The sequence below is a fragment of the Pseudomonas sp. Irchel 3A18 genome (genome assembly GCF_900187465.1).
In the GTDB taxonomy this organism is placed as follows: Bacteria; Pseudomonadota; Gammaproteobacteria; order Pseudomonadales; family Pseudomonadaceae; genus Aquipseudomonas; species Aquipseudomonas cichorii.
This window is the reverse complement of record NZ_FYDI01000021.1, coordinates 1-86,311: the sequence shown is the minus strand read 5'-3', so window position 1 is coordinate 86,311 and position 86,311 is coordinate 1. Positions and strand designations below refer to the sequence as shown.

At 58.3% G+C, this 86,311-nt stretch carries 71 protein-coding genes, 2 tRNA genes and 1 pseudogene; 41 read left to right on the top strand and 33 right to left on the bottom strand.

Annotation, left to right across the window (positions count from 1 at the left end; genetic code table 11):
• Positions 1-169 precede the first annotated feature (169 nt).
• Positions 170-742, top strand: a pseudogene (locus CKW23_RS24830) (tyrosine-type recombinase/integrase); the annotation flags it as partial.
• Positions 743-843: 101 nt separating this feature from the next.
• Here the strand turns inward: CKW23_RS24830 and CKW23_RS24825 are convergent.
• Both CKW23_RS24825 and CKW23_RS24820 read right to left on the bottom strand, forming a co-directional pair.
• Positions 844-917 (bottom strand) — tRNA-Cys (locus CKW23_RS24825).
• Positions 918-1,119: 202 nt separating this feature from the next.
• Positions 1,120-2,334 (bottom strand): aldose 1-epimerase family protein, encoded by a 1,215-nt coding sequence (locus CKW23_RS24820; RefSeq protein WP_025260333.1) that lies wholly within the window; start codon positions 2,332-2,334, stop codon positions 1,120-1,122.
• A gap of 230 nt (positions 2,335-2,564) precedes the next feature.
• Here CKW23_RS24820 and CKW23_RS24815 point away from each other — a divergent pair, with 230 nt between their 5' ends.
• The 6 genes from CKW23_RS24815 (at position 2,565) to yegQ (ending at position 10,721) form a co-directional block, all read left to right on the top strand.
• Positions 2,565-3,083, top strand: coding sequence for a sigma-70 family RNA polymerase sigma factor (locus CKW23_RS24815; RefSeq protein ID WP_095068567.1), 519 nt, complete (start codon positions 2,565-2,567; stop codon positions 3,081-3,083).
• On the top strand, positions 3,080-4,024 hold the full coding sequence (locus CKW23_RS24810) for a FecR family protein (RefSeq protein ID WP_095068565.1): 945 nt from the start codon (positions 3,080-3,082) through the stop codon (positions 4,022-4,024). The genes CKW23_RS24815 and CKW23_RS24810 overlap by 4 nt, the downstream gene beginning before the upstream one ends.
• 103 nt (positions 4,025-4,127) lie before the next feature.
• A complete protein-coding gene (locus CKW23_RS24805) occupies positions 4,128-6,488 on the top strand; it encodes a TonB-dependent receptor (protein ID WP_095068563.1) in 2,361 nt (786 codons plus the stop codon).
• A 166-nt stretch (positions 6,489-6,654) separates the two neighbouring features.
• A complete protein-coding gene (gene kdsB, locus CKW23_RS24800; protein WP_074569079.1) occupies positions 6,655-7,941 on the top strand; it encodes a 3-deoxy-manno-octulosonate cytidylyltransferase in 1,287 nt (428 codons plus the stop codon).
• A 132-nt stretch (positions 7,942-8,073) separates the two neighbouring features.
• On the top strand, positions 8,074-9,252 hold the full coding sequence (gene fliB, locus CKW23_RS24795) for a flagellin lysine-N-methylase (RefSeq protein WP_025260337.1): 1,179 nt from the start codon (positions 8,074-8,076) through the stop codon (positions 9,250-9,252).
• Between the two features lie 146 nt (positions 9,253-9,398).
• On the top strand, positions 9,399-10,721 hold the full coding sequence (gene yegQ, locus CKW23_RS24790; RefSeq protein ID WP_025260338.1) for a tRNA 5-hydroxyuridine modification protein YegQ: 1,323 nt from the start codon (positions 9,399-9,401) through the stop codon (positions 10,719-10,721).
• A gap of 87 nt (positions 10,722-10,808) precedes the next feature.
• Here the strand turns inward: yegQ and CKW23_RS24785 are convergent, their stop codons facing one another.
• Positions 10,809-12,614, bottom strand: coding sequence for a di-heme-cytochrome C peroxidase (locus tag CKW23_RS24785; RefSeq protein WP_038399883.1), 1,806 nt, complete (start codon positions 12,612-12,614; stop codon positions 10,809-10,811).
• A gap of 335 nt (positions 12,615-12,949) precedes the next feature.
• Here CKW23_RS24785 and CKW23_RS24775 point away from each other — a divergent pair, with 335 nt between their 5' ends.
• Positions 12,950-13,948, top strand: a complete 999-nt coding sequence (locus tag CKW23_RS24775; protein ID WP_025260341.1) for an NADP-dependent oxidoreductase — start codon at positions 12,950-12,952, stop codon at positions 13,946-13,948.
• 14 nt (positions 13,949-13,962) lie between these two features.
• Here the strand turns inward: CKW23_RS24775 and CKW23_RS24770 are convergent, their stop codons facing one another.
• The gene (locus tag CKW23_RS24770; protein ID WP_095068561.1) at positions 13,963-15,003 is read right to left on the bottom strand and encodes a hypothetical protein; all 1,041 of its coding nucleotides are present in this window, start codon (positions 15,001-15,003) and stop codon (positions 13,963-13,965) included.
• 118 nt (positions 15,004-15,121) lie between these two features.
• Here CKW23_RS24770 and CKW23_RS24765 point away from each other — a divergent pair, with 118 nt between their 5' ends.
• The 4 genes from CKW23_RS24765 (at position 15,122) to CKW23_RS24750 (ending at position 20,639) form a co-directional block, all read left to right on the top strand.
• Positions 15,122-16,174 carry an NAD(P)-dependent alcohol dehydrogenase gene (locus CKW23_RS24765; protein ID WP_095068559.1) on the top strand — a complete coding sequence of 351 codons (1,053 nt, stop codon included), beginning with the start codon at positions 15,122-15,124 and terminating at the stop codon, positions 16,172-16,174.
• A gap of 221 nt (positions 16,175-16,395) precedes the next feature.
• Positions 16,396-16,884 carry a (2Fe-2S)-binding protein gene (locus CKW23_RS24760; protein WP_025260344.1) on the top strand — a complete coding sequence of 163 codons (489 nt, stop codon included), beginning with the start codon at positions 16,396-16,398 and terminating at the stop codon, positions 16,882-16,884.
• A 103-nt stretch (positions 16,885-16,987) separates the two neighbouring features.
• Entirely contained in the window at positions 16,988-19,255 is a 2,268-nt protein-coding gene (locus tag CKW23_RS24755; RefSeq protein ID WP_025260345.1) for a xanthine dehydrogenase family protein molybdopterin-binding subunit, read from the top strand.
• 16 nt (positions 19,256-19,271) lie between these two features.
• Positions 19,272-20,639, top strand: coding sequence for a cytochrome c (locus CKW23_RS24750; protein ID WP_025260346.1), 1,368 nt, complete (start codon positions 19,272-19,274; stop codon positions 20,637-20,639).
• 224 nt (positions 20,640-20,863) lie between these two features.
• Here the strand turns inward: CKW23_RS24750 and CKW23_RS24745 are convergent, their stop codons facing one another.
• From CKW23_RS24745 to CKW23_RS24730, 4 genes are all read right to left on the bottom strand, one after another.
• A complete protein-coding gene (locus CKW23_RS24745; RefSeq protein WP_095068557.1) occupies positions 20,864-22,717 on the bottom strand; it encodes a monovalent cation:proton antiporter-2 (CPA2) family protein in 1,854 nt (617 codons plus the stop codon).
• Between the two features lie 90 nt (positions 22,718-22,807).
• The gene (locus tag CKW23_RS24740) at positions 22,808-23,143 is read right to left on the bottom strand and encodes a putative quinol monooxygenase (RefSeq protein ID WP_038400447.1); all 336 of its coding nucleotides are present in this window, start codon (positions 23,141-23,143) and stop codon (positions 22,808-22,810) included.
• Positions 23,144-23,160: 17 nt separating this feature from the next.
• Positions 23,161-23,901 carry an SDR family oxidoreductase gene (locus CKW23_RS24735; protein WP_025260349.1) on the bottom strand — a complete coding sequence of 247 codons (741 nt, stop codon included), beginning with the start codon at positions 23,899-23,901 and terminating at the stop codon, positions 23,161-23,163.
• A 174-nt stretch (positions 23,902-24,075) separates the two neighbouring features.
• The gene (locus CKW23_RS24730) at positions 24,076-24,645 is read right to left on the bottom strand and encodes a flavodoxin family protein (RefSeq protein WP_095068555.1); all 570 of its coding nucleotides are present in this window, start codon (positions 24,643-24,645) and stop codon (positions 24,076-24,078) included.
• Positions 24,646-24,829: 184 nt separating this feature from the next.
• On the opposite strand from CKW23_RS24730, the gene CKW23_RS24725 reads away from it, so the two are divergent.
• The 3 genes from CKW23_RS24725 to CKW23_RS24715 are packed head-to-tail and all read left to right on the top strand — an operon-like array spanning position 24,830 to position 26,590.
• The gene (locus CKW23_RS24725) at positions 24,830-25,735 is read left to right on the top strand and encodes a LysR family transcriptional regulator (RefSeq protein ID WP_095068553.1); all 906 of its coding nucleotides are present in this window, start codon (positions 24,830-24,832) and stop codon (positions 25,733-25,735) included.
• Between the two features lie 43 nt (positions 25,736-25,778).
• Entirely contained in the window at positions 25,779-26,168 is a 390-nt protein-coding gene (locus CKW23_RS24720; protein ID WP_095068551.1) for a putative quinol monooxygenase, read from the top strand.
• A 32-nt stretch (positions 26,169-26,200) separates the two neighbouring features.
• Positions 26,201-26,590, top strand: coding sequence for a DUF1330 domain-containing protein (locus tag CKW23_RS24715; RefSeq protein ID WP_095068549.1), 390 nt, complete (start codon positions 26,201-26,203; stop codon positions 26,588-26,590).
• A gap of 113 nt (positions 26,591-26,703) precedes the next feature.
• Here CKW23_RS24715 and CKW23_RS24710 read toward each other — a convergent pair whose 3' ends face one another.
• Positions 26,704-27,669 carry an ABC transporter substrate-binding protein gene (locus CKW23_RS24710; RefSeq protein ID WP_095068547.1) on the bottom strand — a complete coding sequence of 322 codons (966 nt, stop codon included), beginning with the start codon at positions 27,667-27,669 and terminating at the stop codon, positions 26,704-26,706.
• A 233-nt stretch (positions 27,670-27,902) separates the two neighbouring features.
• Here CKW23_RS24710 and CKW23_RS24705 point away from each other — a divergent pair, with 233 nt between their 5' ends.
• From CKW23_RS24705 to CKW23_RS24695, 3 genes are all read left to right on the top strand, one after another.
• On the top strand, positions 27,903-28,862 hold the full coding sequence (locus CKW23_RS24705; RefSeq protein WP_095068545.1) for a D-isomer specific 2-hydroxyacid dehydrogenase family protein: 960 nt from the start codon (positions 27,903-27,905) through the stop codon (positions 28,860-28,862).
• Positions 28,863-29,037: 175 nt separating this feature from the next.
• Positions 29,038-31,185, top strand: coding sequence for a TonB-dependent receptor (locus CKW23_RS24700; RefSeq protein ID WP_095068543.1), 2,148 nt, complete (start codon positions 29,038-29,040; stop codon positions 31,183-31,185).
• Between the two features lie 333 nt (positions 31,186-31,518).
• Complete coding sequence (locus CKW23_RS24695; RefSeq protein WP_095068541.1) at positions 31,519-32,163, top strand: helix-turn-helix domain-containing protein; 645 nt, start codon at positions 31,519-31,521, stop codon at positions 32,161-32,163.
• Between the two features lie 23 nt (positions 32,164-32,186).
• Here the strand turns inward: CKW23_RS24695 and CKW23_RS27035 are convergent, their stop codons facing one another.
• On the bottom strand, positions 32,187-32,684 hold the full coding sequence (locus tag CKW23_RS27035) for a hypothetical protein (protein WP_256590486.1): 498 nt from the start codon (positions 32,682-32,684) through the stop codon (positions 32,187-32,189).
• 421 nt (positions 32,685-33,105) lie between these two features.
• Here CKW23_RS27035 and CKW23_RS24685 point away from each other — a divergent pair, with 421 nt between their 5' ends.
• Entirely contained in the window at positions 33,106-33,891 is a 786-nt protein-coding gene (locus CKW23_RS24685; RefSeq protein ID WP_025260359.1) for an IclR family transcriptional regulator, read from the top strand.
• Here CKW23_RS24685 and CKW23_RS24680 read toward each other — a convergent pair.
• Both CKW23_RS24680 and CKW23_RS24675 read right to left on the bottom strand, forming a co-directional pair.
• Positions 33,888-35,381 carry a class I adenylate-forming enzyme family protein gene (locus CKW23_RS24680; RefSeq protein ID WP_025260360.1) on the bottom strand — a complete coding sequence of 498 codons (1,494 nt, stop codon included), beginning with the start codon at positions 35,379-35,381 and terminating at the stop codon, positions 33,888-33,890. The genes CKW23_RS24685 and CKW23_RS24680 overlap by 4 nt on opposite strands.
• Before the next feature lie 2 nt (positions 35,382-35,383).
• Positions 35,384-36,406, bottom strand: coding sequence for an alcohol dehydrogenase catalytic domain-containing protein (locus CKW23_RS24675; RefSeq protein ID WP_025260361.1), 1,023 nt, complete (start codon positions 36,404-36,406; stop codon positions 35,384-35,386).
• A gap of 111 nt (positions 36,407-36,517) precedes the next feature.
• Between CKW23_RS24675 and CKW23_RS24670 the strand changes: the two genes are divergently transcribed.
• From CKW23_RS24670 to CKW23_RS24650, 5 genes are all read left to right on the top strand, one after another.
• Positions 36,518-37,255: an enoyl-CoA hydratase/isomerase family protein gene (locus CKW23_RS24670; RefSeq protein ID WP_256590485.1), complete on the top strand. Its 738-nt coding sequence runs from the start codon at positions 36,518-36,520 to the stop codon at positions 37,253-37,255.
• A gap of 90 nt (positions 37,256-37,345) precedes the next feature.
• Positions 37,346-39,859 (top strand): TonB-dependent siderophore receptor, encoded by a 2,514-nt coding sequence (locus tag CKW23_RS24665; RefSeq protein ID WP_025260363.1) that lies wholly within the window; start codon positions 37,346-37,348, stop codon positions 39,857-39,859.
• Between the two features lie 5 nt (positions 39,860-39,864).
• Positions 39,865-41,211 (top strand): MFS transporter, encoded by a 1,347-nt coding sequence (locus tag CKW23_RS24660; RefSeq protein WP_025260364.1) that lies wholly within the window; start codon positions 39,865-39,867, stop codon positions 41,209-41,211.
• A gap of 20 nt (positions 41,212-41,231) precedes the next feature.
• Positions 41,232-42,416, top strand: a complete 1,185-nt coding sequence (locus CKW23_RS24655; protein WP_095068539.1) for an acyl-CoA dehydrogenase family protein — start codon at positions 41,232-41,234, stop codon at positions 42,414-42,416.
• 15 nt (positions 42,417-42,431) lie between these two features.
• On the top strand, positions 42,432-43,778 hold the full coding sequence (locus CKW23_RS24650; RefSeq protein WP_095068537.1) for an amidohydrolase: 1,347 nt from the start codon (positions 42,432-42,434) through the stop codon (positions 43,776-43,778).
• Here the strand turns inward: CKW23_RS24650 and CKW23_RS24645 are convergent.
• Positions 43,699-45,015, bottom strand: a complete 1,317-nt coding sequence (locus CKW23_RS24645; protein WP_025260367.1) for an MFS transporter — start codon at positions 45,013-45,015, stop codon at positions 43,699-43,701. The genes CKW23_RS24650 and CKW23_RS24645 overlap by 80 nt on opposite strands.
• A 461-nt stretch (positions 45,016-45,476) precedes the next feature.
• On the opposite strand from CKW23_RS24645, the gene CKW23_RS24640 reads away from it, so the two are divergent.
• A complete protein-coding gene (locus CKW23_RS24640) occupies positions 45,477-46,823 on the top strand; it encodes an LLM class flavin-dependent oxidoreductase (protein ID WP_025260368.1) in 1,347 nt (448 codons plus the stop codon).
• A 69-nt stretch (positions 46,824-46,892) separates the two neighbouring features.
• Here CKW23_RS24640 and CKW23_RS24635 read toward each other — a convergent pair whose 3' ends face one another.
• Positions 46,893-47,798: a LysR family transcriptional regulator gene (locus CKW23_RS24635; RefSeq protein ID WP_025260369.1), complete on the bottom strand. Its 906-nt coding sequence runs from the start codon at positions 47,796-47,798 to the stop codon at positions 46,893-46,895.
• An 88-nt stretch (positions 47,799-47,886) separates the two neighbouring features.
• Here CKW23_RS24635 and CKW23_RS24630 point away from each other — a divergent pair, with 88 nt between their 5' ends.
• A complete protein-coding gene (locus CKW23_RS24630; protein ID WP_025260370.1) occupies positions 47,887-48,903 on the top strand; it encodes an NAD(P)-dependent alcohol dehydrogenase in 1,017 nt (338 codons plus the stop codon).
• 45 nt (positions 48,904-48,948) lie between these two features.
• Here CKW23_RS24630 and CKW23_RS24625 read toward each other — a convergent pair whose 3' ends face one another.
• The 6 genes from CKW23_RS24625 to CKW23_RS27355 form a co-directional block, all read right to left on the bottom strand.
• A complete protein-coding gene (locus CKW23_RS24625) occupies positions 48,949-50,283 on the bottom strand; it encodes an ATP-binding protein (RefSeq protein ID WP_025260371.1) in 1,335 nt (444 codons plus the stop codon).
• Positions 50,280-50,951 (bottom strand): response regulator, encoded by a 672-nt coding sequence (locus CKW23_RS24620; RefSeq protein ID WP_025260372.1) that lies wholly within the window; start codon positions 50,949-50,951, stop codon positions 50,280-50,282. Before CKW23_RS24620 ends, CKW23_RS24625 begins: the two co-directional genes overlap by 4 nt.
• A gap of 91 nt (positions 50,952-51,042) precedes the next feature.
• Complete coding sequence (locus CKW23_RS24615; protein WP_095068535.1) at positions 51,043-51,279, bottom strand: hypothetical protein; 237 nt, start codon at positions 51,277-51,279, stop codon at positions 51,043-51,045.
• 519 nt (positions 51,280-51,798) lie between these two features.
• Complete coding sequence (tauD, locus tag CKW23_RS24610; RefSeq protein WP_095068533.1) at positions 51,799-52,638, bottom strand: taurine dioxygenase; 840 nt, start codon at positions 52,636-52,638, stop codon at positions 51,799-51,801.
• A 14-nt stretch (positions 52,639-52,652) separates the two neighbouring features.
• Positions 52,653-53,636 carry a taurine ABC transporter substrate-binding protein gene (gene tauA / locus CKW23_RS24605; protein WP_095068531.1) on the bottom strand — a complete coding sequence of 328 codons (984 nt, stop codon included), beginning with the start codon at positions 53,634-53,636 and terminating at the stop codon, positions 52,653-52,655.
• Positions 53,637-53,755: 119 nt separating this feature from the next.
• Positions 53,756-53,938, bottom strand: coding sequence for an Arm DNA-binding domain-containing protein (locus CKW23_RS27355; RefSeq protein ID WP_371856598.1), 183 nt, complete (start codon positions 53,936-53,938; stop codon positions 53,756-53,758).
• Positions 53,939-54,185: 247 nt separating this feature from the next.
• Between CKW23_RS27355 and CKW23_RS24595 the strand changes: the two genes are divergently transcribed.
• Entirely contained in the window at positions 54,186-54,836 is a 651-nt protein-coding gene (locus CKW23_RS24595; RefSeq protein WP_256590484.1) for a hypothetical protein, read from the top strand.
• A 166-nt stretch (positions 54,837-55,002) separates the two neighbouring features.
• The gene (locus CKW23_RS24590) at positions 55,003-56,274 is read left to right on the top strand and encodes a hypothetical protein (RefSeq protein WP_095068529.1); all 1,272 of its coding nucleotides are present in this window, start codon (positions 55,003-55,005) and stop codon (positions 56,272-56,274) included.
• A 281-nt stretch (positions 56,275-56,555) separates the two neighbouring features.
• Here the strand turns inward: CKW23_RS24590 and CKW23_RS24585 are convergent, their stop codons facing one another.
• The 6 genes from CKW23_RS24585 to CKW23_RS24560 all read right to left on the bottom strand — a co-directional run bounded on the left by CKW23_RS24585 (position 56,556) and on the right by CKW23_RS24560 (position 60,920).
• Positions 56,556-56,927 carry a hypothetical protein gene (locus CKW23_RS24585; RefSeq protein WP_256590483.1) on the bottom strand — a complete coding sequence of 124 codons (372 nt, stop codon included), beginning with the start codon at positions 56,925-56,927 and terminating at the stop codon, positions 56,556-56,558.
• Between the two features lie 158 nt (positions 56,928-57,085).
• Positions 57,086-57,161: transfer RNA gene (locus tag CKW23_RS24580), tRNA-Gly, on the bottom strand.
• Between the two features lie 61 nt (positions 57,162-57,222).
• The gene (gene pgsA, locus CKW23_RS24575) at positions 57,223-57,783 is read right to left on the bottom strand and encodes a CDP-diacylglycerol--glycerol-3-phosphate 3-phosphatidyltransferase (RefSeq protein WP_095068527.1); all 561 of its coding nucleotides are present in this window, start codon (positions 57,781-57,783) and stop codon (positions 57,223-57,225) included.
• Positions 57,784-57,815: 32 nt separating this feature from the next.
• Positions 57,816-59,639 (bottom strand): excinuclease ABC subunit UvrC, encoded by a 1,824-nt coding sequence (uvrC, locus tag CKW23_RS24570; RefSeq protein WP_095068525.1) that lies wholly within the window; start codon positions 59,637-59,639, stop codon positions 57,816-57,818.
• A 2-nt stretch (positions 59,640-59,641) separates the two neighbouring features.
• Entirely contained in the window at positions 59,642-60,286 is a 645-nt protein-coding gene (uvrY, locus tag CKW23_RS24565; RefSeq protein ID WP_025260379.1) for a UvrY/SirA/GacA family response regulator transcription factor, read from the bottom strand.
• Between the two features lie 268 nt (positions 60,287-60,554).
• Positions 60,555-60,920 carry a helix-turn-helix domain-containing protein gene (locus tag CKW23_RS24560; protein WP_025260380.1) on the bottom strand — a complete coding sequence of 122 codons (366 nt, stop codon included), beginning with the start codon at positions 60,918-60,920 and terminating at the stop codon, positions 60,555-60,557.
• Positions 60,921-61,002: 82 nt separating this feature from the next.
• Between CKW23_RS24560 and CKW23_RS24555 the strand changes: the two genes are divergently transcribed.
• From CKW23_RS24555 to CKW23_RS24510, 10 genes are all read left to right on the top strand, one after another.
• Positions 61,003-61,236: a DNA-binding protein gene (locus CKW23_RS24555; RefSeq protein WP_074569075.1), complete on the top strand. Its 234-nt coding sequence runs from the start codon at positions 61,003-61,005 to the stop codon at positions 61,234-61,236.
• 701 nt (positions 61,237-61,937) lie between these two features.
• On the top strand, positions 61,938-63,017 hold the full coding sequence (locus CKW23_RS24550) for a 3-deoxy-7-phosphoheptulonate synthase (RefSeq protein ID WP_025260381.1): 1,080 nt from the start codon (positions 61,938-61,940) through the stop codon (positions 63,015-63,017).
• A gap of 39 nt (positions 63,018-63,056) precedes the next feature.
• Entirely contained in the window at positions 63,057-63,383 is a 327-nt protein-coding gene (locus CKW23_RS24545; RefSeq protein WP_338108982.1) for a peptidylprolyl isomerase, read from the top strand.
• A gap of 181 nt (positions 63,384-63,564) precedes the next feature.
• Positions 63,565-65,433 (top strand): extracellular solute-binding protein, encoded by a 1,869-nt coding sequence (locus tag CKW23_RS24540; protein WP_025260382.1) that lies wholly within the window; start codon positions 63,565-63,567, stop codon positions 65,431-65,433.
• Positions 65,434-66,498, top strand: a complete 1,065-nt coding sequence (locus tag CKW23_RS24535; protein ID WP_025260383.1) for a microcin C ABC transporter permease YejB — start codon at positions 65,434-65,436, stop codon at positions 66,496-66,498. It begins immediately after the preceding gene.
• Positions 66,498-67,520, top strand: coding sequence for an ABC transporter permease (locus CKW23_RS24530; RefSeq protein ID WP_025260384.1), 1,023 nt, complete (start codon positions 66,498-66,500; stop codon positions 67,518-67,520). The genes CKW23_RS24535 and CKW23_RS24530 overlap by 1 nt, the downstream gene beginning before the upstream one ends.
• A gap of 41 nt (positions 67,521-67,561) precedes the next feature.
• Complete coding sequence (locus tag CKW23_RS24525) at positions 67,562-69,139, top strand: ABC transporter ATP-binding protein (RefSeq protein ID WP_095068523.1); 1,578 nt, start codon at positions 67,562-67,564, stop codon at positions 69,137-69,139.
• 52 nt (positions 69,140-69,191) lie between these two features.
• A complete protein-coding gene (locus CKW23_RS24520) occupies positions 69,192-70,604 on the top strand; it encodes a sigma-54-dependent Fis family transcriptional regulator (RefSeq protein ID WP_025260386.1) in 1,413 nt (470 codons plus the stop codon).
• Positions 70,605-70,846: 242 nt separating this feature from the next.
• A complete protein-coding gene (locus CKW23_RS24515) occupies positions 70,847-72,238 on the top strand; it encodes a GntP family permease (RefSeq protein WP_025260387.1) in 1,392 nt (463 codons plus the stop codon).
• Between the two features lie 10 nt (positions 72,239-72,248).
• On the top strand, positions 72,249-73,010 hold the full coding sequence (locus tag CKW23_RS24510) for a 3-hydroxybutyrate dehydrogenase (protein ID WP_038399888.1): 762 nt from the start codon (positions 72,249-72,251) through the stop codon (positions 73,008-73,010).
• Between the two features lie 57 nt (positions 73,011-73,067).
• Here CKW23_RS24510 and CKW23_RS24505 read toward each other — a convergent pair whose 3' ends face one another.
• On the bottom strand, positions 73,068-74,231 hold the full coding sequence (locus tag CKW23_RS24505; RefSeq protein WP_025260389.1) for a PilT/PilU family type 4a pilus ATPase: 1,164 nt from the start codon (positions 74,229-74,231) through the stop codon (positions 73,068-73,070).
• A gap of 132 nt (positions 74,232-74,363) precedes the next feature.
• Here CKW23_RS24505 and CKW23_RS24500 point away from each other — a divergent pair, with 132 nt between their 5' ends.
• Positions 74,364-74,639: a peptidylprolyl isomerase gene (locus tag CKW23_RS24500; protein WP_025260390.1), complete on the top strand. Its 276-nt coding sequence runs from the start codon at positions 74,364-74,366 to the stop codon at positions 74,637-74,639.
• Positions 74,640-74,693: 54 nt separating this feature from the next.
• On the opposite strand, the gene pgm is transcribed toward CKW23_RS24500, so the two are convergent.
• The 5 genes from pgm to CKW23_RS24475 all read right to left on the bottom strand — a co-directional run bounded on the left by pgm (position 74,694) and on the right by CKW23_RS24475 (position 83,517).
• A complete protein-coding gene (pgm, locus tag CKW23_RS24495) occupies positions 74,694-76,340 on the bottom strand; it encodes a phosphoglucomutase (alpha-D-glucose-1,6-bisphosphate-dependent) (protein WP_025260391.1) in 1,647 nt (548 codons plus the stop codon).
• Positions 76,341-76,442: 102 nt separating this feature from the next.
• On the bottom strand, positions 76,443-78,770 hold the full coding sequence (locus CKW23_RS24490) for an ATP-dependent DNA helicase (protein WP_025260392.1): 2,328 nt from the start codon (positions 78,768-78,770) through the stop codon (positions 76,443-76,445).
• 131 nt (positions 78,771-78,901) lie between these two features.
• Positions 78,902-80,308: a PLP-dependent aminotransferase family protein gene (locus CKW23_RS24485; RefSeq protein WP_025260393.1), complete on the bottom strand. Its 1,407-nt coding sequence runs from the start codon at positions 80,306-80,308 to the stop codon at positions 78,902-78,904.
• A 97-nt stretch (positions 80,309-80,405) separates the two neighbouring features.
• Positions 80,406-81,908 carry a hypothetical protein gene (locus CKW23_RS24480; protein WP_025260394.1) on the bottom strand — a complete coding sequence of 501 codons (1,503 nt, stop codon included), beginning with the start codon at positions 81,906-81,908 and terminating at the stop codon, positions 80,406-80,408.
• 586 nt (positions 81,909-82,494) lie between these two features.
• The gene (locus tag CKW23_RS24475) at positions 82,495-83,517 is read right to left on the bottom strand and encodes a zinc-dependent alcohol dehydrogenase family protein (protein WP_025260395.1); all 1,023 of its coding nucleotides are present in this window, start codon (positions 83,515-83,517) and stop codon (positions 82,495-82,497) included.
• A gap of 311 nt (positions 83,518-83,828) precedes the next feature.
• On the opposite strand from CKW23_RS24475, the gene CKW23_RS24470 reads away from it, so the two are divergent.
• Together CKW23_RS24470 and CKW23_RS24465 are read left to right on the top strand one after the other, a co-directional pair.
• Complete coding sequence (locus tag CKW23_RS24470; protein WP_025260396.1) at positions 83,829-84,743, top strand: LysR substrate-binding domain-containing protein; 915 nt, start codon at positions 83,829-83,831, stop codon at positions 84,741-84,743.
• 153 nt (positions 84,744-84,896) lie between these two features.
• Positions 84,897-86,165 carry a site-specific integrase gene (locus CKW23_RS24465; RefSeq protein WP_095068521.1) on the top strand — a complete coding sequence of 423 codons (1,269 nt, stop codon included), beginning with the start codon at positions 84,897-84,899 and terminating at the stop codon, positions 86,163-86,165.
• A gap of 37 nt (positions 86,166-86,202) precedes the next feature.
• Here CKW23_RS24465 and CKW23_RS26385 read toward each other — a convergent pair.
• Positions 86,203-86,311, bottom strand: a 109-nt coding sequence (locus tag CKW23_RS26385; RefSeq protein WP_130926105.1) for an IS3 family transposase, incomplete at its 5' end; no start/stop codon positions are given.

The following is an 86,311-nucleotide window of genomic DNA, read 5'->3' as shown; positions in this document are numbered from 1 at the left end:
CTGATGCAGCGAGAGCTTGTCGCGGAAGTACATCCGCCGGATTTTTCCCAACATTTCCATGCTGATCACCCTGTGTTCTCCTGCTCAAAAAGTGAGCAGAAGCAGTTGAACACCTGGGTCAGTTTTCAGTCGGCAGAACAGCCTCTACTGGGTCAGTTTTCGGTCAGCGGCAACAAAGGTGCGCGACTTCTACGCTGCCGACGAAATCTGGGATGCGGTGTATGCCGAGGGAGACCAAGGTCTCAAGGACGCCATGGACTTGGCCTACTTGGCTGGTCAGCGCCCTGCCGACACGCTGAAGTTCAGCACCATCGACCTCGACGAGGACTACCTGTGGGTCGATCAGAACAAGACTGAAAAGAAACTGCGCATCCGTCGGCACGTCAATGGCGAGCTTACTGGCCTTGGATTGTTCATCGAGGCGTTACTTGAGCGCCGCAAGCTGCAGGGCGTGCGCAACTCACGACTGATCACAAACGACTCGGGACTGCGAATGAGCTGGGAGATGCTGAGGAACCGGTTCAGCGAAGCGCGTGACAAGGCTGCTCGGAAACTTACGGCCGATGGTAACGCTGATCTAGCCAGCAAGGTCCGGCAGTTCCAGTTCCGCGATATTCGACCGAAGGCAGCCTCGGAGATCGAGGACATCAGTCACGCCAGCCGACTTCTGGGGCACTCCAAAGAGGAGATCACGAAGCGAGTCTATCGACGAGTCGGCGAGGTGGTTTCTCCGACCAAATAAATGCCTGATGCGGAAACGATGCCTGATTATGCAGAAACGATCCCCCTTTCCCCAGCCCAATAAAAAACCCCGTAGACGTTAATCTACGGGGTTTTCAATAGTGGAGGCCGAGGTCGGAATCGAACCGGCGTAGGCGGATTTGCAATCCGCAGCATAACCATTTTGCTACTCGGCCTCAGACGCCTGATGCTTATACAACCACATCAACCGTTTTGAACTCTTTGGATCAAGCCTTGGCTTCACCCTCAACCCATTGAATCTTAAGGGTTTTTTCTCGTTCCCGAATCAGGAATGGACGCAATTCTGGACTGGTTGACCGGGCATGTCAAGAACGAGAATGAAATAATTCCATACACGTCCGGTCAACGAGTCAGACTTTACTCTTTGCTCAGGTCCACCAGTGGTTCCTTGCGGACTTCGGTTGCCCGGCCGCCCTGGATGGTCTTGATCTGGCCCAGTGCGGTGTCGACTGCGCCTTTGTCTGCCAGCAGGCTGTAGCTGATCTGGAACTGGCGCTGTTCTTTCGGGGCGATGGTCGGCACGAGTTTCAGAGGGCGCTGGTAGCGGCGGTTGTAGGAGAAGCTGGTGCCTGGCTCAAGGCCGGTGACGTAGCCCTGGCCACGGGTGTCGGTGTTTTTCCACAAGGAGAACACAGGCAGTTGGTGGGTGTTGAAGCCCACCGCCACCCCGAGGCTGCCGACCTTGTTATGCAGCACGGTCAGGGTATCGCCCTTGGCGTCGCCGTAAGGCACTACGTTATAGACGGTTTCGTCGTAGTCTGGTGTAGGACCGCGGTAGGTTTGCCAATCAGGCAAGTCGCCTTTGGCCTTTTCGTTGAAGGGCGATACCTGCTGCACCGGTGCCTCGAAGCGTGCGCCCTCCTCCAGGAACGGCGTGCTGAAGTTGCTGTGGTACAGCGCCTGGTATTCCTTTGGATAGTCGCCGTTGTTGGTCAGGGTGTCGTTGAGGGTAAAGCGGGTGCTGCCCGGATCGGTGACCAGCTCGGTCTGGACCGAAAAATCGACTTTCTTGAACGCCTGCTCTTTCAGTTCACCCTTGAGGCGAATGGCATAAGGCGGCTTTTCGTCGATATGCAAAGTGACTTTGTTCGCCGGGATATTCGCCGCGCGGCCGTGCAGGGTCAGCAGTTCGCCGTTGTCGATGCCCGGGTGGCCAACCCACTCATAACCGCAACGGGTCACCAGCTCGTTGAAACCTTCCAGCCAACCCAGCCCGCCGCGACCGTTCAGTTCGATAAAGGCCGGGTTGACGACCTCTTTGACCGGCGAGTCCCAGCCCATGCGTACATCACCGACCGAGGCTTGCAGTACGTTCATGCCGCGAGTGGGCACAACCGAGAGCTTCATGGTGCCGTTGTCGATCTCGATGATGCTCACGCCTTCCTGACGACCGCCGTGCAAGGTGCGCATGGTGACGGAAAAGGGTTTATCGGTCTTGATCCCGAGTTGAGCACTGGTGATCTGCTGGTTCTGGGCGGCCTTGTCGGTATCGAGCAGCACATAGTCCCAGGCGAAGGCGTTGGTAGCCGAGACAATGGCAGTGGCACCGAGAAGCCAGGCGAGCGATTTCATGGGGGTGGTCCTTATTGGAATTATGGGGACAACTGAAGTTGATTAAACGATTCAGCGACCCATCAAGTCTAGTCAAAATCGCAGAATTCGTGAAAAGAGAATTATACGCCCATGCAGATTCGACCCTCTGATCAGAACCGCGAGCACAATTGAAAATACTTATCGTTCACGTTTAAACTGCACCCTTTTCAGCGGGTCGACAGAACCGCTCTCCAGGTTCGAGATCTTCAATGAGCGACTCATCCGGCCATCTGTACACGTTTCTGGGGATCCGCCAGGAACTGGTCAGCTACGCGGCAAAGATCACGGGTGATCGCATGCAGGCCGAAGACATTGTTCAGGAGGCCTGGATTCGCTTCATTCCGCAGCAGGCCAGCGCCGAGCAGCCGGCAGCGTATCTGTATCGGATTGTGCGCAATCTGGCGCTGGACCTCATACGCAGCCGCAGCCGGGAACAGGCGCATCAGGTCTCCCCTCCTGCCTGGCTGCTGCCAGCCCATATCAGTGATCCTGCCGAGTTGTGCCTGCACAACATGACGCTGGAACGTCTTTCCCGTGCCCTTGAAGCAATGCCTGAAAACAGTCGTCGGGCTCTTGAAATGCATCGCTTTGGCGGCTGTACCCTGGCCGAAATCGCCGGGCATCTGAACGTGTCCCTGACCACGACCCATCGCCTGCTGCGCGATGCATTGGTGCGACTGGCCCGTGAAGTGGACAACCCGGATGACGATAAGGATGTTTCCCTGTGAGTCATGAGGACGATGCACTGGAACAGGCCGGTGACTGGCAGATACGCCTGCAGGAAGATCCTCAGGCCCGGGAAGCTTTTGAACAGTGGTTGCAGGCCAGCCCTGAACACCGTGCAGCATGGCTCAAGATGGAAAAGCTCTGGGGCGCGCTGGGTGAATTGCCAGCCATGGCAATTACGCCTGCCCCCCACAGCCCACCGCAGCCACAAGGCAAAACCGGGCAACGCCGTGTCTGGACCAGTCTGGCGCTGGCAGCCGGGCTGGCGGCAGTTGCGGTTTTACTGGCGCCACGAGCCAGCCTCACGCTGCGCGCCGACTATCACACCGGCGTTGGAGAAACCCGGACGGTCCAACTGGCGGACGGCTCTACGGTCACCCTCAGCCCGCAGAGTGCATTGAGCCTGATCGGTGGCGATGCCCGAAAGGTGGAATTGCTGCAAGGCCAGGCCTATTTCCAGGTCGCCCCCGACCCGCAGAATCCGTTCACGGCCCAGGCCGGACAGCTCTCGGTACGGGTATTGGGCACGGCTTTCGATCTGGACCTTCAGGCACACAGCGCCGAAGTCGCTCTGGAGCATGGCCAGGTGCAGGCCGAAAATGCTCAGCCCCCTCTCAGCGAACGCCTGATGCCCGGCCAGCGCCTGAAGTTCAGCTGGCCATCGGGCAAAGCCGAACACTCGCACGTCAATCCGGCGCACATTGGGTCATGGCGCAGCGGTTCGTTGTTCGTCGAGAACCAGACCGTGGCCGACATCGCTGAGCGGCTGCAACGCTATACCAGCGGCTGGATTGTGATTGCCGACCCGGCCCTGAAACAGCGACGCATCACGGGCGTGTTCGATCTGAACCAACCGGATCGAGCCCTCAAGGCACTGGCGCAATCGCTGACGGTTGAAACCCGGCAGGTGTCGCCGTGGGTGCATGTTTTGGGAAGTTTCTGATTTTTTATCTGAAAGATGGAAAAAATCACTGCGCACTACGTCTTTCATGACCAATTTGAGAATTTATCTCAAATGCAATCAAGTCGTATGAAGGATTAAATCGATGTCGCGCTTCCCTGCATTGCCGACTCTGGCACTGGCCATCCTCCTGCCGATGGACAACGTCCGGGCCACCGAAACGTCCGAGAACCTGCGCACTGTACGTTACAGCATCGCTGCACAACCGCTGGCCTCGGCACTGGCGCAGTTTGCCCGACAGAACAACCTGCAACTGAGCTTCGATGCCGCGCTGGCCCAAGGCAAGATGGCACCGGCGGTGAACGGGCAGCTCAGTGAACGTGAAGCGCTGGCCCGGCTGCTCCAGGCGTCGGGGTTGAGCTGGTCGCTGACCGACGACCGTATCCTGTTGCTGTTCCCGCAACCTGCCAGCGGCTCGCTTGATCTGGCACCGTCACTCATCACCTCCAGCTCATTCATCGAACAGGCTGACGGCATGGTGCAAGGCTATCGGGCGACTCGCAGCGCGACCGGCAGCAAGACCGACACGGCCCTGCGCGACATGCCGCAGTCGATCCAGGTGGTGTCGCGCAAGGTGATAGAGGATCAACAGGCCAATAACCTCGCCGACGCCCTGACCAACGTCAGCAGTGTGCAACGCAGTAACTCCCATGGTGGTTCGTCCGAGAGCTTCGTGATCCGTGGTTTCAAAGCCACCAGCTATGCGGTGGACGGAATGCTGATCAACCCGCTGGCCTCAAGGCCCGAGGCGTTGCGCGACCTGGCCAACGTCGAACGTGCTGAAGTGCTCAAGGGGCCGGCATCAGTGCTGTATGGCCGGGGCAACCCTGGCGGCCTGATCAATCTGGTCACCCGCAAGCCCGGCTTCACGCCCGAAGCACAGGTCAAACTCCAGGCAGGCTCCTACGACTTCTACCGTCTGGAAGCCAATGCCAGTGGGCCGCTGGACGAAGCCAAGACCCTGGCCGGGCGCATGACAGTCGCTACACAGACCGAACGGGGTTTTCGGGACACCTTCCGCGACAGCAAACGCACCTACCTGGCCCCGACCCTGCGCTGGGAGCCAACGGATACCACCCGGGTCGACGGCGGCATGGAATATATCGATCAGACCAGCCCGTTCGACCGCGGCCTGATTCCGGTCAACGGCAAGATCGATATGAGTGCCGACCGCTATCTGGGCGAACCCTGGGCGCGTGACAAGGCCAACAAGTTTTCGCTCTGGTATCGCGCCGAACATGACGTCAATGACTGGCTGACCCTGCGCCAGATGACTCGCTGGGATCAGTCCCACAAGGATCGCTATGTCGTCGATCTACGCGGCCTGGGTCCGGATGGCCGCACCCTCGCCCGCCGCGCCACTGACGGCGAAGAGCGAATCAAGACCCTGGACATGCAGTTCGAGGCCATCGCCCGTTTCGCCAACGGCGGCCTGAACCATACGGTGCTTGCCGGCTTCGAGTACATCGACGGCAAACGTCGCAGCCGCAGCGACCGCGCATCCCTGACTTCCATCGATATTTTCAATCCGGTCTACGGCGCCACACCCAGCCCTTTTGCATTCAGTGAAAAGGCCAGTTTCGACCTGACCGCCTACAGCTTTTACCTGCAAGACCAGATTGATCTGAACGAACAATGGAAGCTGATCCTCGGCGCCCGCTACGATGACACCCGCCAGCGAAACACCACAGTGGGCACCTCTGACATTACCCGCACCGACGTGGACCCCGGCAAGGTGTCGCCACGTATCGGCCTGGTTTATCAACCCACCGACTGGCTTGCGCTCTACACCAGTTACAGCACGTCATTCACCCCGCAGAGCGATATCCAGCGTAACGGCAGCCTCCTGGACCCGGAAGAAGGTATTCAGTATGAAGTGGGCGCAAAATTCGATCTGATCCCGGACCGTCTGAGCGCTACCTTGTCAGCCTTCGAGATCACCCGCCAGAACGTTGCCGCTACAGACCCCGAAGACGACAACTATTCAGTGCAGACCGGTGAGCAGCGCGTACGTGGTGTCGAACTGGACGTCAGTGGCACGCCGCTGGAAGGCTGGGAGATCATCGGCAATATCAGCGCGCTGAATGCTGAAGTGACCAAGGACACCACCATCCAGGTCGGCAACACGCTTGAAGGCGTGCCGACCCTGAGTGGTTCGCTGTGGTCCAGTTATCAGTTGCAGGAAGGTGCGTTGAGAGGGCTGGGCTTTGGTGCCGGGGTGATCGCTGTCGGCGAGCGTCAGGGTGATATCGACAATACCTATGACGTGGGCGGCTATGCCCGGATCGACGCCAGTCTGTTCTACGACATTGATGAAAACATCCGGGTATCACTCAATGGCCGCAATCTGACCGACCGCAAATATATCGAAACCGTTGCCAGTACCGATGGTAACTATGCTGGTGCACCGGCATCGGTGGTCGCGACCTTGAGTGCCAGGTTCTAGGGCGACATCTCTCAGCCCTTCGCGAATGAGTTCACTCCTACAGATTGTGTAGGAGCGAATTCATTCGCGAGACTCACTACAAGCTGGAACTTTGACTCGCGCAGGCCCTGTCGCTGGTATGATCCGCTTTTCGCCCTGCACCGCTGAAATCGTTTAAGGACCCTTAATGGCCAGCCATCCGCAACGTGTCGCCATCGTCATCCCGGCAAGATACGCATCCACCCGCCTCCCCGGTAAACCGCTTGCCGACATCGCGGGCAAACCCATGGTGCAGCATGTGTATGAGCGCGCTCTGGAAGCCGCCATTGCCGATACAGTGGTGATTGCCACCGACGACCAGCGTGTGGCCGACGCGGCGCGCAGCTTTGGCGCGGCCTGTGTGATGACATCCCCTGACCATCCTTCGGGCACTGATCGCCTGGCCGAAGTCATGAGTCAGGTCGACGCCGATATCTACGTCAACCTGCAAGGCGACGAGCCTCTGGTAAGGCCTGCGGATATTGTCACACTGGTGAAGGGCATGCTCGCCGATGCGTCCGTGCAGGTCGGCACGCTCTGCCATCCGATAGACTCGGCCGAAGCAGGCAACCCCAATACCGTCAAAGTGGTCCTGGCCGCCAACGGCAATGCGCTGTATTTCAGCCGCTCGCCAATTCCTTACCCCCGCGAAGCTGAAACCGCCACCTACCTCAAGCATGTCGGAGTCTATGCCTACCGTCGCGAGGTGCTGACCAGCTACTCCGGCTTGTCCCAGCCAATGATCGAACACGCGGAAAAACTGGAACAACTGCGCCTGCTGACCGCCGGTTACTGCATTCGTGCCTGGGTGGTGGAGCCCACCGGCCCTGGCGTCGATACCCCTGAATGCCTGGAGAAAGTCCGCGCCCTGATCGAAGGCCGTTCACTGCCAGGCCTACCTGCGCTGGCCGATATTCGTCTGGTAATTACCGATGTCGACGGCGTACTGACCGATGGCGGTATTTTCTACGACGCCACCGGCGAATGCCTGAAACGCTTCCACGTGCGCGACGGCATGGGTATGCGCATGCTGGAAGAAAACGGCGTACGCGTGGCCGTGTTGTCGGGCCGCGACTCGGCTACTTTGCGCAAACGCGTGGCTGATCTGGGCGTCGAGCTTTGCCAGTTCGGTATCAAGGATAAAAAGGCAGCCTGCGAGCAGTTGATGGCTGCCGCAGGCGTTACTGCCGGGCAAACAGCCTGTATCGGTGATGATTCCATTGACCTGCCAGCCTTTGCTGCCTGCGGCCTGTCGTTCGCCGTGGCCGATGCACCGATATACGTGCAGCAGCAAGCCACCCATGTGCTGCAACGCGCAGGTGGCACCGGTGCATTCCGTGAGGTTTCCGACTCCATTCTGATTGCTCAGGGCAAAGCCGATGTGCTGGGCTCAGCCGCCGGTTATGCGTCGGTCATGGCAAAGATGGCCCAGTAAAACCTGAGGCTCCCGACCTCCAGCGGCTCGGGAGCCTTTACATCCGCATCACCATTTCCCTTTCTGCATGGAACAACTCCCGCACAACGGCCACTCAGGTTCAAACGAACCTAAGACCGCGGGAGAGAATTCATGGGCATTCAGTCCGCCAGGGCTTTCAAATACGTACAAGAGTTTTCATGCATTGCCGAGCGTTGCGAAGACAACTGCTGCAAGGGTAACTGGCGCATTGCGGTCAGCAATCGTAGCCATGACCTGTACAGCCGGGAGTTTCCCGAACTCTTGAATCTGATCGTCAAGGACGATTCGGGCTACCAGATGGACAAGACGGGTGGCCAGTGCGGCGCGCTGCAAGGCGGACGTTGCCAGATCCATGCCCAGCAGGGTGAAGCAGTTCTCACCGATACTTGTGCCAACTACCCTCGCATGTATCGCCGTATCAATAACTCGTTGGTGAAGTCCGCAACCATGAGCTGCCCCGAAGTTGCCCGTATCGGACTGTTTGGCGAAGCGCCGTTCCAGATCGAAGAAGGTCCGCAGGACGACCATCATCTCTACGCCGCCGCCAATCAGGAATTCCCCGGTATCGATCAGGCCCAGTGGCGTTCGGTGGTGGAGTCTCTGCTGCAAATCACCCTGTCGAAGAAACTGCCGGTTGGCCAGGTATTGCTGCGCCTGTACGACATTTCTGCGCAACTTTCGGAACTGCCACATGCCCGTTGGGTCGAGGAAATCCCGCTGCTGGCCGACAACACCAGCAACCTTCAGGAAGATACCAGCGAGCCGATTCTTGCCGACCCTTTGCTGATCGTGCTGATCAATGTCTTGAACTCGCCGGGCGCCCCCTCCTCCTTGCGCCAGCAGATACTCACCTCTTCACTCATCGTGCCCGGCGAAACCCCGGCACAGGCGCAATGGACCCTGCGCAGCGAATATCGCCACCTGTATACGGAAAAACTGCAACACAGCCTGGATCTGATCCTGAAGCGTTTCATTGCGGCCGAAATGACCCGCACCGGTTTCCCGTTCATCTCCAACACCAGTGCCGGGCAGGATTACGGCCTGAGCCTGACCGAGTGGGCCACCACCCTGGCGATCCGCACCCTGACCCTGCGCAACCTGCTAATCGCGCATTGCGATGTAACCAACCAGTTGGCGCCGGACAAACAGCAGACCGTGGACCTTGTCTACCGCTTCTGCCGGGCTGCCAGCCATAACGCAGTGACCGCCGCCGAACGGACCTTGCGCAACGCAATCACCGACAAAGGCCTTGCCTACCTGAAGACGCTGATCAATCAAGTGAATGCCTGACGGTATCCGCGTCCCCCTTCCTGAGCCCTGCGTCGAGCAGGGCTCAGGCATCAAAGAATACTGTACACAGCGTTTCATAGATCCAGATCAATAAACCCGGCAGGCAAGGCGATTACCGTTCGCGACTTTTTGCGACCGACACCGCCATGACACCCTTTACCCCGGAACTGCTCGCCCCCGCTGGTACCCTGAAAAACATGCGGTATGCCTTCGCCTACGGAGCCGATGCGGTCTATGCCGGCCAGCCGCGCTACAGCTTGCGGGTGCGTAACAACGAATTCGATCACGCCAACCTGGCACTCGGCATCAACGAGGCTCAGGCTCAAGGCAAGCGTTTCTACGTCGTGGTGAACATCGCACCGCACAACGCCAAGCTCAAGACCTTCCTCAAAGACCTTGAACCCGTAATCGCCATGGCTCCAGACGCGCTGATCATGTCCGACCCCGGCCTGATCATGCTGGTACGCAAGCACTTCCCGCAGATGCCGATTCACCTGTCGGTGCAAGCCAACACCGTGAACTGGGCCAGCGTCGAGTTCTGGCAACAGCAGGGCCTGAGCCGGATCATCCTGTCTCGCGAGCTGTCCCTGGAAGAAATCGACGAAATCCGCCAGCAGGTTCCTGCCATGGAGCTGGAAGTATTCGTCCACGGCGCGCTGTGCATGGCCTATTCCGGCCGCTGCCTGTTGTCGGGCTACCTCAACAAGCGTGACGCCAACCAAGGCAGTTGCACCAACGCCTGCCGCTGGAAATATTCTGCGCAAGAAGCCACGGAAAACCCGCTTGGCGACATTGTGCAAGTCTATGAGCCCGAACCGACCCTGAGCGCAGGCGCGCCGACCGATCAGGTGTTCCTGTTGCAGGAAAACAATCGCCCGGATGAGCTGATGCCCGCCTTCGAGGACGAACACGGCACCTACATCATGAACTCCAAAGACCTGCGCGCTGTACAGCATGTCGAGCGCCTGACCCGCATGGGCGTGCATTCATTGAAAATCGAAGGCCGGACCAAATCCCACTTCTATTGCGCCCGCACTACACAGGTCTACCGCCGGGCAATCGACGACGCCGTAGCCGGCCGCGAATTCGACCGCAGCCTGATGACCGATCTGGAATCCCTGGCCCATCGCGGCTACACCGAAGGCTTCCTGCGCCGCCATGTCCACGACGAATACCAGAACTACCAGAACGGCAGCTCGGTTTCAGAACGACAGCAGTTCGTCGGCGAACTGACCGGCGAACGCCGCGACGGGCTGGCCGAAGTCCGGGTCAAGAATCGCTTCAGCCTCGGCGACCCTATGGAACTGATGACACCCAGGGGCAACTTCCACTTTGACTTGCAGCAGTTGCAGAACGCCAAAGGAGAAGCCATCGAAACCGCGCCCGGGGACGGGCATACGGTGTACTTGCCTATTCCCATTGAGGTGGACTTGGGGTTTGGGTTGTTGATGCGAGATGTGGGAGGTTGAGCGACAGTCTGGCGTGGGAGGGAGCTTGCTCGCGACGACGGCATTGAAGGCGATACATTTTTTGGATGTACCGCCCTCTCACTTGATCTAAAGGGTTTTCATGTACTCGATCAACGCATAGCGCTCGTCATCGTTGAACGATGATGCACCATAGTCATGACCTGCCTTCGAGTTCCCCGGTAAGGACGTATCGAAAGTGAAGGGGGCACCAGGCCCATTGGCATCGATAAAACCGACAGCCTTCGGATCGAACACAATCGAGCCCGTCTTGAAACTCGAAGGACGTGCATCAGGGGGAAGCAGCAGATCATATAGCGTGCGTACCGAGCCGTTGTGCAGGTAAGGCGCTGTTGCCCAGATGCCCGTCAATGGGCGCGCCTTGTAGGCAAGAGTCGGATACTCCTGAATATTCAGTGCATAGCAGGCCTGGAGTCGCTTGTTCTTTTCGGACGAGGCAAAGCTCAGCAAGGAGAAAGCGCTCTTGTGTACGACTCGTGGCGGTGACGGCTTGACATCCAGGTAATCCTTGAACGCCAGCTCAAGAAGGTCTTTCTTCTGGTTCAGCAATATTTCTCGTGCCGTTACGCCCAACTGTGTAACCAACGTCGTCTGATCGGTGACAACACCGTCGAATGTGTTGAGAAGCGCGCCCTTGAGCTTGCCAGGATCACTGATGAACTGGACCGCATTACAGGCCATCCAAGGGTCCGTATTGATGCTTTGAAGGCTTTCGGGCCTCGTACTGATAGGCGTCATCTGAGCGACGATCTTGCTTTTCAGATCATCGCGTGACAACGGTAAATGGCAGCTTGAACAATTGTTGTCGAACAGTCTGGCGCCCTGCTCCACCTTCACAGGATCGATAGCTCCGAGTTTTTCAGGCCATTTCGGTGGTTTCAGGCGCTGCAACGTGCGCTCGAGCTGATCAAGGTTATCGATGCGCACGCTTGAAACAAAGCCCTTGAAAAGCGAATTTGAGCGAAAGGCCACATCACCGAAGACCCCCACGACTTCCGAGGCGTTGCGCGCAAGAGCGCCAACATCCAGGCCATCCGGACCCAGTCGCTTGTTTGGAGCAACACCGTTCCATTGCACTTTATCGTGCTGGGAAGTGTTCCACAGGAACGGATAGCTGACGGGAGCATCCGAGGGATTGGGCGTTGGGTGTGGCGCACCATTGAGCTGCGCCACACGGTTGAGGATATGCCCCACAGCATCAACTCGGCCGGGGCCATACACCAGATCCGTCTTATAGAGCGATGCGCTTTTCTCAAGGAAAAGATTCAACTCATTCAGTGAACTGGACAGAAGCTGACGATTACCTTCGGTGTCGTCACCTGCAAGGACCTTTGCCGCAAAGCGATCAAATTTTTCATCATCACTCTGGGTGTCGATCAGCGCATCGCGGAAGGCATCAACAAACTTCTGGAAATCGGCATTGGTGGGGCCGCCCTGAACTTCCCAGGTATGGCCACCGTAGGAAACATTGGCCGTGTGACAGGCCGCGCAGTTCATTCCCACCCAAGGTTCCTTGTCAGACTGGTTGCTCTTCCAGCGCAGGCGAGAAAACGTCAGGGACTTGTCACTGCCTTGATCGACCACAAACCCCAAGGGCAACCGATAACTCTTGTAGTCGAACTCCAGAGTACGCGGTGTATAACCATACTTTTCAATATTCGCATCAGACATGAAAGGCACTTTCGAGCCTTTTATTTCCAAGGCCATCATCCAGCTCAGAGGAACCAGACGCGATCCTTGAGAAGTGTCCTGCCAGACTGCGAGATCTTTCGCACTCCAGTTTTGATCCAGACTGTACTCATCTGCCAGTACCACTGCCGATGTCAGACTTCCAACCCCAATGCTTAATGCTGCCAACACAGACTTCACTGTCATTTTCTCGATCCTTCGTGGCTGTCTCAAGGAACCGCAATCAGTGAGCGCATCGCCCGAATCCTCGATTGGGCAGCCCCCTGATTGGCAGTGTAGATATTTTCCAAGCGAATGATGGCATTTTGTCGTAAGCCTTGGAATTGGACGGCCACTCCTGCTCTCACCCCCTCTGCGGACTCAGCGCCCAATCGCAAAACATTTTGATGTCGATCATAATCAAATAATTTGACCAAAAAGATTATGACCATCATCATAATCAGGCATTCACACCCAGTCAGCCTGACGAGAAAAGCGGCCTTCCGGATCGCCCGATTTCCAATTCACAGAGCCAAATCAACATGAAGGCATTTTTCATTGAGCGCTACGGCAAAAACAGCGGACGTTTTGCCGAGTTACCCGACCCGCAAGTGGGGCCCAACGACGTACTGGTTCAAGTGCATGCCACAAGCGTCAATCTTCTGGATTCCAAGATCAGGAAAGGTGAGTTCAAGCTGATCCTGCCGTATTCCTTTCCACTGGTGCTGGGCAACGACCTGGCTGGCGTTGTGGTTCGTACGGGGGCGGGTGTGCGGCACTTCAAGCCAGGTGATGAGGTTTATGCGCGCCCTCCCCAGGAGCGCATCGGCACCTTCGCCGAGCTTATCTGCGTCAAGGAAGATTCACTGGCCCTGAAACCCAAGAACATAAGCATGGAGGAAGCAGCCTCTGTCCCTTTGGTCGCTCTGACGGCCTGGCAGGTACTGGTCGAGACAGCCAGAGTAAAGAAAGGGCAGAAGGTACTTATACATGCCGGTTCAGGCGGCGTTGGAACCATCGCCATTCAGCTTGCCAAACACCTTGGAGCCTTTGTTGCCACAACGACCAGTACGAGCAATGTCCAGTGGGTGAAAGCGCTGGGCGCGGACGTTGTCATCGATTACACGCAGCAAAGCTTCGAGAGCGAACTGCACGACTATGACGTCGTACTCAATAGCCTGGGCCCCGATGTTCTGGAAAGATCGCTCAAGGTTCTGAAGCCTGGTGGCCAGCTCATTTCCATCTCCGGGCCACCGACGCCCTTGTTCGCTGACGAGCAGAAATTGTCCTGGGGACTAAAGCAGATCATGCGGGTTCTGAGCTATGGCATCAGAAAGAAAGCACGCGAATTCGACGTCAGCTATGCATTCGTTTTCATGCAGGCAAATGGTGCCCAACTGCGTGAAATCAGCACACTGATCGAATCCGGTGCAATCAAGCCGGTGATAGATCGGTCCTTCCCGTTAGAGTCGACAGCAGAGGCTCTGAGTTATGTGGAACAGGGGCGCTCAAAAGGCAAGGTGGTCATTAACGTCAGGTAAACGTACGCCCAACGTCAATCGTCCTGATTGGCCAGGACAGCCTCAGCGCTGTCCTTGGCTTTCACCTCTGGCACATACGAGAAACCTGCTGCCTCCCAGTCGCGCCAATCAGGGGTGAAGCCTGGTCGCCAAGGTGATGTGATAAGCCCTCTGGGGACGCATCGCCACATCCCTTTATCAAGCTCCACTTTCTTACACCAGAAGAGATGCACCGCTTCACCCTGCTCAATGGCGAGAGGCAAAAGGTTTTCCTCTCGCTCACCTGGTGCCGGATCCTGCTTCCAGTCCGCAAGCATGTTCTCTCGCACGAGTCTCAAACGCTCGGTCTGCAACTTCAACAGGACGCCTGGCAGTTCCTCAAACCGACAGCCGGGACGTTTGCTTTCATCACCTACAAATCTGTTGAAGCCAATTGACTGCTTAGCCCCGGTCAAGGCATCCAGCTCACGTCCTGTACGCACATGAAAAGTCACCGCTCCCAGATCAAGGTCGTTTTCATTGAAACTTGAGTCGGAGTTGATATGCGCCAGGATGTAGAACTGTGCGGGGAAAACCCGCTCGGAGAGGTTCTTGTCTTCCATGATGTTCCATCGGCAAGTCTTTTTGAGGCTCCAGTTCTGGGGAGACGCCGTACTCTTGATCTCCAGGGTCACGCCCCAAGTCAATTGCAGGTCAAACACATCACCATGGGGCTGTACTTGATAGTGCTTTTCAATGCTTCGAGTCAGGTCGCCGTCTTTGGGGTTATCAGTCGTCAGGGTTCTTACCGTATCCCCGACAATGTCGCCACACTTCGCGATCAGGCTCTTGGCAACCAGATACTCGATCAACACGCCACGCAAGACCGGCACATTCATATTGGAAAATGCCCAGCTCCAGAAATCACTGGCCGTGTAAGGAGTCGCTGCATCACCAAATGAAAACGTGGTTTGCGCTTCAAGAAATTTCTTCAGTTCCTCGGCCTGCATAAAGCTCCTTTGCTGTTCGGGATAAAGCATCTGCTTTTGGTAATCCTGAATATAGGGCCATAAGCCATATTTCCAAGTACGTGGCATTATCCAATCTGGTTCATGTCGGCATGCGGATTTACGCAATATATCGATGGATTCTGCGCCTCTAGACTGATTCTCCTCAGCCCTCAAAGGGCTCATGTATTCATGAAAAGGAGAACTCATGACCGTTAAAGCCTACGGTGCCTACGCTGGCGACAAGCCTCTCGAATCGCTGGAAATCACCCGCCGCGCTCCAGGCCCCCACGATGTACAGGTCGATATCGCTTATTGCGGCATTTGCCATTCCGACCTGCATCAGGTGCGGGGCGAATGGGCCGGGACTCAATTTCCCTGCGTACCGGGCCACGAGATTGTCGGGCGTGTGTCCGCAATCGGCGAGCACGTAAAAGGTTTCCAGCAGGGTGACCTGGTCGGTATCGGTTGCATCGTCGACAGCTGCAAACACTGCGAAGAATGCGATTCGGGCCTCGAGAACTATTGCGACGGCATGATCGGCACTTATAACTTCCCGACTCCAGACGCTCCCGGCTGGACACTTGGGGGTTACTCGGAGCAGATCGTGGTTCACGAGCGCTATCTGTTGCGTATCCGTCACCCGGCCGAACAACTCGCTGCCGTTGCACCGCTGCTGTGTGCGGGAATCACCACCTATTCGCCGCTGCGCCACTGGCAGGCTGGTCCCGGCAAGAAAGTCGGGATTGTCGGTATCGGAGGCCTTGGCCATATGGGCATCAAGCTGGCCCATGCCATGGGCGCACATGTGGTGGCTTTCACCACCTCCGAATCCAAGCGTGAAGCGGCGAAAGAGCTGGGCGCCGATGAAGTCGTGATCTCGCGCAACGCCGAAGAAATGGCCGCCCATGCCAAGAGCTTCGACCTGATCATCAACACCGTGGCGGCCCCCCACAGCCTTGATGACTTCCTGGCGCTGTTGAAGCGTGACGGCACCCTGACGCTGGTCGGCGCGCCCGCCTCGCCACACCCGTCCCCCGAGGTATTCAACCTGATCTTCAAGCGGCGTTCGATCACCGGTTCCATGATCGGCGGTATCCCTGAAACCCAGGAAATGCTGGACTTCTGCGCCCGGCACAACATCGTCTCGGACATCGAGCTGATACGTGCCGACCAGATCAACGAAGCCTATGAGCGCATGCTCAAGGGCGACGTCAAATACCGCTTCGTGATCGATAACACCACGCTGGCCAACGCCTGATTCAGGGTATCAAGGCAACATGCCGGGACCTGTACATGGCCTCGGCGTGGGCGCAATCGAGGGCTATTAATCAATCCAGCTCATATAGCCTAGAAACCACACGCACTTGAGGGTGTTCAAGAGCGTGCTAACGTTTCAGCAGTGTTACGCAAGCGAAACGCTTGCTACCTGGCCCGCAAATAGCACCCAAGGGCATTCCCCCACGAGATGGCTGGATAATCATGGAACTGCAGATTAACGATAAGACCTATCAGGTCCAGTCCGAAGGCGATACCCCGTTGCTGTGGGTCATTCGCGATGAGCTCGGGTTGACCGGAACCAAGTACGGCTGTGGCCTCGCTCAATGCGGGGCCTGTTCCGTGCTGATCGATGGCGTGGCTGCGCGTTCGTGCGTCGTGCCGGTCCAGGGCGTGATCGGGCGCAAGATCACCACGATCGAAGCCATCGAAGAAGATGACGTGGGCAAGCGAGTAGTCGCCGCCTGGGTCAAGCATCAGGTCCCGCAATGTGGCTACTGCCAGTCCGGCCAGGTCATGGCTGCGACCTCATTGCTCAAGCAGGTCGCCCACCCTTCGGATGCAGAAATCGGCGCTGCGATGGTCAACCTGTGCCGTTGTGGCACCTACAACTTCATCAATGCAGCAGTGCATGAAGTGGCTGGAGAAAAGGTCGCGCTGTTTGAACCGGCAGCGACTCCCGGCAAGTCCTGAGGACTGCACGAGGCACAGACCTCGGCATTGAGCTTCACCCATCGTGATCCAGAACCTGAGTGTGGATGCGTCTTGAAAGGGATGGAATCCAGAGGAAATCATAATGACAAAGTTGGCGGACAGTCCCGACACAAGCGAGGCGTTTCCGACAGGGGAAGCGATCAATATTTCTCGGCGTCGCTTCCTGGTTGCATCGGCCGGCACCATGGCAGGCGCCCTGGTTCTCGGCTTCGGCCTGCCGATGGGCCAGGCCCGCGCCCAGGCCCGAGTGGCCGCAGAGGTTCCGGGCACGCGAGTCCCCGCCTTTCTCGAAATTCGCCCGGACAACACGATCCGGTTGCAGAGTCCTTTCATCGAAGGCGGCCAGGGCATTTTTACCGCCATGGCGCAGATTGTCGGTGAAGAACTGGACGCAGATCCGTCCACCTTTATCGTGGAAAACGCCTCTCCCGGCAGCGAGTATGTGGTCCTGAGCAACGGCATGCGGATCACCGGCGGCAGCATGTCGGTGCGCATGAGCTACCCCACCATGCGTCGGCTCGGCGCCTTGACGCGGGCGATGTTGTTGCAGGCGGGCTCGGAACGGCTCGGCGTGCCGGTCAGCGAACTGACCACCCAGCCTGGCCAGGTCGTTCATGCGGCCTCGGGCAGGACGCTGAGTTACGGCGAACTGGCCTCGCGCGCCATGGACCTGCCAGTACCCGATCCGGACAGCGTCAAGCTCAAGGACCCAAGCCAGTTCCGCTGGATCGGCAAGTCGGTAAAACGCCTGGACGGCCACGAAAAGTCTACAGGCAAGACCCTCTACACCATCGATTGCAGTGTCGATGACATGCTCCACGCGGCCGTACAACACGCTCCGCGACTCGGCCTGACGGTCGGTTCCATCCGCAACGAAGACCAGATCAAGGCCATGAAAGGCGTTCACTCCGTGCATCGTCTGCCGGGTGCCGTGGCTGTCGTGGCGGAGCGCTGGTGGACGGCCAAACGTGCAGTAGAAGCCGTACAGGTCGACTGGAAAGAGCCAGGCCCCGACTCGGACCTGCGCTACATGCCGGCGGACTTCTCCACCGCGGCTTTCAGCGAACGACTGGCCAACGAGCCGGGCGCAGGCAAGGACGACGAAGTGGTCGGCGAAGCTGGCAAGGCGCTGGACAGCGCTCATACCGTTGTCAGCGCTACTTATTACAGCCAGTTTGTCCATCATGCACAGCTGGAACCGCCTTCTGCACTGGCGCGTTTCAACCCGGACGGCACGCTGGATCTGTGGCTGCCCAACCAGGCGCCGGACCTGTTTCTGGCCGACGTGGCCAAGAGAACAGGCCTTGAGCCGTCGCAGATCAAACTTCATTCGCCGGTACTGGGCGGCTTCTTCGGCAGGCACTTCCTCTACAACAGTGCCTCGCCCTACCCCCAAGCCATCCAGTTGGCCAAGGAAGTCGGGCGTCCGATCAAACTGATCTGGAGTCGCGAAGAAGAGTTCCTGCGCGATGTGCTGCGCCCCATGGCCGTCGTGCGCTTCCGTGGCGGACTCGATGCCAAAGGCATGCCTGTCGCGCTGGAAGCCGTAAGCGCCACCGAAGGTCCAACCGAAGCCATCAGCAACAAACAGGGAGAGAAAATTGACCCCACGGCCCTTGAAGGGCTGGCCGGCAAGGTTTATTCGATCCCCAATCGCAGGATTGCCCAGTTGTATGTAAAGAGCCCGGTCATGCTGGGTTACTGGCGCTCGGTCGGCAACTCGATGAACGATTTCCTGTATGAAACCTTCCTCGACGAGTTGGCAGACAAAGGCGGTCAGGACCCTTACGAGCTGCGCCTGCACTTGCTCAAAGGCAACGAGCGGTTGACCCACCTGCTGCACGCCGTCGGCGATCTGGCCGGTGGCTGGAAGCGCGGCCCGTTCAAGGCTGAAGATGGAACCCTCCGTGCCCGTGGCGTTGCCATGGCGTCGCCTTTCGGCACTGAAGCGGCGGTCATCGCGGAGGTTTCGATCAAGAATGGCCAGGTCAAGGTGCACGACATCTGGCAGGCCATCGATCCAGGCAGCATCGTCAACCCTGGCATCATCGAAGCCCAGGTCAACGGTGCCGTCGCGCTTGGGCTTTCACAGGTCTTGCTTGAAGAAGCGGTGTACGAGAACGGCATCCCCGCCGCCCGCAACTACGACATGTATCCGATCCTGCCACCTGATCGCATGCCCCGTGTGCATGTAAAGATCATCGAAAGCGGCGCGAAAATGGGCGGCATCGGCGAACCGCCGTTGCCCGCCGTTCCGCCAGCCGTGGCCAATGCGGTCGCCAGGCTGACTGGCCAGCGGATTCGCAGCATGCCGCTGTCTCGGTACACCTTCAAAGACCAACAAGCCTGACGCCTAGGGATCACAGATGACAACAAGCAGACTCAAGAAAGTTGCTGCCATCCTGGTGCCGGTGAGTGTCGTGGCGGCAGCCGGCGTAGCCTGGTTCGTGACACGCACACCCGCCTCGCCCTTCGATGGCGTGGCCAGCCCTCAGACTGCGCCAGCGGAGCTGATCCAGCGTGGCGAATACGTTGCCCGGCTCAGCGACTGCGTGGCCTGCCACAGCACCCCCAACAGTGCGCCCTTCGCTGGCGGTCTGGAGATGGCCACCCCATTGGGATCGATCTTTGCCACCAACATCACGCCCGACAAGGAAACCGGGATCGGCAACTACAACCTGGCAGAATTCGACCGGGCATTGCGCCTGGGCGTGGCCCGTGACGGCCATCGGCTTTACCCGGCGATGCCTTATCCGTCCTATGAAAAGCTCAGCCAGGACGATATACGCGCGCTCTATGCCTACTTCATGCAGGGCGTAAAACCCGTCAAACAGGAAAACCAGCCGAGCGAAATCCCGTGGCCACTGAGCATGCGCTGGCCCCTGGCGTTGTGGAACACGGTCTTCACCGACTCTGGAAGCTATATAAAGGCTGAAACCGCAAAAGACCCGCTGTGGCTTCGCGGTGCCTACATTGTTCAAGGCCCTGGGCATTGCGGCAGTTGTCACACACCGCGTGGCCTTGCCATGAACGAGAAAGCACTGGACGAACGCAGCCCGGCGTTCGTTTCCGGCGCACTTCTGGATGGCTGGTATGCGCCCAGCCTGCGCAACGACCCAAACACCGGGCTTGGCCGCTGGAGCGAGGAAGACATCGCACGCTTCCTCAAGACAGGTCGCAATCAGCATGCCGTTGTTTTCGGCTCGATGACCGACGTGTTCAACAACTCCACGCAGTACATGACTGACGAAGACCTGAAGGCCGTGGCGCACTACCTCAAGTCGCTGCCGGGGGATCCCAAGCGTGACGGCGAGCCATGGCAATACGATGCGAAATCCAATGCCAACCTGACGGTCAGCGAGCAGTTGAAGGTTCCGGGAGCAAGCACCTACATGGCCAAATGCAGCTCCTGTCACGGCCCGGACGGACGTGGACAGGGAGAATGGGTCCCGCCTCTGGCAGGCGCCTCATCCTCACTGGCGAAGGAACATGCATCGTCGATCAACGTCACCCTGAACGGGTCGGGACGTATCGTTGCGGATGGCGTACCGGATGCCTATCGCATGCCGCCGTTCCGCAATCAGCTCTCGGATCAGGAAACCGCAGACGTCCTGACTTTTATCCGCACTTCCTGGGGTAACAAGGGCGGCCCGGTCAGCGTGAAGGATGTGCAGGATCTTCGCGAACGGACGAATCCGGCCAGCAGTAATGTGATCATCTTGCAGATGCGGTAAAGCCTCTTCGCGGATGAGTCCGCTCCTGAAGGAGCGAATTCATTCGCGAAAAAGGCCCGCATAATCCTCATGCCGATCAGTGAAGGCACAAACAAAACGTGAGGGAGGCTGCTTGCTGGCGAAAAGGCCTGTGAAACCGGTCGATATTCTGCGTCTGTACACTGAAGTCGCCAGCAAGCTGCCTCCCACCAAATGATCCATGACCTTGACTGATGAATCCCGCGTTAAAGAGGTGCTTCGTTTGAAGCCCTGCGCCTGCCCATCATCTGCTCCGCCTCTTCCTGATGAACCTGTTTCACCATTGCCACGTACGGTGGGTTCTCTGCCGGAGGGATCTGCGGGTCGTACAGTTGAGCAAGCATCCATAGCGCATGACGATCACCCTTGACGAAGGCATCAGCAGTCTTTTGCGCCTCGCCGGGCTCCATACCCAACGCCTCCAGCGAGTTGCGACCTGCACGCACGGCGCTGTCGAAGGTTTCGCGGATAATCTCGTCGCACCCGGCCTTGAACAGGTCATAGACATGCAGACGATCATAAGCCCGAGCCACCACATGCAAATCGGGACGCACCCGCTTGGCATAGCGGACAATGGTCAACGCACGGGCGCGATCGTCAATGGCAACCACCAGCAGGCGCGCTTTCATCAGGCCCGCCGCTTCCAGAAGATCCGGACGCGACGCATCGCCGAAGAACGTCTTGACGTCAAATCGCGCCAGGGTTTCAACCACCTCGGCGCTGATGTCCAGAACCACCGTGCTATAGCCATTGGCGTGCAAAAGGCGATTGACGATCTGCCCAAAACGCCCGCACCCGGCAATGATGACCACGCCCTCGTCATCGATGGCATCAGCCTCTCGGGCCTGTTTTTTTGCCTGACGCGGCAGGATCACCCGTTCCAGAAAAACGAATAACAGCGGTGCACAGAGCATCGAAAGCGCCACAACCAACAGCAGAAGCTCGGCCATGTCTTGCGCCAGCACACCACCGCCCACGCTGAAGGACAGCAGGACAAAAGCAAACTCACCGCTTTGCGCCAGGCCCAGCGCCAGCAGCCATCGATCCATGCCTCGAAGCCGGAACAGACTACCAATCACCCAGAGCACCAGTGCTTTGATGACAATCAACAGCAAGGTCAAACCGACAACCAGCCCAAGATGTTCAAACAGCAAGGCGAAGTCGATACTTGCGCCGACTGTTATAAAAAATAACCCCAGCAGCAGCCCCTTGAACGGCCCGATATCGCTTTCCAGTTCATGCCGATATTCGCTGTTGGCGAGCACGACACCGGCGAGAAAGGTCCCCAACGCAGGCGACAGACCGACCAGGCTCATGAGCAGTGCAGTGCCTACCACGAGCAACAGCGCACTGGCCGTGAAGATTTCGCGCATTTGCGCCGTGGCGATAAAGCGAAACAAAGGTCGCGTCAGGTAGTGCCCTCCGACCACCACCGAAGCAACAGCCAGGAGCGTGACCAGCCCGATCATCCAGCCCGGTAACCCGGTGAGCAAGGTCGTGCTGGAGCCATGAGCGACTTCGGCCTCGCTACCGGTGAGAAGACCGGGAACGACCAGCAATGGCAGCAACGCCAGCATAGGAATCACGGAGATGTCCTGAAACAGCAACACCGAAAAACTTGCCCGGCCGCCATCGCTGTCAAGCAGGCGCTTCTCATCAAGGGTCTGCAACGCAATGGCCGTGGAGGAAGCCGTCGCAATCAGGCCGATGGCCAGCGCCGTTTTCCATTCCACGCCCATGGCAACAGCGGTGCCCCAGACCGCCAAAGTGGTCAACAGTACCTGCAAGCCACCAAGCCCTAACAGCCGATGACGCATGTCCCACAACTGCTGCGGTTGCAGTTCAAGGCCGACCAGAAAAAGCATCATCACGACACCGAATTCGGCGAAATGCTGCAAGCGCTCCGCCTCGGCACCCACCAGCCCCAGTAGCGGGCCAATGATGATCCCGGCGATCAGATACCCCAATACCGAGCCCAACCCAAGCCGTTTGGCGACAGGTACAGCCAGCACGCCCGCGCACAGATAGAGAAAGGCATGAAACAGTGCATCGACCGTCATGCCTGCGCCCCCTGTCCATCGGGCGGCAGGAAGGTTGCAGAAGCCGGATTAGTGAACAAAAACAGCATCATGCTATGTATGCCTCCCTTGTCATGAAGCAATGGCCACAACGTCGGTATCGATCAGTTCAAGAGACCGGACCATGTGCGCCACTGTGGATTTGTAGGCCTTGAAATGAGGAGAATCCAGATGAGCGCAATAAGCTTCGGCATCCCGGTACACCTCGACCACGAAGAAGCGGCCTGGCACCTCACGCACTTCAAGGGCATAGAAAGCAATCACCCCAGGCTCCAGCTCACCCGAAGCCTCCACTATTGTTCGGGAGGCTGTCCGATACTCATCAAGCTTTGCGGGATCAACCTCGATCCGCGCAATGCGCACAAGTGGCGGGCGGTCTGGTGGGGCGGGTTGACTTGAATCAATCATGCCCATCCCCTCCTCGATCAAAACGCCTGCCGCGTCGGGCGGAAGACGATTTCGTTGATGTCGACTTCTTCAGGCTGGCTGATGGCGAACAGCACACAGCGAGCAAAGCTGCTGGCAGGAATCGCATTGTGTTCGTAGAAACTGTGCATGGCCTGCGCCATGCCCTCGGCCTTGGTAGAAGCAGGCAGCTCGGTATCTACCGCGCCAGGGGAAAGGATGGTGGAACGGATGTTGTATGGTTTGACTTCCTGGCGCAGGCCTTCGGAAATCGCCCGCACGGCAAACTTGCTAGCGCTGTACACAACGCCCCCTGGGCTCACGATATGCCCGGCCACCGACGAGACATTGATGATCTGCCCGCTTTTCTGTTCTTTCATATAAGGCAACGCAGCAGAGATGCCATACAGCACGCCCTTGATATTCACGTCGATGGTCTGATCCCATTCCTCGACGCGCTGCATTTCCAGTGGCGAGAGCGGCATCACGCCAGCATTGTTGATCAGCACATCGATGCGGCCATGTATTTCAACAGCACGCGCCACCAGTGCCTGCACCTGGCCATGATCGACGACATCGGTCTGCACGATGCTCTCGTCGCCAAGCCCCAATTCCCTGGCAAGCGCCTGCAAGCGATCCAGCCTGCGCGCCCCGAGCACAACGTTAGCCCCGGCTTGCACAAGATGTCGCGCCGTCTCTGCGCCCAGGCCACTGCTGGCACCGGTGATGACAACGACCTTGTTGTTGATTTCTTGCACCATGTTTTTCTCCTTGAGTCAGATCACGCCGCTCGGCATCGCTGACAGGCAGGCGTGACGTAATGTGGCTGATCCGTATCAGGCATGTGGGGTTGGTACTTTTCCAGGCTGGCACCGGGCTGTGGAACATCGAGACAACGTAGTTTCATGGGAGAGCTCGCCTATTGAAGTGACGGGTCAGACCGGCTGAAATCGGCGCACTGTTTCGGCCACGCGCTGGCCCAGGTAGGCAGCGGTTTGCAGATCACTGTTGATGGGGGCGTCATCCGGTCCCTGATCGCCGTTGGATTGCGCCATCGCGCCCAGCCAGCTACCCAGTCGGTTGAGATCCTGTTCGCTGCCTGTGCTGATGTTGTTACCCGGCTTCAAGTCGAGCCCTACCCACAACATCCCGTGTTGAGCGGCAAACAGCGCCATGGAAATCAGCGAATGCAGTTTGTCGCCGTTTTGCGCACCCGAATTCGTAAAGCCGGCGGCAACCTTGTTGCCCCACTTCAAATCATTCCAGGCAAGCCGGGTGGAGTCCTCGCAGAACTGCTTGAAGCGGGCGCTGGGAGCACCGTTGTAGGTGGGCGAGCCAAAAATGATTGCATCACTGGCCTCAAGCACATCCCAGGCTATCGAGCCTTCGGCCAGCGCGATCAACCGGGCCTCGGCACCGTCAACCCGGCGCACGCCCTCGGCCACACTCTGAGCCTGCCTGGCGGTGTGCCCCCAGCCACTGTCATAAACGATGGAAATCAACATGCTTCATGAATCCTTCTTAAGCCATGGAGAGAAAGAAAAAACGACGATGACAAGTCGCTGTACTGGCTCCGTGCAAGCGCCAATAGCCACGGGAAGGAAGTTTATAGTAGAGTAATAATCACCATTGCCGATATTTATTCCTCTTTAAGTAGAACCATAGGCACCAATTGAGAGCCGAGAATGTATGAGAGATCCTCTGGATGGCATTGCCCTGTTCGTTGAAGTGGTCAATGCAGGCGGTTTTGCGCGTACTGCACAGCAGTTAGCGCTGACACGCTCTGCGGTGGGCAAAGCGATTGCCCGTGTAGAAGAACGGCTGGGGGTGCGTCTGTTCCATCGCACCACACGCACCCAAAGCCTGACCGAGGATGGTCAGCTTTATTACGAGCATTGCCTGCGCGCACTGGAAGAAGTCCGCTCAGCCCAGTCCCTGATCGAATCCGGCATGCACGAGATTGCCGGCCGCATGCGCGTGACCATGCCCGCCCTGTTCGGCCAACATTGTGCGACCCCGCTGCTGATGGAACAGGCGCGTGAACATCCAAAACTGGAACTTGATCTGCACCTGTCCGACCAGTCGGTTGACCTGATCGCAGAAGGTTTCGACCTGGCAATCCGTTTTGGCCCACTGTCACAGTTGAACGGCCTGCAAGCCCAGCACCTGGCCGTACAACAGAAACTGTTGTGTGCATCGCCGGCTTATCTGGCGGAAAAAGGGCATCCACGCACCATCGCGCAGTTGATGGATCACAAAGCGATTCTGTATCACCGACGCGATTACACCCAGACCTGGCCGGTTTTCGACATGGATGGCCAACTCAAGAACTTGTCCCTTGCGCCGCGCATCCGGCTGAATGATCTGTCTTCAATCGCCGATGCAGTCGAAGCCGGAATGGGGATCGGCTGGCTGCCTTCCTGGCTGGTACGTGATCGTCTGCGCTCGGGCGCAATCGTCCAGCTTCTGGAAAACCACCCGCCTACAACCATGGATTGCCATGCCGTCTGGCCGCAAATGCGGCAGATGCCCAAGCGACTGCGCCATCTCATCGACGTGCTCGCAACCCGCCTACCGGAGATGATGCTCCTTTGAATCACCCAAGCCAGCTCCCCACCCATGACATCAAGGACCGACCATGAAACTTCGCCGTTTGTTTTCCACCTGCTCCATGACGCTTTGCCTGCTGGCATCAGGCTGGGCCCATGCACAACAATTCCCGCCTTCGGTGGTGGTGCGTGTCGCACAGCTTGAAATCGATCCGCAGCAACTGGAACGCTACTCACAGATCGTCAAGGAAGAGATGGAAATTTCCGCACGGGACGAACCGGGCGTGCTCGCCATTTACTCCGTGGCCGAGAAGGATCAGCCTCACAAGCTCCACTTCTTTGAAATCTATGCCGACGAGCAGGCCTACAAGTCGCATATCGCCTCTGCGCATTTCAAACACTATGTAGAAGCAACCAAGGCAATGATTGTCTCGCGCAAGCTGATTGAGACGACACCGGTGCAACTGAGCGCGAAATAAATCATCAAGCGGTTTATCACCTGGAGAACCACATGAAGAAACTTGCCTGCCTGACGCTGGCCGTTACCAGCCTTGCCATGAGTGCGGCATTCGCACAAACGCCTGCACCGGCCAAACCTCTGGCGTACTACGTCGCCGAATTCGAGCCCACCACACCGGGGGCCATCAAACCTTATAGCGATCGGGTCGAAGACACCTTCAAACCCTTTGGCGGGCGCTTCATCGTGCGCGGTGGAGAGGTCGATGCTCTGGAGGGTGAAAAACCCATGGGAAGAATGGTCGTCATCGCGTTCGACAACATCGAGCAGGCACGGGCGTGGTACCGCTCGCCAGCGTATGAAGTGATCAAACCGATCCGCCATAAGGCAGGCAAAACCAACGTTTACATCGTGCAGGGAATACAACCGCCCCTACCCCAGTAGGAGCGAATTCATTCGCGAGACAGCATTCCAGGCGATGAATTTTTATGGAATGTACTGGCCCTTCGCGAATGAGCGGAGTACCGCCCGATTCGCTCTTGCCCGGATGGTGTGAATCAAGGATTCTGCGTCACCGCATCAGTCGCAGGCAGTACAAAACCTGTCGCGAAAGTTGGTTTGACGTCCAGTGGCTTGGCGATCAAACCATGGGCCTGATAGAAGTCGGCGGTTTCCTGTTGTTCGGTGATGGTTTTGGCATCCACGGCCTGCCAGCTCAGTTTCCGGCGCTCGAATTGCAAGCGCGCTGCCTCTTGGGGAAAGCCAATGATCTGCGCCAGGGTTTTTGAATAGCTGTCGAGGTTCTGGTAAGCCCAGATCTGCGCATTGGCCAGCCGTACCAGATAATCCTGCAACGCTTCGCGACGGGCCGGGTCAGCCAGTGCCTTGTCGGTAGCGGCCAGGAAACTGTTGCCGCTGGACAACCCGCGACCATTGACCAGCACCCTGCCCTGACCGCTGAGTTCAGCCAGCGCGGTGTAGGGCTCCCATGTAGCCCAGGCATCCACCGAACCATTGGCCAGTGCAACCTTGGCGTCCACCGGCCCGAGGAAACGGAACTCCACGTCCTTCTCGCTCAAACCGGCAGAGGCCAAGGCCTTGAGCGCGATGTGGTGACCAATCGAGCCACGCCCGGTGGCAATACGCTTGCCTTTCAGGTCCGCCGCCGTTTGCAACGATGACTTGGGCTCGACCAGCACCGCCGTGCCGTAAGCATCGGATTTGTCTACGGCGATGGCCTTGACCCGCGCCCCGGAAGCCAGCGCAAACAACAACGGTGCATCACCGATGATGCCAGCGTCCACCGCTCCGGCATTCAAGGCTTCGGCCAGCGGTGCGGCGGCCGGAAACTCCGCCCAGCGAATGTCATACGGCAGATCACGCAGGGCGTCGGCAGCTTCCAGCTGGGCGCGCATATTGCCCTTCTGGTCGCCGATGCGCAGTTCAATACGTTGTTCGGCCAGGGTCGGGCCTGCCAGCAGCAGGGCGGCGCCTAGCGCCAGGATTCTTGCAAAAAGGGGCATCGCGGACATTCTCCGTGGCTGAGGTAGCCTGTGGTCAGGTTCTGGAGGATGACTGTACCGGCAAGCAAATAATCAGTGAAATGCATTTTAGTCATAACCTAATATGCGTATATTTTTAATTATCGCCATTAGCTTATATCGAAAAAGAATTTTACAGCAGTCATTACCAAGAATACGGTCATAAGCATCGCCCAATCTGGGCATTCCCCCGTGTTTCCTGTGATGAGTGCCTGATGAATCAACCTTCTGCTACCACTGTCAGCGTGATCGCCAGCCAACTGGATGCCCAGTCCAACGAACTGCTCCGTCGGCAATTGCCCGGGCACCGGGTACTGGACCTGACGCCCGATCAGTTCAATGCCGAACGGGCGGATGTTGTGATCCTGCGCCCGGTCAATGTGCGTGGCCGCCGAGTGGATGAGCCGCCGCGTGGCTGGCCCTGGTCGCTGCGCTGGGTGCAACTGGTGTCTTCGGGCATAGACTTCTATCCCGACTGGCTGTTTCAGGGACCACCGGTTACCAGCGGCAAAGGCAGCAACGCTGAACAGGTCGCCGAGTTCGCACTGGCGGCCATCTTTTCCGCAGCCAAGCGCCTGCCGGATATCTGGGTCAAGGATGACGACTGGAGCTTCAGCCAGTTACAACCGGTGCGTGGCCGTACCCTGGGGATTCTCGGGCTGGGCAGCATCGGCCGCAGCCTCGCGACCAAAGCCACGGCACTGGGTATGCGCGTGATTGCCCTGGGTCGGCCTGAGCAGCCATTGACCGGGCTACCCCATGTTGAAGTGGCCGAAAACCTCCATCACCTGTTTGCCGAATCCGACCATCTGGTGCTGGCTGCGCCCCTGACTGCCCAGACCCGTGGCCTGATCAATAGTGAAATACTGGCCAGTTCCAGACCCGGCCTGCACCTGATCAATATCGCCCGTGGCGGATTGCTCGATCAGCAGGCGCTGCTCGAAGCCCTTGAAGCCGGATGGATTGGCCGCGCTACGCTGGATGTGACCGAACCCGAGCCATTGCCGGCTGGCCATCCGCTGTACAGCGACCCACGGGTGTTTATCTCGCCGCATACCTGCGCACTGTCCACTGACGGTGTTAACGGCTTCGTCGATGATTTCGTCGAGAACTTCAAGCGCTACCGCCAGGGCCTGGCCCTGAACAATCTGGTGGATCATCAGCGCGGTTACTGAAACTCGCTACACACCACGCCACACCCTGAAAAAGCACTGCCCCTTTACAGACTGACCGACCCCGACCCGGCGGAGGCACAGGATTCCTGCACCCTCCCCGGCTCTCGTGCGTTTGCGTGGACGGCTGCAGGTTAAACACACCAACCGAGCATGTTGACCGTCAGGAACTTCGTCCATGGCCAAACCGACCTTGCGTTACCGCATTTCCCCGCTCGTGCTGTCCTTGCCCCTGAGTGCCTTCGCCGCCAGCGATCCGCTGCCGGAAGAGCGCCTGCCCAGCGTGACCGTCACCGCCGAACACCGTCAGGAGAACCTGCAGAAAACCCCGCTGGCGATCAGCGCCTTCGACGAAAACACCCTGCGCGACCAGCAGATCAACAATATCCGCGACCTCTCAGGACGGGTGCCGAACCTGACTCTCAACCGCCAGTCGATCTCCTATAGCGCACAGACCTACAGCATTCGCGGCATCGGTGAAACCGACCCGATCCAGGAAGCCGCCGTCGCGGTATACGCCGACGACCTGTACATCCCCCGGGCGATTTCCTCGATGCTCGACTTCAACGATGTCGAGCGCGTCGAAGTGTTGCGCGGCCCCCAAGGTACTTTGTATGGACGCAACAGCGCGGCCGGGGCGATCCGTGTGATCACACGCGACCCGAGCCAGGAAACCCGGGGCTTCGTTGAACTTGGCGCAGGGACTTACAACGCTCAAAGCAGCCGCCTGCTGATCAGCGGACCGTTGGTGGACAACACTCTGTTCGGCAGTTTTTCCGCGCTGCGCCTGAGTCGCGATGGCACCGTGCGCAACCGCACCCGGGATACCGATGTGAACAATGTCGACATCCAGTCCTATCGAGGCAAGTTGCGCCTGGCACCGCTGGACTCGCCCTGGGACACACAACTGACCCTGGCAGGCACCTTCGACCGTGGCGACACCACCAGCTACACGCCATTCGACCCGGCCACCGGCCGCTTCGACAAGTTCAAGACCTATAGCAGCCTCGACCCGAAGAACCGCCTCGATCAGGGCAGCGCCGTGCTGCGGGCCATCTACACCTTCGACGATCACCTGAACTTCAAGTCGGTCACCGGCTGGTCGGCTTTCGATCAGCCCGTGGACTACGACAACTCGGGCGAGGCCAACAGTGGCAACGCTGCGCCGGTGCAAAACAACCTGATCCACTACAAGCAGCGCTACGCCACTCAGGAATTCCAGCTCAATGGCGACTATGAGCGTTTCAACTACACCCTCGGCGTCTACCTCTATAAAGAGCGCTTCCGCGCCGAACGCGACAGCCTGACCTATTCGGTCGCTGCCGACCGGGTCAATGCCAGCGGCCAGTACAGCACCACTGACACCGAAAGCTACGCCGTCTATGGCCAGGGCAACTACAAACTGACACCGCGCCTCTCATTGACCGCCGGGTTGCGCTATACCAGCGAACACAAGAACTTCGATTACAAGAACTACCGGATCACCACCGCTCGCGAGATCACCGGTCTCAATTTCAATGCCGAAACCAGCGACAGTTGGGCTTCCCTGAGCCCGAAAGTAGGCCTGGAATACACCTGGAGCGACAGCCTGACCCAATACGGTTACGTGGCCAAAGGCTTCAAGGCAGGCGGCTTCGACAACCGCGCACCCACCCAGGCCGCGGCGCTGCAGGGTTTTGAACCGGAGAACGTGATTACCTATGAAACCGGCTTCAAGGGCGATTACCTCGCAGGTCGCCTGCGCAGCAATATCGCACTGTTCTACAACGACTATCGCGACCTGCAGACCAACGCCTGGGACCCGGCCATCAGCGCCAACCTGCGCACCAATGTCGGCAGCGCCCACAGTTATGGCCTCGAGCTGGAAAACACCGCACTGCTCAGCCGCGACCTGACCCTGACCGCCAACCTGGGTTACCTCAAGGCCCAGTACGACGACTTCAAGAACGCCGCCGGTGCGGGGGTCGATGCCGATGGCAACTGGATGGTCTTCGCACCCCGCTGGAACGCATCCCTGGGCCTGAACTGGACAGTGCCGGTCAATTTGCCGGGTGCACTGGTGGCGGGCACCGACTGGCAGTTCCAGACCAAGTCCTACGCCAATGCCGTAAATGGCGATATCTACGAAGTGCCTCAGCAGAGCTTCTGGAACGCCAACACCAGCTACAGCAGCGGCGATGGCCATTGGACCACCACCCTGGCGGTGAAGAACCTGCTCAACCGCGCCTACCCGCAGAGCATTGCCTATTCAGCGGCCAGCAGCACAGCGTATTACGCAGTCAACGACCCACGCACCCTCACCCTGAGCGTGCGTTACGACCTGTAATCGAAAGCGTGACCGGCCTGCATCGACACCCGAATATCGATGCAGGCAGCGCTGAAACCTCTTATTCCAGAAACGAATCACCACATGAAAACAAAGTATTTATCGTTCTATAAAAAAGCCCTTAGTCTCAACCCATGCCCCGCTTCGCAAACAAGGATTTCCCCATGAGCCACTCCGCACATATCGTCGATTTGAGCCTGTATCGCAAACGCAAACATGCACAGCAGTTGGGCCGTATGATGTGGGCGATGTACGCGCATCAGGCAGGAATTGCGATACAACCGGGGAGCGAGGGTCTCGCATCGCCGAAAACACCTCGCCAAGCGTAACGCCATGACGACATCGGACCGTTTTCTGGCAACATCGATTGACACACCTCTGGACCTTGCCCAAGAGACGGCCACCAACGAAGACGACCTTATCGGTTCGCGCGTCGCACAGAACCTGCAACGCCTGCGCAGCAAACGCCAGTTATCGCTGGATGCCCTGGCAAGATTGAGCGGGGTGAGCCGGGCGATGCTGGCACAGATCGAGTCCGGGCGCAGCGTGCCGTCGATCAAGGTACTGTTCAAGATCGCCAAGGCTGTCAGGGTTTCGGTTGCAGCCTTTCTGGAAAACCGCGAATGCGAAGGTGTGACCGTAATGCCGGCACGCGACAGCAAACGCCTGGTCAGTCCCAGCGGCGACTTTATCAGCCGTGCACTTTACCCGTACGACACATCGCGTCATGTTGAATTCTATGAGTTGCGGATCAGCCCGCTGGGGGAGGAACATTCCGCCGAGCATGGCCCGGGCGTGCAGGAGAATCTGGTGGTCGCGCAGGGTGCGCTGGAGATCAGCGTGAACGAGGAGCGCTTCCTGCTATCCACGGGTGATTCGATCATGTTCTATGCAGACCAGCCACACCGCTACCGAAATCCGGTAGACAGTGAGGCGGTGGCTTATCTGGTGGTCACCCACCCCGAGCGCCGCGACTGAGGTTCGCGGCGTCCCGTATCAGATCAGCAGGTGCAGCACATCATCGGCATGCCGTTGCAGCTCATCATCATCGGCATGCTGCAGTCGTTCATCATTTTCATCATCAGCATGCAGCAGTTGTTCATCATGTCCATGCTCATGCCAGCCATCGGCATCATCTTGCAGGTCATGCCGTCAGCCATCATGGTGCACTCCATCATGCATTTCATCATCGGCATGCCCATCATCGGCATCGACATCATCGGCATGTTCATCGACATTGCCATCGCAGCTTCAGACATGCACATCATCGACATGTTGGCGCACTGCATCATGACCGGCATGCCGCAGTTCATCATCATCTGCATCATTTCAGCGTTGTTCTTGAACATGGCCATGTCCATGCCAGCCGCCGGCTTCATGGTGCACATCATGCCGTCTTCGACCATTTTGCAAGTCATGGTCGCCATCATCATCGGCATGCCCATCATTGGCACCATCGGCATGTTGGCGCTCATTGGCATCTGCATCGCGTTCATCATGGTGAAATCCTCTTCAATTTTGACGATAGGGTGTGGAGCTGATGGGGCCGATTCTAGGCTCAAGCGTGAGCACGGCAAGATGCTGGCAAAACAGCACCGGATGCTGCCAAGGCAAGCGGTTTCATGCCAACGACCAGTGCATGAACTGTAGCAGCAGATAAATAACTGCTATTACATCCATAGAACGCCACTTAACGACCGATACCACGCAATGGATATCGCTATTGGTTCCATGCTCATAACTCAAATGCATATTTGTTCTAAACGCGATGCAAATAAATGCTCAAGTTGCGCTTTGCAATAAAGCCGATACAACGTCAGTTGGCTCTTCACCCGGCATCCGATCACGGCTAACCTTGGCGACCGGTCAGGCCAGCATTCGAGCCTGCCGATCAAAATGCTCTCGGAAAACACTGCCACGATGGATATCTCTTCGACTCACCCCGCACTCAATAGCAGCAAGGAAAACGCTGGCGGCGGGCGCGTTCAGGTCATTGACCGTTCGATTGTTCTGCTGCGAACCCTGGCCGGCCTCAAGAACGGCGCCAGTGCGCTGGATCTGGCGCGGTTGACCGGCATTGATCGCTCCACCATCCATCGCCTGCTCAAAACCCTGACCTACTGGAGCCTGATCGAGTCCCAGGGCGCGACCTACCGCATCGGACCTGAGAGCCTGATCTACTCGGCGGCCTATCTGAACCGCATGAACCTGCGCAAGATCGCCCTGCCCTACGCCATCGAACTGCAACGGGTGATTGGCGAACGCCAGGCAATCGTCTCGCTGTCGGTTCCGGTGGGTGATCAAGTGGTGTTGATCGAGAGGATGTGGACACCGACCACGCCGCTCAACGTCATCGTCGATCTGGCCGATCAGTACCCCATCGATGGCAGCCCCAGCGGCCGCGCCGTGCTGTCCACCTACAGTGAAGACGCGGCGCTGAACATTCTGGGCCAGGAGCGCTACGCCAGAGTGTTGCCCGCACTGGAGAAGATCCGCAGCCAGCAGGATTTCGCCTTCGGTCAGGGCGAGTTCAAGCCGGGCCTGTCGTCCGTGGCCTTTCCGATTCGCCTTGAGGCAGGCCTGGCGCTGGGCGCCGTGGTGGTGGCAGGCCTGGCGATGGAGGATGAAACCCATCCCGCCTCGCCACTGGCCAGCCATGTGCGTCGCGCCTGCGAGGGCATCGCGGCGCAACTCGGCAATCTTTAAGCCGGCAACTGCGGCCCAAGCGCCTCAAGCAGGCGGTTTTTCTGCACCTTGCCGTAATGCGAACGCGGCAATTCGTCGATGAAGTAGATCTGTCGCGGGACCTTGTGCCGCGACAGGCTGGCGCGACAATGCTCGGCCAGTTGCTGCAACGACGGCGGGCTCGCCGGGTCAACCACCACTGCCGCACACACCTGCTCACCCCACTCGATATCCGCCAGACCGAACACATGGGCCTCCTTGACGCCCGGACAGCTCAGCAGGCTCTGCTCGACTTCGCCAGGTTGTACCGACTTGCCGCCACTGCGAATGATGTCCTTGCAGCGCCCGAGCACGACCAGTTGCCCATCATCACGAATCCGTCCCAGGTCACCACTGCGCAGCCAGCCGTTATCCAGCGCTTCGGCACTCTTGGCCTCCTGCTGCCAGTAGCCGCTCATCAATTGCGGCCCGCCCAGCAGAATCTCGCCCATGCCATTGGCGTCCGGCTGGTGGATGCGGATGGCCGCAGAAAACAATGGCCGCCCTACCACGCCTTCGGCGCTTTCTCCGGCATTGCGTAACGCAGCCATTTGCGCGGCGGCGAGGTAGCAACTCCAGGGCGCTTCGGTCATGCCGTAAAGCACACTGATTCGCCCATTGAACACTCTGAAGGAGCCTTCCAGCACTTCACCACTCAAGGCGGCTGCGCCGATATCCAGGCTCTTGAAGGCAGGCAACTGCGCGGGCTCGCTGCCGTTCTCACGCAGCAGGCGCAACAGTTGAGTCGGCACCAGAGAACTGAAGGCAACCCGCTGCTCACTCAACTGCGCCAGAAAGGTCTTGCTGTCAAAACGCCCGCCCAGCACCACTTGCCCGCCGCTGAGCAGATGCGCCAGCACCGCTACCGCCGCAATCGGCCATAACGGGCGGACATTGAGCAGCACGTCGCCCACCGCCGCACCACGGCCCATCACGATGTTCTGCAACACGGCGCAGAGGCTGGCATGCCGGTGCATGACCGCCTTGGGCACGCCGGTAGTGCCACCGGTATAGTTCAAAGAAGCCAGGGCCTGGGCCGGTTGTCCGGCACGGGGCAGGAGGTCGGCAGGCGCTGTTTCGATAACCGAACCCAGAGCACGACAGGCAATGCCCGCCAGCGCCAGACCTTCGGCAACCGCCGCGTACTGATCGGAAAACAGCAGCAAGGCTGCACCGGCATCGCGCAACTGGGCCAGCAGTTCATCAGGCGACAGTGCCGGATCAAGGGGTACGCGGACACGTCCATTGGCCATGCAGCCATAGTCGGCGATCAGGTAATCGATACTGGCATCCGCCAGCAACGCCACCCGCGAACCGGGTGCGATGTCGAGCCGGTCCAGCACCTGGCCGAACGCGGTAAGAGCGCGGTCGAGATCAAGAAAACTCAGGCTGCGAGCACTGGCCGGCTCGCTCAACGCTGGCAGATCAGGCCATTTACAAGCGGCCTGCCCCAGCAAGGTACTGATATCCATCTCTACCACCCACTCAAAACAATACGCCCATTGACCTGACGCGACTCCAGCAGCGCATGGGCCTCGCTCACGTGCTGAAACGGCAACACCCGGTCGATCAAGGGCCGCACCTGTCCGCTATGGATCAGTGCCAGCGCGACCCGCAGTTCCTCCACAGTGGCACTGCCCGATCCCTGAACCTTGAGCCGCCGACCGATCAACAAGCCCGGCGGGATCGGCACACTCCCCGGCTGGACATTACCGAGCACCACAACGCGCCCACCCAGGGTCATGCTGCGCAAGGTGTCTTCAAGGGTGTGCCCGAGGTTTTCCATCGCCACATCCACGCCGCGCTTGCCGGTCAGCTTCCAGACTTCGGCACTGTAGCTGCCATCTGAAACCACCACTTCATGGGCGCCCAGCTCATGAAGGAAATCGCGCTTCGCGGCGCTGCCGGTCACGGCAATCACTCGCGCGCCCAGCGCCCGGGCCAACTGGATCTGATGCGCGCCCAAGCCACCACTGGCGCCGTTGATCAATACGGTTTCACCCGGTTTGAGCGCCGCCTCGCCGTGCAATGCCCGCACGCTGGTGGCAATCGGGCAGGACGCCAGCGCCGCCAGGGTGTAATCCAGCCCCTCAGGCAATTCGATTGCCGAGATCGCCGGAATACGCAGGTATTGGGCATAGGCACCTTCGGTATCCACCGATGGCAGGCCCAGTGCCCGACACAAATCCTGGCGCCCGCGCAGGCAATCTCGGCACTGGCCACAGAAACGTCGCTGATAGACCACAACCCTGGAGCCGACCACCAGTTGCAAGACGCCCGCGCCGACCTCGACAACCTCGCCGGCCACTTCATGGCCCAGCACCACGCCGGTATGCGCACCGGGAAGATGCCCGGCACGGTGCAGCAAATCGTGATGGCAGACGCCTGCAGCGTGAACCTTGACCAGTACTTCACCCGGACCGATCTGTGGCGTAGGCACCTCTTCGACTTGCAGTTGCTCAGGCCCGCCGAAGGCTTTCAGGACTATCGCTTTCATTTTTTATAACCATTAGTGACCTATTAAGAATATGTTCATATAACAAACATGTTGTTTGCATTATGAACATCAATTAAGTTTTCCTCACTTTGACGCGGACCTCAAGAGGCAATGCGTCTTTCTTTCACACTCAGCGAAATCGAAGTCATGACAGTCGAGTATCAACACCTTGGGGAAGGCGTTCTGCAGGTCACTCTCAACCGCCCCGAGCGTCTGAACGCCCTGGACAGCCAGGCCAAACGCGAACTGGGCGAAATCTGGCAGCGCGCCGGTGACGATCAGGCCGTACGCGCAATCGTTCTGCGTGGCGCAGGCGAGCGCGCGTTCTGCGCAGGCTCCGACCTCAAGGAAATCGAAGCCACTGGCGAAGCCGTGAGCAGCGAATTGCTCGCCCGCGCCCTGCCCGGCGTCGGCTTCGACCTGAACAAGCCGGTGATTGCCGCACTGCACGGCCACACCCTGGGCCTGGGCATCAGCCTGGCGATTCATTGCGACTTTCGCATTGCCCGACATGACACTCGTTTCAGCTTTCCGGAAGTGCAGCACGGCATGTTGTCGGGGTTCAGCGCCATTACCCTGCCAGGGCTGATCGGCGAAGCCGCGGCGCTGGACATCATGCTCAGTGCTCGCCAGTTCGATGCCTCGCAGGCGCTGGCCATGGGGCTGGTCAACCAGCTCGCGGACGACGCCCATGCCAGTGCGCTGGAACTGGCATCACGCCTGGCCGCCCATTCGCCCAAGGCGGTGGAATGGACCAAGACCCTGCTGCTGGCCCAGAGAAAAGACCGTCTCAAGCAGTACATGGCCCTGGTCGACCAGGCCCGCCAGGACGTCATGCTCTACCGATAACCACAATAACTAACACTTTTCGCCTCGCCAGTACTGTCAGGAACACACACCACCAGGAATGGAAAGCGGCACCAGAATCGGAGCCTCACCATGTCTCGCCCCAACACTTTCCAGCCCAGGCTCAACCTGCTGACCGCAGCGACCCTCGGCCTTTGCGCCACCCCGTTGGCATTCGCCGCCGAAAGCACAATCGGCAGCACTGATACTGCTCTGCAGACAGTCGTCGTAACCGGTGCCCGCGATGAGGGCCGCACCGTGGCCAAGAGCCTGGCCCCCATCGACGTGATCAGCGCCGACGACCTGGCCCGCTCGGGCAAACAGAACCTGCGCGATGCCCTGGCCGCCAGCGTGCCGTCCTACACCAATGCCGCCGGTTTTACCGGCGGCACCGGGCTGTCGGTGAAGTCCGCGACCCTGCGCGGCCTGGGCGGTAACCACGTGCTGGTGCTGGTCAACGGCAAACGCCGCCACAACACCTCGCTGATCTTCGTGCAGACCGCTGCTACCTCCAGCGGCCAGTCACCCGCCGACCTGGACCTGATCCCGGTCAGCGCAGTCGACCATATCGAAGTGCTGCGTGACGGTGCCGCTGCGCAATACGGCTCGGACGCCATCGCCGGGGTGATCAACATCATCCTCAAAACCAACCGTTCCGGCGGCAGCGCCAGCGCGCTGTACGGGCAATACAAGGAAAGGGTCGGCGGCAAGGGCAACTTCGGCGCTCGAGGCCAAGGCCAGATCAACCAGGGCTTCGAGCTGCCCAATGACGGTTTCTTCAGCCTCAGCGCCGATATCGGCATTCAGGAAAGCTCCAACGTCGCGGGTGCAGTACCTGACCGCACCCGCATCTATTTCCCGCAGAACGGCAGTGCCGACCCACGGGAAACCAGCGAAAGCCGCTATCGCCAGCAACTCGGCCAGCCTCGCTCACAAACCTATAACTTCGGCTACAACGCCGAGTTGCCGCTCAACGATGAGGTCAGCCTCTACTCGTTCTCCACCCTCAGCCACCGCAACTCCACCAGTTGGGGGACTTACCGTACCGCCAACTCGCCGCAGAACATCGTCTCGGTATACCCGGACGGTTTCTCACCGCGCTTCGTGGTGGAAGAGGACGACTTCCAGACCGTATTCGGCGCACGCCATGAAAACCTGCTCGGCTGGCGCTGGGACCTGAGCACCAGCTATGGCCGCAACGATGCCAACACCCGCAACGAACGCTCGCTGAACCCGTCGCTGGGTCCGGACAGCCCTCGCGACATGGATGGCGGCCATCTGATTGCCAGCCAATGGACCAACAACCTCGACCTGACCCGTGGCTTTGATACAGGGCTGTTCGCCAAGCCGCTGAACGTTTCCACCGGGCTGGAATTCCGCCGCGACGGCTTCGCCATCGAAGCGGGCGAATACGCTTCATACGCCGATGGCGGCTACATCTTCCCCGTCGGTCATCCGTTGGCCGGACAACGCCCGAACCCTGGCGCACCGGGGCTGGTCGGTTTCACGCCGCAAGATGCACACAACTATTCACGCACCAACACCGCTGGCTACATCGACCTCAGCCAAAGCCTGACCGAGCAATGGGATGTCAGCCTGGCCGGACGTTTCGAGCATTACAGCGACTTTGGCGATACCGGCAGCGGCAAGTTCTCGACGCGCTATGCCTTTACGCCGCAGTTCGCCGTACGCGGCACAATCAGCAACGGTTTCCGTGCGCCGTCGCTGCAACAACAGTATTACTCCTCGTCGCTCACCGCCTGGCGCACCAGCCCGCTGAACGGCCAACTGGAACAGGCAGTCACTCGCTATGTGACGGTGGATGATGCTGCCGGTCAGGCACTCGGCGCCAAGGAGCTGAAACCCGAACGTTCGATGAACTACAGCCTGGGCTTTGTCGCCACGCCGACGGAAAACCTCAATGTGACAGTCGATCTGTATCAGATCGATATCAAGGACCGCATCCTGCAGACCAGCAACCTGCAAGGCACTGCAGTCTCCAACCTGCTGGCGGCCAATGGCCTGGACCCGAACCAGATCGTGTCCTACTTCGGCAACCTGGCCGACACCCGCACCCGTGGTATCGACCTGGTGGCCGATTACCGCTATGACCTGGGCCGCTACGGCAAGACCAAATGGACCCTGCTGAGCAACCAGAGCCTGCAAACCATCGAGAAAATCAAGGAGCCAGAATCACTGGCCGGTACCGGCGTCAGCGCCGTGGGTCGTGATCGTCAGGGCAACCTGACCACGGCTTACCCGAAGAACGTCACGTCCCTGACCGCCGCCTGGCAACTGGACGATTTCGACGTAACGCTCAAGGGTACGCGCTACTCGAAAGTCACCGGACGCAATCAGGTTTCCGCCAGCCGCGACGAGGAAATCCGCCCGGCACTCATCACCGACCTGAGCCTGGGTTACTGGCTGAGCGATGCCATAAAAGTGACCGTCGGCGGCGAGAACATCTTTGATCGCAGGCCACAACAGCTCAACGAAGAGGCCAAGCGTTTCTACTTCTTCCCCACCGACAACCCGACCTATAGCTGGTACTCGCCCTACGGACTGGAAGGTGCCTACTACTTCGCCAAACTTGACGTGAGCTGGTAACCCCCATGAGTACTCCCGGCGCTTTACCCGCTAGCACGCAACCTGCCACAGAAGACACTGAGGTGGTTTTCGACCAACGCCTGTACCGCAAGCTGGCGTGGCGAATCATGCCGTTCCTGTTTCTGTGTTTTGTCCTGAACTGGCTGGACCGGGTCAACATCAGTTTTGCCCACCTGCAATTCAAGACCGACCTGAACATCAGCGATGCCACCTTCGGCATCATCGTCGGGGTGTTCTCCATCGGTTATCTGCTGTTCGAGATCCCCAGCAACCTGTTGCTGGAGAGGTTCGGCGCGAAGAAAACCATGACCCGGATCATGATCCTCTGGGGCCTGGTGACCATCGCCACCGCCTTCGCCCAGACGCCCGCGCAATTCTATGTGCTGCGGATACTGCTGGGCGCGGCCGAGGCCGGGTTCTTCCCGGGCGTGATCCTGTACCTGACCTACTGGTTTCCGGCCAGCCATCGGGCGCGGATCACCTCGCGCTTCATCATGGCGATTGCCGTTTGCGGGATTATCGGCGGCCCGTTGTCGACCTGGATCATGAGCCACTTCGGCGGCCTTGGCGGCTTTACCGGCTGGCAATGGCTGTTTGTCGTCACCGGTATTCCACCGGTGCTGGCCGGGCTGTTCGCCTGGTACTGGCTGGACGATAAACCGGCCAATGCAAAATGGTTGAGCAGCACCGAAAAGCAGGCCATCGCCAACGCCCTTGCCCATGAACGCAAGCAACGTCAGCCAAGCGGCCATCAGCGCTTCGTCGAGGCACTGAAAGACCGCAAGGTCTGGTTCATCACCCTGGCTTACTGCCTGACCATCATGTGCACCGGCAACGTCACCAATATCTGGGCGCCGTCGATCATCCGCGATTCGGGGGTCAGCAACCTCGGGCATCTGGGACTGCTCTCGGCACTGCCCTATGTCGTCGGTGTGTGCATGATGCTCTGGGCCTGCCGCCATTCGGACCTGCATCAGGAACGTCGCTGGCACTTCGCACTGGGCGGGCTGACCGCCGCACTGGCGATGGCGATCCTGCCGCAAATGCTGTTCAGCCCATGGTCGGCGATTGCCGTACTGACCGTGATGACCAGCGGCTATCTTGTGGCCACGTCGATTTTCTGGACCATCCCCACCTATTACCTGTCGGACGGTGCCAAGGCCGCGGGCCTGGCACTGGTCAATTGCTGCGGACAAGTCAGCAGCCTGCTGACGCCAATCATGATCGGCTCGATCAAGACCAACACAGGCAGTATCAGCCTGGCGCTCTACATAGTCGCAGCCCTGGTGGCCTGCGGCACCCTGATCCTTTTGCTCGGCGTTTCACGCCAGGCCTTGCGCGATGCACCCTGAACCCTTTTCGAGAGTTGCACATGACTGATTACCTGGCACTGGCCCATGAACTGGCCACCCACATTCAACCCGGCGCAGCGGAACGCGATGCCAACCGCACCCTGCCCTACGCTCAGCTCGACCTGATCCGCGAGTCGGGGCTGGGGGCCGCTCGCGTGCCGACCGAACTGGGCGGCGGCGATATCAGCCAGTTACAGGTGGCGCAGATATTCATCGCCCTGGGCAAGGCCGACCCGTGCGTGGCCCAGGCGCTGTTTCCGCATTTCGCCACCGTCGAACACCTGCGCCTGATCGCCAACCCGGAACAACAGCGCCGCTACCTCAGCGCCTTTGCCGACCGGCAATTATCCTCTGGCGCAGTCGCCGAGCGCAGCGGCACCTTTCGCGGTGAAATCCATACCCGCCTTGAGCGCCGTGGCGAACAGCTGATTCTCAATGGCAGCAAGTTCTACAGCACCGGCTGCCTGTTCGCCGACCTGCTGAAGATCCAGGCGGTGGACGAAGAAGGCAACGCGCTTTACGTGATCCTGCCCGCCAACACGCCTGGCATCACCCTGCTCGATGACTGGGACGGCATGGGCCAGCGCAGCACCGCCAGCGGCAGCACCTTGCTGGAAAATGTCATCGTGCAACCGGAGCAGGTGATTCCTCTGGCCCAGTGGTATCAGCGGCGCAACTACGTCGGGGCCAGCGCGCAACTCATCCACTGCTCCATCGATATCGGCATTGGCCTGGCAGCGCTGGACGACGCCGTACACTGGGCACGCAACGGCTCGCGCCCGGTTCGCGAAAGCGGTGTCGACAAGGCCCGTAACGATCCTTACATCCTGCACACCATCGGCGACCTTTCGGCGGCGATTCATGGTGCCGAAGCGCTGGTTGAAAAGTCTGCGCTGAGTGTCGATCTCGCGGCCCGCGCTCAATTGCAGGGCCTGCTGGCCGGCGAAGAACTGGACGCTCTGCTGGCGCGCTCTTCGATTGCCGTGGCCGAGGCGAAGATCGCCTCCACCCGCGCCTCGCTGCATGTCTGCGAGCGGCTGTACGAAGTGGGCGGTGCTGCCACCACGCAATCGAGGTACAACTTCGACCGCCACTGGCGCAATGCCCGGACCCACACCACCCACGATGCCGTGGCCTACAAGTACAAGGCCATCGGTGACTACCTGCTCAACGGTAACTACCCGCCGATTGCCTTCACCTACTGACAGAGCAGGTTTCCCATGCAGCCGAATCGCAAGCCCTGTGCGCCCCTGATAGCAGGCGCCTCACTGTTGTTGACCTTGCTGTCGAGCCAGGTCCGGGCCGCTGAACCGGCTGCCTGGGCTGATCTGGATGCACAGCTCGCCCGCGTCCTGCCCGGCGTGATCGAACTTCGCCATGACATTCACCAACACCCGGAACTGGGCAATCGCGAATTCAACACCAGCAAACGCATCGCCGAACGGCTGCGTGAGCTGGGCCTTGAGGTGCAGACCGGCATCGCCCATACCGGCGTGGTCGGCGTACTGCGTGGCGGCAAGCCGGGACCGGTGGTGGCCATCCGGGCCGAACTGGATGCCCTGCCGCTGATCGAGCAGACCGGCCTGCCGTATGCCTCGACCGTGCGCGTTCAGGACCAAAGCGGTGACTTCCGCACCCGTGGCAAGGAAGTCGGCGTGATGCATGCCTGCGGCCATGACGCGCACATGGCCATGGCTCTCGGCGTGGCCGAAGTACTTGCGGCCCATCGCAGTGAACTGCCAGGCACCCTCAAACTGATATTCCAGCCCGCTGAAGAAGGTCCGCCGCTGGGCGAAAAAGGCGGTGCGCAATTGATGATCGAACAAGGTGTCCTGACCCATCCAGCACCCGCTGTGATCTTCGGCCTGCATGTCACTGCCGGCACTGCTGGCACCTTCACCTTGAGCCGCAACCGCACCACGGCGGCAGCCGATACCTTCGTCGCCCGTATCAAGGGTCGCCAGACCCACGCCGCATTCCCCTGGACCGGCATTGATCCGGTCCCCGTCGCGGCCCAGACCATCCTCGCCTGGCAGACCATTCCCAGCCGCCAGTCGAACCTGAGCCTGCTGCCTGCTCCGGTGATTTCGGTAGGCCGGATCGAAGCCGGCGACCGCCACAACATCATCCCTGCCGAAGTGCGCCTGGAAGGCTCGATCCGCACCGTCAGCGATGAACAGCGCGAAGACGTGCTGATGCGCATGCGCCGCACGGCAGAAAAAATCGCCGAAGCCTCCGGCGCCACGGCAGAGATCGACTACCTGCCAGGCAACTACCGCGCAGGCCACAACGACACCGCACTGGTCGACCGATTGCTGCCGGTGCTGCAAGAAGTCTCCACCACACCCGTAAAAATCGACAACGGCACCTACGGCGCCGACGACTTCGCCGAGTATGCACGGCAGATTCCGGGGACCTTCATGCGCATGGGCGTTACACCCCCTGCGCTGGAAGGCAAGGCCGTCTGGCCGACCCATTCACCGGGGTTTACCGTGGATGATCCAAGCCTTGCCGTGGGGATTCGGGCGCTGAGCCGGATGACGTTGAGGTATATGGCTGGCGAATAGTGCCCGGCAGCTCTTGTGAAAGCTGCTGGCTAGCGTTGAGGGTCTCAGGCACCGCCACCCACAGCAGGATCAGAGCAACCGCCGCCACAGCCGCAAGGGTCAGAAACGCAGCGCTGTAACCAGCCTCCTGAACCACAAAGCCCGCCAGGCTGTTACTCAATGCCGCGCCAAGGCCAAAGACCGTCGAGAGCGCGCCAAGGCTGATATTGAAGTGCCCGGTGCCATACGTGAGGTCTTTGACGATCACCGGAAACAGGGCACCGAAAATGCCCGCACCGATACCGTCCAGCAATTGAACGGCGACCAGCCAGTAAGGGTCGTCGGACAGGGTATAAAGCGCGCCGCGCAACGGCAGGATCAGGAAACCGATCAACAGCAACGGTTTACGCCCCCACAAATCGGCTTTGGCGCCCACCAGTAACGCGGCAGGTACCATGACCAGTTGCGCTGCAACGATGCAGGCTGACGTCAATGGCGTTGCCATCTGCAGATTGACCTGCGCCAGTTTCTGGCTCACCAGCGGCAGCATCGCGGCATTCGCCAGATGGAACAGCGCGCAGCAAATGCCGAACAGCAGCAGTGGCCTGTTGGTGAGCAGCACGGAAAATCCCGAAGGCGGCTCAACATGCCGCGCATCGCTTGTATCCAGGCCTCGGGCAAGGTCATGATCAATGGCATCCGCCGAAACGAAGCTGACCGCAATCACACTGCCCAGCGCCATGACGGCCATCAGATAGAAGACTGCAACAGGCCCGAACAGGTAGGCGAAACCGCCAGCCAACAAGGCCGCGCAGGCATTACCCGCATGGTTGAAGGTTTCGTTGCGCCCGGTACGGCGGGTGAAAGCACGAGGCCCGGTGATGCCCAGAGTAATCGCGGCAATGGCCGGGGCAAAAACCGATGCAGCCACGGCACTCATGGCCTGGGTCAGGGCGACCAGCGTGAATGAAGTCACGAAAGGCAGCATCAGGCAACTGCCGGTCACCAGCAATGCCGCAACCGCAATGATCGTCCGCTTGCCACGAGCACTATCGACCAGTGCTCCAGCAGGAGTCTGCGTGATAAGCCCGGCTATCCCGGCAATCGTCATCACCACACCAATGCTGGCGGGCTCCCAATGATGAACAGCCAACAGGTAAATCGCCAGGTAAGGCCCAAGCCCGTCGCGTACGTCCGCGAGGAAAAAATTGAGGCTATCGAGGGAGAAATTGTTGCGGCGATCCGAGTGACTGGCCAAGGCGGACATCTTCAATACTGGAGGTTTTGCGACATGACCAACCTCTGCGAGGTTAATGACCGATGGCCTGCGGTTTTAGTTTCATGAAACCTCTCAAGACTCGGCAAGAGCGAATTTATTCGCGAACGCAGCCTTTTCGCGAATGAATTCGCTCCTGCTGTGACAGGCTTAAAATATATAAAACTGATTTTATAAATCATCAACATAACAAAAATACATAATTAGCTTAGACCGAAAAAGACTTTCACAGGCATTTCTCAGAGGCCTATCGTCTATTCCAGTCCGACCCCTTTCCTGGCGAAGGCCGTTTCCCCGCCGACCTTCGCCAGGAGCCTGTCATGAGCGAATCCCTCAATATCGATGCTGTGGACGCGGTACTGGACGCCGACAGCCAACCCGCTCGACAGGCCCGGGCATGACAGCCATGACCCCCCTCTATTCCAGCGAAAGGACTTGACCCCATGAGCAAACGCCAACTGCACTTTGGCGCCATCCTGACCGGCGTAGGAACCGACCAGCAGGAGTGGTTGCACCCGGATATTCCCGGCAACGCCAGCATCGATATCGACTGGTACAAACAGCAGGCACGAGCGGCCGAGGCAGCGCATTTAGACTTCGTATTCATCGTCGACAGCCCCTACATCACCCCGGACTCGGCACCGCACTTTCTCAACCGGCTGGAACCACTGACCTTGCTCTCGGCACTCGCCGGTGCCACCGACAAGATCGGCCTGGTCGCAACCTTGACCACTTCCTACACAGAGCCGTTCAACGTCGCCCGGCAGTTCGCCTCACTGGATCAGATCAGCCACGGTCGTGCCGGCTGGAACGTGGTCACTACAGGACTTGAAGGCGCAGCGGGCAACTTTGGCCGCGAGCAGCATATCGACCACACCGAGCGCTATCGCCGGGCAAGCGAGCACGTGGCGGTGGTTCAGGGGTTGTGGGATTCCTATGAAGACGACGCTTTCCCTCGGGACAAGGCCAACAAACGCTTCCTCGACCCGAACAAGCAGCACCGCCTGGACCACCGTGGCGAGTTCTTTTCGGTCACCGGACCCCTGAATATTTCCCGCTCGGCGCAGGGTCAGCCGGTAATTTTCCAGGCCGGGGTTTCCGAGTCCGGACGCAAGCTGGCGGCGGAAATCGCCGAAGGCATCTTTGCCGGTGTCGACAATTTCGAGGATGCCCAGGAGTACTACGCCGATATCAAACGTCGTGCCGCAGCCGCAGGCCGTGACCCGGCACAGGTGCTGCTGTTCCCCGGCATTACACCGATCATTGCCGACACCGATGAACAGGCTCAGGCGATTCTGCTGGAACGCGAAGGCGAAGTAGATCTGAACAAGGCACTGGTGCAACTGGGCCGCCCGTTCAACTACCACGACTTCAGCCAGTACGACCTCGACGCACCGTTCCCCGAGCTGGGCGAACTGGGCAGCAACGGCTATCGCGGCCATGCAGAGAAGATCAAGCGGGTCGCAAAGGAAAAAAATCTGACCCTGCGCGAAACCGCCCTGCGCTTTGCACGCCCTTTCACCGGGTTCGCCGGCTCAGCACTGACCGTTGCCAACGAAATCGAACGCTGGTTCAACGAAGGCGCCGTGGACGGCTTCAATATCCACGTCGGCGCACCGGCCAGCTTCGCTCGATTTACCGATGAAGTACTGCCGATCCTGCGCGAACGCGGATTGTTCCGCAGCGAATACGAAACCAGCACCCTGCGCGGCCATCTGGGGATTGATGTGCCGCAGAATCGTTATACCCAGCAGGTTGAGCAGGTTTCGGCAGTGGCAGAACCGGCGTAAGGCATTGAGAGTGATCCTTGTTGATGCCCGGGTTCACAAGGCCCGGGCGTCATTTTGAGGCAAAGAAGGCTAAATGGATTTGGAAAGCAGGTAATCAATAAAAACCCGCAACTTCGGTAGAACCGTTCGCCGACTGGGGAAGTACAGTGCCAGGCCCGGGAATGCTATGGAGTAAGCATCGAGAATGACTTCAAGTGTTCCCGCGTGAATGTTGCGAGCAACGAGGGAGCGCGGCAATTTGAACAGGCCGACACCGTGTTCCGCCGCATGTATGCAGGCCGCTATATCGTCGAGTATCAAAGGCCCGCTGACGGGAATGACACGCCTCTCTACACCGACGTTGAAAGCCCACTCATCAAGCAGAGTGCTGGCCTGACGAAAAACGATGCAGGGTATTTTCCCGATTTCATCCGGTGATGAGGGTCGCCCATAGCGCGCAAACAAGGCAGGCGAACCCACGACCACTTGCGGCTCTTCGGCGGTAATGGGCACTGCGACCATATCTGCCTGTACAAAATTCCTGGGCCGCACACCGGCATCACAGCCTTCGGCGACAATGTCGACCATTCGGTCATCGCCAATGAATTCGACCTGAACACCAGGATGCGCCTGCAGAAACTCCGTGAGAAAGCGCTCGGTCAACATGAGCACGCTCGCCTTGGGCACACTGATACGCAGTAAACCGGTCACCGAGTTACCCAGGCTGCGAGCGGACTCTATACCTTGAAGCACTTGTTGAGCAGCAGGACGGACTTGAAGCAGCAACCGCTCGCCCGCCTCGGTCAAGCCGACGCTTCGGGTTGTGCGTAGCAGCAAGGCGGCGCCCACACGGTCCTCAAAGGCCCGTATCGCCTGACTGACTGCAGACGGAGTGATACCAAGACGACGCGCAGCCGCTCGAAACCCTCGCTCTTCGGCGACAGCCAGGAAAACCACTACGCCATCCAGGTCGCCACGTTTTATTGTGTAGTTCATCTACACAGTATGATCACCTGGAGCTGGCTTCTCAAGCCTCCCCCAATAGACAAAGATAGCTTTCTTACCCCCTTTATCAGGAAAGCTCATGAGCTCTGAAGCCAATAAATCCCGAGCCTTTACGTTCGACAAAATCGGCAGTGTTGATGCCTTGAAGCGCGGCGAAGCACCTATCCCCACACCAGGCCCGGGCGAAGTGCTTGTCCGGGTTCGAGCTTCTTCACTTAACTATCGGGATGTCATCATCCTGGATGGCCATTACTTCCTGCCCGCACCTGCGGGCCGAATCCCTCTCTCGGACGGAGCTGGCGAGATCGTAGCCATTGCGCCTGACGTGACGCGATTCAGCGTCGGAGATCGCGTCACCAATTCATTCTTTCCGGACCTGATCGACGGGCCTTATACCGGTAAACACCTCCACTACAACATTGATGTTGATGGCTGGTTGACCGATTACCGTGCGATAGACGCAGAGTACCTGACCCACATCACCGACAGCCTGAGCTTTGAAGAAGCCGCGACCTTGCCCTGCGCAGGTGTTACCGCCTGGACAGCACTCAAGGGCGTAAAACCGGGCGACACCGTGCTGACCCAAGGCACCGGAGGCGTTTCGCTATTTGCCATTCAGATAGCCAAAGCGCTGGGCGCACGGGTCATCGCGACGACCTCAAGTGACACCAAGGCAGAACGCCTGAAAGCCCTCGGCGCAGACGAAACCATCAATTACAAAGACCAACCTGAATGGTCACAACAGGTTCGGGAACTGACTGACGGCAACGGAGCAAATCGCATCGTGGAAGTCGGCGGCGCGGGTACGCTGGAGCAGTCCGCAAAATCAATCGCCGTGGGCGGCCAGGTCACACTGGTAGGCGCGCTGTCCGGCTTGCAGGGTGGTGTCGAGTTCATGACAATGTTCATGAGTCAGGCACGTTACCAGCCAATCGCCATTGGCAGCCGTAATGACCTTGATGACCTTATACGGTTCATCACCCAACATGACATCCACCCCGTCATCGACAGCACTTGGGATTTCGACGATGCGAAACTGGGGATCGAGCGTCTGGTCACCCGTAATGTATTTGGGAAAGTAGTCATAAAAAACTGACTGTCAGCGGGAGATTGCGCGATGCCTCTGACACCGCGCAATCTCCTACATGCGTTGAGTGCTTTCGGAATAAGGCAGCCCCAACGTCACCACAAAATCCTGACCGGTGCTATTGAAGTCAATCGTGCAACCGCAACGCTGAACGATCGCCTGCACGATTGCCAGGCCCAGTCCGCAACCCGTGCTTGAGCTGCTGCGCCAGAAACGTTCGGTCATGTGGCGAAGGTTATCTTCGGGTATGCCTGGGCTGGCATTCCTGACGCTGACAAAGGCAAATTCGCTGTTGCTTGTCACATTGACGATAACCTGCGTATCGACAGGACTATGCCGCAAGGCGTTATCCAGCAGGTTGCGAAGTGCAGCCACTGCCAGTACCGACGGCATGTCCAGGACAGATGAAGGCGTCACTGCCTGGAAACGCAGGTGAATTCGCTCCGTATTGCTGCCCGTATCCTGAATAGCCAGGGAAACAGCCTGTTCGACATTGCACTGGCTGCCGTCATCGAATGACAGGCTGCCTTCCACCTTGGCCAGCAACAACAATTGCTCAAGGGTGTTATGCAGCCGGTCAGTCCCTTGTTCGGCGCGGACCAATGCCAGTTCTCTGGCTTCACCGCAAGTCATCTGCGCAACCTGCAAATGGGTTTTGATCGCAGTGAGCGGGCTGCGCAGTTCGTGGGCAGCATCCCCGGTCAGGCGGCGCTCACGTTCGACGGCCTGACTGATACGCACCAACAGGTGGTTTTGTGTTTCCAGCAGCGGCTTCAATTCGTTGGGCAGCATGCGAAGCTTTAGAGGCTCAAGGGAGTCGATGTTGCGCTTTTTCAGTTCGTCTCGCATGCGCTTGAGCGGTGACAAACCTTTGCCTATCCCCAGCCAAAGCATGGCAACGCACGCCAACAGCGCTACCGATACAGGAACTGACGCTGACAGCAGGACCGAATGGTTGAGGGACTCGCGCTCCTGCTCACGATCCGCCGTGGTGATACGCACATCACCACGGACAAGAGTAAAGGTTCGCCAATGCTCGCCGTCGATCTCCTGATCATAAAAACCACCGTTCGGGCTGGCGATAATATTCCCGGCAGTGTTATGACTGCTGGCCAGAATTTCACCGCGCAGCGAACTGACCTCACAGGCCATGCCGTCAGGAATAGCCAGCTGGTTGGCGCTGAAGTGTGCACCGCCCTCCTTCACCGACAAAGGTTCGGGCAATTGATCGACCAAGGCAGAGACCATACGTGCCGAGGCTACGAGCCGCTGATCGAGGGAATACATCATCTGGGTTCGCAGGTCCTGATACATCCAGGTAGCCGCCAGCGTCCAGACCACGACAAAGGCAACCCCAAGAATCAGGCTCAGACGCAGGCGCAGACTCATGAGCGTGCCGCCAGCGCACCGAGCCGATAACCCGAGCCGCGTACAGTCTCGACAATGCCGTGACCCAATTTGCGACGCAGATGAAAGATATGGACGTTCAAAGCGTTGCTCTCGACCTCATCACCGAAGCCATACACGCTGTCTTTCAACTGTTCGATAGAGAGAACCCGGCCACGGTTGTTGAGCAATGCCAGCAGCAATGCCTGCTCACGACGCGAAAGGTCGATGGCCTCACCTGCCAGCCAGGTTTCTCGAGTGCTGGGATCGTGGGTGACGGCCCCATGCTCGATGAGATTGACCGCCCGGCCTGCAACTCGGCGTACCAGCGTATGCAAGCGAGCATACAGCTCTCTCAGATCAAAGGGCTTGAGCAGGTAATCATCAGCTCCCGCTTGCAGCCCTTTGACGCGGTCATCCACATCATCCCGTGCGGTCAGAATCAATACCGGTATCGCCTGACCCAGAAGCCGCAAACGCCGCAACAGACTGATCCCGTCCTCATCAGGCAAGCCCAGATCAAGAATCATCACATCGAACTGCGCGACATCCAGCAGGGCATAAGCGGCGGATGCCGAAGCCACGCGGTCGACGTTAAGACCCTGGGCGCTCAAGCCGGCGACGATGCCACTGGCAATGAGTTCATCATCTTCACACAGCAGTACGTGCATGGCCGACTCTGTTGGAGGGCAAGATTTCATACTTGCCACAATAGCGCGTAAGCGACATTTCGGGATCGGAGGATAGCAAAATGCTTATAGTTTAACTGGCAGGCTTTTCATCAGTCTCCTGAGGTTGGGTATTGGGCTTGGATGCACTGGCAGCAGCCTGATTCTTTTCGGTCTTTTCCTGAGCCTTGGCCAGATTCTCACGCGCCTGCTGCCGCTCAAGGGCAAACGCCTCCTGGCGCTTTTGAATCATGTCGGCACCATCCTGGGCAAAGGCAGTGGCACAGCAAAGACCAAAAAACGAGGCCAGGATACATTTTGTGATAGTCATCGGGTATTTCTCTCAGGGGTGGCAGGCTTGCAGCGCCAAGGGCGTCTGCTTCAAGTAGCTGCACTTTGAGGGAGCCCGATTAAGGCATCGTTAACAGTGTCAGACGTTTGATGCAGAGCAGATGAAGCTCACCCGTCACCCTCTCATACCGCACAGCTTACTCATCAATGCCTGGGAATTGGCGTTCTGCGGCATATCTATAACCTGCTGCAACGTTATATCAGCGATCAGGTGGCTACCGAGGACATCACCAGCCTCATCTCCCTGTTGAGATCCGATGTCCCGGAACGCTATCCGCAAAGCGGGCAAGTTCGAGGCACACGTAGCCTTGCCAATGGACAGCCTTCGAGGTGAAACAGCTGAATCGCGAAGGCTATAAAATCAAGATCAGCAGAACCATGCTCGATAGCCCCCGCTCAAGAAGTACGGGTGTACAACATACCAAAGCCAGGGGCTGCTCCCGACTGACGCTTTCACGGAACCAGAAAAACGCACAAACGGTCGCGTCCAACCAAATCATCAGGGCCCGAACGGTCGATCCCCGAGAATCGTCGCGCGGTGCATGATGCGCCTTTGCGGTCGGTAGTCGTCGCAGGCGTAGTGTTGCGTCAGGCGGTTGTCCCAGAAGGCCAGGTCGCCCTGGCGCCATTGCCAGCGAACGCTGAATTCCGGCTTGGCGATCTGCTTGAACAGCATCTTCAGCAGTGCATCGCTTTCGTCGGGTTCCAGCTCGATAATCCGGGTGGTGAAGGATTCGCTGACGAACAGCCCTTTGCGACCTGTTTCCGGGTGCACGCGCACTACGGGATGGGTCACGGGCGGGTTGGCAGCGCGAGCGGCGTTCCATTTTTCCAATGCATCAGGCGTATTACCGAAGCGCTCCAGGGGAAACGAAAGGGTCAGGTCATGCACGGCGGTCAGGTCATCGAGCAAATGCTGAATCCTGGCGGACAATCCCTCGTAAGCAGCCGAGCAACTCGCCCACAGGGTATCTCCACCGTGGGGAGGAACATGCCGTGCGCTGAGCAGCGAACCCATCGGCGGCGACTGGATGAAGGACACGTCTGAATGCCACAGAGCGTTGTCGCGCAGGTCGTTGAGGTCGGTATCCAGCAAGAGGATTTCCGGCTGGTCTTCGATCTTCGGATAGATGGGGTGTATATGCAGATCGCCGAACAGAGCTGCCGCGTCCCGCTGCTGGCGCGGCGTCAGCAACTGATCACGCATAAACAGCACCTGATGCTCCATCAGCCCCTGGCGCAAAGTGGTATAACTTTCTGCACTCAGCGGGCGACTCAGGTCGACACCGCTCACACGCGCGCCAAGCGCTTGGCCGATGCGTTCAAATACGATGGTCATAGGTGTACTCTTTATCACTGAGCCTGGCGTACGTACTCGGTGCTCACGTACTCCGAGTAGTCCGGCAACACGGCGGGAATGCGCTTCTGCTCCTTGAGGAATTCCGCGGTAGCGGCGATATCCTTGGCAGTGCCACCACCGAGCAGGTCAGCGCTGAGCTGTTGCCGGGCGTTCGGGTACACGGAACCGGCCAACAGTTCGGGTACGTCGGCAGCGTTGGCACCGACCAGCCTGGCGATCTTTCTGGCTTGTTCTGAGTCAGCGGTCCACTTGGCGGCATTGGCCTGATAGTCGGCGAAGGCGCTCAGGGTCACACCCGCGAACCTGGCCAGCACTTCAGGGTGCTTTTCAGCGAAATCCTTGCGGGCGACCCAGACTTCAAAAGTCGGCGCGCCCCACTTGCCCACCTCGGCAGCGTCGGTCAGAACCTTGCCGTCACGCTTGATCTCACCCAGAGCCGGCGACCAGACAAAGGCACCGTCGATATCGCCGCGCTTCCAGGCGGCATTGATTTCGGCCGGACTGAGGTTGACGATCTTCAACTTGGTGGGGTCGATCTTCCAGTGCTTCAGGGCACCGAGCAGGCTGTAATGGGAGGTGGATACGAACGGCGTGGCAATGGTCTTGCCGATCAGTTGCTCGGGTTTTTCGATGCCGCTGCTGTTGCGCACCACCAGCGCCTCGGCGGAGTTGATCTGCGCCGCTACCAGGAAGGTCACCAGTGGCAGTTTGCGCGAGGTGGCCGCTGCCAGTGGGCTTGAACCCAGATTGCCGATCTGCACATCACCGGAGGCCAGTGCGGTTACCACTTCCGGGCCTGCGTTGAAACGACGCCAGTCGAGCTTCTGGCCAATGGCTTTTTCGTAGGCACCGTCGGCCTGGGCGACCTTGGACGGGTCCACACCGGTCTGGTAGCCGATTACGATATCGGCGCAATGCGCCTGGACGGCGGTTGCTGCAGCGACAGCTAGCAGCAGAGCTTTGATGGTGCGTTTCAGGGTCTATTCCTCGCAAATGGCACTGCTGCGGTTTATGCCAGGCGCCTGAGCGCTGCCACAGCACTAGAGGAGAAATAATTTATGGCTATAAAAAATATAAAACCAATAACATTTAACGCTTAGCTTAGAGCGGTCAGCAATAGCCTTGCTGTGTTTGCACGGGTGAGCAACGCCCTCGCAACATCACGCAGAGCACGAGCCTCTCGCAAGCTGATTTCAGGATAGGTACAGAGAAAAATACGGGGTTGCTTATCAGCCCAGGAAAAGCGGAAGTCCCAGCACCTGGCGCCTTTGGAATTCACGAAAAAGTCATCTACCAAGCGCCGGATTAATGCACTAAAAAACCTTGGCTGGCAGTGCTTTCAAGTTGAACTGTCGGTCAGACAGCGGAGCTAATTTTTAAACCGAACCGGCCGATACTAGCCGGCGGCCGGCCAAAAAACCGCCAGGCAGTTTGTCTAGACCGTCCCCCACTAGCTGATGCAAGAAGGCCAATCTGTGCACCTACATCGTTGGAGCTACACCCTACTAACTTGTCTGCTGTCGCAGTTGAGCCTGGCCAGCACACTGCATATAGATCCTCGTGCCGAGAGCCTTTACCAAGAAGCTGTTCCATACCTATTACAAGCGAATGCCAAGCTCGAAGCAGTGACAGCTGATACCCCAACAACAAGCGAAGAGGAGAGACAGCGCTCCCTAACCCTAGCCGAAGAAGGAGGTGTGCTACTCAAACCGGCCTTTACTTTGCTTGAACAAGCAGCAGCCCTTGATCATCCCGTAGCCCAATATCGTCTCGGATTGATTTACGTGATGCTGTCTCCGAGCGAAGTGATCAAAGAGAAAGCTTGCCCCTTGTTCAAACGAAGCCTCGCCCAGGGCTTTGCTCCACCCGCTCTTGAAATTGCCTCCTGGTGCTTGGCGTTTACCGATACGCCCGAGTACCAAAAAACATTGCAGGCCATAGAAACCAGCATGCCACTCTACGAAAAGTATTTTCCACAGCCAGTTGTCAGGCTTGAATGCAAGCCTGAGGAACCTGTGGGTTTCGCCATGCAATGGGGCAACGGTCGTGATTATCAAGCTGAAATCTACCGCCTACAGGGCGACAGCAATCGTGCGCGTCGCTTGGAGTATTACCAGAAGGCTATCGATACCAATGACTGTTACAAGGCCAAACGACGCATGGAATATCTTAAATAGTCCCCCGCCTATTACTGGTTCCAATGCATGGCGGTTGCGTCAGAGACAAGGACGAGTCCCGCGGGACCTTTTGCGCTCCTTTCGCTCTCCAGGAAAGCTCGCGCCCACTGGTTTGAACTATTACTCCTGCTGACACAATGCGTGTGTTACTCAAGGAGGAGACACGATGGATAATAAATCTGCTGTTGCGCCTACAGAAAATCACCTCAAGGAAATGCTGAGTTATTGGAAAGCATCTGGAATCCAGTCATTTTCCCTTAGCGAAGCGCTCCGATGGTGTGCCACGCACTATCCCGATATCTCCCCCCAGCGCTTCGGTGCCCTTCTCCGCGACGCGGCAGCCAATCGCAAGCGCGATAGGCAACCGGTCTCCGATCTGGTGTGGCAGCTCAACAAGGAAAACTTCATCCCCTACGATCCGGCCGTCGACCCTACGCCGGGGAGTCGTGACGCAGCCGCCTGGGTCATTCGCCTTGCTCTGCAAGAACGCCTGGATGCCGTTCAAGGTGAGATCCTCAATCAGTACTGTGCACTCCTGGCCACAGCTATCGAATATCAAAAGCACCCAAACAAGACATCTCAGGAAATAGCTGATGGCCTAGCAGGCCTGCTTCGCACGGACAATATCGAGGAGTTCCTCGCGCAAATCTCGGAACTGGGAGCAGCGGAGTATTTCAGAACAATCCATCCAGAGGGGTTCGCAAACCATGTTCCGAATCCGGGCTGTTCGAGCACCGGTCCAGATAAGAACTTCGACTTCACGTTCCAAGCCGAGGGCATTCGCTTCAATGTCGAAGTGAAAGCGTTCTCCAAGGCCTTTTCTACAGACGACAAAGGAGGCGCGAAATACTTCTTGCCAGAGCCAATCAAACAGCAGCTCTACGACGTCGGTATCGAAATGAAAGCTACCCTTGCCCCTACCATCGGTCGTTTTCTTGGAGACGCGAATTGCCAGTTGCTGCGCCGTGACAATGACATGAACGTCGTATTACTTTGCTGCAACGATCCGGATGAATACGCTGATGTCATGGAAAGTCTGCACGGGCCCTATGGCCTCATCAGAGCTTCCAGGGCTGCGGGTAACAGCCCCCAGCTACCCAACTCGGTCATCCCCAATCTGTCGCTAATGACCAATATCGATGCCGTGGTGGTCTGCCTGACAGGCTTCCTTCACTCGGGCATCGTCAATACCTTGCGATTCAGCCGGGCCTACAAGCTAGATGGCTTAAGCCTCACAGATCCCGAGCACGCCTGGGATTTCCGTTTCACCTTCCCATGCGGATTCTGGCTGCACCGCCCCCCAGCGGAACAACTACGCGAGGTTAGCCTTCACAAGGTCTTCAACTCGCACCTCTCGCCGCTACTGGACTACTACAAACAGCACAACAAGGATTGGCAGGCCGCGGTATTCTCGCTGATCAATCACAAACGGTCTTGATGCGAAGACGACGCATAGCGGCATAGCGGCCAAGACAGCTTTCGACCGAGGCTGTGTAAAACCGTTTTCGAGCGCGACAGGTACTCAGAACCGGACTGAAAATCGCGCATCTGCGCGAGATCTACATCTGCTGGCGTGCCGATAAATTCCAGATTTAACGTAGACGCACGTACTTCAATTTTGACGAGGCGTTTTTACACACTCTGGGTCGATAGCGGTCAGTCGCGACCGGCTGCGTTCGTCCCGACGCGGACATCCAGCGAGATCTCCAGATAACTTCCCTAATATCGAGATGACAATATTTCTCCTGCCTCGATGCGCGAGAAAACAACGTGAGGATCTGTCTGGCACCAGTATTTGAAGAAAAGGCGAGGTTCGGAGTCGCCAAAAACCTGTTTGACCAGGCTCTCAATCGGTACGACGAGTTTGGGGGTGGGCCACTGCTGTGCGAAAACGCCAATCTGCTTGCCTGATGTGCAAATAATCCAGGTAGCCTCGCCCCCGCTTATACCAGGCAGGTAGTGCATGGTTTGTATGGCTTTGAACAAGGCACGTAGCGTTGCAGTCGGATCGAGCTTGATTGAGCTGGTGTGGCTGCTCAAATCGTCTCCTGCGTGGACGCTGTCTCGATCAATGGCAATGGCCAGCATCATGATCTCTTCATTAATTTGAATTCATGCTTGCCAGCGTATGGTGCGCAACGGCGACCTGTCTACAGTCCGCTCCTAGTCGAAAGTAGCTTGTCAACATGAGTACAGACATTTCTCAGGCAAAAAAAAGCCACTCATCTGAGTGGCTTTTTTCTGAATCTTGGAGCGGGAAACGAGACTCGAACTCGCGACCCCGACCTTGGCAAGGTCGTGCTCTACCAACTGAGCTATTCCCGCTTGGTGATGGCCGCCATTCTATACGCTGGTGTTTATTCGTCAAGCCCTTGATTCAAAAAAGTTATTTCTTTTCTGCGGTAGCTTTCAGGTGAGGCCAGGCGGCTCTCAGGTACTGCACCATAGACCACAAAGTCAGCCCTGCCGCGACAAGCAGCAATGCATAACCGACGATGACCCAGAAAGCGAAAGCCGGAGGGTTGGCCAGGAGGATAACCAGCGCCAGCATCTGGGCGGCGGTTTTCCATTTGCCCATGTTGGACACGGCCACCTGAGCACGTGCGCCGATTTCGGCCATCCATTCACGCAATGCCGAGATCACGATCTCGCGACCGATAATCACGGCAGCCGGCAGGGTCAGCCACAGGTTAGCGTGGGTCTGCACCAGCAGCACCAGCGCAACCGCCACCATCAGCTTGTCTGCCACCGGATCGAGAAAGGCACCAAATGGCGTGCTTTGTTCGAGACGACGCGCCAGATAGCCGTCGAGCCAGTCAGTCGCTGCGGCAAATGCGAACACGCTACTGGCCGCCATGTAGCTCCAGTGATAGGGCAAATAGAACAGCAGAATGAAGATCGGGATCAGTAAAACGCGCAGAACGGTAATCAGATTAGGGATATTCATCGGCACAACTGGCTACGAGGTGAGCGGGCATTCTACTCGCTGTGCAGGTTTGCATAAATCGACTCTGCCAGCTTTTTGCTAATTCCGGGTGCTTTTGCTATTTCATCGATGCTCGCACGGGCCAATTCCTGCAATCCACCGAAGTGTTTGAGCAGATCGCGACGCCGCGTCGGCCCCACGCCTGCCACACCTTCAAGGGTCGAGGTTCGGCGGGCCTTGCCGCGGCGGGCACGATGGCCGGTAATGGCGAAACGGTGAGCCTCGTCGCGGATCTGCTGGATAAGGTGCAAGGCTGGCGAGTCGCCCGGCAAGGTGAACTCATGGGCGGCATCATTGAGGTACAAGGTCTCGAAACCGGCCTTGCGGGTCGTGCCCTTGGCCACACCGAGCAGAATCAGGTCAGGGACTGCCAACTCGTTCAGCACATCACGAGCCATGGACAATTGCCCCTTGCCGCCGTCCACCAGCAGGATATCGGGCAGCTTGCCCTCGCCGTCCTTGATCTTGCTGAATCGCCGGGTCAGAGCCTGATGCATGGCGGCATAGTCATCGCCCCCCGTGACGCCTTCGATGTTGTAGCGCCGGTAATCGGACTTGATCGGGCCTTCAGGGCCAAAGACCACGCAGGACGCCACGGTCGCTTCGCCGCTGGAATGGCTGATGTCGTAGCACTCCAGCCGCTGAGGCGGCTCATCGAGTTTGAGGACCTTGGCCAACGCCTCGAATCGCGAAGCCACATGCTGACGATTGGCCAGACGTGCGCTCAGCGCCTGCTCGGCATTGGTCACCGCCAGTTGTTGCCAGCGCGCACGAGTGCCACGAACCCTGTGGCTGATGGTCATCTCGCGACCACGGGACTCTTCGATAGCATCGATCAACGTCGGGAAGTCTTCGTGGACCACATTGACGATGACCTCACTGGGCAGTTCACGGTCGACGCCGCCGAGAAAGTACTGTGCCAGGAAGGCCGACATGACCTCCCCGACCTCTTCTTCTATACCCACCTGCGGGAAAAAGTTCTTGCTGCCCAGCACGCGCCCACCGCGCACACTGATCAAGTGCACGCAGGCACCACCGGGGTTGACGAACGCAGCCACCACATCCACGTCGCCGGTTCCACCTTCCATGCTTTGCTGATCCTGAACCCGGCGCAGCAAGGCCACCTGATCACGCAGCTCGGCAGCCCGCTCGAAATCTAGGGCCATGGCGGCCTTTTCCATCGACTCGTTCAGTTCATCGGTCAGGGCGTTGCTGCGCCCCTCAAGAAACATCACCGAATGGCGCACGTCCTCAGCGTAGACCTGTGGCTCCACAAGCCCGACACATGGCCCTTTGCAGCGTTTGATCTGATATTGCAGGCAAGGCCGGTTGCGGTTCTTGAAGTAGCTGTCTTCGCACTGGCGAACCAGAAACGTCTTTTGCAGCAGGCTCAGGCTTTCACGAATCGCACCAGGGCTTGGATAAGGGCCGAAGTATCGCCCCTTGGCCTTCTTGGCACCGCGATGAATGCTCAGGCGCGGAAACGCACCGTCGGACAAAAAGACATAGGGATAGGATTTATCGTCGCGCAGCAGGATGTTGTAAGGAGGCCGCCACTCCTTGATGAGGGTCTGCTCCAGCAACAGCGCTTCGGTTTCGTTGGCCGTGATGGTGGTTTCGATCTGGGCGATGCGGGCAACCAGCGCGCTGGTCTTGGGTGCAAGGCCGGTCTTGCGAAAATAGCTGGCCAGGCGTTTCTTGAGGTTCTTGGCCTTGCCGACATAAAGAAGCTGGGCATGAGTATCGAACATGCGATAGACGCCAGGACGGCCACTGCATGTTGCAAGAAACGCACTTGGATCAAACGATTGGGTCATGTTCAGGCGCTGGCATCAACCATGCCGTGACGTACAGCCAGTAATGCAAGCTCGACATCGCTGCTGATCGAAAGCTTCTCGAAAATCCGGTAACGGTAGGTATTAACGGTCTTGGGTGACAAGCATAGCTTGTCGGAAATGGTCTGAACCTTCTGGCAGCCGACAATCATCAGGGCAATCTGGATTTCGCGCTCGGAAAGCAGATCGAACGGAGAATTGTTGACCTGTGGCTGAAAAGACTTCAATGCCAGTTGCTGAGCAATCTGCGGGCTTATGTAGCGCTGACCGGCAAATACAAGGCGAATGGCCTGCACCATTTCCGCAAGCCCTGCCCCTTTGGTCATGTAGCCAGCTGCGCCAGCCTGAAGCAGGCGCGTCGGGAAAGGGTCTTCCTCGCACACCGTAACGGCAACGACCTTGATCTCGGGATGGCTGCGCAGCAACTTGCGAGTCGCTTCAAGACCTCCGATGCCAGGCATCTTGACATCCATCAGCACGACGTCAGGCTTGAGTTCCCGGGCTTTCTTCAGGGACTCCTCGCCAGAGTCAGCCTGACCGACAACCTGCAAGCCATCTATGTCGGCAAGCATGCGGGTGATGCCTGTGCGGACAAGATCATGGTCATCGACAACTAGCACCCTAATCAAGCAGACACCTCACGCAACAGTCATAACGAATGCCAGCCACCATAACAAAAACCATGAGTCAGACCTAGCGCCTGTTGCCGTTTCAGTACAAAGCCGATTACCGCACTAATCCCTGCAGACCAGAAAGTGGGGGAAATCGTGCAGAAACGGCAGCACAGGACAAGATCCGCATCACACGGATACGTGGAAAGCGTTGCCAACAAACTATCACTAACCTCTTAAGACGCCAGTGTTTTTTCGCAAAAGCGCTTGATTGGCAGATCTGCCATCAATGATCATCAGGCAACGACTTGTTGTGAATGGTGTAGGACGCCGACAGTTCGGCCAGAGTGATGGTCAATCGGCTTATTGCATCCTGATCCTCCTTGAGTAAGGTTCTGTAACTTCCCAATACTTTTTCTTCGGCGCTACTGAGATTATCGATGGGAACAGGCGTAGGCATCCCGGTCAACACGTAAAGGACATCGACACCCTTGGCCGCTACCGCGGCTAGATAGTCAGCCTTTGGCGCACGATCGCCACTCTCGTATTTCCCCTGAGCATTAGCCTCCACGCCACCGATTTCACCAAAGGCGCGTTGAGAGAGCCCAAGACGCTCCCTTTCTTTTCTCAATCGATAACCGATTCCACTCATTTGAATGCATAACCTTGTTGACCCCATCCTTACGAATGGTAGAATCCAGACAGAATTAAACTTATTTGAACGGTTTTGAACTATGCCCGGAATACGTACTGCTGCACAAGCCAAGGCTTGGCTCGAACAACAGGGAAAATCGGTTCAAGAATTTGCTCGGGAAAACGACATTGACCCGGCAACTACTTACCAAGTATTGGCTGGCCGCAAGAAAGGCCGTCGCGGAGAAGCCCATAAAGTGGCGGTTTTACTGGGTATGAAGATAGGCGTCATCCCTTCGCACAGCAGTGACCCAGCACAAGAGACTGAAAGCTGAGAATATCTCCCGGTCCAACATCTGCAATTAATAAACAAACAATCCGACTGTCGGTGTCGACTTTTCTGACAGAACCTGTCCATAGAAAAACCTGCCGTTTAAACCTTGATCTCTTTTAATGGCCAGCGTTCATGAAGGCCCGCACACGGACGCCAATTAAATTGAATTTTCCAATTGAATCAGGCCATTCGCCTACGGTAAGCTCGCGCTCAACCTATGGAGACACATCATGTTGCCATCCGCCTCATCACAGCCTTTGCATCCTGCCAGCGTTGAACGCTCGGTAGCAGGCGCGGCTGCGCGGGCTGCCTCGGTTGGTGTCTGCCTGCCGGTCAACGTTTATTACGGGTATTGGTTTAGCCACTGGCGCGCCTGATACCCAAAAGGCGCCCAGATTCAGGGGACGCCAACCAGAGAATTCTCTACCCCCGGTCGGCTACCCGACCGGGGGTTTTGTTTTTTGGGGCTCTCGAAAGCCCGATTGAATCCACATGAGGAATACGACATGAACACCACTTTCTATTACCGCAACGACATCGACTTCGCCTGGCGATTTAGCAACCTCCGTTCGGGACAACCAGCCGCCTCCGATCGGTCACTGCCAGGTGGCAACCTCACACGCACAGCCAGTCAGGCCAATTGTCGAACACCCCAATAGGGTCTTGCGCGGGAACATGCCCGCCAGCCCAGGAAACCAGATCATGAACTCGTCCGTTGCCGTAAAACCGTCCGACCTGTCCAGCAATGTCACTCTGCTCGACAACACGCCCGCTCCAACGCGCCTGCCCAGTACTCTCGAGCTGAAAAGCCGTCTGCCACTGACCGCCGCCCTGAACGAACAGGTCGCAGCCCACCGCCGTGCCGTGCGCTCGATACTGACCGGGGAAGATTCCCGCCTCCTGGTGATCGTAGGTCCCTGCTCTCTTCACGACCCGCAATCAGCCCTTGAATACGCCGAACGCCTGGCCAGCCTGTCCGCCGAAGTCAGCGATCAGATGCTGCTGGTGATGCGCGCCTACGTCGAAAAGCCTCGCACCACCGTAGGCTGGAAAGGCCTTGCCTACGATCCGCAGCTCGATGGCAGTGACGACATGGCCGCCGGCCTCACCCTGTCACGCCAGTTGATGCGCGAAATGCTGCTCATGGGCCTGCCGGTTGCCACAGAGATCCTGCAACCCATGGCAGCAGGCTACTTCGATGATCTGCTCAGTTGGGTGGCCATTGGCGCACGCACCACCGAATCCCAGATCCACCGGGAAATGGCCAGCGGCCTGCCCATGGCGGTAGGTTTCAAGAACGGCACCGATGGCGGCGTAGCAGTGGCCAGTGACGCGATGCGTTCGGCAGCTCACCCCCATCGCCATTTCGGGATGGATCGTCACGGTCATCCGGCGATCATCGAGACTCAGGGCAACCCGGACACTCATATCGTCCTGCGCGGCGGCCATCGCGGCCCCAACTACGACAGCCAGAGCGTTGCCCAGGTGCGCGCCAGCCTTGAAAAGAACCGGATTGCGTCAAGGATCATGGTCGATTGCAGCCACGCCAACAGCGGTAAAGACCCGCTACGGCAGCCACAGGTGTTCAATGACGTGCTTGAACAACGCTTGCAGGGCGACAAATCGTTGATCGGCATGATGCTGGAAAGTCACCTGTTCGATGGCTGCCAGCCCTTGAGTGAAACGCTTCAGTATGGGGTTTCGGTGACCGATGGCTGCCTGGGCTGGGAAGGCAGCGAGCAGTTGCTGCGCCAGGCGGTGGACCGGTTGCGCTACAGGTAATCGCTTCTCGATGAACTTTTATCAGGAAATGCAGCCTTGATTCCGGTAGGCTCTTTCTTTTTTTTTCACAGGAGATACTTTCCCATGGCTAAAGCCACTGCCCGCCACATCCTTGTTTCGAGCGAAGAGAAATGCAACGAACTCAAGGCTCAGATCGAAGGCGGCGCTGATTTCGCTGAAATCGCCAAGGCCAACTCCAGCTGCCCGTCGAGCCGTCAGGGCGGCGACCTTGGGTCGTTCGGTCCAGGCCAGATGGTCAAGGAATTCGATACCGTCGTATTCAGCGCGCCAGTCAATACCGTGCAAGGCCCAGTGAAAACCCAGTTCGGTTATCACCTGCTGGAAGTGACCAGCCGTCAGGACTGATCCTGATTCGCTGAGGCACATGGAACGGCTCATCTTCGGATGGGCCGTTTTCATTTGTGCCCCCTTCACAAGCTCCCGTCTTTATTGACAATTACGGTTACAAAGCCCCTTGCGATCCGGTACCTTGGCGCATGCCTTCAACCCTGATGTTCATTTGCGAACCTCAGTCAGGATTCAAGTAATGCGTTCTGTTTTCTTACCACTGCTAACTGCACTGCTGGTGCTGATCACGGGCTTTCAACAGGTGCTGGCGGCGCCGCAGCATGCCTTGACCGTCTATGGCGAGCCGCCGCGCTATCCTGCCGGCTTCCAGCATTTCGACTACGTGAATCCCGAGGCGCCCAAAGGCGGCAGCATGCGCCGCTCGGCAACGGACATCGGCCAGTTCGACCATCTGATTCCCTATATCGATAAAGGCATAGGGGTCACACAGATCAGCGGCATGCTGTATTCACCCCTGGCCGTCAAATCCCTGGACGAGCCCTACACGGTATACGGGCTCATCGCACAGAAAATGGAGCGCCTGGAAGACGGTATGTCCCTGCGCTTCTATCTTGACCCACGCGCAAGCTTTGCCGACGGCACGCCGATCACGGCCAGTGACGTGAAATACACCTATGAGTTGCTGATGACGCAAGGCAGCCTGCAATACCGCACCCGCTTTGAAGCGGTTAAGGGTCTGGAAGTGGAATCCGAAAGCCGGATTCGCTTCGACTTCAAGAATAATGACAGCCGTACCCTGCCCCTGGATCTGGCCTCGTTGCCTGTGTTTCCCGAGCATTGGTGGAAAACCCGTGACTTTGCCGGTGGCGCAGGCTTCGAGGTTCCACTGGGCAGCGGCCCTTACAGGATCAGCCATGTGGATCCGGGGCGTAGTATCACCTTCGAGCGTAACCCGAACTGGTGGGGCAAGGATCTGCCGGTCAATAAAGGTATGTACAACTTCGACCGATTCAGTATCGAGTACTTTGGCGATACCGATGTAGCGCGGCAGGTGCTCAAGGGCGGCGCCTACGATTACAACCGCGAATACTCGGCAACCGGTTATTCGATTCGCTACGACAGCCCGGCGCTCAGCGAGGGCCTGTTGCAAAAGGCGCATCTGGCCAAGGGAGCGGTCCAGAGTACGCAAGGCTTCGTCTTCAACCTGAATCGCCCGATGTTTCAGGACCGCCGCGTGCGTCAGGCGCTGTCTCTGCTCTGGGACTTTGAATGGGCCAACCGGCAGATGATGCGCAATATGTACATCCGCCAGGACAGTTATTTCTCGAACTCGGAACTGGCCGCCAGCCAATTGCCGACACCTGCCGAACTGAAGATTCTCGAGCCCTTGCGTGGTTCGATTCCCGACGAAGCCTTCACGACGGTCTTCAAGAACCCGAAAACCGATGGCACGGGGTTTATACGCGACAAACAACTGCAAGCGCTGGCGCTATTGCAGGAAGCTGGCTGGAAACCCAAGGGCGATCAACTGGTCAACGCCCAGGGCGAGCCGCTCAGCTTTACCTTCCTCAATGGTCAACCGGGTTTCGAGCGTCTGCTGCTGCCTTACAAGCGCAATCTGGCGCAGATCGGTATCCACTTCGATGTGCGGCGGATCGATGCGGCCCAGTATCTGAACCGTGTCATGGCCCGTGATTACGACATGATCGTGACCGGTTATTCGGTGTCGACTTCACCGGGTGCGGACCTCTATAACAGCTTTGGATCGAAGGTGGCCAACGACCCCGGCTCCAGCAATTACATGGCGTTGCAAGACCCCGCCGTGGACACCTTGATCGAAGGCCTTGTAAAAGCGGGCGACAAGGCGACCATGACCGACTACGCCCATAGCCTGGATCGGGTGTTGCAATGGAACTACTACTGGATTCCCAACTATTACCCGCCGGGCTCCTCCACTGTCTGGTGGAATCGTTTCGGTATCCCGAAAATCCAGGCCAGCAACAGCGAAGCCATCGAAACCTGGTGGGAAGTCAGCCCCACTCCGCTCAATAACGAGCAATTTGCAGCAAAACGCGGCGCTTCAGCCCTTGTTTCGGAGATGAAGTGAATGCTCGGTTATATCTTGCGCCGCCTGCTCCTGATCATTCCCACGCTGTTGTGCATTCTGCTGGTCAACTTCTTTATCGTGCAGGCCGCTCCCGGTGGCCCCGTGGAGCAAGCCATCGCCCGTCTGCAAGGCATCGGTAACAGCAGTGTTGGCGCAGGCGCGACAGAGTCGGTCAACACCGGTCAATCAAGAGCTTCCCGTGGCCTTGATCCCAAGCTGATCAAGGAGATCGAGCGTCAGTACGGCTTCGACAAACCGCTGCACGAGCGGTTATGGCTGATGCTGAAAAACTACGCACGCCTGGATTTCGGTAACAGTTTCTTTCGTGGAACCACGGTGACCGATCTGATCCTGCAAAAGATGCCGGTTTCCATTTCTCTCGGACTCTGGGCAACGCTGCTGACGTACCTGATCTCGATTCCGCTGGGCATTCGCAAGGCGGTCAGGCACGGCAGCCAGTTCGATATCTGGAGCAGCACCGCCATTATCATCGGCTACGCCACTCCGGCCTTTCTGTTTGCCATGTTGCTGATCGTGGTGTTCTGCGGCGGCACCTCGCTGCACTGGTTCCCGGTGCGCGGCCTGGTTTCGGATGATTTCGACCAGCTCTCGACATGGGCCAAGATCGCCGATTACTTCTGGCATCTGGTGCTGCCGGTATCGGCGCTGGTCATCGGCGGATTCGCCTCCTTGACCCTGCTGACCAAGAACGCCTTCCTCAATGAAATCACCCGCCAGTACGTCACGACAGCCCGAGCCAAGGGCATGAGCGAGCGGCGTGTGCTGTACGGCCATGTGTTTCGCAACGCAATGCTGCTGGTGGTGTCCGGTATTCCCCAGGCATTTATCACTGTGTTCTTCGCCGGTTCGCTGCTGATCGAGGTGATTTTCTCCCTCGATGGCCTGGGGCGCATGAGTTACGAAGCCGCCGTTTCAAGGGATTACCCGGTGGTGTTCGGCTCGCTGTTCATCTTTACCCTGTTCGGCCTGCTGATAAAGCTGGCAGGTGATATCTGCTACACCCTGGTCGATCCGCGCATCGACTTCAGCGCGAGGAATGCCTGATGCGCAGGCTTTCTCCGCTGGCTCAACGCCGCCTGGAACGCTTTCGCGCCAACCGTCGGGGCTGGTGGTCGCTGTGGCTGTTCTGTGCGCTGTTTGCACTGACACTGGGCGGCGAACTGATCGCCAATGACAAACCGTTGGTGGTGAGCTATCAGGGTTCGCTCTACTTCCCGGTTCTCAAGCGCTATACCGAGCAGGAATTCGGCGGGGAACTGCCCTTCCAGCCCGATTACCGCAGCGAATACGTGCACACGCTCATCGCCAAGGGAAATGGCTGGATGGTGTTTCCAGCGATTCCGTTCAGTGACGACACGCCCAATTACGACCTGGCGCTCCCGGCCCCCAGCCCGCCCTCGCCCACCAACTGGCTGGGCACCGACGATCAGGCTCGGGATGTGCTGGCGCGGGTCATCTTCGGGGCGCGGGTGTCGATCCTGTTTGCCTTGATCCTGACCGCCATCAGCGCACTGATCGGCATCGCGGCCGGGGCACTGCAAGGTTATTACGGCGGCTGGGTGGACCTGATCGGTCAGCGTCTGCTGGAAGTCTGGTCAGGTCTGCCGGTGCTGTACCTGCTGATCATCCTGTCAGGCTTCGTCGAGCCCGGTTTCTGGTGGCTGCTGGGCATCATGGCGCTGTTTTCCTGGCTGACCCTGGTGGATGTGGTGCGCGCCGAATTCCTGCGCGGTCGTAACCTGGAATACGTCAAGGCAGCCCGCGCCCTTGGGCTGGGTGATCGCAAGGTGATTGTGCGGCATATCCTGCCCAACGCCATGACCGCAACCCTGAGCTACCTGCCGTTTATCCTGACCGGAGCCATCTCGACCCTGACGGCACTCGACTTCCTGGGCTTCGGCATGCCGGCTGGCAGTGCTTCGCTGGGCGAACTGATCGCTCAGGGCAAGCAGAACCTGCAAGCGCCGTGGCTCGGGCTGACAGCCTTTTTCGCCCTGGCGTTGATCCTGACGCTGCTGGTGTTCATTGGTGAAGCCTTGCGTGATGCGTTTGATCCCCGATCTTGATCCGCGATCTTGATCCCCCCGATTTGATTCGAGACCCTGAAATGTCAGAAAAGCTGATCGAAATACGCAACCTGAACATCGCCTTCGGTGAGCAGAAGGTCGTCAGCAACCTGAGCCTCGATATCTGCGCGGGGGAATGCCTGGCACTGGTGGGCGAATCCGGATCGGGTAAATCCGTCACGGCCCACTCGATCCTGCAATTGCTACCCAAAAAAGGCACGACCAGCACCGGCAGCATCACCTATCGCGGCCAGGAACTGATCGGTGCCAGCGACCGGACCTTGCGTGAGTTGCGAGGCAATCGGATTGCCATGATTTTTCAGGAGCCCATGACGTCCCTGAACCCGCTGCACACCGTCGCCCGGCAGATCGGCGAGACGCTGCTCCTGCATCGCGGCATCAGTGGACGCGAGGCTGAGTCCCGAATCATAGAGTTATTGGAGCTGGTGGGCATCCAGCAGCCGCAAAAGCGCCTCAAGGCCTACCCTCACGAACTGTCCGGCGGCCAACGCCAGCGGATCATGATCGCAATGGCTCTGGCCTGCGAGCCGGAACTGCTGATTGCCGATGAGCCGACCACCGCACTGGATGTGACCGTACAGCGCAAGATCCTGTTGCTGCTCAAGGAACTGCAACAGCGCCTGAACATGTCGCTGCTATTGATAAGCCATGATTTGAATCTGGTGCATAGCGTCGCCCAGCGGGTTTGCGTGATGCGCGCCGGTGAAATCGTCGAGCAGACCGATTGCCAGTCACTGTTCAAATCGCCACAACACCCTTACAGCCGCCTGTTGCTGGATGCTGAGCCTGCGGGCGAGCCGCTGCCACGGGATACCCGGGAAAAGGTGCTGGAAGTCGAGAATCTGCGCGTCTGGTTTTCCCTGGCGGGCGGTATCCTGCGTCGGCACAAGGAGTATCTGAAGGCCGTCGATGATGTCAGCTTGAGCATCGAGCGTGGCAAGACGCTCGGGATAGTCGGCGAATCCGGTTCGGGCAAATCGACACTTGGTCAGGCAATCCTGCGCCTGCTGGAGTCTCGTGGCAGTATCCGCTTTCGAGGACAGGCTCTGGATGGCTTGAGTCAGAAGCAGATGCGCCCATGGCGTAAAAAGATGCAGGTGGTGTTTCAAGACCCTTACGGCAGTCTCAGCCCGCGCATGTCAGTGGCGCAAATCATCAGCGAAGGCCTGGAAGTCCACCGAAAACTGGACGCACAGCAATGTGAGGCAGAAGTGATCCGGGCGCTGGAAGAAGTCGGCATCGACCCGCAAAGCCGCCATCGCTATCCCCATGAGTTTTCCGGCGGCCAGCGCCAGCGTATTGCGATTGCCCGGGCCCTGGTGCTCAAGCCAGCCTTGATACTGCTCGACGAGCCCACTTCGGCGCTGGATCGTACGGTACAAAAACAAGTCGTTGCACTGCTGCGCGACCTGCAGGAAAAACATGGTCTGACCTATCTTTTCATCAGTCATGACCTGGCCGTAGTCAAGGCGCTGGCCCATGATCTGATCGTGATCAAGGACGGCAAAGTGGTCGAGTACGGCGCCAGCCACACCATCTTCGATTCGCCTCAGCATCCTTACACCAGGGAATTGCTGGCGGCAGCGCACCCAGGATAAAAACAGGCATTCTGTTCGGCCAGACGCCGGGGTCAAATGACGGAACACCCCAATGAAAGAGAACACTCTCAGCGACTACCAAAACATCCAGCGCCTTGCGACCCGCTCCCTGTTCGAGATCATCGAACAGTCCAGTGAAGGCACGGTGATCGTCGACAAAGAGGCGCGCATCGTCTGGATCAATGAACGCTACGCCCGTCGCTTTGGCCTGCAGGATGCAAGCCTGGCCATCGGGCAACCTTGCGAAAGCGTGATTCCCGGCAGCCTGCTGCGCCAGGTGGCCAACAATGGGCAACCGATCCTGCTGGACATGATGGATACCGCCAAAGACCCGCTGGTGGTCATGCGCCTGCCGATCCATGACAACGCCGGCTCGGTGATTGGTGCCATCGGTTTTGCCCTGTTCGACCAGTTGCAGACCCTGTCCCCCCTGCTCAAGCGTTACCTGAGCATGCAACAGGAACTGGCCAGCACGCGCTCGCTGCTCAAGGCCCGGCAGGCAAAATACAGCTTTGCGCACTTCATCGGCATCAGTGAGGCAACCCTGGAAGTCAAACGCCGTGCCCGACGCAGTGCCAGCACCGATTCCCCGGTCTTGCTGCTGGGTGAAACCGGCACCGGCAAGGAACTGCTTGCCCATGCCATCCATAACGCCTCGCCCCGCGCCGACAAGCCTTTCGTCAGCATCAACAGCGCCGCGATCCCGGAAGCCCTTCTGGAAGCCGAATTCTTCGGCACAGCCCCCGGCGCGTTTACCGGTGCCGTGCGCAAAGGGCGTTCGGGCAAATTGAAAATCGCCCAGGGCGGCACGCTGTTTCTCGATGAGATAGGCGACATGCCGCTGGCGCTGCAAAGCAAATTGCTGCGGGTGTTGCAGGAAAAGGAATACGAACCCGTAGGTTCCAACGAAGTGTTCCAGAGCGATGTGCGCGTGATAGCCGCCACTTCCATCGATCTGGAAGCAGCCATCAAGCGGGGGGAATTTCGCGCCGACCTTTACTATCGCCTGAGCGTCCTGCCGATTCAGGTTCCGCCCTTGCGCGAGCGCCTGGAGGATTTGCCGGTCCTGAGTGAAACCATCCTCGAAGAACTGCACAGCCAGCACGAACTGGAAGGCAACGCGCTGAAGCTGCTGGCCCAGCATGCCTGGCCCGGCAATATCCGGGAATTGCGCAATGTGCTGGAGCGTGCGGCCTTGCTCAGCGACGACCTGCAACTCACGGTCCAGGACATCCACAGCGCCATCGGCACCCTGCTGCCGGTCAGCGCCAGCAACCACCGCGATAGTCAGACTCATGTCCACGAAACCTTCAGCCAGGCCCGCAAACGCTGTGATCGGCAGTTGATTGAAAGCGCTTTGCTGCAGTGCGCAGGAAATGTAGTGCAAGCAGCCCAGCAACTGGGCCTTGGCCGCTCAACCCTCTACAAGAAGATGGCAATGCTGGGGATTGCCGAGTCTCAATAAAGAGAACCAAGTCTCCTTTAAGAGACAATCCCCCCATAGGAGCGAATTCATTCGCGAAAGATCGGTTTTCGCGAATGAATTCGCTCCTACGGGGCGGCGGTAGTCTCTGTTGTGAGATTACCGGCTGCATGTATTTAAATAATTTCCTTTAATTTCAATAAGTTGAATATCTGGCACGAATCCCGCTATAGCCCTGCGGCGGCCTGACCGCACCCATAAAACAATAACAACAGGAGATACCCATGAGCGTAATCATCGCTTTGGCGGCGCTCGCGCTGCTGATGCTCGCAGCCTACCGTGGCTATAGCGTCATCCTCTTTGCCCCCATTGCCGCGCTGGGTGCGGTATTGCTGACCGATCCTTCGGCGGTGGCACCTGCTTTTACCGGGCTGTTCATGGACAAGATGGTCGGCTTCATCAAGCTGTACTTTCCTGTGTTCCTGCTGGGTGCGGTGTTTGGCAAGTTGATCGAGCTGTCCGGATTCTCCCGTTCCATCGTGGCAGCCGCCATCGGCGTGCTCGGCACCCGCCAGGCCATGCTGGTGATTGTGCTGGTCTGCGCCCTGCTCACTTACGGCGGCGTGTCGCTGTTCGTCGTGGTATTTGCGGTCTATCCGTTTGCCGCCGAAATGTTTCGCCAGAGCGATATCCCCAAAAGACTGATCCCGGCGACCATCGCCCTGGGCGCCTTCTCGTTCACCATGGACGCCCTGCCCGGCACGCCGCAAATCCAGAACATTATCCCCACCACCTTTTTCAACACCACCGCCTGGGCCGCGCCGTGGCTGGGCCTGATCGGCACCGTATTCGTATTCAGCGCTGGCATGCTGTATCTGCAGCGTCAGCGCAACAAGGCTGCACGTACCGGCGAGGGTTATGGTCATGACCTGCGCAACGAGCCGGAGACGGCAGCCGACCTGAAGCTGCCCAACCCGTGGATCGCACTGTCGCCGCTGATACTGGTGGGAGTCATGAACCTGCTGTTCACCTGGTGGATTCCCCAGTGGTATGGCAAGACTCACACCCTGGCGCTGCCGGGCATGGCGGCGCCGATTCAGACCGAAGTCGCCAGGCTGACAGCGATCTGGGCGGTTGAAGCCGCACTGCTGACTGGCATTGTGATGGTGCTGATATTCGGCTTCAGCGCCATTCGTTCCAGACTGGCCGAGGGCAGTAAAAGCGCAGTCAATGGCGCATTGCTGGCGGCCATGAATACTGCATCCGAATACGGCTTTGGTGCTGTCATCGCTTCATTGCCAGGGTTTCTGGTACTGGCCAACGCCCTGAAAAGCATCCCGGATCCGCTGGTCAATGAAGCCATCACTGTGACCTTGCTGGCCGGGATAACAGGCTCGGCTTCGGGTGGCATGAGCATCGCTCTGGCAGCCATGTCGGACAGTTTCATCGCAGCCGCCAATGCCGCGAATATTCCACTGGAAGTCCTGCACCGGGTGGCCGCCATGGCCAGCGGCGGCATGGACACCCTGCCCCACAACGGCGCGGTCATCACGCTGCTGGCCGTGACCGGGCTGACCCACCGTGAAGCTTATCTGGACATTTTCGGCATCACTATTATCAAGACACTGGCGGTTTTCGTCGTGATCGCAGCGTTCTACGCCACTGGCATCGTTTAAGGAATCGATTATGAATCTGCAAGGAAAAACCGCACTGGTCACCGGCTCCACCAGCGGCATCGGTCTGGGCATTGCACTGGTGCTGGCAAAAGCCGGTGCAAACCTGGTGCTCAATGGTTTCGGAGAAGCTTCGGCGGTGATCGCACAGGTTAAACAGTTTGGCGGCCGTGTTGGCCATCACCCGGCGGATGTCAGCGACCCGGCCCAGATTGCCGACATGATCGCCTATGCCGAACGCGAATTCGGCGGTGTCGACATTCTGGTCAATAACGCTGGCATTCAGCACGTGGACGCTGTGGAGGACTTTGCCGTCGAGCGCTGGGACTCGATCATCGCCATCAACCTGTCATCAGTGTTCCACACCACGCGCCTGTGCCTGCCCGGTATGCGCAGCAAGGACTGGGGACGCATCATCAATATCGCCTCGGTTCACGGGTTGGTGGGCTCGACCGGCAAGTCGGCCTATGTCGCAGCCAAACATGGCGTGATCGGCCTGACCAAAGTGGTGGGTCTGGAGACAGCCCGCAGTAATGTCACCTGTAACGCCATCTGCCCCGGCTGGGTCCTGACGCCGCTGGTGCAGCAACAGATCGACAATCGCAAAGGCGACCCGGATCAGGCACGGCGTGACCTGCTGGCCGAAAAACAGCCTTCGCTGGATTTTGTCACGCCCGAGCAATTGGGCGAGCTGGTGTTGTTTCTGTGCAGCGAAGCGGCAGTTCAGGTGCGCGGGGCCGCCTGGAATGTGGATGGCGGCTGGCTGGCACAATAAGACGGCGTAGGAGCCAATTCATTCGCGAATGAATTGGTTCCTACAGGGTTTGTATACTCAGGATTGGGGGCCTTCATTTTCATCCACGAGGCCCCAATCGGGCATCTGCGCTGTATTCGTCCCCACAGGCGCCGAGGGTGCCGTTGTCAGGTGCGAGACGCCCTCGCCATGCAACTTGAGGCGCAGGCGCACGTTGTTTTGCGAGTCGGCATTCTTCAGGGCTTCCTCTTCGCTGATGACCCCTTCTGCCGCCAGGTTGAACAGCGCGGTATCGAAGGTCTGCATGCCCAGGCTGCCGGACTTCTCCATGATGCCCTTGAGTTCAGTCAGTTGGTTGCGCTGGATCAGATCACGAATGGTTGGCGTGCCCATCATCACCTCAACAGCAGCCCGTCGTTTTCCATCCGGGGTCTTGACCAGTCGCTGGGAAACGAAGGCCTTGAGGTTATTGCCCAGGTCGTGCAGCAGTTGTTCGCGGCGCTCTTCCGGGAAGAAATTGATGATTCGGTCCAGGGCCTGGTTGGCGTTGTTGGCATGCAGGGTCGAGATGGCCAGGTGACCGGTATCGGCAAAGGCCAGCGCATGCTCCATGGTTTCCCGGTCACGAATCTCGCCGATCAGGATGACATCCGGTGCCTGACGCAAGGTGTTTTTCAGGGCGGCACGGAAACTGCGGGTATCGACCCCCACTTCACGCTGGTTGACGATGGACTTCTTGTGGCGATGGATGAACTCCACCGGGTCTTCGATGGTGATGATATGGCCACTGGCATTGCGGTTACGGTAATCGATCAGGGCCGCCAGGGAAGTAGATTTACCCGAGCCAGTCGCGCCTACGAACAGCACCAGCCCGTGTTTTTCCATGATCACATCGAGCAGGATCGGCGGCAGGTGCAGGTCCTCGAAACGCGGGATATCCAGTTTGATATTGCGCGCAACGATGGAGACTTCGTTGCGTTGCATGAAGATATTGATCCGGAAACGCCCGATACCGGCCAGCGACACCGCCAGGTTCATCTCCAACTCACGCTGGAATTCGAGCTTCTGTTCCTCATCCATCAGGCCTTGGGCGACGATCGCCACCTCACCGGGCTTGAGGGTTTCAGTGCCCAGCGGCTTGAGCACGCCATTGAACTTGGCGCAAGGCGGCGCTCCGGTGGAAAGATAAAGGTCCGATCCGTCCTGGCTGGCCAGAATCTTCAACAACGCCGGAAAATCCATAATCAACACCGCACAATAAAATATGAAAACGTTTGTCTGCCCATCACACTCGATGGCTTTCGACGAGCAGATTTATTCATTCAGGTCAGGGCAGGCATAATGGCAGCCTTTTCTGACAGGTGATATTGCGACATGAAAGCCCAAGCCCGCCATATTCTGGTGAAGACCGCCGAAGAAGCCGAACAGCTCAAGCTGCGTATTGCCAAGGGTGAGGCCTTCGACGTGCTAGCGAAGAAGCATTCCACCTGCCCGTCCGGCAAGCGTGGCGGCGACCTGGGTGAAGTGCGGCCCGGCCAGATGGTCGGCGCCATCGACCAGGTCATCTTCAAGAAACCGCTGCGCACCGTGCACGGCCCCATCAAGAGCAAGTTCGGCTACCACCTGGTTCAGGTGTTCTACCGCGACTGATCTGGCTCCAGGCTACTCACGCCCAACGGCAAGCGTAGCCCGAAACCTGCGTTATCACTTCGGCGCAATGGCTCCATCGACCAGCACCTGAGCTTCAGCCACCAGACGCTGGAGGTGATCCTCACCCAGGAAACTTTCTGCATAGATCTTGTAGATGTCCTCGGTCCCGGATGGACGTGCGGCGAACCAGCCGTTCTCGGTCATCACTTTCAGACCGCCGATAGCCTGATCGTTGCCCGGCGCATGGCTGAGAATGCCCTGGATCTTTTCACCCGCCAGTTCCGTGGACGTGACCTGCTCAGGCGACAGCTTGCCCAGCAGCGCCTTCTGCTGCGGGTTGGCCTTGGCATCGACGCGAGTCGAGAACGGCTCGCCCAGCTCATCGGTCATAGTCTTGTAGCGTTCGCTTGGATCGCGCCCTGTGCGGGCGGTGATTTCAGCAGCCAGCAAGGCCGGGATCAGGCCATCCTTGTCGGTGGTCCAGACCGTACCGTCGCGACGCAGGAACGAAGCACCGGCGCTCTCTTCGCCACCAAAGCCCAGCGAACCCTCGAACAGGCCTTCGGCAAAGAACTTGAAGCCCACCGGGACTTCATACAGACGACGTCCCAGACGCGCCGCAACGCGATCGATGATGCCGCTGCTGACCACGGTCTTGCCGACGGCCGCATCGGCGCGCCAGTCCGGACGGTTCTGGAACAGGTAATCGATGGACACTGCCAGATAGCTGTTGGGCGTCATCAGTCCGCCGGTCGGGGTCACGATGCCGTGGCGGTCATGATCCGGGTCACAGGCAAAGGCAACCTGATAGCGGTCCTTGAGGCCGATCAGGCTCTGCATCGCATGGCTGGACGATGGGTCCATGCGGATCTGGCCATCCCAGTCCACGCTCATGAAGCGGAAGGTCGGATCGACGAACTGGTTCACCACGTCCAGGTTCAGGCCGTAATGTTCACCAATGGCCGACCAGTAGCGAACCCCTGCCCCGCCCAGCGGATCGACGCCCAGACGCAGACCGGCATCGCGGATGGCGTTCAGGTCGATGACGCTTTTCAGGTCGGCCACGTAGGTGTTCACGTAGTCATGACGATGGGTGGTATCGGCACGCAGGGCTTTTTCATGGCTGATGCGCAACACACCCTGGAGCTTCTCGGCCAGCAGTTCGTTGGCCTTGTTCTCGATCCATTTGGTGATGTGGCTGTCAGCCGGGCCACCATTGGGAGGGTTGTACTTGAAACCGCCACTTTGCGGCGGGTTGTGGGACGGCGTGATCACGATCCCGTCTGCCAGACCGGATGTACGGCCACGGTTGTAGCAGATGATCGCGTGGGATACCGCCGGAGTCGGCGTGTATTCATCACCTTCGGAAATCATCACCTGCACGCCGTTGGCAGCCAGCACTTCCAGGGCCGTTGCGCTGGCAGGCGTCGAGAGTGCGTGGGTATCGGCGCCCAGGAACAGCGGACCATCGATGCCATTGGCCTGACGGTACAGGCAGATCGCCTGGCTGATGGCCAGAACGTGCCACTCGTTGAAGCTCAGCTCAAACGAGCTGCCACGGTGGCCGGAAGTACCAAAAGCCACGCGCTGGGTTGTGATCGAAGCGTCCGGCTGTCCGGCGTAATAGGCCGTTACCAGTCTCGGGATATCGACCAGTAACTGCGCAGGTGCCAGCTTGCCGGCGAAAGGACTGAGACTCATACAACCTCCACGTAAATGGGGACAGGAAATTCGGTTTTGGCGAAAACGGCTATGGTGCGGCAGTTTACTGGCAGTTTGACCGGAATGCTTGGCTATCGATCCCTAAGTCTCTGAGTTAGCGAGCTGCCACCAGGTCGGGAGCAGTTGTTGCACCTGACGCTCGGCAAAACGGTCATCGATCAGCATGACCACACCGCGATCGTTCTGGCTGCGGATCACTCGTCCGGCAGCCTGCACAACTTTCTGCACGCCGGGATAAAGATAGGTGTAATCGTAGCCAGAGCCGAACAAGGCAGCCATTCGTTGCTTGAATTGTTCGTTGACCGGGTTCAGTTGCGGCAAGCCAAGGGTCGCGATGAACGCGCCGATCAGCCGTGCTCCGGGCAAGTCGATACCCTCGCCAAATGCACCGCCCAGTACCGCAAAACCAATGCCTCTGCTGCTCAGGGTGAAGCGGTCGAGAAAGGCCTGTCGCTCGCCTTCACTCATCCCGCGCTCCTGTTGCCATAACTCGATCTTCGGCCAGGTCTGGCGCATCAGCTCAACCACTTGTTGCAAATAATCGAAGCTGCTGAAGAACGCCAGATAATTGCCCGGTTGCACCTGAAACTGCTCCCCCATCAAGGAAACGATGGGGGCCAGTGATGCCTGACGATGAGTGAAGCGGGTCGATATATGGCTGACGATCCGCACATTCAGTTGATCGTGATGAAACGGCGACTCCACATCGATGCAGACTGTTTTCTCTGGCAGCCCCAACAAGTCAGCGTAGTAGCGTTGCGGCCTCAGCGTGGCAGAAAACAACACAGTACCCAGCGCTGCACTCAGGCGCGGCGCAATGAAACGGGCCGGCACCACATTGCGCAATGTCAGCCGGGAAAAACGGCGTTTTGCGCCCCAATCGCGCACGGCGATATCGAAGATGAAATGCTCGTCGAACAGCTCGGCAATCCGCACAAAACCGATGGCATCGAAATAGAAGCTTTGCAGCGCGCCATCGACGGCATGGGGATGCTCGTTGAAGTAGTCGCCTATTGCCGCTACACAAAGGTTCAGGCTGCTGAGGAATTTGCCCGGCAGATCGGCGTAAGCCTGATAAGCGCCCGCCTGTTCCTTGTGCAGCGCATTCCATTGGCGATTGAGCCGTTGCAGGGTTTTCTGCAGGGGCTGCGGAGCCGTCTGCCGAAGCGCATTGAGGCTCTGCTGGTCGAGACTGGCGCTGTACATGCTGCGGGCACGCTCGACCATGTTATGGGCTTCGTCCACCAGCACCGCCACGCGCCACTGATTGAACTGGGCAAGGCCGAACAACAAGGCACTCAGATCAAAATAGTAGTTGTAGTCCGCGACCACCACATCCGCCCAGCGCGCCAGCTCCTGGCTGAGGTAATACGGACAGACCTGATGCTGCAAGGCGACTTCCCGCACGCCAGCCTGATCCAGCCACGGCGCCTTCAAGGCGGAGCTGCGTGCAGCAGGCAGGCGGTCATAGAAACCGTTGGCCATCGGACAGGAGTCGCCATTGCAGGCCTTGTCCGGATGCTCGCAAGCCTTGTCCCGTGCAACCAGCTCCAGCACACGCAGCGCAAGCTCAGGCGAACTGCGCCCGATCACTTGCAGGGCATCCAGTGCCAGTTTGCGGCCCGGTGTCTTGGCCGTCAGGAAAAACACCTTGTCGAGCTTTCGAGTCGGTGCAGCCTTGAGCATGGGAAACAGCGTGCCCACAGTCTTGCCAATCCCGGTCGGCGCCTGGGCCATCAGACAGGAACCGGTGCTGACAGCCTTGTAAACCGACTCGGCCAGCATCCGTTGCCCGGTGCGAAAGCCGGGATAAGGAAATGCCAGCGCTTTCAGGTTCTGGTTGCGCAATGAGGTATGCGCCAGTTCCTGCTGCGCCCAGTACAGGAATATCTCGCATTGCTGCTCGAAGAACGCCCGCAACGCTTCGCGGCTGAAAGGCTCGCGGATCACGGTTTCCTGCTCGCTGACGATATTGAAGTACACCAGCGCCAGGGTAACGTCGCTCAGGTTCAGATGCTGACAAAGCAGCCAGCCGTAGATCTTCGCCTGGGCCCAGTGCAATTGGCGATGATTGGCCGGCATGGCATCGAGTTCGCCGCGGTAGGTCTTCACTTCCTCCAGTTGATTGAGCGCCGCATCGTAGCCATCGGCCCTGCCCCGGACCGTCAATTCCCGATAGTCGCCACTCAGCGACAGCTCGGCCTGATAACTCGCGCCACGCCGCGCCGCCACAGTGCGATGGCCAGCAATGCCTTCCTGAGCCGTGGGCGAAGGCGTGAAGCGCAGGTCCAGGCTGCCAGCCTTGGCCGTAAACTCACACAACGCACGCGCCGCCACGACATAGCGCGAAGGTTCTGCGCTGGTCGGTGGCGGTTTCAGGTCAGGGCTGGAAGGAATCGTCAGGGTCACTGCACAGAGGAACTGTTGATTGCCAATACTGGATGGGTATACAGATAACAGTCTTTACCCGGCTCTGGCAAATACAAATGGATCAGCGGCTCCATCAACATGAATTTTGTTTGTGAAGTGCGTCCATCTCATCAATGCTGCCGCGCCTGCTTCAAGGCTTCGACCAGTGCAGTCAGAAGACGGGGAATATTCTGAGTCCAGTCGATGGCGTAGCCGATGCGCAGGTGTTGCCGATGCAAGCCCTGGAGACTGAACAGCTCGCCGGGGGTGATGATTATGCGCTGCTGCAAGAGGCTCTCGAATACCTGACGCATGTCCACGGGATGCACACTTTGCACCCATATTCCGCAGCCGCCTTCTGGCAGGTCATAGCGCAGCAATTGCCCCAGATGTCGATCCAGCAACTGCACCATCATCTTCATGCGCTCCACCAGCAAACCCCGCAACTCAACCAGATGGGCATCCAGCCGCCCGCTGCTACAGAGCCTGGCGATTGCCTTCTGACGAATAGGCGGCAACTCGAAGGCCCGCAACAGGAAATACTGCTGCCACTGGACCTCGAAGTGCTTGCACAGCAGATAACCATAAGGCGCTTCCGGCCCAAGGGTCTTGTCGAAGCTGCCCAGAATCAGCAGGCGCTGGGGATCGATCAGGTCACGCAAGCGGGTGGGTTCAGGCGTAAAGACCAGCTCGCCGTGACTGTCGTTTTCCAGCACCCAGACCCGATAACGATTGAGCAATTGGGCGACGGCCTGGAGGTTGGCAAGCGGCAACAGGCTGCACTGCACCGGGTTCAACAGCGAGGGTAAAAACGCCAGGCCAATGTTTTCCGTCAGCAACACCTGGTCCAGCGCTGCCAGATTGATGCCGCCGGTTTCGTCCAGCGGTATCTCGATGACCCGGATGTCGAAGGATTGCAGCAGACGTAGCAACGTCCAGGTACAAGGCGACGCCACCAGTACGGTTCCACCGCGCAGGTTCAGAACATCGATAACCGCTGTCAGCATGCCGGGCATGTCCGGCCCGATATAGACATTTTCCGGATGCCAGCAGTGCTGGGCATCACGGGTATGACGAGCCGCCAGGGCCGTGCGCAGTTCAATATCGCCAAACGGCTGAAATACGGCATTCAGCGGGCGTGGGTAATACCTGAGCAATTCGCGCTCCATGGCCAGCAGCGGGCTTTCCATGGATTGCAGCAAGGTGGGCTCGTCGTTGCCCAATACCCATCCACCCGGGCGACGGACATGCCGGTAAAACGTTTCCAGCAGGTTGTCATTCTCGAATACCGGCTCAGGAGACTCATCGCCGACCCCGCCTGGCAAGGCGTAATAGCCGGACTTGGGCATGGAGCACACCCGCCCTTCTTTCTCCAGCAGCGAATAGGCGCTTTGCACCGTCGAGATCGATACTCGCAGGCGCCGGGACAACTGCCGCAAGGAGGGCATCCTGGTCGTTGAATCGGTTTGCACTTCGTCAATCAGACGAACGAGATAGCGGTAGACCGCCTGATAGGCGAAATCCGTTTTGTTTTTCATGGGGAGACAATCCGGCGCAGGGCCAAAAGATTTTCCAGGCGATGGCGACATGGCTGATACCGAGTCCAAGGCAACAGCCATATCCAGACAAGAAGGCTCAGCGTCCGGAGAGCACTTCAGCCATGACGCCGCCGGTTTCAGGATCGACCGTCACGACCCGGCACTTGTCCGGGTCAGCAGCGCGAACCTTGGCGATGATCGAGTGTTCATTGTCAAAGTTGACCCGCGATTTGCAGTACAGGCTCTGCAAACCCTTGAGACTCAGGCCGCTGATATCCACCAGCCATTGCACCACCTGCTCCGGTGCCGTGAGCCCCGAGAGCACCTTGTGCAGGTCCGGCAAAGCCACCAGCATGCCCGGATGACAAGAACGCAGAAATGCTTCCAGCTCCCGCCCACGATCCACAAATGGCGAGAAAGTCATGCAGACCAGTTGCGACTCATTCAGGCCAAATCCATCCAGGGCGTAGCTGGCGGCCAGTTCACGTCGCGACTCGATACGCTCAGGCCCGTCATAGGCATCCATGGCCAGCTTGATCAGCCGTGCCGGCATCTGCTTCCTGCGCATCAGCATCCGGGCCAGTGCCAGGTACTCGGCAATACCGTCGGCATAGCGGCGGCCATGCAGGTATTGCGCCTTGAGACCCCGGATGTGGGCCATCAACAATGGATTGGCGCAGTCAGATTCGCTGAACGCGAACGCCAGGTCATCAAAGCGAAAGCCCAGGAACTCGGTCAGCAGGTTCCAGTGCTCCTCGACCTTGCAACTGACCAGATCACAGATGCTGATGAAGGCCGGCACAATCGCCTGATTGGGGGAAACCACAGCCCGCGGCGACCTGGCGGCCTCATCGCCCTCTCCATAGAGTTCATGGAAATAAGCCTGGCCGATCGTGTCGATGGACCTGAGGATGCCATTGAGATTCTGGCCACCCCAGTTGACCTTGCCCTGCCCCGTTCGCTGGGCAAGACGCATCGCCCAGGTGACGTAGTGTTTCTGCTCCTTTCGGGAGTCGCCATTGACCACGGCATCCACGCCGCTGCCCCAGCTAGAAGCCCGCCCCAAAAACTCCGCAAGCCCCAGATAGCAACGATTGCAGAAAGTGGTGCGGCCATCGCCGCCGGTCAGATGGCCGGCCAGCAACATGTCCGAGCGATTCTGCTCGCGCCCCGCACTGGAAAACGGCAGGTCCGGCTCGAATGTCTGGGTATATTGGTTATCGACCACAAGCATTTCCACCCGCGGGTCGTCATACAGAAACAACGCCGAGTAGGTGCGATGAATGTTATCCATCACGGCCTGGGTCAGCCCTACATGGCGCATGTTGGCCACCCGCAGATTGAAAGTGCCGGGGGATCTGCCTGCGATGCTCAGTTGCGCAGCTCTCAGGAAAGCCAGTGTATAGGCACTGTCCTTGCCGCCACCGAACGCGACCAGCACCTTGAAGCTGGAGATTCGCTCGATACCACCCGCGGCCACGATCAGTCGCTGAATCAGCAATTGCAGGGCCGTGCGCTCAGCTCTCGTGAAATAGCCCAGCAAGCGCTGCAATACTTGCTGGTACACATAATTCATGGCTTGTTCGTGAATGGAACTCATACTTTTTCACCCACCCCGCGATCAAGACAACACATGATGTAAGGGCGGCATTTAATATCGGGCTTATACGCGATTTTATAATCGATCATGACTCATTCCCTGAGTAAGAATTACCAAACTATTATCGGTATCCCTAAAACAATTACAAGGTACAGATCGACACCAAAAGAAATACACTTCGTTTAAACAGACACCCACAATAAACACCACGCTCAAACTGTAATGATCCTGCTCCCGTCACGCGCTACCCGTAGCGCAAGCCAATCCGGTCAGGCCGAAGGCTCTGGAAAGGGTTTGTACATCAACCTCCCCGAAGCAGCCGACAAAAAATGGATTTTCAACCGTAGGAAACCCTGTTCATTCAAGCCAGCATCCGTCAGACACATTAAACACAACTACTCATTATGACTATTTTAAAAATGACGACCCCACCTAACCGTTCATCCGTAAAACCGAAAAATATCAAACAACTAATATCACCTTTCTGATGCCTGCCCTGCAGTACAAGCCCACCTAGTTTCCACGTATAAAAAAGCCCTCCTGAAAAGGAAGGCTTCAAGTAGAACTTAACAAGCAGGTGACAAAACTATGCCTGAGTGATTTCCAGCACAGCACGTCCACCAATCGGGCAAGCATCCATGTAGCGGTGAGCCTGGACCACTTGCTCAAACGGGAAGTTGCGCGTCTGTAGCGGCACCAGTACCCGGTCAGCCGTCAACTGGTTGATATCGCGCAAGGCCCGTTGCAGCGCCTCGGTATCAGGAACAATGCCCAATTCGGGCTTGCCGGTGAAGTTACCCAGGCAGTGCACGAAGAACTGGATATTCTTCTGGAACGCTGCACAGGCCGGGAACGGCGTCTGGTTGCCACCTTGCAGGCCATACAACACCAGGCTGCCACGGGGAGCCAGAACATCGCCCATCATCGACATCTGCGGACCGCCCAAGCCATCGAACACCGCATCAACACCGCGATTGTCGGTGTACTTGTTGATGGCCATCAGCAAGTCCTGCTCCTCGGTGACCACCACCTTGTCAGCGCCTTGAGCCAACAGATAATCACGGGCATCGTCAGTCTTGGTCGCTGCAATGACACGAGCGCCCAGCGCCTTGCCAACTTGCACGAAGCACGGCCCCGAGCAATGACTGGCATCGGTAACCAGCACGGTTTGCCCCGCCTTGATGCGAGCCAGCTCTACATAGGCAAAGTAGGCGACCAGCATCGGCGTGTAGTGCACGCTGGCTTCGACAGGGGTCAATACGTCGGGGTAACGGGTCAATGCCGAACGCGGCAATACGATGGACTCGCCATACACAGGATGCCTGTTGGCATCGGCGGCCGGAAAGCTGGCGACCTTGTCACCCAAGGCCAGATCGCTGACACCATCACCCAAAGCGCTTACAACACCCGCCATCTCATAGCCAAGACCGGCAGGCAGACGCGCCTGGGTGGAAGCAAGATTTTGCCGCCAGAGAACGTCATACCAACTGACACCGATTGCCTGGACACGCACTTGTACCTCGCCGGGTGCAGGCAGCGCGTCGGGATGCTCTTCGACCTTGAGCACCTCGGCCGGGCCAAACTGGTGAAAACGGATCGTGCGGGACATTTAGAACCTCGCCTTGTATACCTTGATGCCGTGAACTCTATCCGGGCTCTGCCGACAACACTATCAGTGGCTATTAATAGTCGACATGCCTGTCATCGATTGTGCCTCATGGGCCGGGCGACAACGCCTGACACTCCCTGAAGGCCCATGCATTCATGGGCGGCCATTGTTGGCATGTCGACGAAACATTGCAACCTGTGTGGACATTTAAGACAGCGCCACGAAATTTTTCGATGCGCGTTATCAGCGTTTGCTCGTACTATCGCAGCCTCTCAAAGCACCAAATCGACAAATGGCCCGAGAAACTCCGCATGAATCGCAACGACCTGCGTCGCGTTGACCTCAACCTGCTCATCGTTTTCGAAACCCTGATGCATGAAAGAAGCGTGACCCGCGCGGCCGAAAAACTGTTTCTCGGGCAACCGGCAATCAGCGCGGCCCTCTCGCGCCTGCGCGGCCTGTTCGACGACCCGCTGTTCGTGCGCACCGGCCGCAGCATGGAGCCCACAGCTCGCGCCACGGAAATCTTCGCCCTTCTGTCCCCGGCGCTGGACTCGATTTCCACCGCGGTCAGCCGGGCATCGGAGTTCGATCCGGCCACCAGCACCAACGTCTTCCGCATCGGCCTGTCCGACGACGTGGAGTTTGCCCTGCTGCCGACCCTGCTCAAACGCCTGCGCTCTGAAGCGCCAGGCATCGTGCTGGTGGTACGGCGCGTCAACTACATCCTGATGCCGGCACTGCTGGCCTCCGGCGAAATCTCCGTAGGCGTCAGCTACACCCAGGACCTGCCCGCCAACGCCAAACGCAAGGTATTGCGCAGAAGCAAGCCGCAACTGCTGCGCGCCGACTCGATTCCCGGCGCCCTCTCCCTGGATGACTTCTGCGCCCGCCCCCATGCACTTGTGTCATTCGCAGGCGACCTGAGCGGTTTCATCGATGAATATCTGGAAGCAGTAGGCCGCAAACGCCACGTCGTCCTGGCCGTCCCGCAGTTCAATGGCCTGGCCACCCTCCTGACCGGCACCGACATCATTGCCACCGTCCCGGACTACGCCGCACAGGTGCTGACGGCTGCTGGCGGGGTTCGATCAGAGGATCTGCCTATCGAAACCCAGACTTTTGAACTGCATATGGCCTGGCGCGGGGCGCAGGATAATGATCCGGGGGAGCGGTGGTTGAGGTCGAGGATTCAGATGTTTTTTGGGGACCCCGATAGCCTGTAATGGAATTCCATTGAATTCCATAAAACCGTTTTATAACAAAAACTTATTGGTTATTTTAGTCCGCTGCCGCCTGTCTAAATCCAATGGATTCCACGACTCATGGGGGCATAATTGGGGGCAAATTTCGGTTCCTTAAAAAGGATGCCCCCACCGATGCCCCCAGATAATGCAGTCGTTTTCAAACGAAAACTCAGCGATGCCTTGATCCGCTCACTGACCGAGCCCGGCAAACACGCCGATGGCGAAGTCCCTGGCCTCTACTTGGAGGTAAGGTCGTCGAGCAAGGTCGGCAAATGCCCTTCCAAGGTTTGGCGATTGAAGTATCGGCTGCATGGCAAGGAAAACCGCTTCTCCATCGGCGCTTACCCCGACGTTGGTCTCAAGGAGGCGCGCGACATTGCCCGCGGCGCACGCCGCGACGTGGCTAACCACACCGCTCCGCTCAAGGCTAAGACCGCAAAAATCGAGGCGCAGTTGCTCAATGAAGAGCGCACCTTCGCGTACGTGGCCGAGCAATGGTTGGCATTCAAGTCTGCCGAACTGGTGACCAAATCTATCTCGGGGTTTAGCGGAGCGCTGAACAACCACATCTTGCCCGCGATTGGTACAAAACCGGTCAGCGAGATCAAACTTGAGCACATCACCACAATCATCACGGACTTGCGCCGTCGGCGCACCATGGCCATGGCCCGGCGCGTGCGTACCATTATCCGTGCCGTCCTGGGCTTTGCCGAGGGGCGCGGATGGGTGGAACGTAATGTGGCGCTTAGCAACATTGAGGAGTTGAAGATCCGCCATGTCGTGACCAGCAACCCGGCAATCGAAAGGCCAGCCGACCTGGGCAGGTTTCTTCTACGCCTTGATGACTGCAACGACGGCAGCGTTGCCGCCGCAATGCGCCTGCTGGTCATGTTGCCGGTCCGACCAGGCGAACTGGTGCAGATGCGCTGGGAAGATGTCGACTTGGTGGGCGCCGATTGGCGTTATGTGGTGAGCAAGACCAAGCACCTGGACAAGGGCAAACACATCGTGCCGTTGCCTGAGCAAGCCTTGGTTCTGTTACGTGAACTACATAAAACTCGCGTGGTGGATGAAGAAGGCAAAGGCTGGGTGTTCGTCTCGCCGGTCTATCCGGGACGCCCCATAAACCCGACCTCTATACTCAAGTCCTTTCAGCGCATCTGGTCGGAGTACGACATCACAGCTCACGGCTTTCGCGCCACCTACCGAACCATAGCTCATGAACACTTAGGTATCGATCCAATCGTGCTCGAACTTTCGTTATCCCATCGGATGCCAGGAGCTTTAGGTGCTGTGTATGCACGTGCGCAATTGTTAGCGCAACGCCGGGAAGCTGCCCAACAATGGGCGAACTACTTAGACAAGTTGCGGCAAAACGCGGCGCAAGCCACCACCGTTTGATAATACAGAGAACACTATCTGAATCGCCCCGGATTCTCTAGACACCTTGCAAGCTCATTGCGTAACGCTTTTCAAACTCTACCGGTGACAGCTGATTGTTGAAACCATGCCGGCGTTTTGCGTTGTAGAACATCTCGATGTAGTCG

What these genes read in the sequence shown, in the direction of transcription:
- yegQ (WP_025260338.1), top strand. Translation starts at nt 9,399, where the DNA reads ATGACACCCTTTACCCCGGAACTGCTCGCCCCCGCTGGTACCCTGAAA.
- CKW23_RS24700 (WP_095068543.1), top strand. Translation starts at nt 29,038, where the DNA reads ATGGCCAAACCGACCTTGCGTTACCGCATTTCCCCGCTCGTGCTGTCC.
- uvrC (WP_095068525.1), bottom strand. Translation starts at nt 59,639, where the DNA reads ATGACCCAATCGTTTGATCCAAGTGCGTTTCTTGCAACATGCAGTGGC.
- CKW23_RS24715 (WP_095068549.1), top strand. Translation starts at nt 26,201, where the DNA reads ATGAAGAAACTTGCCTGCCTGACGCTGGCCGTTACCAGCCTTGCCATG.
- CKW23_RS24520 (WP_025260386.1), top strand. Translation starts at nt 69,192, where the DNA reads ATGAAAGAGAACACTCTCAGCGACTACCAAAACATCCAGCGCCTTGCG.
- CKW23_RS24510 (WP_038399888.1), top strand. Translation starts at nt 72,249, where the DNA reads ATGAATCTGCAAGGAAAAACCGCACTGGTCACCGGCTCCACCAGCGGC.
- CKW23_RS24470 (WP_025260396.1), top strand. Translation starts at nt 83,829, where the DNA reads ATGAATCGCAACGACCTGCGTCGCGTTGACCTCAACCTGCTCATCGTT.
- CKW23_RS24640 (WP_025260368.1), top strand. Translation starts at nt 45,477, where the DNA reads ATGAGCAAACGCCAACTGCACTTTGGCGCCATCCTGACCGGCGTAGGA.
- CKW23_RS24735 (WP_025260349.1), bottom strand. Translation starts at nt 23,901, where the DNA reads ATGGTGCAAGAAATCAACAACAAGGTCGTTGTCATCACCGGTGCCAGC.
- CKW23_RS24480 (WP_025260394.1), bottom strand. Translation starts at nt 81,908, where the DNA reads ATGAGTTCCATTCACGAACAAGCCATGAATTATGTGTACCAGCAAGTA.
- tauD (WP_095068533.1), bottom strand. Translation starts at nt 52,638, where the DNA reads ATGACCATCGTATTTGAACGCATCGGCCAAGCGCTTGGCGCGCGTGTG.
- CKW23_RS24725 (WP_095068553.1), top strand. Translation starts at nt 24,830, where the DNA reads ATGAGAGATCCTCTGGATGGCATTGCCCTGTTCGTTGAAGTGGTCAAT.
- CKW23_RS24555 (WP_074569075.1), top strand. Translation starts at nt 61,003, where the DNA reads ATGCCCGGAATACGTACTGCTGCACAAGCCAAGGCTTGGCTCGAACAA.
- CKW23_RS24655 (WP_095068539.1), top strand. Translation starts at nt 41,232, where the DNA reads ATGACTGATTACCTGGCACTGGCCCATGAACTGGCCACCCACATTCAA.
- CKW23_RS24550 (WP_025260381.1), top strand. Translation starts at nt 61,938, where the DNA reads ATGAACTCGTCCGTTGCCGTAAAACCGTCCGACCTGTCCAGCAATGTC.
- CKW23_RS24730 (WP_095068555.1), bottom strand. Translation starts at nt 24,645, where the DNA reads ATGTTGATTTCCATCGTTTATGACAGTGGCTGGGGGCACACCGCCAGG.
- CKW23_RS24710 (WP_095068547.1), bottom strand. Translation starts at nt 27,669, where the DNA reads ATGCCCCTTTTTGCAAGAATCCTGGCGCTAGGCGCCGCCCTGCTGCTG.
- CKW23_RS24630 (WP_025260370.1), top strand. Translation starts at nt 47,887, where the DNA reads ATGAGCTCTGAAGCCAATAAATCCCGAGCCTTTACGTTCGACAAAATC.
- CKW23_RS24775 (WP_025260341.1), top strand. Translation starts at nt 12,950, where the DNA reads ATGAAGGCATTTTTCATTGAGCGCTACGGCAAAAACAGCGGACGTTTT.
- kdsB (WP_074569079.1), top strand. Translation starts at nt 6,655, where the DNA reads ATGGCCAGCCATCCGCAACGTGTCGCCATCGTCATCCCGGCAAGATAC.
- CKW23_RS24535 (WP_025260383.1), top strand. Translation starts at nt 65,434, where the DNA reads ATGCTCGGTTATATCTTGCGCCGCCTGCTCCTGATCATTCCCACGCTG.
- CKW23_RS24680 (WP_025260360.1), bottom strand. Translation starts at nt 35,381, where the DNA reads ATGGATATCAGTACCTTGCTGGGGCAGGCCGCTTGTAAATGGCCTGAT.
- fliB (WP_025260337.1), top strand. Translation starts at nt 8,074, where the DNA reads ATGGGCATTCAGTCCGCCAGGGCTTTCAAATACGTACAAGAGTTTTCA.
- CKW23_RS24820 (WP_025260333.1), bottom strand. Translation starts at nt 2,334, where the DNA reads ATGAAATCGCTCGCCTGGCTTCTCGGTGCCACTGCCATTGTCTCGGCT.
- CKW23_RS24685 (WP_025260359.1), top strand. Translation starts at nt 33,106, where the DNA reads ATGGATATCTCTTCGACTCACCCCGCACTCAATAGCAGCAAGGAAAAC.
- CKW23_RS24585 (WP_256590483.1), bottom strand. Translation starts at nt 56,927, where the DNA reads ATGATGCTGGCCATTGCCATTGATCGAGACAGCGTCCACGCAGGAGAC.
- pgsA (WP_095068527.1), bottom strand. Translation starts at nt 57,783, where the DNA reads ATGAATATCCCTAATCTGATTACCGTTCTGCGCGTTTTACTGATCCCG.
- CKW23_RS24750 (WP_025260346.1), top strand. Translation starts at nt 19,272, where the DNA reads ATGACAACAAGCAGACTCAAGAAAGTTGCTGCCATCCTGGTGCCGGTG.
- CKW23_RS24805 (WP_095068563.1), top strand. Translation starts at nt 4,128, where the DNA reads ATGTCGCGCTTCCCTGCATTGCCGACTCTGGCACTGGCCATCCTCCTG.
- CKW23_RS24695 (WP_095068541.1), top strand. Translation starts at nt 31,519, where the DNA reads ATGACGACATCGGACCGTTTTCTGGCAACATCGATTGACACACCTCTG.
- CKW23_RS24675 (WP_025260361.1), bottom strand. Translation starts at nt 36,406, where the DNA reads ATGAAAGCGATAGTCCTGAAAGCCTTCGGCGGGCCTGAGCAACTGCAA.
- CKW23_RS24560 (WP_025260380.1), bottom strand. Translation starts at nt 60,920, where the DNA reads ATGAGTGGAATCGGTTATCGATTGAGAAAAGAAAGGGAGCGTCTTGGG.
- CKW23_RS24745 (WP_095068557.1), bottom strand. Translation starts at nt 22,717, where the DNA reads ATGACGGTCGATGCACTGTTTCATGCCTTTCTCTATCTGTGCGCGGGC.
- CKW23_RS24525 (WP_095068523.1), top strand. Translation starts at nt 67,562, where the DNA reads ATGTCAGAAAAGCTGATCGAAATACGCAACCTGAACATCGCCTTCGGT.
- CKW23_RS24720 (WP_095068551.1), top strand. Translation starts at nt 25,779, where the DNA reads ATGAAACTTCGCCGTTTGTTTTCCACCTGCTCCATGACGCTTTGCCTG.
- CKW23_RS24705 (WP_095068545.1), top strand. Translation starts at nt 27,903, where the DNA reads ATGAATCAACCTTCTGCTACCACTGTCAGCGTGATCGCCAGCCAACTG.
- CKW23_RS27035 (WP_256590486.1), bottom strand. Translation starts at nt 32,684, where the DNA reads ATGATGAACGCGATGCAGATGCCAATGAGCGCCAACATGCCGATGGTG.
- CKW23_RS24465 (WP_095068521.1), top strand. Translation starts at nt 84,897, where the DNA reads ATGCCCCCAGATAATGCAGTCGTTTTCAAACGAAAACTCAGCGATGCC.
- CKW23_RS24625 (WP_025260371.1), bottom strand. Translation starts at nt 50,283, where the DNA reads ATGAGTCTGCGCCTGCGTCTGAGCCTGATTCTTGGGGTTGCCTTTGTC.
- CKW23_RS24500 (WP_025260390.1), top strand. Translation starts at nt 74,364, where the DNA reads ATGAAAGCCCAAGCCCGCCATATTCTGGTGAAGACCGCCGAAGAAGCC.
- CKW23_RS24615 (WP_095068535.1), bottom strand. Translation starts at nt 51,279, where the DNA reads ATGACTATCACAAAATGTATCCTGGCCTCGTTTTTTGGTCTTTGCTGT.
- CKW23_RS24660 (WP_025260364.1), top strand. Translation starts at nt 39,865, where the DNA reads ATGAGTACTCCCGGCGCTTTACCCGCTAGCACGCAACCTGCCACAGAA.
- CKW23_RS24755 (WP_025260345.1), top strand. Translation starts at nt 16,988, where the DNA reads ATGACAAAGTTGGCGGACAGTCCCGACACAAGCGAGGCGTTTCCGACA.
- CKW23_RS24505 (WP_025260389.1), bottom strand. Translation starts at nt 74,231, where the DNA reads ATGGATTTTCCGGCGTTGTTGAAGATTCTGGCCAGCCAGGACGGATCG.
- CKW23_RS24740 (WP_038400447.1), bottom strand. Translation starts at nt 23,143, where the DNA reads ATGATTGATTCAAGTCAACCCGCCCCACCAGACCGCCCGCCACTTGTG.
- CKW23_RS24485 (WP_025260393.1), bottom strand. Translation starts at nt 80,308, where the DNA reads ATGAAAAACAAAACGGATTTCGCCTATCAGGCGGTCTACCGCTATCTC.
- CKW23_RS24765 (WP_095068559.1), top strand. Translation starts at nt 15,122, where the DNA reads ATGACCGTTAAAGCCTACGGTGCCTACGCTGGCGACAAGCCTCTCGAA.
- CKW23_RS24620 (WP_025260372.1), bottom strand. Translation starts at nt 50,951, where the DNA reads ATGCACGTACTGCTGTGTGAAGATGATGAACTCATTGCCAGTGGCATC.
- CKW23_RS24530 (WP_025260384.1), top strand. Translation starts at nt 66,498, where the DNA reads ATGCGCAGGCTTTCTCCGCTGGCTCAACGCCGCCTGGAACGCTTTCGC.
- CKW23_RS24590 (WP_095068529.1), top strand. Translation starts at nt 55,003, where the DNA reads ATGGATAATAAATCTGCTGTTGCGCCTACAGAAAATCACCTCAAGGAA.
- CKW23_RS24635 (WP_025260369.1), bottom strand. Translation starts at nt 47,798, where the DNA reads ATGAACTACACAATAAAACGTGGCGACCTGGATGGCGTAGTGGTTTTC.
- CKW23_RS24770 (WP_095068561.1), bottom strand. Translation starts at nt 15,003, where the DNA reads ATGCCACGTACTTGGAAATATGGCTTATGGCCCTATATTCAGGATTAC.
- CKW23_RS24760 (WP_025260344.1), top strand. Translation starts at nt 16,396, where the DNA reads ATGGAACTGCAGATTAACGATAAGACCTATCAGGTCCAGTCCGAAGGC.
- CKW23_RS24815 (WP_095068567.1), top strand. Translation starts at nt 2,565, where the DNA reads ATGAGCGACTCATCCGGCCATCTGTACACGTTTCTGGGGATCCGCCAG.
- CKW23_RS24475 (WP_025260395.1), bottom strand. Translation starts at nt 83,517, where the DNA reads ATGTCCCGCACGATCCGTTTTCACCAGTTTGGCCCGGCCGAGGTGCTC.
- CKW23_RS24785 (WP_038399883.1), bottom strand. Translation starts at nt 12,614, where the DNA reads ATGACAGTGAAGTCTGTGTTGGCAGCATTAAGCATTGGGGTTGGAAGT.
- CKW23_RS24650 (WP_095068537.1), top strand. Translation starts at nt 42,432, where the DNA reads ATGCAGCCGAATCGCAAGCCCTGTGCGCCCCTGATAGCAGGCGCCTCA.
- CKW23_RS24515 (WP_025260387.1), top strand. Translation starts at nt 70,847, where the DNA reads ATGAGCGTAATCATCGCTTTGGCGGCGCTCGCGCTGCTGATGCTCGCA.
- CKW23_RS24670 (WP_256590485.1), top strand. Translation starts at nt 36,518, where the DNA reads ATGCGTCTTTCTTTCACACTCAGCGAAATCGAAGTCATGACAGTCGAG.
- pgm (WP_025260391.1), bottom strand. Translation starts at nt 76,340, where the DNA reads ATGAGTCTCAGTCCTTTCGCCGGCAAGCTGGCACCTGCGCAGTTACTG.
- CKW23_RS24665 (WP_025260363.1), top strand. Translation starts at nt 37,346, where the DNA reads ATGTCTCGCCCCAACACTTTCCAGCCCAGGCTCAACCTGCTGACCGCA.
- CKW23_RS24540 (WP_025260382.1), top strand. Translation starts at nt 63,565, where the DNA reads ATGCGTTCTGTTTTCTTACCACTGCTAACTGCACTGCTGGTGCTGATC.